This is a genomic window from Streptomyces sp. G7(2002) (assembly GCF_028870195.1).
Lineage (GTDB): Bacteria > Actinomycetota > Actinomycetes > Streptomycetales > Streptomycetaceae > Streptomyces > Streptomyces nigrescens.
This window is the reverse complement of sequence record NZ_CP102609.1, coordinates 402,645-514,321: the sequence shown is the minus strand read 5'-3', so window position 1 is coordinate 514,321 and position 111,677 is coordinate 402,645. Positions and strand designations below refer to the sequence as shown.

The 111,677-nt window shown below is 70.0% G+C and carries 102 protein-coding genes, 1 tRNA gene, 5 pseudogenes and 2 riboswitches (2 of these 110 cut by a window edge); of the genes and pseudogenes, 57 read left to right on the top strand and 51 right to left on the bottom strand.

Annotated features, from left to right (window positions below; all coding sequences use genetic code 11):
- Nucleotides 1-622 carry the 5' portion of a YncE family protein gene (locus tag NUT86_RS02295; RefSeq protein WP_274733018.1) on the bottom strand. Its footprint begins 446 nt before the window's first position, so 622 of the gene's 1,068 nt are visible here — the first part of the coding sequence; it begins with the start codon at nt 620-622; the stop codon falls past the left edge of the window.
- Between the two features lie 427 nt (nt 623-1,049).
- Between NUT86_RS02295 and NUT86_RS02290 the strand changes: the two genes are divergently transcribed.
- Both NUT86_RS02290 and NUT86_RS02285 read left to right on the top strand, forming a co-directional pair.
- Nucleotides 1,050-1,796 (top strand): FG-GAP repeat domain-containing protein, encoded by a 747-nt coding sequence (locus NUT86_RS02290; RefSeq protein WP_274733017.1) that lies wholly within the window; start codon nt 1,050-1,052, stop codon nt 1,794-1,796.
- 230 nt (nt 1,797-2,026) lie between these two features.
- A complete protein-coding gene (locus tag NUT86_RS02285; protein WP_274733016.1) occupies nt 2,027-2,761 on the top strand; it encodes a S1 family peptidase in 735 nt (244 codons plus the stop codon).
- A 278-nt stretch (nt 2,762-3,039) separates the two neighbouring features.
- On the opposite strand, the gene NUT86_RS02280 is transcribed toward NUT86_RS02285, so the two are convergent.
- Nucleotides 3,040-3,966, bottom strand: coding sequence for a cobalamin-binding protein (locus NUT86_RS02280; protein WP_274733015.1), 927 nt, complete (start codon nt 3,964-3,966; stop codon nt 3,040-3,042).
- A gap of 64 nt (nt 3,967-4,030) precedes the next feature.
- Nucleotides 4,031-4,209, top strand: a riboswitch (cobalamin riboswitch).
- Between the two features lie 212 nt (nt 4,210-4,421).
- Between NUT86_RS02280 and NUT86_RS02275 the strand changes: the two are divergent.
- Both NUT86_RS02275 and NUT86_RS02270 read left to right on the top strand, forming a co-directional pair.
- Nucleotides 4,422-4,631: pseudogene (locus NUT86_RS02275) on the top strand (aldehyde dehydrogenase family protein); the annotation flags it as partial.
- A 194-nt stretch (nt 4,632-4,825) separates the two neighbouring features.
- Nucleotides 4,826-5,537 (top strand): annotated as a pseudogene (locus NUT86_RS02270) (NUDIX domain-containing protein).
- A 219-nt stretch (nt 5,538-5,756) separates the two neighbouring features.
- On the opposite strand, the gene NUT86_RS02265 reads toward NUT86_RS02270, so the two are convergent.
- Nucleotides 5,757-6,065, bottom strand: coding sequence for a hypothetical protein (locus NUT86_RS02265; RefSeq protein WP_093636205.1), 309 nt, complete (start codon nt 6,063-6,065; stop codon nt 5,757-5,759).
- 354 nt (nt 6,066-6,419) lie between these two features.
- Nucleotides 6,420-6,848, bottom strand: coding sequence for an ester cyclase (locus tag NUT86_RS02260; protein WP_274733014.1), 429 nt, complete (start codon nt 6,846-6,848; stop codon nt 6,420-6,422).
- Nucleotides 6,849-6,937: 89 nt separating this feature from the next.
- On the opposite strand from NUT86_RS02260, the gene NUT86_RS02255 reads away from it, so the two are divergent.
- Nucleotides 6,938-7,591, top strand: a complete 654-nt coding sequence (locus NUT86_RS02255; protein ID WP_274733013.1) for a TetR/AcrR family transcriptional regulator C-terminal domain-containing protein — start codon at nt 6,938-6,940, stop codon at nt 7,589-7,591.
- Nucleotides 7,592-7,645: 54 nt separating this feature from the next.
- Here the strand turns inward: NUT86_RS02255 and NUT86_RS02250 are convergent.
- Both NUT86_RS02250 and thiI read right to left on the bottom strand, forming a co-directional pair.
- Nucleotides 7,646-7,744, bottom strand: a pseudogene (locus NUT86_RS02250) (SAM-dependent methyltransferase); the annotation flags it as partial.
- Between the two features lie 156 nt (nt 7,745-7,900).
- A complete protein-coding gene (thiI, locus tag NUT86_RS02245; protein ID WP_274733011.1) occupies nt 7,901-9,115 on the bottom strand; it encodes a tRNA uracil 4-sulfurtransferase ThiI in 1,215 nt (404 codons plus the stop codon).
- 152 nt (nt 9,116-9,267) lie between these two features.
- Nucleotides 9,268-9,486: riboswitch (cobalamin riboswitch) on the bottom strand.
- 157 nt (nt 9,487-9,643) lie between these two features.
- Here thiI and NUT86_RS02240 point away from each other — a divergent pair.
- From NUT86_RS02240 to NUT86_RS02230, 3 genes are all read left to right on the top strand, one after another.
- Complete coding sequence (locus tag NUT86_RS02240; RefSeq protein ID WP_274733009.1) at nt 9,644-10,693, top strand: beta family protein; 1,050 nt, start codon at nt 9,644-9,646, stop codon at nt 10,691-10,693.
- Between the two features lie 435 nt (nt 10,694-11,128).
- Nucleotides 11,129-11,749: a flavin reductase family protein gene (locus NUT86_RS02235; RefSeq protein WP_274733008.1), complete on the top strand. Its 621-nt coding sequence runs from the start codon at nt 11,129-11,131 to the stop codon at nt 11,747-11,749.
- Nucleotides 11,750-12,262: 513 nt separating this feature from the next.
- A complete protein-coding gene (locus tag NUT86_RS02230; protein WP_274733007.1) occupies nt 12,263-13,117 on the top strand; it encodes an endonuclease/exonuclease/phosphatase family protein in 855 nt (284 codons plus the stop codon).
- A 198-nt stretch (nt 13,118-13,315) separates the two neighbouring features.
- Here the strand turns inward: NUT86_RS02230 and NUT86_RS02225 are convergent, their stop codons facing one another.
- Genes NUT86_RS02225 through NUT86_RS02210 form a run of 4 tightly spaced genes read right to left on the bottom strand, consistent with a single transcriptional unit; the run spans nt 13,316 to nt 15,551 of the window.
- Complete coding sequence (locus NUT86_RS02225) at nt 13,316-13,549, bottom strand: DUF2277 domain-containing protein (protein WP_274733006.1); 234 nt, start codon at nt 13,547-13,549, stop codon at nt 13,316-13,318.
- A 28-nt stretch (nt 13,550-13,577) separates the two neighbouring features.
- The gene (locus NUT86_RS02220) at nt 13,578-14,396 is read right to left on the bottom strand and encodes an alpha-ketoglutarate-dependent dioxygenase AlkB family protein (RefSeq protein ID WP_446750747.1); all 819 of its coding nucleotides are present in this window, start codon (nt 14,394-14,396) and stop codon (nt 13,578-13,580) included.
- 26 nt (nt 14,397-14,422) lie between these two features.
- Entirely contained in the window at nt 14,423-14,986 is a 564-nt protein-coding gene (locus NUT86_RS02215) for a hypothetical protein (RefSeq protein ID WP_274733005.1), read from the bottom strand.
- A gap of 28 nt (nt 14,987-15,014) precedes the next feature.
- Complete coding sequence (locus NUT86_RS02210; protein ID WP_274733004.1) at nt 15,015-15,551, bottom strand: methylated-DNA--[protein]-cysteine S-methyltransferase; 537 nt, start codon at nt 15,549-15,551, stop codon at nt 15,015-15,017.
- 637 nt (nt 15,552-16,188) lie between these two features.
- Between NUT86_RS02210 and NUT86_RS02205 the strand changes: the two genes are divergently transcribed.
- The gene (locus NUT86_RS02205; RefSeq protein ID WP_274733003.1) at nt 16,189-17,460 is read left to right on the top strand and encodes an alpha/beta hydrolase family protein; all 1,272 of its coding nucleotides are present in this window, start codon (nt 16,189-16,191) and stop codon (nt 17,458-17,460) included.
- A gap of 319 nt (nt 17,461-17,779) precedes the next feature.
- On the opposite strand, the gene NUT86_RS02195 is transcribed toward NUT86_RS02205, so the two are convergent.
- The 4 genes from NUT86_RS02195 to NUT86_RS02180 all read right to left on the bottom strand — a co-directional run bounded on the left by NUT86_RS02195 (nt 17,780) and on the right by NUT86_RS02180 (nt 21,134).
- The gene (locus tag NUT86_RS02195; RefSeq protein ID WP_274740776.1) at nt 17,780-18,058 is read right to left on the bottom strand and encodes a hypothetical protein; all 279 of its coding nucleotides are present in this window, start codon (nt 18,056-18,058) and stop codon (nt 17,780-17,782) included.
- Nucleotides 18,059-18,519: 461 nt separating this feature from the next.
- Nucleotides 18,520-18,675 (bottom strand): hypothetical protein, encoded by a 156-nt coding sequence (locus NUT86_RS02190; protein WP_229838261.1) that lies wholly within the window; start codon nt 18,673-18,675, stop codon nt 18,520-18,522.
- A gap of 274 nt (nt 18,676-18,949) precedes the next feature.
- Nucleotides 18,950-19,327 (bottom strand): VOC family protein, encoded by a 378-nt coding sequence (locus NUT86_RS02185; RefSeq protein WP_093636545.1) that lies wholly within the window; start codon nt 19,325-19,327, stop codon nt 18,950-18,952.
- A 520-nt stretch (nt 19,328-19,847) separates the two neighbouring features.
- Nucleotides 19,848-21,134 (bottom strand): serine hydrolase domain-containing protein, encoded by a 1,287-nt coding sequence (locus NUT86_RS02180; protein WP_274733000.1) that lies wholly within the window; start codon nt 21,132-21,134, stop codon nt 19,848-19,850.
- Between the two features lie 404 nt (nt 21,135-21,538).
- On the opposite strand from NUT86_RS02180, the gene NUT86_RS02175 reads away from it, so the two are divergent.
- On the top strand, nt 21,539-21,769 hold the full coding sequence (locus tag NUT86_RS02175; RefSeq protein WP_093636193.1) for a DUF6296 family protein: 231 nt from the start codon (nt 21,539-21,541) through the stop codon (nt 21,767-21,769).
- Between the two features lie 326 nt (nt 21,770-22,095).
- On the opposite strand, the gene NUT86_RS40570 is transcribed toward NUT86_RS02175, so the two are convergent.
- The 3 genes from NUT86_RS40570 to NUT86_RS02165 form a co-directional block, all read right to left on the bottom strand.
- The gene (locus tag NUT86_RS40570) at nt 22,096-22,335 is read right to left on the bottom strand and encodes a DUF6191 domain-containing protein (protein WP_446750817.1); all 240 of its coding nucleotides are present in this window, start codon (nt 22,333-22,335) and stop codon (nt 22,096-22,098) included.
- A 154-nt stretch (nt 22,336-22,489) separates the two neighbouring features.
- A complete protein-coding gene (locus NUT86_RS02170) occupies nt 22,490-22,792 on the bottom strand; it encodes a hypothetical protein (protein WP_148588128.1) in 303 nt (100 codons plus the stop codon).
- 130 nt (nt 22,793-22,922) lie between these two features.
- Nucleotides 22,923-23,621: an aspartate/glutamate racemase family protein gene (locus NUT86_RS02165; protein ID WP_274732997.1), complete on the bottom strand. Its 699-nt coding sequence runs from the start codon at nt 23,619-23,621 to the stop codon at nt 22,923-22,925.
- A 438-nt stretch (nt 23,622-24,059) separates the two neighbouring features.
- On the opposite strand from NUT86_RS02165, the gene NUT86_RS02160 reads away from it, so the two are divergent.
- Complete coding sequence (locus NUT86_RS02160; RefSeq protein WP_262040286.1) at nt 24,060-24,821, top strand: chitinase; 762 nt, start codon at nt 24,060-24,062, stop codon at nt 24,819-24,821.
- Here NUT86_RS02160 and NUT86_RS02155 read toward each other — a convergent pair.
- The 3 genes from NUT86_RS02155 to NUT86_RS02145 form a co-directional block, all read right to left on the bottom strand.
- On the bottom strand, nt 24,757-24,978 hold the full coding sequence (locus tag NUT86_RS02155) for a DUF1330 domain-containing protein (protein WP_148588131.1): 222 nt from the start codon (nt 24,976-24,978) through the stop codon (nt 24,757-24,759). The genes NUT86_RS02160 and NUT86_RS02155 overlap by 65 nt on opposite strands.
- Before the next feature lie 144 nt (nt 24,979-25,122).
- Complete coding sequence (locus NUT86_RS02150) at nt 25,123-26,316, bottom strand: cytochrome P450 family protein (protein WP_274732996.1); 1,194 nt, start codon at nt 26,314-26,316, stop codon at nt 25,123-25,125.
- Between the two features lie 261 nt (nt 26,317-26,577).
- Nucleotides 26,578-27,867, bottom strand: a complete 1,290-nt coding sequence (locus NUT86_RS02145) for an ATP-binding protein (RefSeq protein WP_159491716.1) — start codon at nt 27,865-27,867, stop codon at nt 26,578-26,580.
- Between the two features lie 473 nt (nt 27,868-28,340).
- Here NUT86_RS02145 and NUT86_RS02140 point away from each other — a divergent pair, with 473 nt between their 5' ends.
- Nucleotides 28,341-29,066 carry a Mut7-C RNAse domain-containing protein gene (locus NUT86_RS02140; protein ID WP_446750746.1) on the top strand — a complete coding sequence of 242 codons (726 nt, stop codon included), beginning with the start codon at nt 28,341-28,343 and terminating at the stop codon, nt 29,064-29,066.
- Nucleotides 29,067-30,215: 1,149 nt separating this feature from the next.
- On the opposite strand, the gene NUT86_RS02135 is transcribed toward NUT86_RS02140, so the two are convergent.
- Nucleotides 30,216-30,569 (bottom strand): hypothetical protein, encoded by a 354-nt coding sequence (locus NUT86_RS02135; RefSeq protein ID WP_266437406.1) that lies wholly within the window; start codon nt 30,567-30,569, stop codon nt 30,216-30,218.
- Nucleotides 30,570-30,617: 48 nt separating this feature from the next.
- Between NUT86_RS02135 and NUT86_RS02130 the strand changes: the two genes are divergently transcribed.
- Nucleotides 30,618-30,995, top strand: a complete 378-nt coding sequence (locus NUT86_RS02130; RefSeq protein WP_159491720.1) for a hypothetical protein — start codon at nt 30,618-30,620, stop codon at nt 30,993-30,995.
- Between the two features lie 127 nt (nt 30,996-31,122).
- Nucleotides 31,123-31,821 (top strand): class F sortase, encoded by a 699-nt coding sequence (locus NUT86_RS02125; protein WP_093636178.1) that lies wholly within the window; start codon nt 31,123-31,125, stop codon nt 31,819-31,821.
- A 228-nt stretch (nt 31,822-32,049) separates the two neighbouring features.
- On the opposite strand, the gene NUT86_RS02120 is transcribed toward NUT86_RS02125, so the two are convergent.
- The gene (locus NUT86_RS02120) at nt 32,050-32,718 is read right to left on the bottom strand and encodes a maleylpyruvate isomerase N-terminal domain-containing protein (RefSeq protein ID WP_266437411.1); all 669 of its coding nucleotides are present in this window, start codon (nt 32,716-32,718) and stop codon (nt 32,050-32,052) included.
- An 89-nt stretch (nt 32,719-32,807) separates the two neighbouring features.
- Between NUT86_RS02120 and hemC the strand changes: the two genes are divergently transcribed.
- On the top strand, nt 32,808-33,743 hold the full coding sequence (gene hemC / locus NUT86_RS02115) for a hydroxymethylbilane synthase (RefSeq protein WP_093636174.1): 936 nt from the start codon (nt 32,808-32,810) through the stop codon (nt 33,741-33,743).
- A gap of 135 nt (nt 33,744-33,878) precedes the next feature.
- Here hemC and NUT86_RS02110 read toward each other — a convergent pair whose 3' ends face one another.
- Nucleotides 33,879-34,823 (bottom strand): LysR substrate-binding domain-containing protein, encoded by a 945-nt coding sequence (locus NUT86_RS02110; protein ID WP_266437415.1) that lies wholly within the window; start codon nt 34,821-34,823, stop codon nt 33,879-33,881.
- Nucleotides 34,824-34,921: 98 nt separating this feature from the next.
- On the opposite strand from NUT86_RS02110, the gene NUT86_RS02105 reads away from it, so the two are divergent.
- Entirely contained in the window at nt 34,922-36,115 is a 1,194-nt protein-coding gene (locus NUT86_RS02105) for a diaminopropionate ammonia-lyase (RefSeq protein WP_266437418.1), read from the top strand.
- A 311-nt stretch (nt 36,116-36,426) separates the two neighbouring features.
- On the opposite strand, the gene NUT86_RS02100 is transcribed toward NUT86_RS02105, so the two are convergent.
- Nucleotides 36,427-37,614 carry a hypothetical protein gene (locus NUT86_RS02100; protein WP_274732987.1) on the bottom strand — a complete coding sequence of 396 codons (1,188 nt, stop codon included), beginning with the start codon at nt 37,612-37,614 and terminating at the stop codon, nt 36,427-36,429.
- Nucleotides 37,615-37,672: 58 nt separating this feature from the next.
- Complete coding sequence (locus tag NUT86_RS02095) at nt 37,673-38,305, bottom strand: dioxygenase family protein (RefSeq protein ID WP_274732985.1); 633 nt, start codon at nt 38,303-38,305, stop codon at nt 37,673-37,675.
- A 529-nt stretch (nt 38,306-38,834) separates the two neighbouring features.
- Between NUT86_RS02095 and NUT86_RS02090 the strand changes: the two genes are divergently transcribed.
- Nucleotides 38,835-39,374, top strand: coding sequence for a GNAT family N-acetyltransferase (locus tag NUT86_RS02090; RefSeq protein ID WP_274732983.1), 540 nt, complete (start codon nt 38,835-38,837; stop codon nt 39,372-39,374).
- 209 nt (nt 39,375-39,583) lie between these two features.
- On the opposite strand, the gene NUT86_RS02085 is transcribed toward NUT86_RS02090, so the two are convergent.
- The 3 genes from NUT86_RS02085 to NUT86_RS02075 form a co-directional block, all read right to left on the bottom strand.
- A complete protein-coding gene (locus NUT86_RS02085) occupies nt 39,584-42,220 on the bottom strand; it encodes an ATP-binding protein (RefSeq protein WP_274732981.1) in 2,637 nt (878 codons plus the stop codon).
- Nucleotides 42,221-42,509: 289 nt separating this feature from the next.
- The gene (locus NUT86_RS02080) at nt 42,510-42,905 is read right to left on the bottom strand and encodes a nitroreductase/quinone reductase family protein (protein WP_266437433.1); all 396 of its coding nucleotides are present in this window, start codon (nt 42,903-42,905) and stop codon (nt 42,510-42,512) included.
- Between the two features lie 100 nt (nt 42,906-43,005).
- Nucleotides 43,006-43,413 carry a hypothetical protein gene (locus NUT86_RS02075; RefSeq protein WP_266437436.1) on the bottom strand — a complete coding sequence of 136 codons (408 nt, stop codon included), beginning with the start codon at nt 43,411-43,413 and terminating at the stop codon, nt 43,006-43,008.
- 57 nt (nt 43,414-43,470) lie between these two features.
- Here NUT86_RS02075 and NUT86_RS02070 point away from each other — a divergent pair.
- The 3 genes and pseudogenes from NUT86_RS02070 to NUT86_RS02060 all read left to right on the top strand — a co-directional run.
- A pseudogene (locus NUT86_RS02070) lies at nt 43,471-43,686 on the top strand (Clp protease N-terminal domain-containing protein); the annotation flags it as partial.
- Nucleotides 43,687-43,778: 92 nt separating this feature from the next.
- A pseudogene (locus tag NUT86_RS02065) lies at nt 43,779-44,045 on the top strand (GNAT family N-acetyltransferase); the annotation flags it as partial.
- Nucleotides 44,046-44,533: 488 nt separating this feature from the next.
- Nucleotides 44,534-44,692 (top strand): hypothetical protein, encoded by a 159-nt coding sequence (locus NUT86_RS02060; RefSeq protein ID WP_167540658.1) that lies wholly within the window; start codon nt 44,534-44,536, stop codon nt 44,690-44,692.
- A gap of 51 nt (nt 44,693-44,743) precedes the next feature.
- Here NUT86_RS02060 and NUT86_RS02055 read toward each other — a convergent pair whose 3' ends face one another.
- The 4 genes from NUT86_RS02055 to NUT86_RS02040 all read right to left on the bottom strand — a co-directional run bounded on the left by NUT86_RS02055 (nt 44,744) and on the right by NUT86_RS02040 (nt 48,442).
- Nucleotides 44,744-45,136, bottom strand: coding sequence for an MmcQ/YjbR family DNA-binding protein (locus NUT86_RS02055; protein WP_274732977.1), 393 nt, complete (start codon nt 45,134-45,136; stop codon nt 44,744-44,746).
- A 127-nt stretch (nt 45,137-45,263) separates the two neighbouring features.
- Entirely contained in the window at nt 45,264-45,761 is a 498-nt protein-coding gene (locus NUT86_RS02050; protein ID WP_202465706.1) for a potassium channel family protein, read from the bottom strand.
- A 116-nt stretch (nt 45,762-45,877) separates the two neighbouring features.
- Nucleotides 45,878-46,858, bottom strand: coding sequence for a trypsin-like serine peptidase (locus tag NUT86_RS02045; RefSeq protein ID WP_274732974.1), 981 nt, complete (start codon nt 46,856-46,858; stop codon nt 45,878-45,880).
- A gap of 264 nt (nt 46,859-47,122) precedes the next feature.
- Nucleotides 47,123-48,442, bottom strand: a complete 1,320-nt coding sequence (locus tag NUT86_RS02040; protein WP_446750745.1) for an alpha/beta hydrolase family protein — start codon at nt 48,440-48,442, stop codon at nt 47,123-47,125.
- A 159-nt stretch (nt 48,443-48,601) separates the two neighbouring features.
- Between NUT86_RS02040 and NUT86_RS02035 the strand changes: the two genes are divergently transcribed.
- The gene (locus NUT86_RS02035; protein WP_274732972.1) at nt 48,602-49,609 is read left to right on the top strand and encodes an ArsR/SmtB family transcription factor; all 1,008 of its coding nucleotides are present in this window, start codon (nt 48,602-48,604) and stop codon (nt 49,607-49,609) included.
- Between the two features lie 99 nt (nt 49,610-49,708).
- A complete protein-coding gene (locus tag NUT86_RS02030; protein ID WP_148588147.1) occupies nt 49,709-51,544 on the top strand; it encodes a glycoside hydrolase family 15 protein in 1,836 nt (611 codons plus the stop codon).
- Nucleotides 51,545-51,830: 286 nt separating this feature from the next.
- Here NUT86_RS02030 and NUT86_RS02025 read toward each other — a convergent pair whose 3' ends face one another.
- On the bottom strand, nt 51,831-52,466 hold the full coding sequence (locus tag NUT86_RS02025; RefSeq protein ID WP_262370847.1) for a hypothetical protein: 636 nt from the start codon (nt 52,464-52,466) through the stop codon (nt 51,831-51,833).
- Between the two features lie 62 nt (nt 52,467-52,528).
- Between NUT86_RS02025 and NUT86_RS02020 the strand changes: the two genes are divergently transcribed.
- The 3 genes from NUT86_RS02020 to NUT86_RS02010 all read left to right on the top strand — a co-directional run bounded on the left by NUT86_RS02020 (nt 52,529) and on the right by NUT86_RS02010 (nt 56,380).
- Nucleotides 52,529-52,741: a hypothetical protein gene (locus NUT86_RS02020; RefSeq protein WP_274732968.1), complete on the top strand. Its 213-nt coding sequence runs from the start codon at nt 52,529-52,531 to the stop codon at nt 52,739-52,741.
- Between the two features lie 271 nt (nt 52,742-53,012).
- Entirely contained in the window at nt 53,013-54,806 is a 1,794-nt protein-coding gene (locus tag NUT86_RS02015; RefSeq protein WP_274732966.1) for a coagulation factor 5/8 type domain-containing protein, read from the top strand.
- Nucleotides 54,807-54,961: 155 nt separating this feature from the next.
- The gene (locus tag NUT86_RS02010) at nt 54,962-56,380 is read left to right on the top strand and encodes a purine-cytosine permease family protein (protein WP_274732963.1); all 1,419 of its coding nucleotides are present in this window, start codon (nt 54,962-54,964) and stop codon (nt 56,378-56,380) included.
- Between the two features lie 114 nt (nt 56,381-56,494).
- Here NUT86_RS02010 and NUT86_RS02005 read toward each other — a convergent pair whose 3' ends face one another.
- The gene (locus tag NUT86_RS02005) at nt 56,495-57,169 is read right to left on the bottom strand and encodes a LysE family translocator (RefSeq protein ID WP_274732961.1); all 675 of its coding nucleotides are present in this window, start codon (nt 57,167-57,169) and stop codon (nt 56,495-56,497) included.
- 516 nt (nt 57,170-57,685) lie between these two features.
- Between NUT86_RS02005 and NUT86_RS02000 the strand changes: the two genes are divergently transcribed.
- Complete coding sequence (locus NUT86_RS02000; protein WP_148588151.1) at nt 57,686-58,156, top strand: ATP-binding protein; 471 nt, start codon at nt 57,686-57,688, stop codon at nt 58,154-58,156.
- A gap of 503 nt (nt 58,157-58,659) precedes the next feature.
- On the opposite strand, the gene fabV is transcribed toward NUT86_RS02000, so the two are convergent.
- From fabV to NUT86_RS01985, 3 genes are all read right to left on the bottom strand, one after another.
- Nucleotides 58,660-59,868 (bottom strand): enoyl-[acyl-carrier-protein] reductase FabV, encoded by a 1,209-nt coding sequence (gene fabV, locus NUT86_RS01995; protein WP_274732959.1) that lies wholly within the window; start codon nt 59,866-59,868, stop codon nt 58,660-58,662.
- Between the two features lie 267 nt (nt 59,869-60,135).
- A complete protein-coding gene (locus NUT86_RS01990) occupies nt 60,136-62,454 on the bottom strand; it encodes a hypothetical protein (protein ID WP_274732957.1) in 2,319 nt (772 codons plus the stop codon).
- Nucleotides 62,455-62,456: 2 nt separating this feature from the next.
- Nucleotides 62,457-62,528 (bottom strand) — tRNA-Gln (locus NUT86_RS01985).
- 233 nt (nt 62,529-62,761) lie between these two features.
- Here NUT86_RS01985 and NUT86_RS01980 point away from each other — a divergent pair.
- The 10 genes from NUT86_RS01980 to NUT86_RS01935 all read left to right on the top strand — a co-directional run bounded on the left by NUT86_RS01980 (nt 62,762) and on the right by NUT86_RS01935 (nt 75,719).
- Nucleotides 62,762-63,388 carry a hypothetical protein gene (locus NUT86_RS01980; protein WP_274732955.1) on the top strand — a complete coding sequence of 209 codons (627 nt, stop codon included), beginning with the start codon at nt 62,762-62,764 and terminating at the stop codon, nt 63,386-63,388.
- A 110-nt stretch (nt 63,389-63,498) separates the two neighbouring features.
- Nucleotides 63,499-64,368 (top strand): GNAT family N-acetyltransferase, encoded by an 870-nt coding sequence (locus NUT86_RS01975; protein ID WP_274732953.1) that lies wholly within the window; start codon nt 63,499-63,501, stop codon nt 64,366-64,368.
- A 73-nt stretch (nt 64,369-64,441) separates the two neighbouring features.
- A complete protein-coding gene (locus NUT86_RS01970) occupies nt 64,442-66,691 on the top strand; it encodes a DUF4132 domain-containing protein (RefSeq protein ID WP_274732951.1) in 2,250 nt (749 codons plus the stop codon).
- A 276-nt stretch (nt 66,692-66,967) separates the two neighbouring features.
- The gene (locus NUT86_RS01965) at nt 66,968-68,266 is read left to right on the top strand and encodes a helix-turn-helix domain-containing protein (protein ID WP_274732949.1); all 1,299 of its coding nucleotides are present in this window, start codon (nt 66,968-66,970) and stop codon (nt 68,264-68,266) included.
- A gap of 230 nt (nt 68,267-68,496) precedes the next feature.
- Complete coding sequence (locus NUT86_RS01960; protein WP_159491769.1) at nt 68,497-69,111, top strand: toll/interleukin-1 receptor domain-containing protein; 615 nt, start codon at nt 68,497-68,499, stop codon at nt 69,109-69,111.
- Entirely contained in the window at nt 69,108-71,417 is a 2,310-nt protein-coding gene (locus tag NUT86_RS01955) for a hypothetical protein (protein ID WP_274732946.1), read from the top strand. Before NUT86_RS01960 ends, NUT86_RS01955 begins: the two co-directional genes overlap by 4 nt.
- Nucleotides 71,418-71,446: 29 nt before the next feature.
- Nucleotides 71,447-72,349, top strand: coding sequence for a hypothetical protein (locus NUT86_RS01950; protein WP_148588160.1), 903 nt, complete (start codon nt 71,447-71,449; stop codon nt 72,347-72,349).
- Nucleotides 72,346-73,608, top strand: coding sequence for an OmpA family protein (locus tag NUT86_RS01945; RefSeq protein ID WP_274732944.1), 1,263 nt, complete (start codon nt 72,346-72,348; stop codon nt 73,606-73,608). Before NUT86_RS01950 ends, NUT86_RS01945 begins: the two co-directional genes overlap by 4 nt.
- Nucleotides 73,609-73,623: 15 nt before the next feature.
- Entirely contained in the window at nt 73,624-75,303 is a 1,680-nt protein-coding gene (locus NUT86_RS01940) for a hypothetical protein (RefSeq protein WP_274732942.1), read from the top strand.
- A complete protein-coding gene (locus NUT86_RS01935) occupies nt 75,300-75,719 on the top strand; it encodes a hypothetical protein (protein ID WP_148590150.1) in 420 nt (139 codons plus the stop codon). Before NUT86_RS01940 ends, NUT86_RS01935 begins: the two co-directional genes overlap by 4 nt.
- A gap of 40 nt (nt 75,720-75,759) precedes the next feature.
- Here the strand turns inward: NUT86_RS01935 and NUT86_RS01930 are convergent, their stop codons facing one another.
- On the bottom strand, nt 75,760-76,191 hold the full coding sequence (locus NUT86_RS01930; protein WP_274732940.1) for an HIT family protein: 432 nt from the start codon (nt 76,189-76,191) through the stop codon (nt 75,760-75,762).
- 165 nt (nt 76,192-76,356) lie between these two features.
- The gene (locus NUT86_RS01925; RefSeq protein WP_262371357.1) at nt 76,357-76,923 is read right to left on the bottom strand and encodes a GNAT family N-acetyltransferase; all 567 of its coding nucleotides are present in this window, start codon (nt 76,921-76,923) and stop codon (nt 76,357-76,359) included.
- 151 nt (nt 76,924-77,074) lie between these two features.
- Between NUT86_RS01925 and NUT86_RS01920 the strand changes: the two genes are divergently transcribed.
- Nucleotides 77,075-77,473 carry a DUF3662 domain-containing protein gene (locus NUT86_RS01920; RefSeq protein ID WP_093636122.1) on the top strand — a complete coding sequence of 133 codons (399 nt, stop codon included), beginning with the start codon at nt 77,075-77,077 and terminating at the stop codon, nt 77,471-77,473.
- Nucleotides 77,474-77,533: 60 nt separating this feature from the next.
- On the opposite strand, the gene NUT86_RS01915 is transcribed toward NUT86_RS01920, so the two are convergent.
- Nucleotides 77,534-77,845: a DUF4326 domain-containing protein gene (locus NUT86_RS01915; RefSeq protein WP_159491783.1), complete on the bottom strand. Its 312-nt coding sequence runs from the start codon at nt 77,843-77,845 to the stop codon at nt 77,534-77,536.
- A gap of 193 nt (nt 77,846-78,038) precedes the next feature.
- The gene (locus tag NUT86_RS01910) at nt 78,039-78,344 is read right to left on the bottom strand and encodes a hypothetical protein (RefSeq protein ID WP_148590142.1); all 306 of its coding nucleotides are present in this window, start codon (nt 78,342-78,344) and stop codon (nt 78,039-78,041) included.
- Nucleotides 78,345-78,846: 502 nt separating this feature from the next.
- Here NUT86_RS01910 and NUT86_RS01905 point away from each other — a divergent pair.
- The 9 genes from NUT86_RS01905 to NUT86_RS01865 all read left to right on the top strand — a co-directional run bounded on the left by NUT86_RS01905 (nt 78,847) and on the right by NUT86_RS01865 (nt 87,127).
- On the top strand, nt 78,847-79,458 hold the full coding sequence (locus NUT86_RS01905; RefSeq protein WP_109886716.1) for a flavodoxin family protein: 612 nt from the start codon (nt 78,847-78,849) through the stop codon (nt 79,456-79,458).
- 447 nt (nt 79,459-79,905) lie between these two features.
- The gene (locus NUT86_RS01900; protein WP_274732935.1) at nt 79,906-80,289 is read left to right on the top strand and encodes a hypothetical protein; all 384 of its coding nucleotides are present in this window, start codon (nt 79,906-79,908) and stop codon (nt 80,287-80,289) included.
- Nucleotides 80,290-80,409: 120 nt separating this feature from the next.
- On the top strand, nt 80,410-81,414 hold the full coding sequence (locus tag NUT86_RS01895) for a methyltransferase (RefSeq protein WP_274732933.1): 1,005 nt from the start codon (nt 80,410-80,412) through the stop codon (nt 81,412-81,414).
- A gap of 29 nt (nt 81,415-81,443) precedes the next feature.
- Nucleotides 81,444-82,094: a thermostable hemolysin gene (locus tag NUT86_RS01890; protein ID WP_109886710.1), complete on the top strand. Its 651-nt coding sequence runs from the start codon at nt 81,444-81,446 to the stop codon at nt 82,092-82,094.
- Nucleotides 82,081-83,652: an AMP-binding protein gene (locus NUT86_RS01885; RefSeq protein ID WP_274732930.1), complete on the top strand. Its 1,572-nt coding sequence runs from the start codon at nt 82,081-82,083 to the stop codon at nt 83,650-83,652. Before NUT86_RS01890 ends, NUT86_RS01885 begins: the two co-directional genes overlap by 14 nt.
- Complete coding sequence (locus NUT86_RS01880) at nt 83,649-84,590, top strand: TauD/TfdA family dioxygenase (protein WP_093636106.1); 942 nt, start codon at nt 83,649-83,651, stop codon at nt 84,588-84,590. The genes NUT86_RS01885 and NUT86_RS01880 overlap by 4 nt, the downstream gene beginning before the upstream one ends.
- Nucleotides 84,587-85,264 (top strand): O-methyltransferase, encoded by a 678-nt coding sequence (locus NUT86_RS01875; RefSeq protein ID WP_159491787.1) that lies wholly within the window; start codon nt 84,587-84,589, stop codon nt 85,262-85,264. The genes NUT86_RS01880 and NUT86_RS01875 overlap by 4 nt, the downstream gene beginning before the upstream one ends.
- Nucleotides 85,265-85,340: 76 nt before the next feature.
- The gene (locus NUT86_RS01870; RefSeq protein ID WP_109886704.1) at nt 85,341-85,868 is read left to right on the top strand and encodes a nuclear transport factor 2 family protein; all 528 of its coding nucleotides are present in this window, start codon (nt 85,341-85,343) and stop codon (nt 85,866-85,868) included.
- On the top strand, nt 85,865-87,127 hold the full coding sequence (locus tag NUT86_RS01865) for an amidohydrolase family protein (protein ID WP_274732926.1): 1,263 nt from the start codon (nt 85,865-85,867) through the stop codon (nt 87,125-87,127). Before NUT86_RS01870 ends, NUT86_RS01865 begins: the two co-directional genes overlap by 4 nt.
- Nucleotides 87,128-87,136: 9 nt before the next feature.
- On the opposite strand, the gene NUT86_RS01860 is transcribed toward NUT86_RS01865, so the two are convergent.
- Complete coding sequence (locus NUT86_RS01860; protein ID WP_093636098.1) at nt 87,137-87,646, bottom strand: MarR family winged helix-turn-helix transcriptional regulator; 510 nt, start codon at nt 87,644-87,646, stop codon at nt 87,137-87,139.
- A 171-nt stretch (nt 87,647-87,817) separates the two neighbouring features.
- On the opposite strand from NUT86_RS01860, the gene NUT86_RS01855 reads away from it, so the two are divergent.
- A complete protein-coding gene (locus NUT86_RS01855) occupies nt 87,818-88,627 on the top strand; it encodes an alpha/beta hydrolase (protein WP_274732923.1) in 810 nt (269 codons plus the stop codon).
- Between the two features lie 119 nt (nt 88,628-88,746).
- On the opposite strand, the gene NUT86_RS01850 is transcribed toward NUT86_RS01855, so the two are convergent.
- Nucleotides 88,747-89,679 (bottom strand): CAP domain-containing protein, encoded by a 933-nt coding sequence (locus NUT86_RS01850; protein ID WP_274732921.1) that lies wholly within the window; start codon nt 89,677-89,679, stop codon nt 88,747-88,749.
- A gap of 320 nt (nt 89,680-89,999) precedes the next feature.
- Here NUT86_RS01850 and NUT86_RS01845 point away from each other — a divergent pair, with 320 nt between their 5' ends.
- Together NUT86_RS01845 and NUT86_RS01840 are read left to right on the top strand one after the other, a co-directional pair.
- Nucleotides 90,000-91,505, top strand: a complete 1,506-nt coding sequence (locus NUT86_RS01845; RefSeq protein WP_274732919.1) for a sigma-70 family RNA polymerase sigma factor — start codon at nt 90,000-90,002, stop codon at nt 91,503-91,505.
- A gap of 113 nt (nt 91,506-91,618) precedes the next feature.
- Entirely contained in the window at nt 91,619-92,626 is a 1,008-nt protein-coding gene (locus NUT86_RS01840) for an NADP-dependent oxidoreductase (RefSeq protein ID WP_266437510.1), read from the top strand.
- Between the two features lie 232 nt (nt 92,627-92,858).
- On the opposite strand, the gene NUT86_RS01835 is transcribed toward NUT86_RS01840, so the two are convergent.
- Nucleotides 92,859-94,190 (bottom strand): M64 family metallopeptidase, encoded by a 1,332-nt coding sequence (locus tag NUT86_RS01835; RefSeq protein ID WP_159491797.1) that lies wholly within the window; start codon nt 94,188-94,190, stop codon nt 92,859-92,861.
- A gap of 472 nt (nt 94,191-94,662) precedes the next feature.
- Between NUT86_RS01835 and NUT86_RS01830 the strand changes: the two genes are divergently transcribed.
- Nucleotides 94,663-95,136, top strand: a complete 474-nt coding sequence (locus NUT86_RS01830) for a lamin tail domain-containing protein (protein WP_109886693.1) — start codon at nt 94,663-94,665, stop codon at nt 95,134-95,136.
- A 152-nt stretch (nt 95,137-95,288) separates the two neighbouring features.
- Here the strand turns inward: NUT86_RS01830 and NUT86_RS01825 are convergent, their stop codons facing one another.
- Nucleotides 95,289-96,206, bottom strand: coding sequence for an NADP-dependent oxidoreductase (locus NUT86_RS01825; protein WP_274732914.1), 918 nt, complete (start codon nt 96,204-96,206; stop codon nt 95,289-95,291).
- A 157-nt stretch (nt 96,207-96,363) separates the two neighbouring features.
- On the opposite strand from NUT86_RS01825, the gene NUT86_RS01820 reads away from it, so the two are divergent.
- On the top strand, nt 96,364-97,623 hold the full coding sequence (locus NUT86_RS01820; protein ID WP_266437520.1) for a LuxR C-terminal-related transcriptional regulator: 1,260 nt from the start codon (nt 96,364-96,366) through the stop codon (nt 97,621-97,623).
- Between the two features lie 32 nt (nt 97,624-97,655).
- Here NUT86_RS01820 and NUT86_RS01815 read toward each other — a convergent pair whose 3' ends face one another.
- From NUT86_RS01815 to NUT86_RS01805, 3 genes are all read right to left on the bottom strand, one after another.
- Nucleotides 97,656-99,161, bottom strand: a complete 1,506-nt coding sequence (locus tag NUT86_RS01815) for an amino acid permease (RefSeq protein ID WP_266437523.1) — start codon at nt 99,159-99,161, stop codon at nt 97,656-97,658.
- Nucleotides 99,162-99,222: 61 nt separating this feature from the next.
- Nucleotides 99,223-100,404, bottom strand: a complete 1,182-nt coding sequence (alr, locus tag NUT86_RS01810) for an alanine racemase (RefSeq protein WP_159492364.1) — start codon at nt 100,402-100,404, stop codon at nt 99,223-99,225.
- A gap of 399 nt (nt 100,405-100,803) precedes the next feature.
- A complete protein-coding gene (locus NUT86_RS01805; protein ID WP_274732910.1) occupies nt 100,804-102,426 on the bottom strand; it encodes a PucR family transcriptional regulator in 1,623 nt (540 codons plus the stop codon).
- Between the two features lie 185 nt (nt 102,427-102,611).
- Here NUT86_RS01805 and NUT86_RS01800 point away from each other — a divergent pair, with 185 nt between their 5' ends.
- From NUT86_RS01800 to NUT86_RS01780, 5 genes are all read left to right on the top strand, one after another.
- On the top strand, nt 102,612-102,950 hold the full coding sequence (locus tag NUT86_RS01800; protein WP_274732908.1) for a hypothetical protein: 339 nt from the start codon (nt 102,612-102,614) through the stop codon (nt 102,948-102,950).
- A gap of 369 nt (nt 102,951-103,319) precedes the next feature.
- Nucleotides 103,320-104,804: a cytochrome ubiquinol oxidase subunit I gene (locus NUT86_RS01795; RefSeq protein WP_148588009.1), complete on the top strand. Its 1,485-nt coding sequence runs from the start codon at nt 103,320-103,322 to the stop codon at nt 104,802-104,804.
- The gene (locus NUT86_RS01790; protein WP_274732905.1) at nt 104,801-105,856 is read left to right on the top strand and encodes a cytochrome d ubiquinol oxidase subunit II; all 1,056 of its coding nucleotides are present in this window, start codon (nt 104,801-104,803) and stop codon (nt 105,854-105,856) included. The genes NUT86_RS01795 and NUT86_RS01790 overlap by 4 nt, the downstream gene beginning before the upstream one ends.
- 42 nt (nt 105,857-105,898) lie before the next feature.
- Complete coding sequence (locus tag NUT86_RS01785) at nt 105,899-107,503, top strand: hypothetical protein (protein ID WP_274732904.1); 1,605 nt, start codon at nt 105,899-105,901, stop codon at nt 107,501-107,503.
- Between the two features lie 39 nt (nt 107,504-107,542).
- Nucleotides 107,543-108,688: a hypothetical protein gene (locus tag NUT86_RS01780; RefSeq protein ID WP_093636075.1), complete on the top strand. Its 1,146-nt coding sequence runs from the start codon at nt 107,543-107,545 to the stop codon at nt 108,686-108,688.
- Nucleotides 108,689-108,729: 41 nt separating this feature from the next.
- On the opposite strand, the gene NUT86_RS01775 is transcribed toward NUT86_RS01780, so the two are convergent.
- From NUT86_RS01775 to NUT86_RS01765, 3 genes are all read right to left on the bottom strand, one after another.
- A complete protein-coding gene (locus NUT86_RS01775) occupies nt 108,730-109,533 on the bottom strand; it encodes an endo alpha-1,4 polygalactosaminidase (RefSeq protein ID WP_381684359.1) in 804 nt (267 codons plus the stop codon).
- A gap of 243 nt (nt 109,534-109,776) precedes the next feature.
- A complete protein-coding gene (locus tag NUT86_RS01770) occupies nt 109,777-110,451 on the bottom strand; it encodes a hypothetical protein (RefSeq protein ID WP_167540659.1) in 675 nt (224 codons plus the stop codon).
- A gap of 170 nt (nt 110,452-110,621) precedes the next feature.
- A complete protein-coding gene (locus NUT86_RS01765) occupies nt 110,622-111,212 on the bottom strand; it encodes a TetR/AcrR family transcriptional regulator (protein ID WP_274732900.1) in 591 nt (196 codons plus the stop codon).
- Between the two features lie 62 nt (nt 111,213-111,274).
- Here NUT86_RS01765 and NUT86_RS01760 point away from each other — a divergent pair, with 62 nt between their 5' ends.
- Nucleotides 111,275-111,677: the 5' portion of an alpha/beta fold hydrolase gene (locus tag NUT86_RS01760; protein ID WP_274732899.1), read on the top strand. Its footprint extends 353 nt past the window's final position; only the first 403 of its 756 coding nucleotides appear in the window; it begins with the start codon at nt 111,275-111,277; the stop codon falls past the right edge of the window.

Here is a 111,677-nt window from a genome sequence, read left to right as displayed (position 1 = left end):
TTCCGGTCCGTTCGTCGACCGCCATGCCGGCCGGGCTCGATCCGGCGAGCGTGACCCGCTTCTTCTCCTTGTAGGTGCGGGTGTCGAAGGCGACGACGCTGCCGTCGGCGAAGCTGCTCGCCCAGGCCAGGTTGTGCTTCTCGTCGACGACGACCTCACGGGCATGGTTCACGCCGGGCAGGCTGGCCAGGCGCTTCCCGGTGCGCTGGCTGTAGACGCCCACGGAGTTGTCGCGGGTGTTCGTCGTCCAGACGCTGTTGTGTTCGTCGTCGACGGCTATGCCGTACACGGCCTCGACGGCGCCGGTCTCCGGGTCGGTGACCGGCGGTCTGTACGTCGCCTCGACCTTGAGGGTGTGCGGATCGAGCTTGACCAGGCTGGAGTTGGTGACCAGCGGTTCGCCCACGGAGGAGGTGGCCCAGAGCACGTGGTTCCGCTCGGAGTACGCGGTCTGGTACAGGCCCTTGGCAACCGGCGCGGAACTGGCTACCGAGCCGCACGGGTTCCCTGAGTGCGCGGTCGCGGTCGCGGTCGCGGTTCCGGGCAGGGCGAGAGTGCTGCCGGCGGCGAGGCTCACGACGATCGCGGCAGCAAGGCGGATGCGGTGGGCGAGTGAGGTCATATGGCGTCAATCTCCTTCACAGAGGCGCCCCGCGGAGGGACTATGAGCCATTAACTTAGCTTAGGCTTGCCTAAGATTTTACTTCCGATGTGTGGTGGTCGCCCTAACCGAGCCGCCCGTCGCACGGGATGCCACCGGGGCGGCGCGCGGGTGCAACGTCCGGTGCACCCTGCGGTGGTGGCCGGGCGAGGGCCTGTGCGGGCGAGCGGTGTGTGGAGAGGCCGGCGCAGTGGTGGAGCGTGGTCGCGGGAGGCTGTTTCGGCGGCGAGGTCTGACTGTCGCCCGGCTGGCGGCCTGCTCCGCCGGGCAGCCGGATCGTCCCGCTCTCCCGTTCCCGCGTCACAGGTGTGTAATACAGCGATCCGGGCATCAACGCCCAGGGCGCTACCGGCATCTCACCTCGCAGCAACGACATGAGGAGTTCAAGATGCTTCGTAAGCGCTTACGCCTGATCGCCGTGCCGGTCGCGGCCGTCACCCTGCCCCTGACCGTTGCCGGCTTCCAGGCCGATGCGGCCGCGGCGACGGCCCCGGGTGGCGCGGCACGGGCCGGCAAGACCGCCGTGGCGACGGCCCCGTGCCTGGCCGATGCCACGACGCTGGTCGGCGACCTCGACGGCGACGGCCACCCGGACAAAATCAGCAACCCCGGCCTCACTGGCACCAGGATGACGATCCAGTGGGGGACCGCGAACGGCTCGTTCGGCACCAAGCACGCCGTCAGCGCCCTTCTCGGCGCGAAGAAGGGGGAGGTCGCGTCCGCCGCGGTCGCCGACTTCCAGCGCGACGGCACCCTGGACATGGTCGTCAACCTCGTCAAGCCGGCCGGTGGGGACGACCCCTCGACGGCGCGCGTCGCGGAGTACCGCCCCGGCCCCCTCAAGCGGTCGAACCTGGCCTCCGCCAAGTCCCGGCACTCCGACATCGGCGACCACGGCGAGGTTCAGCAACTGCGGATCGCCAACTACGGCGGCGACGCGTACCCGGACCTTGCGATCCTCAACAACGCCGGTGACGGACAGCTGGACCGGGACGTGCGCCTGACGAAGCCGGGCAGCGGCCCGGGGATCTACGACTACGAACTGCAGCGGAAGTACGGCGAGTTCGGCACCACGCCGGAGCCGCCGACCATGCCCGGCGACGGCTGGAAGCACTTCTACAAGCCCTGTTCCTGACCACAACCGGGCGCCGACGGTCCTCCGGTCACCGGCGGCGCCCGGCACCGGAACCGATCTGAACAAGCGGGTGAAGGTGCCGTCTTTGGCCCTGCTCCGTCCCGTGAACTTCCACGAAGGTCCGAAAGAAGCGCCCTGGCCGTTACGTTGAGCCCATTCGGAGCTTTGTGACCCCAGCGGGTATCTCACCACCCGAACGGCCCATGCCCCGACGAGAGGAGCTGTTCCGGATGATGCGTCGAGTTCGTGTACTGCTGCTGACTGTCTTACTGCTGGTGACGGGCTCGGTGATGTCATCCGCGCCGGCCTCCGCCGTCATCGGCGGGTCGAAGAGCACCTACGGCCCGTGGGCGGTGCGCATGCTCGTCGACGGCAAACCGGCGTGCACCGGGACGGCGGTCGCACGCCAGTGGATCCTCAGTGCCTCGCACTGCTTCTTCGAGCAGGCGCAGCCGATCGCCGACAAACGGATCTCGTTCCGGGTCGGCAGCCTCGATGTGCGGAAGGGCACCACGGTCCATCCGGTTCCCGGTGGACGCGTGGGAAGCGCGCACGCCGACATGATGCTCATCAAGGTCCCGCCGATGACGGTCGGCACGGCGCGTTTGGCCACGGCCCGTGCCGTCCCCGGCCAGGCCGTGCGGCAGTACGGGTGGGGCGCCACCTGCGACGGGGACGAAAACACCTGCCAGTCACCGGTGCTCAAGCAGTCGGAACTCCGGGTCGTACGGCCGGACGACCCCCGATGCGCCGGCTACACCGCACCGGGCGGCTCGGACTTCTGCATGGAAAAAGTGTCCGGGATTCCTGCCGGCGGCGACTCCGGAGGCCCGGTGATGAGCATCGGCCCACGCGGCACCGAAACCCTCCTCGGTGTCTTTGACGGCTCCGACCGGGAGAAGATCGCCGAGGCAGGGGAGATCTCCCAGCAACTCGCCTGGATCCACTCGGTCACCCGGAAATAGCGCAGAGCACGGGCAGGAGCGGACGCAGCCGGCTGCCGCGACACACACAGAAGCCACACCGCGAGTCCGGCCAGGCGCAGTGCCAGACCGGCTCGCCGCCCTCCCTGGTCGAGCTCAGGCCGCTCGCAGGGAAGGAGACCCTGGAGACCATCGGGCCGCCCGACGGCCTCTGGCAGTGCGGGCAACTCCAGGTGCTGCGGGGATAGTCGGCCTCGCCGGTGATGAGGCGGCGCACGAGGGTCGTCAGGTGGTGCCTGGCCCGGCTGGCCGGCTTCTGGTCAGCCCTCCACTTCGGACAGCCGGATCGCCTCACCCGGCAGCACGGGTTCGCCCACGTCGACGGAGTGCAGGACGTGCGCCAGGATCTCCGCGCCCCGGACCACCCTGGGGCCCGGCCGGTTGAAGTAGGCGGGCCCGTCGAGGACCCAGACGGCGTCGTTGCGCACGGCGGGCAGTTCGTTCCAGCCCGGCAGTTCGGTGAGCAGACTGCGCTCTTGCAGCGTCCGGTCGGGGCTGAAGCCGCAGGGCAGCACGAGGAGGACGTCGGGGCGCGCGGCGCGTACCGCACTCCACTCCATCGGCCTGGTGTGCTCGCCCGGCGCCGCGAGCAGCGGCGTGCCACCGGCGCAGGTGACCTGCTCCGGTACCCAGTGCCCCGCGGGCCAGAGCGGGTCGAGCCACTCGATGGCCACCACACGCGGCCGCGGGAGCCCGGCAGTCAGCCGCTCCACCGTTGCCAGGCGTGCGCGGAGCTGCTCCCGCCGCCGCTCGGCGCGTTCGCGTACGCCCAGCAGCGCGCCCACGGTGACCAGGCAGTCCAGTACATCGCCCAGGGTCCGCGGCTCCAGGCTGAGCACCTTGGTGTCGGCGTCCAGGACCCGGACGGCCTGGGAGACGTTGTTGTACGACACCGCGCAGACGTCGCAGAGGTCCTGTGTGAGGACCACGTCCGGAGTGAGGGCGGCGAGAGCCTGAGTGTCGAGGGTGTAGAGCGAGGAGCCCGCGTGGGAGGCGCCTCCCACCGCGTCGGAGATCTCCCGGCTGCTCAGGGTGTCCGCGGAGAACTCGGCAGCCGTGACGACGGGCACCCCGGCGACCGCCTCCGGCGGCCAGTCGCATTCGTGGGTGCGGCCCACCAGATCGGCGGTCAGACCGAGCTCGGCCACGAGGTCGGTGGCCGCCGGCAGCAGGGAGACGATGCGCATGTTCCGACCCTAGCCCCTTCCTGCGGCGGGGCAGGGTGGACTTGCTAGGACGTCCAACTATGTGTTCGTGGGCAAGGCCCGCGGTGCAGGGAAGCCGGTGTGAATCCGGCGCGGTCCCGCCACTGTGACCGGGAAGTGTGCTCTTCGAGCAGGACAGGCCACTGACGGAGGAATCCGTCGGGAAGGCCGGGGAGTACGCGCTGATCCGGGAGTCAGGATACCGGCCGCGGGGTGTTCCGTGTTGTCCACGAGGATGGAGCAGACACACATGGCACCGGTCCGTACCCACGACCCAGGTGATCCGGCGGAGCAAGCGGTGGCGCACGCCAACCCCTAGCTCCGCGACGGCTCTTCGGCCTTCGCGTCCCACGGCCCGCCCGTACACACGCCCCACCGGGTGTTGTCTTCGGCTTGCCGTGCCATCCCCGGATCTCACCTGACGAGAGCAGGCTCTCATGGTCCGTGAACTGACACATTTCATCGGCGGCAAGCACGCACCGGGAACTTCAGGGCTCTTCGCCGACGTGTACGACCCCAATACCGGCCTGGTCCAGGCCCGTGTCCCGCCGGCCGGGCGGGCGGAAACCGAGCGGGTGATCGCCGACGCCGAGTCGGCACAGCAGGAGTGGGGCGAGTGGAATCCGCAGCGCCGCGCCCGGGTGCTGCGGATTCGGTGTGCGTCCTGTCGCCGGAGACAGGACGCACACCGAGCACGGTCCCGTCCGCTCAGCGGTGAGCGAAGTCCGGCGGGCGCTTGTCGACGAAGGCGAAGGTGATACGGACCTGGCGCTGTCGTCACCCGCAGCCCGACGGGCCCGGGAGCGCGTTGTTCCCTGAAGGGCGCAGCTAATCTTCACGGATGGCCGACGAACCCATGATGGCGAACGTGCAGATTGACGAAGCGGGCCTTGTCCTGGCGAAGGACCCGCATGCAGATGGGTCTTACTACTTCCCCCATCATGGCCAGGCGGCGGATGTTGAGTGCTGTTCTCTGTCCCTGGCCGAGGCGCTGCACGCGCGAATCCGGCCCGTCGGAACTGCTGAAACCGTGTTACGGAACTGGGCGACGGGCGGCCCGGTGAGGGCAGCTGCGCTCTGGGATGATCCGGCGGCAGTTGATCCGGTGCGGGTCAGGGCGGGCGCCGTCGTCATCCGCGACGAGCAGATGTTGCTCATCGGCTTCGAGGAGGAGGACGGGACAACCGTTCTACGAGATCCCCGGCGGCGGAGTCGAGACCGGAGAGACGCTGCACGCAGCGGCGGTCAGAGAGCTGCGAGAGGAGTCTGGCCTAGCCGGAAGCGTGATCAAGGAGGTAGCCCGCGTCTGGAAGGACAATCGCCGTGAGCACTACTTCCTCCTAAAAGCCGAAGGCGAGATCGGCGCCCGTGAACAACTCGACAACTACGGCGGCACGCCGGTATGGGTCCCGATAGACCTGCTGCCCACAACCCCGGTCTGGCCGCGGCGACTTGCTTGGCGCATCGCCCACTGGCACACGGCAGGCTGGCCGACCCCGCCGGCCGAGCTCGCCGACAGCATCCACGACCTACAAGCCGACTGCACTTGGTAAGTGGGCTCTGGAGCCTCTCAGCAATGCCGGGCCCGCATCTGCCACTACACACGACGCGGCCACAGCCCATAGAACTGCAAGCACGTCGACGACCAGGCCGGAGCCTGACCAGAGCCACACGTGAGGCCCCCGCCCGAACTGGGTGGGGGCGCCTTGCGTTCTGCGCGCCAGAACTCCATCCGGGGCCGACAGGCGTCTACCTGGGTGAGCTCAAGCTACCTACTCCACCGCATACAGCAGGTTGTACTCAGCACCATCCGCCCTGAAGCGCAGACTGCGCTCACCAGGTGTATCCGTGATCCACTGCTCCCCGAGCCTGCCGTCCCCGACTGTTCCGCCGACCTCCCCGAGGGAGACGGCAATCGATCCCGTGAAGTCGCAGTCGTACTTGACGGTGTACATCCGGTCTCCCAGCACCGTCCCATTCCACACAGTGCCACGATTCTGGAGAACAAGCCTCGGCTCGTCGAAGCCGCTCCAGCCCTCAGTCGTGACGCACTTGAGCTTCTCCAGATAGAGCTTGGCCATACCGTCCCCTGTGAAGGATCCTTCTCGACACTTCACATCCTGCCGAGCCTCAATAAACGATCACTAAACGAATGGACGCGGTGTTCGCCGCCAAGGCGACACCCCGCCCGGGGAGGGTGGGGCATCGCTGTAGCCCTCGTCAGAGCAGCCAGTGTGCCCCCGGCACCACCAGCCCCAAGGCTGACCAGCCACACCAACAACGCCGGCGATACAAGCAGCTGCAGCTGGTGGCTCGCGCGAACCAGGAGGCCGCGGCGGCCCAGTCTTCACACCTGCGGGAGGTATCCCGAATGCACCCCCGAGACGGACACATCTTCTGGGCGCATGAACGCTCCGGCATCGAGTGCCGGTCGGTCAGTCGACGGTCGGCCAGTCCCACCCCAGCTGCAGGAAGAGACCGAGCCGGTCGGAGACACCGCGGATCTCGCTGATCCGGCCGGCGGTGACGGTGAGGACAAAGATCGCCTCGTTCTCGAAGGCGCGGCCGGTCGGCACTGGCATCCGGGGGTGGCTACCGGAACTCACGCCGTTCTGGGTGATCCGGGCGACGACCTTGTCGCCCTCGGCGATCAGTTCGTCGATCCGTGCACGGTAGGGCGCCAGTGCCGAGAGCTGGGTGGCGATGGCTGCGAAGGCCGCGCCGGGCTCATCCGGTTCACCATGGATGACCTTGTTGTGGTCCACCACGTCCGCCGCCAGGTAGTCGCCCAGGTCGTCGATGCGGGCTTGGTTGAGCGCGGTGAAGAAGTCTGTGACGAGCTGCTTGTTCTCGTTGGTGAACATGCCCCAATCCTTCTCTTACGACGTAAGGCTCCGACTGGGCCGCCACTCTTGCCTTACGATGTAAGAAAGTCAACTGGAGCTGTCGATAAATGGGAACGACCAGCAAGCGGGTGGGGCTCACTCGCGACAAGGTGCTGCGCGCGGCCCTGGAAGTCGCCGACCGGGACGGCGTCGAGAAGCTGTCCATGCGCCGCCTGGGCGCCGAGCTCGGCGTCGAGGCAATGACCCTCTACCACTACCTGCCCAACAAAGCCGCCCTACTTGACGGCCTGGTCGAGCTGGTGGTCTCAGCCGTGCGCCCCTCCTTCGATGGGCCGGCAGACGAATGGCCACTGCGCCTGAAGGAGTTTGCCGCGGCCTTCCGAGCTGAACTGCTTCGGCATACCGGGGTGATCGCGCTGGTAGCCACGCGCCCTGTCCGGTCCCCCGCAGCACTCCAGGCAGTTGAGGACACGGCAGCAGCGCTTGGGCACGCCGGGATCGCACCTGTCGAGGCCATGCGGATCGTCAACTCCGTCACCACACTGGTGATCGGGCACTGCCTTGCCGAAGCAGCTGACATCCCCGGGCACTCCGAGCAGCCCACCGACGATGCCTTCGCCCTAACCGCGTTCCCCACACTGTCCGAAGCGGTCGCGGGCGGACTCGGCACGCCAGCCGACCACCAGGCCCGCTTCGACCTCGCACTGGATGCCCTACTAGCCGGCCTCCGAGACGCCATCGCCAAGACAACGCAGAAGTAGACGGCATGTCGGCTGGCGATTGAAAGGCGTTCCGGGCCGGCTTGAGCAGGGTGCCTGGCCTTTGTCCAGAAGGAAGAACACCTCACAGTCCCGCATGGCCCGCACGGCAGCCAGAGTCACATGGTCCGGGTCCCCCGCGCCGATTCCGATCACGAGCACCGTCGGGGCTCCTCACCGGCCATCTCGCGGGACATGAGGACGCCGACCGGACTGCTCCGTCGCACATACGGATGGAACGGGGCGGCCGGACTCGGGGCGGAGGTCCGGGCTGTCCGCGCCGGGCTCCGCCTCCTCGCCGGAGTCTCCCGGTTACATGACCTGGATGTCGCGCAGCAGGCCGTCCACCACGTCGTCCAGGTCGAGGCGCTTCTCCACCGTATGCAGGTCGGTCAGCCCGGCGCAGAGGGTGACCCGGGGCGGTGCGAGGAGCTTGCAGCAGTCCTCGTCCGGCAGCACGGAGATCTCCGCGGTGCCGATGGACCGGGCTTCGTTGATGATCTCCTGCTTCTCCCAGCCGACCAGCGGCCGCAGCACCGGCAGGGTTGCCGCCTCGTCGACGGCGGCCATGTTCGCCAGGGTCTGACTGGCCACCTGCCCCAGGCTGTCGCCGGTCACCAGTGCCTCAGCCCGGGTCCGGTCCGCCAGCGCGGAAGCGGCGCGAACCATCAGCCTTCGCTGCGCAACGACCTGGAGCCGGCCGGCCCCCGCGATGGCCAGTTGCTTCTGTGCGTGACCGAGCGCGATGACGTGCAGTCGCCCACCGGGCTGGTAGCGGTTGAGTTCACGGGCGAGGGCGTAAGCCTTGTAGACCGAAGCGGCGTTCGTGTACGGAGCGCCGGTGAAGTGCACGAAGTCGCAGCGCAGTCCGCGGCGCATCGCCCGGTAGGCCGCCACGGGCGAGTCGTAGCCGCCGGAGAGCAGTACCAGGGCGCGTCCGCTGGAGCCCACGGGCAGTCCGCCCGGCCCCTGGTGACGGGTCCAGGAGACGTAGCTCTCCTTGTGGTCGATCTCGACCGAGACCAGTACATCCGGGCTGGAGAGGTTCACCGGCAGGGGACCGAGGGCTTCCCGGATACGGGCCCCGAGAAAGCGCTCGAACTGCGAGGAGGTCATCTCGAAGTTCTTGTTCCGCCGCTTGGCCCGCACGGCGAAACTGATTCCGGGCCGTTCCGCGCGAGCGGTGGCGAGCGCCTCCACGGCTGTCTCGGTGATGTCCGACACGGTGCTCGGAACGCGCAGGGCAGGCTCCACCGAGTTGAACCCGATCACCCGGCGGGCGCGCTCCACGAGGTCGTCCAACGGGACCTCGCCGCCGAGCACGGTGACGTTCTGGCCGGACTTGATCCATGTGGAACCGCCGATGCCGCGCAGGGCGCCGCGGAGGTTGTCGTGCAGCCGCTCGGTGAACAGGTGCCGGTTGCGGCCCTTGAGGAAGACCTCACCATGCTTGAGCAGGACACAGGGTCCGCTCGGGCGGGGCGCTCTGGGGGAGGGGCTGGAGGGAATGCTCGGTTCGCCGGGCACGAAACTCTCCTTCGCGAGTCGTCGTGAGGGCCGGCGCCGGGCCGCGAACGGGGTGCGGGCCCGCCCGCCCCCGCTCTGCGCAGGGCTGGGTGGAACACACCACTCGCTCAGCGGTCCCGCTGCCGGGACGCGTGAATCCGTGCGCGGCGATACACCCCGCACGAGCAGTGGCAGGTCTTCGGACTCATGGGCACATCCCGAAGGACCGGACACCTACTGACCGTCGCTTCCCAGGTCCCATGCGGGCCCAGTGCTTCATGACGGCGGTCGTTCCCACTCACCGCTGCGAGGCAGTCCCGGACTCCCACCGGGTTCCCTCTTGCGACACCCCGTCTGGCGGACGGGGCGAACCAGCTGCCGGTCCAGGGTAGACAAGGCGGATCGCATTCCGTGAACCAGACCTTGATTCTGCACTTTGAGTCGGGATGGCTGATTCGAGACTCTGTCGGGTATGGGAACGATGCGTCATTCTGGGAGTAGTGATTGGTACTTCAACTGGCTTAGTGCGTACTGTGCTTGGGGGAGCCGGTGGCCTACGTTCCCATTCTCAAGGGCAAGGTGGGGGAGTTTCTGGCACTGGGACATGCGTCGGCGGAGGTGCAGTCGCAGATACGCCCGGTGATGGAGGTCGTGCCCGACTGCGACGTTCGAGATCTTCTGGAGACCTTCTGCAACCGTGCCATGGACTACGTTCCGAATGGAATGGTCCTCACGGTCGATTGCGGAGCCTTACCGGCCGTGCGGGTGCTCAAAGGTGATGTGGGCGGTCCGATGGTGCGGGTCGGTGAGTCACTGAGCCAGCGGCAGGTCGCGATGCGCCCGGTCTTCAGAGGTACTGATACCGATGAGACGCTCGCTGAGGTTCGTGCGGTGATGGCGTGGCACCAGCAGGGCGGTTGTCTACGCATCTCGTCGGCTCGTGATGCACAAGAACTGCGCCCGGACGATGCACGAGTCCGCGAGATGCTCCGCACACTCCACGCTGTTCCGGAGGAAATCGATCTGCTCATTGACGCCGGACCCGTGCATTCTCGGGACAGAAGGGCGGCACTGACAGTTGAGGTGCTGGAAACTCTCCATCACATGGCGCGTTGGCCTTGGCGCCATGAGTGCGTGGCCGCCGGTGCCTTCCCGGTCAATCTGGCGAACTTCCCACGTGGACGAGCAACGCCGGTAGTGAGGGAAGACGCGCTTCTCTGGAAGCAGGTTTGCGATCGGTGGCGTGGAAACTTTCCTGATTTCGGCGACTTCGGTGTAACGCACCCGCGAATGCCGCTGAGGACTCGTGGGACTCCGCATCCCAACATGCGTTACACCACGGCGGCAGACTGGCAGGTCTTCGTCTATCCAAAGATCCGTCCCGGCAACGACGACTTCTTCACCCTCAGTCGTGACCTGGTCTCCTCGCCTCATTGGCCGCCCACCGGCGCGGGCACGTCGTGGGGAGACGCTCGTTTGCAGGACTGTGCGAAACGGCAGCGGGCGAAAGCAGGCGGCGGGACGGAGTGGCGAGCCTGGGCGACGTCGCATCATCTGGCCGTCGTGACGTCTCGGCTCACGGCTTTGGGCCGTCCCTGAACTGGCATGTAGTGGCCACCCGGGTGTGGGCGCCGCAATTGCGGCGCAGCCCCTGGGCGGCGAGCAGTCGGGCGTAGTCGTCCAGCCGGGCGTCCTGGATCCGCGGGCCGAGGTCCAGCTGCAGGTGCAGGCGTACGTCATGACGTCGGCCAGTCGGGCCAGTCGGGCCGGAAGCTGTTGAGGTAGGCGCGGTCGTACCGATGGGACCGTTAGGGCTGGTGGCCGAGGCACCCGGTGCGGACCGCAGCCCCCAACCCGCTGCTGCGTACCAGGAGTTCCAGCCCGTCTCGTGCGTCCCCGTGACACGCCGATGCCCGTCCTCGGACTTCGGTCAGCGCCTTGGCTGCGGTGAGTGGTGGTGGGACGGCAGACACTGCCGAACGCGACGTAGATCCACTGTGGGATCCGCGGCCGCCCGTGTGGATACTGATCACCATGCGTACCGACTTCGACCCTGCTGCCATGTCCCGCAACGAGTTCTACAAGCTCCTGACCGCGGTGGTGGTGCCGCGGCCCATCGCCTGGGTCTCGACGATCAGCCCTGATTGTGCTTCTGCGAACCTGGCCCCGCACTCCTTCTTTACGATCGCCAGCGTCGCGCCGCCCGTTGTGCAGTTCACTTCCGTTGGACGCAAGGACACCTTGCGCAATATCGAGGCGACTGGACAATTCGTGGTGAACCTGGCGCCGGAGGGGCTCTTCGAGCAGATCAATGACACGGGTACGGATTTCCCGCACGGGGTGAGTGAGTTCGAGGCGGCCGGGGTCGGTTCTGAGCCGAGTCTGCGGGTCAAGCCGCCGCGGGTGGCGGCCTCGCCGGTGGTATTGGAGTGCGAGGTGCACACCACGCTGGGAATCGGGGATTCGACCGTGGTGTTCGGGCGCGTGGTGCACGCGGTCGTGGCGCAGGACGTGCTGGTCGACGGGCACCCCGAAATCGCCAGGATGAAGCCCCTGTCACGGCTGGGGAAGGACGAGTGGGGGACGGTCGGCGACGTACGGGAGATCTCCCGTATTCGACATGCGGACTGGCAGGGGCCGGCCGGCGTTCGGTAGGGAAAGGGCTGAGGAACTGCCTGGAGGTCGGGGCCGGGGAGGGGGCAGGCGAAGAGTTCGATCTCCAGGTCCCCGCGGAATCGTCCCCCGCGCACTTCGCGTTTCGCATGCGTTTCATGTCGGTTTGCCCGTAGGTGACTTATGGCCACTGCGGGGCTCGAGGCTTTCGCATGATGGTTGTTGTTGCGAGGGTGGTTTCGGCTGTGGCTGTGGCTGTGGCCGTGGCTTCGGTTTCGGTGTCTGCCTGTGCGATGGATGACTGGAGTTGTTGTGACTGCTCTCGTGTCCGGGTGGAATGGATCACCTGTTTCCGCTGACTTCTCTGGCCCCTCTGCTGCCACCGGTTTCTCTGATTTCTCTGCTTCGGATGATTTCGCTGCTTCTCCGGTGTCCCGGGCATCCCTGGCGTCCCGGGTATCCCCGCCGCCCCTGGCGTCCTCTGTTCTCCCTGGTTCCTCGGGATCTGGTTCTGGTGCCGCGACTGCGTCGGTCAGCCGGCGGTTTTCCTTTCGGGTGGCGGCTGCTGCGGTGGTCGCCGGGCCGGTGGTGGCGGTGCACGGGCCGGGGAACGCGTACGCCGCGGACGGCGGGCGGGCGCTGCGGGTGATGACCTTCAACCTGCGGTACGCCTCGGATGTGCGGCCGCATTCCTGGGCCGAGCGCCGGCCCGTGATGCGTAGCTTGCTGCGGCATGAGGCCCCGCACCTGCTCGGGACGCAGGAAGGGCTGTACGGGCAGCTACGTGATGTCGCCGTGGATCTCGGACCGCATTACGACTGGGTGGGGACCGGGCGGGGCGGTGGGAGCAAGGATGAGTTCGCGGCCGTTTTCTATGATGCTCGGCGGCTCGCGCCGGTGGAGTACGACCATTTCTGGCTGTCCGATACGCCGTATCTGATCGGGTCGGCGACCTGGGGAAATACCGTTGTTCGGATGGCGACCTGGGTCCGATTCCGGGATATGCGTGCCGGTGGCGAGTTCTATGCCCTCAATACCCATCTCGATCATGCGAATCAGTACTCGCGTGAGCGCTCCGCCCGTCTGATCAATGAACGGCTGGGTGGGCTGGACCCTTCGCTGCCCCGGATCGTCATGGGCGACTTCAATGTCGCGGCGCACAAGAATTCCGTGTACGAGGCGATGCTCGACGGCGGCTCGCTCGTCGACAGCTGGGATACGGCCGACGAGCGCAGCACGCAGTACGCCACCTTTCATGGGTACCGGCCGCTGGTGCCGGACGGGGACCGAGTCGATTGGGTCCTCACGTCGCCGGGGGTGCGTACGCGGCGCGCCACGATCAATACGTACTCCGCGCACGGTCAGTTTCCGAGCGATCACCTACCGGTTCAGGCGCTGCTCGATTGGTGAGCGTGAGCAGGCGATGATCGTGAGTCCGTGGCGCTGGTGCGTGGTGCCTGGTCCGAGGTGTGTGATGAGGGCGGCGGGGCCTGGGCAGGCGGAGGCGGCTGCGGCTGGAGTGGTCGGTGTTCTGGGCCAGAGAGGGCGCACCGCGGGCGGACCGAGGGCGTGTCGTGGGAGGTCGGTGCCGGCGGATGCCGTCGCGGCTCAGGAGTGCGTGTGCTGACGGGCGGTGGAGCCACGGATCTGTAGGCCGTCGAGAAGCTCCTGGGTCGCGGCTGCCACGGCGTCCACGGCCTGGTCGAATACCTCGCGGTTGTGTGCGGCCGGGGCGCGGAATCCGGAGACCTTGCGGACGTACTGCAGGGCCGCGGCCCGGATGTCCTCGTCGGTGACCTCGGGGGTGGCGGGCGGGCGGAGGGTCTTGATGCTGCGGCACATGAGTCCAGTGTGCCTCGCGGTGCCGGAGTCAGCCGTCGAGTCCGGTCACCCGCATCGTGATGTTGAGGCGGCCGCCGGCCAGTCCGGATGCCGGGTCCCCGGTGCCCGGTCGGACCTTGGGGACGCCGTGGTAGGCGAAGCGGGACGGTCCGCCGAAGACGAAGAGGTCACCGGAGGCCAGCTCGATATCGGTGTACGGCTTGGTACGTGTCTCGGGGTTGCCGAACCGGAAGACGCAGGTGTCGCCGATGCTGAGCGAGACGACCGGCGCGCCGGAACGCTCCTCCTTGTCCTGATGCATACCGAGTTTCGCCTGGCCGTCGTAGAAGTTGATCAGTGCGGTGTCCGGTGTGTAGCCGTCGCCCGCGGCGGAGTCCTGATACGCCTCGACCAGCGCGCGGCGGCCCAACTCGACCATCCAGTCGGGGAATTCGGGCACCCGGGCGCCGTTCACATCGTCGGCGGTGCGGGTGTACGCGTACGGCTGCCAGTGCCAGCCGATGCACACCGTCTGGACGGACATCACGCCCCCGCGCGGCAGCTTGGTGTGCCGGATCGGGGCCGGACCGCGCGCCCAGTCACGGCACGCGGTGACCAGCTCGCGCTGCTGTGCCATGGTCAGCCAGCCGGGGACGTGGACGGCGCCGGGGGCGATTTCCTGGCGGCTGCCGGTACGGGCCCGGCTACGGTTTCCCGTGGGGGAGTGGAGGCCTCCGGATCCGCCGGATTCTCCCGCGCCGCCAGAGCCGTCCGGGCCTCCAGGCTCTCCGGAGACAACCGGTCGACCAGGCCCTTTGGCGCCATCGGGCTCCCCGAAGTCCTCGAAGCCGGGTAGTGGCGTGCTCATTGCTTTCCTGCCTCATCGCTAGCTGTCTACAGCGTGCCATGGGGTTGAAGCGGAGGTCTCCTACGGGCCGGTGGCTGCTGCGTGACCCAACCACGGTCGATGGCCCAGCTGCCGCCCTCCGCTGTGGCACCGCGCATGCCCTGCAGCGTTGCCGCGCCTGCCAGGGCTGGGACGCGGGAGTCGCCGAGTGCTGCGAAGCCATAGGTGCGGGCCGGGTCCCAGTCGGTGCTGTGACGTAGCCGGCGGCTCATCTGGGCCCAGCCGAGAGGCGCGGCGGCCACCACCCAGGCGTCCGGTTCCTCGGCGGTGAAGCGGTCGGCCGCCCGTAGCCAGGACGCGGCGGATTCCGGCCAGTCGACCATGGCGAGGACCGGCTGGCGGCCGATCTCCCGCCATGCTTCGACGAACGCTTCCGCGGACGAACGCGACGCGGTGTCCCGGCTGTGCCCGACGACCACCGTGGTGATCCGAACACCGGGGGCGGTCAACAGGCCGAGGAGGGTGGCGAGTTCCGCATCGGAGTGTGGGGCGGGGGAGGGGAGGCGGCCGTAGGCGGCCACCTCGGCTCGGGGAATGAGGGGCGAGGTCATTGGGGAGGGATTCCGGGCTCGGCCGGGCTCAAATAAGGGTGGGTTGGAGGGCGCCCTCGTGTGTGAGCAGCGCGATCTTGCGTTCGACGCCCGCCGCGTAGCCGCGCATCGTCCCGTCCGCGCCGATCACGCGATGGCAGGGGCGCAGGATCAGCAGCGGGTTTGCGCCGACCGCGGCCCCCAGAGCCCGTACGTCGCCCCGCGGCACTCCGGCCACATCGGCGAGTCGGCCGTAGGTGGTCGTTGTGCCGTACGGAATCGCCTCCAGGGCTCGCCAGACGCGCTCCTGGAATTCCGTACCTGCAGTGCGGAACGCCAGCTCGAAGCGGGTGCGCTCACCGGCGAAGTAGGCGCGGAGCTGGCGCACGGCCTCAGCGAAGGGGCCGGGGTCGCGCCGCCAGTGCGGCTGTACGGTGACACCCCGCTGCTGCGGCATGGAGAGGGAGGCCAGGGCGGTGCCGCCGGGGGCGGTGGCCGATTCCTCGCCGACGAGCAACAGCTCGCCCAGGGGGCTGTCGAAAGTGGTGTAGATGGTGGTGACAGTGGTCGTCTCGGGGGAGATCATGGCGCGTCCTCGTTTGTGTCGCTGCTTTCACTCTTTGAGTCTGCGGGGGCGGGGGCGCGTCGGCTGGCGGAAATCGGACGTCATGGTTCCGTGCTCGCTTGGTAGTGGGTGGGGGCGGGTGGCGCCAGTGGTCGGTGGTTCGGCGGGCAGGAGTTGTCCGGGCGGTCATGTGCCTCTCAGCGATTGGCCTCAGCGTCGCCTGATCGGCTTCCTGCTGCGGGGGGTTCCACCGGGAAATGGATCGGACTCAGCAGGTACTGCGCGCGCTCGGGGTTCGGCCGGTTGGACAGCCTCGGCGTGGCCGCGCGCGGCGCGCAGCTCAGCGATCAGTTCGTCGAGCTCTGCCGGGCTGAGGCAGAGCGCATGCTGTCGATACCCCACGTGGTCGGCTACCTGGTTGGCCACCGGGTCGGCCTCTTCGCCCTCAGTCATATCCAGGGACCCCGCCGCCCACCAGCAGCTCGTTGTGGCGGTAGACGGTGGCCCTGGAGGCTTTGGGATTCCGGGGCGCAGAGCTGATCGGCGGTCAGCAGCCTTCCTCCGCCCATGGCATGAACGATCGGCAGCCGGATGGGGGGCCGAACAGCTCCAGAGAATCCACGCCCAAACTTTCTCATAGCTGCTACCTTTCTCAAACATGCGAATAGATGAAGTGAAGGTGCTGAAGGTGCTGGAGGCAGCGCAGGGCTTGGCCGCGCTGCTGCGGGCGGAGCGTTTCGCCGAGACGGTGGAGTTGTTCGCGCCACCGCTGCGCGCTGCGGTCTCCGCGGATGCGTTGCGGCTCGCGTGGGCGGCGGAGTTGGCCGGACGGGGCAAGGTCAGGGAGATCGGGGAGCCGGTGAGCGCGGCCGGTGAGGGCGAACCGGTTCGTGTGCGTATCCCGGTGAGGTGCGCCGACGGCAACTTCACCGTGTTCACGTCGGTTGGCGGTGATGGCCTGCTGCACGGCCTGCGGCTCGATCCGGACGACGGCGCGGAGTGGCAGCCGCCGCACTACGCGGAACCGACCCGGTTCATTGAGCGAGACATCCTGCTTGGTACCGGGCCGCTCGCCGTGCCCGGAACGCTGAGCCTGCCCGTCGGTCCCGGACCGTGGCCCGCTGTGGTGCTGCTCAGCGGCGGCGGCGCGTTCGACCGGGACGAGAGCAGCGGCCCGAACAAGCCGCTCAAGGACCTCGCTTGGGGGCTCGCCTCCCGGCATGTGGCCGTGTTGCGTTTCGACAAGATCACCTTCACGCGGCCTGGCCGTCTGCCATCGGACTTCACCATGACCGACGAGTACCTGCCGCATGCGCTCGCCGCCGTCCGGCTGTTCCGACAGCAGCCCGAGGTGGACGCGGACCGCATCCACCTCCTCGGCCACAGCATGGGTGGCAAAGTGGCACCCCGGGTCGCGGCCGCCGACCCGTCGATCGCCGGCCTGGTCCTGCTCGCAGCGGACGCGCAGCCGATGCACGAGGCCGCCGTCCGGGTGGCCCGCTATCTCACCGCGCTTGCACCCCACCCGAGCGCGGACGAGGCTGTGACGGCGCTCGTCCGGCAGGCCGCGCTGGTAGCGGGCCCCGAACTCACGCCTGACACGCCGTCGGAGCTGCTGCCGCTTGGACTCTCCGCCGCCTACTGGCTCGACCTGCGTGCCTACGATCCGGTGGCCACGGCAGCCGGTCTGGCCTGCCCGATGCTCATTCTGCAGGGCGGGCGGGACTATCAGGTGACCGTCGCCGACGACCTGACGCGCTGGCGGGGTGCCCTGGCAGACCGCCCCGACGTGGCGATCCGGATCCACCCGGACGCCAACCACCTTTTCTTTACCGGTCGGGGTCGGCCCACCCCGGCCGAGTACACACGGCCAGGGCACGTCGACTCTGCGGTAGTAGACGAGATCGCCACCTGGTTGGCGCGACGGTAGGTGAAGGGTCCCCTTGGGACGGCAGGGAGGCGGGGATCCCACGGATGCCAAGGGGGAACGGCTGAGGCCGCTCCTGCCGATGAGCAACGGGAGGTGCGGGCTTTGGCGAGATCATCGGCAGGTGATCGGGGGGATCCTCCACCGGGTGCGGACCGAACCGCTGCACCGCCGAACTGCCGGACCGCCCGAACCGCCGCACAGGTGGGCCCCCGCCGCTGATGCCGTCGACCGTATTCGACGGCGCGTGAACAGGGGCGGGGCGCTGCTCACTGCCAGGCTCGGGAGGGTCGGGCCGTCGGTCGGGTCTTACCCATCGCGCTCAGGAGCGAAAGTCCTCGACGATCTTCGTCGCGACGCCGCCCTCGACGGTGACCCGTACCTCGACAGAGTTCAGCTTGGCCGCCTTCTCCAGCTGGGCCTCGGTGCACGGGGAAGTGCCGTAGCCGTTTCTGTCCGCGGTGACATTGCCGTTCGAGGCATAATTCCCGGCGGCACCCAGGGTCTTGGTCTGCGATCCGACGTGGAAGGCCTGCGCGGTGCCGGAGGCCGGGGCCACGGTCAGTTTTCCGGGGGCCAGGTACTTGAGAACGCCCGTCAAGGTGCCGGTTGCCCTTGCCCTAGGATGCCGAGCCGGACCGGCCGTTGGGCTGGAGCCCGAACCAGCACCGCCCGTGCCGCTGCTCCCGCCGTTCACCCCTGCGCTGTTCCCGTCGCTCTTGCCGTCAGCGGACTTCTTCGGGGCCTGTGCCGCACCGCCCTTGGAATCCGGGTTGTGGCAATGGCCTTGCCATCGAGCGGTCGCCCTTGGGCTCGGCGTACGCACCGCTCGGCGAGCGGTACATGCATCAGCTTGATCGCGCACGATGCTGAACGGCTAGCGCACCACCAACGCGGCCTTCAGCTCTGCTCATTCACCTGAAACGGGGGCGGGGGAGAAGCGCGAGCTGGAGTGGAAGCAGGAGCCGGCGCAGAACCATGAGCCGGCTCCGGAGAGGGGACGTGGTGGGTGTTGTTCCGGTGTGGGGCCAGGGCAGGTTCTTGCGTTGACCTTCGTGGGGACTACGCCGCCTCGACGACCTCCGAGCGCACCGCCAACGTCCATATCTCCAGCAGCACCGCATACTCCGCCATGTCCTGAGCCGACCACGCCAGTCCGCGCCGGGCGCGCACAAATCGCCGGATCGATTCGTTCGCCTCGGAAGCAGGAACGGGCATACCTGTAGGGGCAGAAGGAGTTGGGGACATATGAGCAATGCTAGGGGCAGACACTGACAACGCAGTCCCGCGTGCACCGGCCCACGGCCCGCAGTTCCTGCCCGGGCCGGTGCTTCGACGGTGCCTCAACTTCCTGACCAGCAAGGACCGTCGGCCATCCGCCCCGCCCTCGCTGCCTGCATGTGTCCATTCCCACACGCTCCGCGATCACCTCCGGCCGCGAGGGAAGGGCGTAACGATCACAGCGCCGCCGCCCCCGTCGACGGCGCTGCCCTCAATGGAGGAAGAGGCAGAACGGGTGCCCTGCCGGATCAAGCAACACCCGGACATCGTCCTGAGGCTGGAACGCGGCGCGCGTCGCCCCTGCCGCGACCGCATAGGCCTCGGCATCGTCAAGGTCATCGACCCGGAGATCGAGATGGAGCATCTTCTGCTGCTCCTCGGGCCGTTCCGGCCACACGGGGGCCTGATATCCGGGCTCGGACTGGAACGAGAGCCCGGTCCCGCCGTCCGGGCAGCCGAGCAGGACCCAGTCCGGCTCGCTGCATTTCACCTCCCAGCCGAGCAGCCGCCGGTAGAAGTCCGCAAGCGCATGGGCATCCGGGCAGTCCAAGACCACCGTCGCCAGCGAAATCTGAGGTCGTCCGGCCATCATCGGTCCACCATTCCCCACTACTCCCCCCTACTCCCCACCACTTCCGTCATTCCCGCCGGCTCCATTGCTTCCACCTCTCGCCCCCCGCGGCTCCGTCCCCCAGGCCGGCACGGCGACTTGCCAGATCTACGCCTCGCCTGCGGACGGCCTGGCTTATTGCCTCAAGGGCTGCCGAGGACGGACGAAGACCGGGGTGCAGCCGCCCAGGGGATATCCCGATCGAGTGATGCATCGAGTCCCTCAAGTCCCCCGTGACCGCTGTCGAGGCTGGGCCGCACCCCCGCTGTCACCTCAGGAAATGCCCTCTGGGTTAGTCACCGGTCCGCTCCTCGGACTCAAGCGGCGTCGCTCCCCGGGGGTGCCCCTGAGCACTCCGTCGAGTTCTGTCGGACCGCGTTGTCAGTGGTGCCCCGTACCGTGGTTTCCGTAACTATCCGAGCTGCTGGCGCTCCTCGGACCCGCTCCGCTCCCGTGACAGCGCACGGGAGCGGAGCACACATCCAGTGGCAGGGCGGCTTTATCGGCGGGGTGCCGGGAGCGGAGGTTCCTGCGGAGCGACGAGGAGTGAGTGGGGTGGGTTCGTGTCGGTCAGGCCCGGGGGCCGGCCGGCAGTTGTCCCGCACAGCGCCTGCTCGATGTGCGCCCTCATGGCGGTGTCTATCGGGCCGCTGGCATCGGGGAGGCCGTTCCCGTCTAGTTTCTGATAGCGCGTCAGATTGAAACCGAGGGACATTTGCCGTTGGCCGTCCGCACTGGACACGGACCAGGTCATGGCACCCAGCACCAGGCCGTTGTGCCCCCAGAAGTCTCCGCAGGGCAGGTGCCATCTGAGCAGGCCAAGTCCATAGCGCAACGTGCTGTTCTCGGTGGGCACCGTGATCTTCATCTGACGCAGCTGGGTTGGGGCAAGCAGTTCACCGCCCAGCAGCGCTCGGTAGAAGCGGTTCAGATCGGCCATGGTCGATACGAGCGACCCCGCAGTGCCAACCCAGGACATGTTGTAGACGCTGAAGTCCCGCGGTGGGTTGAACCCGCCGTGCGCGGCCTCGTACATCTTGGGGTGCGGTCCGGTGAGGTAGGCCGATCGCGGGAAGTAGGTGTGCCGGAGTCCTGCCTTCCGGATGACGTGCTCGGTGACGTACGCCTCCGGCGACTTGCCGGTGACCTTCTGCAGCAGGAGACCCGCGAGCACGAAGTTGGTGTTGGAGTAGTGATGAGCCTGGCCCGGCTTGCCCAATGGCTCCGCCTTCAGCCCCAGCCGGGCCAATTCCCGGGGACCGAATTGGTGGAAGCGGTTGCCTTCGACGCTGTCTCCTGTGGGGAAGATTGCTTCGCCATAGTCACCGATGCCGCTGGTGTGGTTCAGCAGCATCCGTACGGTGATGGTGCTCCCTCGTTCCCCGGGAACGAGGTCGGGCAGATAGCGGCCTATCGGAGCGTCCAGCTCGATGTGCCCCTTGCCGACTTGCTGGAGGACGCCGACCGCGGTGAAGGTTTTGGTGATGCTGCCGATCCGATGCTCCATCTGCGGAGTGGTGGGGCGCCCGGTGTCGACGTCGGCGACTCCCGAAGCGCCCTGCCACGCTGCGGTGCCGTCTCGCACCGCAGAGTAAGCGCCGTACATCCCTGCGTCATGAAAGGCCTTGAGCGTCCTTTCCAGGGCAGCCCGGTCGATGCCGGACCGGTCGCTGGCCCGCGCGGTGGCGGCGTTGCCCGAGAACGTGCTCGGAGAAGCGGCGGCAGAGGCAGCGGTAGGAACCGTCAGCGTGAGTAAGGCGGCGGTGGCGGTCCCGGCCAGCCGCATGCGCCGGCGATGGGTAGGGGCAACGGGCATGGATTCTCCGTCAGTTCAAGGTCTGCAGGCAGTATTAGTTCTTCGCTGTCTCGATTCTCGCGAGTGGACAGCGGCCAGACGTCAGCCTTTGGAACGACCTTGATCACAAGCCCACATGACAAATGTCAGGTTTCCCGAGGCTGGGTCGTGCGCTCCTGTCGAGGGGTGGGCCGCGTGGCGGGCCGGCTCTCGGGGCCCCGGCAAAGCCGCACAGGCAAAGGCCCATCCGGGCAGGAGGCCTCACCTCGGTGTTCTCCTGAGGCGCCGTGGGCGGGAGTGGGCGACGATGGAATGGCCGAGGTGCAGCGGCGCGCTGAGAGCGCCGGGGGGAAGCGTCGCCGGGCGCACCTGCCCAGTTTTATCGGGAGGCCCTGATGGATTACCCGGAATGCTATGAGCTCGTATTTCAAGCCCCCGCGGTGGAGGACGATGTAGTGATCGTCCATCGCACCGAGCGGGCGGGAGCGGGCGGGTATCCGGTCTACGAGGATGAGTCGGGGATCGTACGCGCAGAGATCAGCGACCGGGGCGAGGTCCGCATGCTGGCCAGCGGGGGGCACCAGATGCTCCGCACGCCGATGCTGGCGCGACCCCTCACCCCGTGAGCTTCGGGAGCCCATCCGGCGGCCAGGGCTGCGCATCCATGCACACACTCTGTTGGTATTCGGTTGCGTTGTGTTGAACCTGTAGTGGTGAGAGGTGCCTCGCCTCGGTCGCGGAGGTAGCAGGCCGCCGGGCGTCGCTCCCGTAACCTTCTGAGTTTCGCTCGTTGCGGAGTGTGCGGTGTGCGGTGTGCGGTGTGCGGTGTGCGGTGTGTGCGCTGAGCGGCGGGTCTGTGCTCTGGGTAGCCATGAGTCGAGGAGAAGCAGGAAGCTCTGGGATCGGGTTTGGCCGTCCCGCCGCTCGCGCAGGGGCGCAAGGCAGGTCCCGGTCAGCGTCGTCCGGACTCGTGTGTGGCTTCCGGGCGAATTACTGCCAGGCCGGATTGCAAGTCCACGGTGCTGAGGGGCGGCGCACCGGACTCCGTATCGTCACGGAGGGCAAGCCGGCGTTCCTTCTCTTCCTGGACCTGTTGTTGTGAGGGTCGGAAGAGTTCGTCCCATGCACCGGATGTCGCGCCGCCCCCTCCGAACTTGCGCCGACGCCAGATCACCCACCCGAAGAGCAGCATCCAAAGGGCAGCAACTGCACCTGCGACCGTCAGAAACACCTGGCCTCGCCTCCGTATGCCGGTCCGGTCTTCCAAGAGCTGGAGATCGATGTTCTGGTTGCTGTCGAGAAGTCGGCGGGGCCTTGAGTTCCGTTCCGCCCGGGGTGAACGGATATCAGAGACCGCGTAGATGGCCTCGCTTCTGAGGCGTTCGTCGGGCGTCGGGCCTTGACGCTTTCTCGCTGTCCGCGGTGCTTTCGTTGGCCTCGCCGACCGTGCCGGCTTCCTCTGCCTCGCCGTTCTCGGCTTCACCGTTCTCGCGGTCGCTGTTTTCGGCGGCGTCAGGCTTGGTGGCGCGTTCGGAGTGCGGTGTGGGGGTCGTGGTGTGGCCTTCGAGCACGGCCATGGCGCGTTCGAGTGTCTCACCGGTGACTTGCATCCGGATCCTGGCCAGTCGTTCTAACTCGGTACGCGACACCACGTCAGGGTACCTGCAGTCAGTTCAAACCTCGGCATGACACAAAGATTGGTGGGGTGAGGGAAGTTGGGGGTGGTCATTTCTCCAACCCGGATTTCGGAGGGCTACTGGGATTTAGGTAGCTGTGCGGCTACGGGGCGTCGCTGAGGGCAAGGGCGACGGCTGCTTCGGCATGCAGCCGGGTGGTCGGAAAGACCGGGACCGGGCTGTGCTCCGCCCCGATGAGCAGCTCGATCTCGGTGCAGCCCAGCACGATGCCCTCGGCTCCGGCGGTAATGAGGTCCCTGATGACGGCCATGAACGACTGCCGGGATTCCTCGTGGACGATGCCGAGGCACAGCTCCTCGTAGATCACACGATGGACGGTGTCGCGCCCGGTGGCGTCCGGAACGAGCACGTCCAGCCCGTGGCTTTCCAGCCGGCCGCGGTAGAAATCCTGCTCCATGGTGAAGGCGGTACCCAGCAGCCCAATTTGGCGCAGGCCGCTCGCACGGACGGCGTCGGCCGTGGTGTCGGCGAGGTGTAGTAGCGGGACGGTGACGGCGGCGGCTACTTGGTCGGCGACTTTGTGCATGGTGTTGGTGCAGATCAGCAGCATGTCCGCACCGGCCGACTCCAGAGTCCTGGCGGCGTCGGCGAGTACCTCGCCGGCCTCGTCCCAGCGCCCTTCGACCTGCAGCCGTTCGATCTCTGCGAAATCCACGGAGTAGAGCACGCACCGAGCGGAATGAAGGCCGCCCAGACGCTCACGCGTCAACTGGTTCAGCAGCCGGTAGTACTCCGCCGTGGACTCCCAGCTCATGCCTCCGAGCAGCCCGATTGTCTTCATCGGGCCACCTTTGCACAGGGGGAGGGCTTTTGTGTCACCACCCCCGACAACCACCGTGCTGTGCCGTTGGGTTCTGCCGGGGGGAGCCGGCCAGACCTCCTGGGGATGACCCGTCGACGGAACAATGGATCACTGCATTGGTATGGACATGTTCGCGGTGGTGCTCATAACCTAACGCTGGTCTAGACCGCAGTGCTCTCGCGGTCGTAGTTGCGTTGTTGTAGTCGCTGTCGCTGTCGCTGTCGCTGTCGCTGCCGTCGTCGTGCCGCGTTCGCTGGTGTGGTCTTGTGCCGCCTGATCCACCCGTGCTCCAACGTCCCTCTGCCTGCTCGCCAGTTGATTCATCCGGGCGACCGTTTCAACTGGCGTTCCTGTAAGGCGATCCCCCCACCGTGGCCCCTCCTTGCCAGGAGGTCGGCCCCAGAAGGAGTCACCGCAATGAGGTCACGTATTGCCGCGCTGCTGAGTGCCGCGACCGTAGCCGTGGGCATAGCGCTTGTCGTGCCGACGATGCCTGCGGCTGCCACGACGGGCTGTGTCGACTGTGCCGCGGCCCCGGCCGGTGCCGACGCCCGGGCCGAGGGGTTCGTCGTCAGCGAGGCGCAGTTCAACCAGATGTTCCCGAACCGGAATGCGTTCTACACTTACAGCGGCCTGACCGCGGCCCTCAGCGCCTATCCGGAGTTCGCGAACACCGGGAGCGATACCGTAAAGCGGCAAGAGGCCGCGGCTTTCCTCGCGAACGTCAGTCACGAGACCGGTGGCCTTGTCCATGTGGTCGAGCAGAACACCGGGAACTATCCCCACTACTGCGACGCGAGCCAGCCGTATGGGTGCCCGGCCGGCCAGGCGGCTTACTACGGCCGCGGGCCGATACAGCTCAGCTGGAACTTCAACTACAAGGCGGCGGGCGATGCGCTCGGCATCGACCTGCTGAACAATCCCTACTTGGTGGAGCAGGACGCCGCCGTCGCCTGGAAGACCGCCCTCTGGTACTGGAACACACAGACCGGGCCGGGCACCATGACCCCGCATCATGCGATGGTCAGCGGCGCCGGTTTCGGCGAGACCATCCGCAGCATCAACGGCTCCCTCGAATGCAACGGCGGAAACCCCGGCCAGGTGCAGAGCCGGATCAATAGCTACAAGAGCTTTGTGCAGATCCTGGGGACCACACCTGGCGACAATCTGAGCTGCTGACGGGGAGTGCGGCCGCCGGCCCACAGCGGTCGGGCGTGGGGCCCGCGACCAGGTATCGGCCACCGTGGCTGAGGATGGACTTCTGGGCCACGGACGCGTAGGCCAGGCCGGCCTCCTCGTTGAGCACATCGATGTTGCCGATGACGTAAGCGGGCATGTGATTCCATTCCCCGTTTTCTTGGACACGGCGTGTATTCATCAGCGGTGGGGAGTGCGGTAGGGACTATCGACCACCGCTGGCCCGCTCGGCGGCGCGGGGACCGCGCCGCCGGCGAATGCGCCACGACCCACCGGACAGCTTCTAGCCGTTCCAGCGCACCGGCAGCTGCTCGATTCCCCTGAGCATCCCCGTGCGCCAGGTGAGGTCGTCGAAATCGGCGTCCATGGCGAGGGTGGGGCAGCGTTCCAAGAGGGACCGTAGGGCGACTCGGGCCTCCAGCCGGGCGAGCGGGGCGCCTAGGCAGAAGTGGATGCCGTGGCCGAAGGCGGTGTGTCCGCGAGCGTCGCGGGTGATGTCGAAGTCATCGGCGGCGGCGAAGTGTTCGCGGTCCCGGGAGGCGGAGGCGAGGACGATCGCTACGGTTTTTCCGGCGGGGATCAGTGTGCCGCCGATCTCGACCGGCTCCGCGGTGAAGCGCCAGGTGGCCGTCTCCACCGGGCCGTCGTAGCGCAGCATCTCCTCCACGGCGTTGTCGAGAAGGGAGTAATCGGCGCGCAGGGCCGCCAGTTGGGCAGGGTGCTGCAGCAGGGCGCGCACGCCATTGGCCAGGAGACTGACGGTTGTCTCATGGCCGGCGACCAGCAGCAAGAAGGCCGTGCCGACCAGCTCGTCACGGGAGAGCTGGTCGCCGTCCTCGTCGCTGGTGCGGATCAGGGCGCTGAGCAGGCCGTCGCCAGGAGCGTTGCGCATGGTTTCGATGAGGTCGACGAGGTAACCGGACATCGCCACGACCGCCTCCTGCGCCGCCTGCTCGCTGGTCGGCGCGACGATCTCGTTCGACCAGGCACGGAAGGCCTCCCGGTCCATGTCGGGGACGCCGAGCAGTTCGCAGATGACGGTCATGGGCAGCGGGAAGGCGAGCGCCTCCACCAGGTCGGCACGGCCCTCCGGGGCGGCCAGCATCGTGTCCAGCAGCTCGTCGGTGATCTGCTGCACCCGTGGCCGGAGTGCCTGGACGCGGCGGGCCGTGAATTCTTTGGCCACCAGCTTCCGCAGCCGGGTGTGGTGGGGCGGGTCCGCATCCAGCATGTTCGTCCACAGGGCCGACTCTTCGCCTGCGTCACTCTGCAGCCCGGCTGCGCGCCAGTTCTTGTTGAGGCGAGGGTCGCTGAGCGCGGCTCTGACCGCCTGGTGCCCGACGACCAGCCATGCCTCTGGAGCGTAGGGGAGACGTACCCGGTGTACGGGCCCCTGGGCGCGCAGCTTGGCGTAGTACGGGTAAGGATCCGCGGTGAAGTCCTTGCCGTAGGCCTCCAGATCGACAATGTCCGCCATGCGTTGCCCGTCCCCTCTCGATGATCCCCGATGATGCACGAAGCCCGGCACCGGTCAGACCGTACGCAGGGGTTCCCGACGTCAACATCGGCCCAACGGAGGAGCCGCAGCGGTCCATGTCCTCCCTCCGCAGTGCTTCGGCTGTCGTTCTGACGTCCAGCTGAGCTCAGTGGGATGCGGCCCGGCCCGCGGAGGGGGGTGCGGCGGCGGGCGGCCGGATGCGACTGCCGCCGCGCCGGGGGCGGGCCGCCGCGTCGGCCGTCAGCAGCGGGCGTGGGCGGTGATGTCCGCGCTGAATTCGTCGATCATGGCGGGGGTGACGGTCGGCCGGCACTGGGCGAGGGCGGCGAGATAGTCGTCGGTGCTCGCCCCGAGCCGTCCGTGCGCGCCCGCGCCGACGCCGATCGCCTCCAGGTCCCGCTCGAAAGACGCCTGGGCGGCCACCCGGGCGGCGTGCTCGATATCGGCCGGGGTGAACAGCTCGCTGGCCGCCACCAGCGCCGCCACATCCACATCGGCCCGGCCGTCCGTGTACCGGGACCAGATCGCCGACCGGGCCGCAGCGTCCGGCGTACCGATCGGGATCAGGTAGTCGAACCGGCCGGGCCGCAGGAAGGCCGGATCGAGCGAACGGAGGGAGTTGGTCGCGCACACCAGCAGCCGCTCGTCCCGCTCCCGGAAGCCGGGGATCAGTTTGAGCAGCTCATTCGTCACCCCGTGCAGCCCGCCCGGCTGTGCCGGCTCATGGCGTACCGGAGCGATCTCCTCGACCTCGTCGATGAAGACGAGGACCCGCTCCAGCTCCGCGATCCGGGCGAACGCGCTGCGCAGTGCCGCCGCCAGATTGCCCTCGTCGGCCAGCCGGGAAGGAAGCAGCTCGACGAACGGCCAGCCGAGCCTGGCTGCGATCCCGCGGGCGAAAGTGGTCTTCCCGGTCCCCGGCGGACCGAACAGGGCGATGGCCCGCGGCGGCCGCACCCCGTGCCGGGCGGCTCGCTCCGGCTCCGCCAACGGCAGCACGACCCGCCTCTCGATGAGGTCCTTCTCCGCTTCCATGCCGGCGACCTTGGCCCACAGATCAGTGGGCAGGAACCGTCCCCCGAGGTCCTCCAGGAGGCTGGCCGCAGGCCCGTGGTGCGGCTCGACCTTCTCGAAGTAGGCCACCGCGGGCTGCCGCGTATAGCCCGCGTTGAGCAGTCCCTCCCCGAGCAGGTCCTCCTCGGGAAGCACATAGGCGATCCGGCTCACCCGGGCGGCGATCAGCCGCCGCTCCAGTTCCACCAGCAGCGCACTCGCCAGCCCCCGGCCACGCCAGGCCGAGGAGATCGCGATCCGCATCACCCAGCCCCGCTCACCCGCCACACATGCGAGTGCCGCCCCGATGGGGGCGCCTTGGTGGACGGCCACCACAGCGGGCTGCCGAGAAGTCAGCGCACCGATGCACTCGGCGAGCGAGAAGACGGACTCCTGCCCGAGCTCGGCCGTGGAGTCGATCAGGTGGACCACTTCGGCGAGATCGCTCTCGCGGTAGTCGTGGATGAGCCAGTTCACCGGTACCGCCCCTCATTGGTGATGGTGGTGCTGTGGTGGCAGTGAGGCTAGGGGCGGCCGGGGAACGGGGCCTGCTCCATCGTGAACAATCCGGGGCGCGGAACGCTACGGTCCGTATGTAGCCAGATGCGGCCGGCGCCGGGGGCGGGGCGCCGCCGAGGTCGAGCCGCCGCCGGGGCCGGGCCGCGGCCGAGGTCGGGCCGCGGTACACGCTTGCGGCATCGCCTGCCCTTGCCCTCCCACAGGGGATGGCGGGTGGTCCGCTGCGGTCGCCATTCGTGTCCCGCCCGTCGGCTGCCGCTCGTCGCCTGCCGCCCGTTGCCCGTCGGCTGTCGTTTATTGCTTGCCGCTTGCCGCTTGCCGCTTGCCGCCTGCCGCCCGCCGCGCGGGGCGTCCGGTCAGCCCGCGCTCGCGCCTCTGACCGGCAGGAATCCACTGGCTGGCGTGGCTCGCCCGATGGCATGCTGTCCGGCGTGAACGGACCCGAGATCCACTTCAGCTTCGACCCTGTACTGCACCTTTTCGTCGGTTCGGCGCACAGCACTGCCTGTACGCCCGTGGTCACCGATGGGGCATCGACGCTCGGCCATGTCGTCGAGTCGCTCGGTGTCCCGCTCACCGAGGTCGGCCGGCTTGTCGTGGACGGCGCCGAGGTTCCCGTCTCCCATGTCCCGCAGGCGGGCGAGAGTATCGAGGTGCGCGCCATCGAGCGTCCGCAGCGCCTTCCCGGTGCGCCGCTGAGGTTCCTGCTCGACGTACACCTCGGCACCCTGGCGCGCAGGTTGCGGCTGCTCGGCGTGGACGCGGCGTACACGAACGAGGATCCCGGCGACGCGGCACTGGCTGCGCTCTCGGCGAAGGAACAACGGGTACTGCTCTCCCGGGACCGCGGGCTGCTGCGACGGCGGGAGATCTGGGCGGGCGCGTTCATCTACAGCGACCGGCCCGACGACCAACTCCGGGACGTGCTGGGGCGCTTCGCTCCCACCCTCGCGCCGTGGACGCGCTGCACCGCGTGCAACGGCCCGCTCATGGACGCCGACAAGGACTCCGTCCGTGAGCATCTTGAGCACGGCACGCAGCGTACGTATGACGTCTTCGCCCAGTGCTCGGCATGCGGCCGCGTCTACTGGCGAGGGGCGCACCACGCCCGGCTGGAGGCGATCGTCGAAGAGGCGCTCCGGGACAGTGCCACCTGAGAGGCGGGGCAGACCGCTCCGCGATGTTTCACAGGAAGCTCCGGGACGGCCTGTCGGCTGAGCCCGTCGGGCGTATGAATTCCGCAATCCGGGTGAGGGGCGGTTCTCGTATGGGCGTACACGCGGTGGTACAAGCGGCTGTACACGCGGCGCCGTACACGCGGCCGCTCCTTCCCTATGAACAGGAGACTTCCCGGTTCGGCGGGAGGAGCTTCCCCTGATCAGTGAGCTCGCGGGGGTGAGGGAGGGGGCCCCGTCCCGGAGGCCGGCACCCCGGGCCCGGCAGTCGCGTCCGAGTGCGGGCCGGGCGCTGCTCGCCGCACCGGGCGCTGGCCGCCATATCGGTGCGCTGCTCACCATGCCGGTGTGCTGCCCGCCATGTCTGGCGCTGCCTGCCCTGCGCCAGACGCCCGTCAACACACGGCCCCGCGCCGCCACTTCGCCGATGTCGATCAGCATTGCCGTGCGCGGAGGCAGGAGATGGCTGCCCGTCCCGGACCGATTCTGCTTGCGTATCGGCGAATGAACGGGCCTTTTCCGTCGGGGAGTTCGTTCGTGCGGGTGCCGCGTCTGCGGAGGCGTCCCAGTTCCGTTTGCCCGGGAAGCGGCATCCGCGCGAGGGCGGTCCATGGGCCGGGTCTCGTCGGTGCGCGCTCACGGAGCCGTTGCCGTTGCCGACGGCGCCGGCGGCCTTGCGGGCCTGGGGGCCTGGGGGCCGTGGCCCCGCCGAGCCGGCCGTGGGCTGGTGTCCGGTCGACGGTCCGGGGGTGTTGACGTCCGTGCGCGTCACCCCCGCGGTGAAGCTGTTCAGTCCGTCAGGAACCGTCGGCGTGTCGCGAAAGGGCCTCGTTCGCCGCGCTCGGCGAGCGATGACTGGACCGCCTCGGAGGGCCGTCGGAGCGCCTCTAGCCCACTCGTTTCGCGACACGCCGACGACGCGCGCCGTCCAATGGGTGAATCCGCTGCCTTCCGCCACCCGAAGAGCCCATGGCGTACCTCGAATGCGACGTTCTCCGGTGGTGCGCGGTCGCAATCCGGCTGACGGTGATCACGTCGCCACTGCGATCCGATGAGCCGACAAAGAGTCAGCCTTCGCAGTCGCGCCGAAAGGAACATGTCCCCATGCGCACTGCTCGCACCCTGTTCGCCTCAGCCGCCATTACGGCGGTGCTTGCAATCTCTGCTCCCGCTGCGAACGCCATGATCACGGAGGACATTGCGTCGGACAGCGCTTCCTCCAGCAACCAGAAGCAGGCCGCGACCGGCGACGACCATGACCGTGACCACGGTCGGGACCGCGACCGCGACCGCGACCGTGACCGTGACCGCCGGCGTGACCACTGCCGTGACGGCCGCGATGGCCGCGATGGCCGTGACGGCCGTGACGGCCGGGGCAACGGTCGGGACCGTGACCGTAACGGGCGCGACGGCCGTGACGGCCGTGACGGCCGCGATGGCCGCGATGGCCGTGACGGCCGGGGCAACGGTCGTGACCACGGGCATGGCTACGGACGTGACCACTGCCGTGACGACCACAGGCCGAGCGGTGGCATGCACACCGGTGGCGGTGCCATGGCCAAGGCCGTGCTCGCTGACTGGGACCAGAGCAGCGGCTACGGCGACGACCACGACAAGCACGGGCGTGGCGACCGTGACCACGGGCGTGGCGACCGCGACCGCGACCACGGCCGCGGCGGCTACGGCGACCGTGACCACGGCCGCGACCACGGCCGCGGTGGCTACGGCGACCACGACCGCGACGGCGGCTACGGCGACCACCGCAAGCCGCACGGCGGCATCCACACCGGTGGTGGCGGTCTGGCGACCGGCGGCGGGATGGCCGCGGGTTCCGTGCTGATGCTCGGCGGTCTCGGCGCCGGTGCGTACATGCTGCGTCGTCGCAACGCCTCGGGTACCGCGGCTGCCTGATCAGGCACCCGCACGGAGACCGAAGCGCTGTCGCGGCCACCGTTCCACGTGGACGGTGGCCGCGGCGATTGCGTTACCGATGCCCCCCTCACGCCCGCGACGCCTCGTTCATGAAAGGCACCCTCACATGACCGCCCCGCAGTCGCCCCAGCCGAATTCGAATCCCTCCCGGACCGCCCCCGCGTCCCGCCCCGTCGGCCGCGGTCTGCTGTGGTCTGCGGGAGCGTTTCTGCTGGGCTCACTCCTCGTCTACAACTCCGTGGACACCTCTGCAGACCCCAAGCCGCTGGCCCACCCCGCCGTGGCCCAGTCCGCCACACCGCGGGGCTCCGCCGCTACGGCGGTCCCCGATCTGGCGCTGCCCCGTTCCGCACCGAAGCGAGTGTCGATTCCGGCGATCGCCGTCGACGCGCCCTTCACCCCGCTGACCATCGGCCCGACCGGAGCGCTCAACGCGCCGCCCGCGGGGGACAAGAACCTCGTCGGCTGGTACAAGGACGGTGCGGCGCCGGGCGAGCGTGGATCGGCGATCATCGCCGGTCACGTGGACACCAAGACCGGACCGGCGGTGTTCCTGCAACTGGAATCGCTCAAGACCGGCGCCACGATCAACATCACCCGTGAAGACGGCATCATCGCCACCTTCAAGGTCGACTCCGTCGAGACCTTCAACAAGGCGAGATTCCCCAATGACAGGGTCTACGCCGACGCCCCCACCGCGCAGCTCCGCGTGATCACCTGCGGTGGCGCATACGACAGGAAGGTCAAGGACTACGTCGACAACGTGGTGGTGTTCGCCCACCTCGCCTCGTTCAGACAGACCTGAGCGGGCTCCCTTCGCACTGCGGAGAGCACCCCGGTATCTCAGGACAAGCCCAGGCCGCCGCCCTGCCGCCGGCCTGGGCTTTGTCATGGGTGGGGGCGGGAGCGGAGCACGGGCCCCGGCGTGAATTCCCGGGCAGCCGACCCGACTTCGGCACCTTCGTCGGTGACGCGCTCGGCTCCGGACCGGTGGTCACGGAGAGCTCACCCGGGCGGCGCATTCGCGCCGGACCTATCCCCGTACGCTCCCGTCCCAGCGCCAAGTGGTGCGCCGAGGGTGCCCCGGCAGCTCGGCGCGTCCGGTGGCCCACAGAAGGGTGGGCCAGGGATCGGCGTCCTGCGGGACGTCCGGAAACAGCCGGGCGAGCACCCGGGCACACAGGTCGGCGGGCGGGTTCCAGGCGAGTCCGAGGCCCTCCGCCAGATCGTGCGTGTGCACCAGGGTTTCCACGGCTCCCATAGCGGCGAAGCCCTCCGGGTCCGACACCCCGAACACATGGTGCGCGCGCACCTCCGGCGGTGTCGTACGCACCATCGCCACCAGCAGCGCGCCACTCGCCTCCAGCACCTGCAGCAGCCCCGCGGGCCCCGCCGCACGGTCCGCATGCACGGCGTTCGCCGGGCCGCCGGGCCGACGGCTCTCCCACACGAAGGGCACATTGCCCTCCAACGGCGGCCTTCTGGGGCCCAGCTGCACGGCGTAGGCGAAGAGATCGTCGCTGAGGTGCTCGACGGTCTCCCAGCAGTCCCACTCCAGCGAACCGGCCCTGCCGTCCCACACTGTCGGCGGGGCCTGGCGCAGTACGGAAACGGCGAGCTGCACGGCACGGTCCAGATCGTCCGCGGTGACGGCGGACGGGGGGAGCGCGGCTTCGGGTGAAAGAGATGTTGACCGGGACATGGTGGGACCGTACCGCGCAGGAGCGGATGGCGGCGCCGCCGGGGACTGCGGGTGCTCAGGACCGGGATCTGACGGACTATCGTGGGCCCATGTCCGCCCCAGAACTGATCCGTATCGTCTCCCGCGACTCGCCCATGGCTCTGGCCCAGGTGGAGCGCGTCCGCGCCGAACTCGGCGCGCTGCACCCCGGTATCGCCACGGAGGTCATCCCGGTCAAGACCACCGGCGACCGCTGGATGGGTGCCCTCTCCCAGGTCGAGGGGAAGGGGGCGTTCACCAAGGAGGTCGACGCGGCCCTCCTGGCCGGTGAGGCGGACCTCGCGGTCCACTGCGTCAAGGACATCCCCGGCGACCGTCCGCTGCCCGCCGGCACGACCTTCGCCGCCTTCCTGGAGCGCGATGACGTCCGTGACGCGCTGATCCACCCAGACGGGCTCACCCTCGACGAACTCCCCGAAGGGACCCGGATCGGCACCTCGTCGGTCCGTCGGATCGCGCAGCTCGCCGCCTCCCATCCGCATCTGCAGTGTGTGCCGATGCGCGGCAACGCCAACCGCCGCATGGAGAAGCTCGCAGCCGGCGAGGCGGACGCACTGCTGCTGGCCGTCTCCGGGCTCGAGCGCATCGGCCGCACGGACGTGATCACCCAGATCCTGTCCGTGGACGAGATGTGCCCGCCCATCGGCGCGGGCGTGCTGGCCCTTCAGTGCCGCGAGGGCGACACCGAGACCATCGACGCCGTCAGCGGTCTGGGACACCCCCGGACGTTCCAGGAGACGACCGCCGAACGCATGCTGCTGCACGTCCTGCAGGGCCACTGCAACAGCCCGATCGCCGGCTACGCCAAGACGGACCGCCGCGGTGAACTGTCCCTGCGGGCCTGTGTCTTCACCCCGGACGGCAAGACGGTCCTCAACGCGCACGAATGGGCCGGCCCGCTCACCCCGGAGACTCTCGGCACCTCTGTGGCCGTCGCCCTTCTGCGCCAAGGCGCACGCGAACTGATCGACGGCATCGCGCACTGATTGACGGCGTCGGGCACTGATTGACGGCGTCGCGCGCTGAGGCCCGTGTCCCCGGATGATGGGGGTGGCTTTGGCCGACGGCTGTCACGCTGCTCTCCGGGGCGGGCCCCGGGGACGTCGGCGTAACGGCGTTGCTCAGCGACCCCCTGGCGGCCCCGACGCGCCGACCGCCTCACGGAGGGCCCGTCGGCAGGCCTGAATGGCGGGGTGCCGGCCGCGGCCCCGGCGGATCGCGGTGAACAGTCTGCGGGCCTGCCGGCCGTGCGGGAGCTGCTGGAGGGGGACGGTCGCCGGGCGGCCGTCCCAAACGAGGTCCGGGAGCAGAGCAGCGGCGTGGCCCTGTTCGACGAGCCGTAGATGCAGCAGCAGGTCCGTGGACTCGAACCGGACATCGGGCTCGAAGCCCGCGCTGCGGCACAGCGTCAAGGCCCAGTGCCGGGCGGCGGTGCCCTCGGGTTCCAGGACCCAGGGGTGCCCGGACAGCGCGCGCAGCCGCGCTGTGGGCCCGGCGGCGTCCGCAGTCTCCGCCGCGCCACCGTCACCCGTCGGATGCGGGTGAGCCAGCCGCAGCGCGTCGTGACACAGATCTTCCTGCTCCAGCTCGGCCGGCCGGGGATTCGGGCTCCCCGGGTACTCCTCGGCGATGACCAGATCGAAGTCGCGGGCCAGCAGCCCCGGCAGCGCCCGTTCCGGCTCCATCTGTGTGACATGCACCCGCAGCCGGGGGTGGGAAGTACGCAGCAGCGTGAGCGCCGGCGGTACCAGGGCGAGGGCCGCGGTCTGGAAGGACGCGACGCGCAGAGTGCCGGTGAGATCGGTGAGAGAGGTGGCTATCTCCGCCTCGGCGCGCTCCAGCCGTGCGAGCACCGCTTCGGTGTGGGTGACCAGAATCTCCGCCTGCTGGGTCAGTCGCACCCGCCGTCCGACCGGCTCCAGCAGTGGCACACCGACCTCCGTCTCCAGCTGCGACAGCTGCTGCGAGACGGAGGACGGGCTGTACGAGAGGGCGGCCGCGACTGCGGCGAGCGTGCCGCGGTGCTTGAGTTCGCGCAGCAGGCGGAGACGGTGGAGGTCGAACATCGGTGGGTCTGGTCCCCCGGATCGGTCAGCTTTCCTGACGAATATAGATGGGAAACATTTGCTGGACCGAGTGATGGCAGGGGCCGCACGCTGCTGAGGTGACTGAAACTCTTACTTCCCTCCCCGCACCTGCATGGTTCGCGCACCCCGGCGCCCGTACCTGGACCTGCCCGCCCGCCCCTTCCGAGGTACACGGCTTCCACGCTTCGCTCCCCGGCTACGCCCCCACTCCGCTCACCGAACTCCCTTCTCTGGCTGAGGAGTTGAAAGTCGGTCGGGTCTTCGTCAAGGACGAGTCGTGCCGTCTGGGCCTGCCCGCGTTCAAGGCGCTGGGGGCGTCCTGGGCCGTCCACCGGACTCTCGCCGAACGGTCGGGTCTCGCGGAACGGGAGGGTCTCGCCGAACGGTCGGGAATCGCGGAACGGTTGGGAATCGCCGATCGGGCGGGCAGCCAGGAAGCCGGCGGTCCGGTCACGCTCGTCACCGCCACCGACGGCAATCACGGCCGAGCCGTGGCCCGTATGGCCCGCCTGCTCGGGCAGCGCGCCCACGTCTTCGTCCCGGAGGGCGTCCACCCGGCCGCCACGGCAGCCATCGCCGCCGAGGAGGCGCGGGTTACCGAAGTCGCCGGAAACTACGACGAGGCGGTACGGCAAGCGGCCGATGTGGTCGCCGCCACCCCGGCCGCGGTCCTCATCCAGGACACCGCCTGGCCCGGCTACGAGCGGATTCCGGGTTGGATCGTCGAGGGCTACGCGACCCTGTTCGCCGAAATCGATACCCAACTGGCCGCCGTGGACGCCGGATTGCCCGATCTCGTCGCCGTGCCGGTGGGCGTGGGCTCACTCGCCCAGGCCGCCGTCACCCACTACCGAAGCCGCCCCGCCGGTGCGGCGGCCCTGCTGTCGGTCGAGCCCGACAGCGCAGCCGGCGTCCTGGCGAGCCTCACCCGGCAGGCACCGGTCACCGTGACGACCGGCGTGACCACCATGACCGGCTTGAACTGCGGTACCCCCTCGACCCTCGCCTGGCCCTACCTCCGTGACGGCCTCGATGCCGCCATCGCCGTCACCGACGCCGACAGCGCCCGCGCCGCCGATGACCTCGCCGCCCTCGGCGTCCCCTCCGGCCCCTGCGGCGCCGCCTCGCTCGCCGGCGTCCGCGCCGCCCTCACCGGCGACGGCGCCGCCGCCCGCCGCACCGCCCTGGCCCTCGGCCCCGACTCGACCCTCGTCCTGCTCAGCACCGAAGGCACCGCCGCCAACCCGCACCACATGGCGAATCCGTCATGACCGACGCCGAACTGATCACCGTCAACGGCGACCGCCTGTGGCAGCCGTGGCGGACGTGGCAGCTGTGGCAGCCATGGCAGTCGTGCCAGCTGTGGCAGCCGTCCGGGTAAGACCTCGCCGAGATCGGTGCGAGCGAGGACCGGCGCACCGGTCTGCGTATACGGGGGGAAGTGCTGGCGACGACGCTGCTGCGCCTTGCTGACCAGGGGTGACCGCTGGGGTACCGGCGCCGGGCCGGCCGTTGGGGTACCAGCGCCGGGCCGGCCGTTGGGGTGGGATGTCCCTGTCCCGCCCCAACGGCCGCCCCCGGCTCAGTCCTTCAGTCGCTTGATGGCCGGTACGAGGTCACCCTCTTCCGCTATACCGGCGGCCCAGAGAGCGGCGCTTCCGGGCACCGTAGTGAAGCTCCGCACGACGAGGCCCGGCGCGGTGGCCGTGTCCCACCGGTTCTTCTGCTCGTTCCACCGCAGGGCCGTGGGCGCGGCGCCCTTGCCGCCCAGGGCCCAGACTTCGCCGTTTCCCGCCTTGCCGACGGCGCGCAGTCTGCCGTCCGCGACGTTCGGCGTCTTCGCCACGGTCCAGGTCTTGCCGTTCCCATGCAGGGCGAAGGGCCGTTCCTCACCGCCGGACGTACTGCCGCCCACCGCCCAGATGTCGTCAGCGGCGAACGCGGTGACCCCGCCGAGCCAGTTGTGGGATCCCTGCGGGCCGGGAGCGGTGACACGCTGCCAACGGGTGCCGTCCCAATGCAGCAGCAGCGCCGTCTGCGGTGACTTCTCGTCGACGGCGTATGCGGCGCCGACCGCCCAGATATCGTCCGGGGCGACGGCCGTGATGCTGCTGAGTTCACCCTTGCCGACATCGGGAAGTGTCTGCCGATGCCAGCTCTTGCCGTCCCACGACTGGATGGCCGGGACGCCGTCCTTGACCGACCGGTTCATCGCCCGGCCCGCTGTCCATGCCTTTCCGTCGGATGTCGTCGTCACGGCGTCGGGGACGACTCTGCCGGCCGGGTCGCGGTCCAGCTGGTGGGTGGTCCAGGTGGTCCCGTCCCAGTGCACCGAAGCGCTGCCCACCGTCCAGATATCGGTGGCCGAACGGACGGCGAGGGCCTGCGGAAAGCTGTTCTCCGGCAGCGTGGACTCCTGCTTCCACGACGTCCCGTCCCAGCGCAGCGCGACAGCCTCGACAGCGGTGGCACTCTTCAGCCGATAGCCCACGGCCCAGGCCTGCTGGTCGCTCAGCGCTGCTATCGCGGTCAGATCACCCTTCTGCACGGGCACCGGCGTCGCCTGCCACCGGTCCGCGCGTGACGCGCGTGACGCGGCGGATGCGGGGGAGGTGCCGGAGGCAGGGGAGAGGGTGGTTGCGGCGGAGGCGGCCGGTTCACCGTTCAGGCCGGCCAGGGCCAGTGTCCCGGTGACCAGGGTGGCGGCAAGTGCCGCCAGCAGGGGCACCCGGCCGCGACGCCGCCCGGGCGGGGAGCTACTCGTTGACATACGAAGTTCCTTGTCTGGTGGAGGGGTGGATCCGGGGGGGAGGTGGAACGCCCGCCGTCTAGACCGTGGTGGTGATGACGAAGTCGAAGGTGCCGGTGTAGAGGCCGGCCGCCGGGCCGGTGAGCCCGATGGTGCAGGCGCGGTTGAGCAGCCGGTCGGCGGCGTTGAGGGCCGCGAAGTCCCGGCCGTACGCCCGGGTGTTGTCGGGGAAATACAGCTGGGTGACGAGTACGGGTCCACCGGAGATCTGCAGCTGGGTGTGGATATGCGGTGCCCGTTGGCCCCAACGGCCCCAGTAGTCACGGGGGATGATGGTCCGGAGCAGGTAGGCGCCTCTGCTGTCCGTGTACTGGTGACCGCGGAGCGAGAAGCCCGAAGTGTCGTAGTCGCCGTTCTGATCGCACTGCCAGAACTCGATGAGCGTGTCGGGCAGCGGCTTGCAGGCGGTGTCGTACACGACTCCGCGGAGGTCGAGCCGTACCCCGCGAATGGCCGGCGTGATCAGATCACCCCGAGCGGGGGAGTGGGGCTTGAACAGTGGGCCCTCGATGGCTGCCGGGGTTTCCTGCCCCGAGCAGGCCGGGGTGACGGCGAGCGGGAGGGTCGCGCGGCGGGCCGGCGATGACCGGCTCGGCTCCGCCGCCTCGGCCGCCGGGCCGGCCGAGGCGGCCACGCTCGCCCCGAGGGCCACGGAGGTCACCCCTGCGGAGGTGGACCTGAGGAAGGACCTCCTCGAACTTCCCTGTGCGCCGTCTGCCTGTGGGGGCGGCTGCGGGCCGGTCGCAGCCCCGGGGCTCGTATCGTCGGCGTACCGCATCGGATCTCCTTGCCGGAAGGAACTCGTGGACGGGCACCCGACGGGAAGGTCCGGACGTTGACGGCCGAGGTCAGCGGTGGTGGTGTTCGGCTGACGGTGGCCGGCCTCGGGGAGGACCTTGTGGGGGCCCTATGGCGGCCACCTTTGTGACGGGCCGTCCGTGGGATGGCCGTCTGTGGGATGGCCGGGGGGCATCCGTGGGATCGCCGTCCGTCGGGTGCGTTCTCCCGGACAGCCTCCGGTGTGGTGCCGGTCCCCACACCGGTCAGATGTCGGGTGAGTTGCGATCGTGACGAAACCTCGGGTGGGGGCTCGGTCCCAGCTAGGTGCTGTTCGGGTTCGGGTCCAGGTGGAGTTAAGCGTTTCCCGTTTGGTTGGTTTGACCGCCTGTTAGCGTGCGCGGATGGAAGATCTGGGACCCGTGGCCTGGCCGCCTGAGCCGATCAGGACCGATCGGCTCGTGCTCCGTGAGCCCGAGCCCCGGGACCGTGCGGCGTTCATCGAGCTGCTCGCCTCGCCAGAGGTGCACACCTACCTCGGCGGTCCCCGGCCGCGTGACGAGCTCGAGCGCGAGATGCCCGGGGCGCCCGAGCGGTGGCCCGGGAGCTTCGTCGTTGATCTCGACGGGTCGATGATCGGCCAGATTTTGCTCAGGAGAGCAACGGGGAACCGTCGCCCGGCTGCCGAGGGGAAGGCCGATCTCGGCTACCTGTTCCTGCCGCGGGCGTGGGGATTCGGGTACGCCGCCGAGGCGTGCGCGGCGGCACTCGGCTGGCTCGCCGGCGCGCTTCCCGGTGAGCCGGTGGTGCTCACCACCCAGACCGCCAACGCCGGCTCGATGCGTTTCGCGGCGAAGCTGGGGTTCACTGAGGTAGAGCGGTTCGAGGCCTGGGGCGCCGAGCAGTGGCTCGGTATGTGGTCCCCGGTCACGCCGTCCAGTTGAGTTCGCGACGGAACCGCCGGGGAGTAGCCGCCCATCCACGCGCGAGCGGCCTGCAACCGCGACTTGCCCGCAAGGCTCCCGAGAGCTACGAGGCCGGACTCCGCCTTCGCGGCTCGAGGACGCCGACGTACGAGGAGGCGTGGTGCGAGGTCCGTCATGCGGCGGCCGGGCGGACTCCGGTTTGACGGGGCGCCGTGGCCCACGTCCGTTCAGACATCCGTATGGAGACCCGGCTCGGGTCCGGCGACCCGCCCCGTGACCCGGACGGCGATCTGCGTACGGGACCTGACCCCCAACTTGTCCCGGACCCGGTCGAGATGGCCGGCCACGGTGCTCTTGGCGAGGCCCAAGTGGGAGGCGATCTGCTGATTGGTCATGCCCTCGGCGACCAGCTCCGCGACCGCTGACTCCCGCCCCGTCAGCGGCGGTTGACCGACTGCGTCGACCCGGCCGGAACCCGCCGTCTGAACACATTCCTGTCCCACGGAACGGACCTGGGTGCCGCGCAGCGCATACGCGACCAGCCGAGCCCCGCGCAGTCGCCGGCCGGCGGCCATCGCCGCACTGACTCCGGAAGGATGAACCCGCTCCCGGACCCGCGCCACCACCGCTTCCACCTGCCCCCACCAGTGCGCTTCCGGCTCCGTGTCGATCCGCCGGCGCATCGCGGCGGCCGCCGCGTAGAGCCGCAACGATCGCTGCAGGTCCCCCCGCTCGGCCGCCACGATGACCAGCCCTTCCAGCGGATAGAGCCCATGAAAGCTCTCGCCGGGCGGCGACTTGAGCAGCACCTCGGCGAACTTCCGCTCGGCGGCATCCACATCGCCCAGCGCCAATCGGATCGCCCCTGCGGTGTGCAGGGCAGCCGTCACCTGGCCCGGCGGGGCGTTCGTTTCCAACTCGGGAAGGCACTCCTGCATCAGCTGCTCGGCCTCCGCGGCCCGGCCCGCCTGGAGCAGCGCCCACGCCAGATGGTGCCGGCAGAGCGCGAGATCCAGCGGACAACCGAGCGTACGGACCACATCGAGGCATTCGGCGAAGACGGCGACGGCATCGGAGAACTCGCCCCGGCACAGCCGAGCGGCCGCCAGTGCGTCCAAGGCGTTGGCCAGCCTTCCGGGATGCCGCCCCGTGCGCCCGGCGGCAACGGCCTCCTGGGCGAAGGCGAGGGCCGCGGCATGGTCGTCCTGCAGACAGGCCGACCGTGCGGCCAGCGCCAACGCGGCACTGCGGTCTTCGGGCCCCCGCACCCGCTCCAGCACCCCCGACAGCAGCGTGCGTGCAGCTGTCAATTGCTCCTGCTGGTACTGCAGCCGGGCCAGCGCGACCGCGAGCGGGACGTGCCGGTGGTCCGAACGGGCGGCGGAGTGGGCGACGGCCGCCGCGAGGTTCTCCTGCTCCCGGGCGAGGGGCCCCTCGACGGTGTCGAGGAACACCCCTGGTGTGGCGGCTCCCGCGGCCTTCCCGGCCAGCCAGTCCAGCGCCCGGTTCCAGGTGTCGGACAGCTCACCGGCTTCCGCGAGCCGGTCCATCCCATAGGCCCGGATCGCGCTCAACTGCCGGTACCTCGCCGTGCCTTGCGGCTCATCCCCTCGTACCCGCACGATCAGGGATTTCGCCTCCAGCGCGCAGACCACGCGCAGGACTTGCTCCGGGCGCACGAGGATGGGCGGCTCCTGGCCGACGTGCTCCCCGCGGTGCACGTCCTCCTCACGGTGCGCGCCGTCCTCGCAGTGGACGTCATCTCCGTGGTGCACGCCGTCCCAGCGATGCACGCCGTCCCCGCGGCCGGTGCCACCCCCGTGAGCGCCGCCCTCCCCACGGATCTCTCCGCTTACGGCGCGCTCTCCGTCCCCGCGCACGTCCCCGTCCCCGTTTCGGTCCCGGCCCCAGTCCCGGTCACGGTCCCAGTCCCAGTCCCGGCCCGGGTCTCGGCCCCGTTCGTCGTCTCCCCCTCCGTTGGCGCAGACCTCGGCGGCACCCTCCGCGTCGAAGCCGCCTCCGAGGACCGACAGCCGCCGGAATACGACTCTCTCCAACGGATCCAGCAAGCGATGGCTCCAGTCGATCGCGGCCCCCAACTCGCGATGGCGCCCCGGCCCGGTCCGGCTGCCCTCGGTCAGCAGGGACAGCTGGTCGTCCAGCCCGTGCAGAATGCCGGGCAGAGAGAGGGAGCCCACCCTGCCCGCCGCCAGTTCGATGGCCAGCGGCAGCCCGTCCAGCCGTCGGCAGATCTCGGCCACCGTACGGGCCTCGCCGGACCCGAGCTCGAACGCCGCGTCGCTCGTCCGGGCGCGCGCCAGGAACAGCCTGGCTGCCTCGGACCGCAGCAGCGCAGCGGTGTCGTGCTCCTCGCCGGCGGGCGACAGCGACAACTCGCCGACGCGGAAGACGACCTCGCCCGGGACCCGCAGCGGCTCCCGGCTGGTGGCGAGAAGCCGCAGTCGGGGGCAGCGCGCGAGCAGCGTCGCGGCCAGCCGCGCGCAGGCTTCGGCCAGGTGCTCGCAATTGTCCAGCACGATCAGCGTCGTGCGTGTGCCCAGCGCATGGACCAGTGCCTCGATCCCGGCCCGGCCCCCGCGCTCCCGTACCCCGAGGGCGGCGGCAAGAGCCTGCGGCAGCAGCTCACCGTCTTGCAGTGAGTCGAGGGCCACCCACTGTGCGCGGCCCGTCCGGCCCCCGCGCACACGGCCCGCGAGCTCCAGTGCCAGACGTGTCTTGCCCACTCCGCCGGGGCCGGTCAGGGTCAGCAGCCGGGAGGATCTCAGCAGCGTATGTAACCGCGACAGCTCTCGTTCGCGGCCGACGAACGCGTCGAGCGCCGGCGGCAGTCCGCGACCCGGCAATTCCGCAGGTGAGGGGGCAGTACGCTCCGCGCGCTGCCGGAACGCGCGTTGCCGACAGGCGCCGGAGCAGTACCGCGCGGGCCGCCCGCCGGCGGTCTTGCCGCCTCTTGCGGCCCGTGAGGGCGTCGGAAGCGGCGCTCCACACAGTTCACATGCCCGCGAGCTCGCCACACCAGGCATCCTGCCCAACAGGCGGCGGCCGCACCAGCGTTGCTTCGGAGCCACGGCGCCGCGAACCACCGGCACTGACGACCATGGGCTCGGCGCAAGGCAGACACCGGCCGCCCGATCAGTTGATGAGATCGACCCGGAACGTCAGCAGACGCGTCCCGACCGCCCGGACGGCCGTGCTGTTCAGCCGCGGAAGGGTCTTGAGCCGGGCACGGGGGTCGTCCTCCGGGACCGGATGGGCGGTACCGGCATACCATCGCCCCTTGATCCTGACCCGGACCTGCGGATTCTCCTGGATGTTCCGCACGTACTGCGATTTGTCGCCGTACTCGGATACGAACCAGAAGGCACGCCCGATGCGGCGCCCGCCGATCGGTGTCCGCCGGGGCAATCCGGACTTCCGCCCCGTCGTTTCCAGAAGGGTCTGCTGCGGAAACCGGGAGGTGATCGGATTGCCGATCCTCCGCTGGAACGAGGTAACTGCCCGGAACTTGATCTCGCGGTAGCGCGACATCCACGGCTCTCCTCTTCGCTGTTGTGTAACCCGTCATGAGTATTGAGCACACACCCAGTGAGAACCGGAAGAAACTCGGGCCCGGGCCGTTGGACGAAAATCACGAGCCCGACCTGCATCCTTTCTCCCACGGCACGACGACGACCTGCACCTCGTCCTCGTAGACAATCCGTCCGGGGTCCGTGGACTCGACCCGTTCGCAGGCCACTTCATGGGCGGCCAGGAGCTGTAAGTAGCCGTCGACGCGCTCGATGAGATGCACAGCGGTGGCTTTGAACCATGCCACCGCCCCCGGGTTCCGGCTGCTGTCGTAGACGGTGGGGTCGGTGTGTGATGGGTTGGGATAATGGGCGTCGTACCAATCGTTGCCGGCGCGCCAGAACTGGTACTGCTCGTCACTCAGCTTGCCCTCCCGTGCAAGGCCGTTGGCGAGAGCAAAAATGCCGGGGAAGTGGCCTCGCGGGCTGCGTGTGGCCCCCTGAAATCGCACGTACAACGCCTCACTCATGAATCGCCTCCTGCTGATGTCTCGCCGTGGGTGGTGCCTGGCCGACGTCGCATCCTCATGGTGAATCCCCTACGTAACACCCATCCGGTCCGGCTCGACGACCTGATCGACGACGCCATCAAGAAGGTTCACTCCGGCGCACTCGAGCAACTCTCCGACGCCGTGATCGCCGCAGATCACCTCGACGATGTGGCGGACCACCTGATCGGTCACTTCGTGGATCAGGCATGGTGCACAGGTGCGTCGTGGACGGACATAGGCAAGAGCATGGGGGACCAGGCTCGATAGCCGCAACGACGAACTGGCCGGGCCCCTGCTGGAGCCGCTCAACACCGCCCGGCGCGCCCGGCTGGTTGCCGCCATGGCCGACCGGTTCCCCGGCCGAGATCAAACGCATGTGGGTGGCTCCCCACGCCCGAGGTCTCGGCCTCGGGCGCCGGTTCCTGGCTGATCTGGAGGCCCGGGCCGTCCAGCACGGCTGCGAGGTGCTGCGTCTGGACACCAACAAGGCGCTCGGTGCCGCGATCGGCCTGTACCACTTCTACGGCTTCCAGGAGGTCCCGGCCTTCAACGACGAGCCGTACGCCCACCACTGGTTCGAGAAGCGGATCACCGGACCGTCGTCGGAGTGAGGGTTCCGGCGAACTGAGCAGGGGGTTCGTCTCAGCAACTCTGCCCCACGTTTCGGCCAGAATTGACCGCCCGGGATCGGCCCGGAATCGTCGGCGGTGCACTGCCGCCAGGGGCACCGGTCAAAGTCCGGTGTGATCGGGCAGTCGTCGGGGTGAGACTGGGCAGCCTTCGGCGAGACGGGGCACAGCCTGACGCGGTCCTGGTCGACGAGGTGTCCGCTGTCGCTTGGCGGGAGCGATCCGGGAGCGATTCGGGAGCGGCCGGTGCGCTTCGTGTGGCGGCGTCAGTGGTCTCGGGCTCTGGGATGATCTTTTGCGTGCTCGCCGCGCACATGACACGATGTCCAGCGCCGCACGGGGGAGCGGCGCACGTGTGGGGAAAACCTCCCTTTGCGCACCACGTATTCCACTGTGGTGCTCCCTTCTTCCCAGGGCGGCGAGAACCTACCAAGCCGCAGCACAAGAATCACAAGGGAACGGGAACAGACATGACGAGCTCCACACACACCTCCAGCCCCACGCCGATCTATGAAGAGCTCGTCGAGGAGCACGGAGACATTCTCGCCGAAGCCCGTGAGGCCGCGGAGCGTTCGCAGCGGACGGCGTCCCAGGCTCTGGACTGGAGCGATCTGCGCCGCCGTGACTGATTTCTGCGCTCATTCGCGGTAGCGCGTCGGCCTGAGTGCGATGTCCATTGCTCACTTTCGCCTAAAAGGGCGTCGGGCATCAGCGGCATCAATCGACGGGTCAGTCGCTCCCGGAAAAGTATCCACCAGTCGCGTCGGTGCGGCCTGCTTCCATGAGTCCACGAGGATGTCGTGCAGCTCGGTCATGTCCTCGAGCTCGGCCAGTCGCACTCGCACCCAATGGGAGCTCGCCTCGTGCGGCGGCACCCAGAACTTCTCCGGTTCCGCTGCGATGAGCTCCTTGCGCTCATGAATAGGGCATCGCACGGCGAATGACGTCTCATCGTCGGGGATCGTGACGAACATCTTCCCGGCGACCCGGAAGGTCGGCATCTCCCAGGCTTCCTTCTCCACTGTCTCGGGCAGGGAGAGGGCGATACGGCGGACATCAGCGGAATCGATCACGGCACTACTGTAGACGCGCCGTGAACCGTGCGAACAGGTATTCCCCTGTCTGCCCCAGGATGCCCGAGGCGACGTCGAGGGCAGTACCCCTATATCGTCCGCGCCCGGGGCCCGCGCCCGCCCTTGCTCAGGAGGCGGAGTGGGTGCCCTTGTCCCGGATCAGATTCTCGACGTGATCGAAGCGCTCGTGCAGCGTACGCAGCTCCGAACGCAGCGCCTCCGCGTCCTCACGCGCATGACTCCCCACCGATTTGCTCAGGCGGACCATGTCCTGCTCCGCGTGGCCCACAAACCAGGTGGCGAGCGCCGCCGTGATGACCCCGAATGCCGTAATGGCGCTGAGCATCAACAGAGAAGCGATGACGCGGCCCCACAGCGTGACGGGGTAGAAATCCCCGTACCCCACGGTGGTCGCTGTCTCGATCGACCACCACAACGCTTTCGGATACGACGTGATATTGGCGTGTGGCGCACCGGATTCGGCGACCACGACCAGAGCGGCACCCGCAAGAAGTACCGCGGTCATGACCACGGTGACCCAGAGCGCCGCTTGTGCATGCAGCCGGCGCCATGCCTCGTTACGGAAGAGGCGATTCAGTACGGACAAGAGAAACGACGGCACCAACGGGCGTCACCTTCCACTGCGGCCTGGCGGGCAACCGGCCTTCCGCCATCGCTGACATTAACAGGAGCCAACGCCGTGCCCGGATATGCCGGCGGATGACCGGTCGCCCTCCGCGATCAGCGTGTGGAAACGCCCTGGCGCGGCGTGGCAGGTGGATCGCCATGGACGGCGTGCAGATAAAGCGCCAGGATGTCGGCCGTGAAATACGAGCTGTAGGAGACGTCCGGGAAATCGCCGCCCGTGTGGTAACCACCGATGACGCCGATCAGGGCGTAACCGGTGAAGTCCCGCACCAGGAACGGTCCACCGGAGGTGCCACCGATATACCCCGCGCAGGAAATCTCCAGGAAATCGCCGGGGGCGGCCGGATCGGTGCTGGTGTACCGGTGCGTGGAGGAGGTGCAGTCGAGGGGTTTGGGGTGGGTGGTGTCCTTGTTGCCGGGGTAGCCGATGAGCCGTACGTTCCGGTGGGCATAGCCCGGGTACGGCAGGAGGCCGAAGCCGCCGGTCACCTCCTCCACCTCGGCACCGTCCTCCCGTGCCCCGAGCCGTACGACCGCGTAGTCCCAGCGGGCGCCCGCGTCCGTTCCGAGGTCGTAGTAGCGCTGGTCGAGGTAGAGGCGCTCGACGGGATAGATCCCGTGCGGCTTCAGGCCGTCGTGATACTGCGGCACGAACGACAGATGCCGCTTCGGGTCGGGGGAGCGTAGACAGTGGGCTGCGCTGACCACCAGATCGCGGTGCGGACTGCGGACGACCGTGCCGCCGCAGAACCGGCCGGTGTTGCTGCCGTCCGTCCAGAAGAACGTCCCCACCTGGGGGAGTCCGTCGAAGGGGTGGCTCGGCGGGGTTGCGTCCGTCGCCGGCCGCCGCGCCGCCGCGCTCTTTGTCGCGGCGGCCGGTCGTGCTTCCCGCATCCGCTGCGGAGTCCAGTACGTGTCGGCCGACGCGGCGGCGGGGCGTAACCCGTGCCCGTGGCCGTGCGGGGTCTTCGCGGCGTGGGCCGGCGGTGCCGGGGCGAGAGTGAAGGACAGGCCGAGCAGCAGCGTGGTGAGCAGCAGGGCCAAGCGGCCGCGGACAGCGATGGGTCTGCTCATGATCCGGGTCCTCCCGAGGGCCGGCGTACGGAACGAGAGAAGTGCGCGAGGCGAGCGTGCCATGGTCCTACGGCCAGGGAGCGTAGGGCGAGAGGCCGGGCCGGATTCGTGGCATACCGTCAAGAGTCCAGAGGCTGCGGCCGGGTACGGATCAGGGCCTGTCCGGCCGGGCCTGACGGGCTCTGCGGTCTGGTGAGTCCGTCGGGCCCGGCTGTCGGTCAGGCCGGTCGCCGGTCAGGCCGGCCGTCGCCCAGGCACCACCCGTCAGCACACAGGCAGGTGCCGGGCGAAGAACGAGAGCACGTGGTGGCGCACCAGGGGAACCGACACGGCCGGGTCGAGCGGGCCGACCAGTTGGGTCCGGTGGGCGGCGGTCATCAGCCCGGCGGCCTGCAACTGGGGCACGATGGCGGCGTAGTCGGTGAACACCCCGTGCGCGGTGTGGTCGAGCTGCCGGCGGCTGGTGCATCCGTGCGGGTGGGCGAGCGTCGCCGACCAGGAACGCTCCAGCTCCTTCTTGTAGCGGAATCCATCGGTTCCCAGCAGGAGCAGCGGTCGGTCCGTGCCGTACCGGGCGATCGGGAAGAGCTGCCCTTCCTGGCCGGGGGAGGCCGGTGGGTGGTCCAGAAAGCCCTCCATGTTGATCGCGGCGTGGAGGCGCCGGTCCTCGTACATCGTCTCGGCGGCGGTGGTGCCGCCGGCCGAGTGGCCGTAGATGCCCACCCGCCGCAGATCCAGTGCACGACCGAGGCGCTCCGGCAGCGGGCGTCCCTCCGCGTCCGGGTTCCGCCCGGCGGCCAGCGCTTCCAGCTGGTTCAGCACGAACCGGGTGTCCGCGATCCGGGTGCCGATCACCGTACGGAACATCTTCGGGTCCGAGCGGGGGTCTCCCCGGAAAACCGTTTCGCGGACCTTCCTTCTCCCGGCCCTCGCATGGGGGAACTCGACCTCACTGCCGTCGCCGGGGTGGTCGATGGTCACCACCACGTAGCCACGGCTCGCCAGTTCTTCGGCGATTGCGGTGCCGAAGGTGCGCGGGTCGCCGCCTCCCGGGCTGTACAGCAGCACCGGTCGCCGCACGGTCTGCGCGGGCGCGCCCGTGTGTGCATGGGTCCTGGTGGCCGCCCAGTTCACCCCCTTCGCCGGCAGTCCCTCATGGAAGAGGGGCTCGATGAACGGCAGACGCTCGGCGGCGCCCCTGGTCATCTGCGGGGCAACCGGGTAGCCGCGGACGGTGCGGGCCGGATAGAACACAGTCACCATCACTTCCCGAACAGGGAGCGGCCCCCAGGGGTCACGCCTGGCGCGATCGACCAGATACAGCGTGGTGACCCCGATCGGGTGCGGCCCGGTCGGCGCCGGCAACCGCACGGTGAGGTCCTTCGCGGTGCGCGCCTTCCCGGGCTGCGCCTGCGAGATGCCGCCGCCCGCGAGCAGCATCGTGGCCGCCAGTGCGGCCGACTTGGTGACGGTCCGACGGTTCACCCCCGCCATCTGCCCACCCCCGGGCACGCCCTCAAGGCCGCGCTCCAGCGCAGACGATCCGCCTGCTCGCTCACCCTCGTCGACGCTCTTGCGGAACATGGCTCTCCCCTTGTGCCTCTGTGACATCGGTCCTTGTGCCTTCCGGCGGCCCCTGAATGAATAAAGGGGGCATGACCTGGAGGTTGGCACCCAGCGGGGAGGACGGACCATCGTTCAGGCCCTGCCCGAAACGATGGCGATGCGCCACCAGGGAGAGTAGTGATCCGGGTCCATTTCACGGCTGCCGACTTCGCCCAGGTCCGGTTCGCTCCCCGGCCGGCTCCGTTGCAAGAGCTGAACGTGGCCCTCATGAAGATGTGCTCCCCGGACGACACGTTGCTCTTCGGCCGCTGGCGACGACGGCTGCTCCAGTCCCTGCCGCCCGCCGTCCAGCCGCTGAGTGACCTGGTTCCCGCCGAGGTGGCCCCCAACTTCCTCGATGTCTTCAGCGACTCTCTGATGGAGGGACTGGACACCGTCCGAGCATCGCCACCGGAGCTGGTCCGCGCCGAGATCGAGCGGGTATATGCCCGGCAGCCGATCCCGGCTCCGCTGTGGCTCCGCGATCTGTACCGGGGCGACGGCGGCGCCTGGCGCCTCCTCCGCCGGGCACAGCATGCGGCATTCGATACGGCGCTGCGCCCGGTGTGGCCCTTGGTGCAGGACCTCCACCGGGCGGAGTTCACCCGCCATGCCCTGACCGTGGCCGAACACGGCATCGGCGCCGCACTCACCGAACTCGTCCCGGGCGCCCGGCTGCACGAGAACGTCTGGGAATTCGAGGCGTCCTACGAGCGCGACATCACGCTGGGCGGTCGCGGCGTACTGCTGCTGCCCACCTTCCACTGGACCGGCCCTCCCCTGATCGCCGACCTGCCCGGCCGCCCCGTGGCCGTGACCTATCCGGCCGGACCGGGTCTGCCGCTCTCGCCGGGCGGGGCGGTCGGCTCGGACGAGGCGCTCGCCGGTGTGCTCGGACGGACCCGCTTCGACACCCTGCTGCTCCTCGGGGAGGAACACACCACCAGCGCACTCGCCCGGCGGCTGAACGTCAGCAATGCCACCGCTTCCGCCCACACCGCCGCACTGCGCGGCGCCGGCCTGATCACCAGCACCCGCGCGGGACGGGCGGTCCTGCACCGGCGCACGGCGCTGGGGAGTCTGCTGGTGCAGTGTCCTGGTCAGGGGACTCGTCCTGTCACGGTGAGTGACCGAGGTTCACCATAGGAAGGAGGGGCGGTGACCGAGCTGCCTCGCTCGCCGCCCGCATTCCCTGAGAGGTAATCTGAATTCACTGCATCTGCTCCCCAACGCCGGGGAGGGCATATGACCGCCGGTGTGAGCCTCCGCCCCAGCAAGGCGGACGCACTTCGCTACACGCCCATTGCCGAGCACGGGATGATCGGCGATATGCGCACTGCTGCGCTCGTCGGTACGAACGGCACCATCGACTGGTATTGCTGTACACGATTCGACGCGCCCAGTGTCTTCGGGGCGCTGCTGGACGCCGATCGCGGCGGAGCTTTTGAGCTGGCCGCGGACGTGCCCGCCCGGACGAAGCAGTTCTACTTTCCCGACACCAACATCCTGATCACGCGTTTCTTCGCGGACCACGGTGTCGGGGAGGTCCAGGACTTCATGCCGATCGTCGACGACTCCCGTGAGGCGGACCGTCATCGGCTGATCCGGCGGGTGCTCTGTGTGCGCGGATCGTTGCCGTTCATCGCCCGGGTGGCTCCGCGCTTCGATTACGGGAGAAGCGTGCACACCGTGAGCTCCCGGCATGGCCAGACCGTATTCGACTCCCCGGCCCTTTCGCTGGCGCTGACGTCCAGCGTTCCGGTCGAGATCGACGGTCCGGATGCCTGGTGCTCGTTCACGCTGGACGAGGGCAGTTCCGCGGTGTTCGCCCTCGACCGGATCGGTGACGGGGTGGAGCCACGGGCCTGTCCGCTGTCGGAGGCGGAGGATTTGTTCGGCGCCACGGTGCGCTATTGGCGCAGCTGGCTGTCGCACTCCCGCTATCGCGGACGCTGGCGGGAGATGGTGCACCGCTCCGCGCTGACCCTCAAGCTCCTCACCTACGCGCCGACCGGCGCCATCGTGGCCGCTCCCACGACCAGCCTGCCCGAACAGATCGGCGGCGAGCGGAATTGGGACTATCGCTATGCCTGGGTGCGAGACTCCGCGTTCTGCATCTATGCGCTGCTCAGACTGGGCTTCACCGATGAGGCCAAGGCGTTTGTGCACTTCCTGTCCCAGAACATCTGCCTCACGGACTGCGCCCACGGCCCACTGCAGATCATGTACGGCATCGACGGCCGCAGCGAACTGCCGGAGGAAGAACTCCTCCACCTGGAGGGACACCTGGGCTCCAGCCCCGTCCGGATCGGCAACAACGCCGTCAACCAGCTCCAACTGGATATCTACGGGGCACTTATCGACTCCCTCTACCTCTACGACAAATGGGGCGAGCCGCTGTCCAGCGAGCACTGGGACACCGTCGGCAAACTTGTGGACTGGGTCAGTGACAACTGGGACCAGCCGGACGAAGGTATTTGGGAGACCCGCGGCAAAACCCAGAACTTCCTGTACTCACAGCTGATGTGCTGGGTGGCGCTGGAACGGGCGATGCGGATTGCCGCGCACCGGGGGCTGCCGGCGGACATGCTCCGCTGGGGGAGGGCCCGGGACGCCATCTACCGGCGGATCATGGAGCGTGGCTGGTCCAGCAAGCGAATGGCGTTCGTTCAGCACGAGGGTGACGACGTTCTCGATGCCGCCGTTCTGATGATGCCGCTGGCCAAGTTCATCTCCCCGACGGACCCGAAATGGCTGTCCACTCTGGACGCATTGGGCGAGGAGCTGGTGTCCGACTCCCTGGTCTACCGCTATGACCCGGGCGGCAGCCCGGACGGGCTGCGCGGTGAGGAAGGCACCTTCTCGATCTGCTCGTTCTGGTATGTCGAGGCACTGTCCCGCGCCGGTCGAGTGGATGAGGCGCGGCTCGCCTTCGAGAAGATGCTCACCTACGGAAATCACCTCGGCCTGTACGCCGAAGAAATCGGCCGCACAGGCGAGCAGATCGGCAACTTCCCCCAAGCCTTCACCCACCTGGCACTCATCAGCGCCGCATTCAACCTCGACCGTGCCCTGGGCTGAGGCCCGCAGGAGTGGCCGATCTGCTGCGCGAGCGAGAATTCCGTGGCCCGGCAGGCCTGGTGGGCAAAAGCGGAGAGTGCGGAGCTCTTCGCGTCACCCCGGGCGCCCCGTACGGAGTCCCCACATGGCGTCGCGGTGCGCGCGGCTTTACCGTCGGCTGAGAACCCGTCCCGATGGCGGGGAAAGGCTGAGGCGCACTGTCCTTCGCACGTCGGTGCGCCCCAGCCGCCTTCTTCGGGCGGATTCGGGTCTCCGTCGCCTTCGTCGTTCGTCGGCCGGCGCGTATTCAGCGCCCGGGGCGGCGGCTCGGGTCCGGGCGGCCGAGGTGGCCGGGTTCGCGTTGTGCCTCGCCCAGCCACAGGTGCGGCGGGGCGTACCGCCGGACCGCCGCTGTCACCTGCTCCTGGCTGCCGGGCGGAACCGGAAGCCGGTAGCGCAGCCGCGGCAGACCGGGGCCGATCGGCTCCTCGTCGCGGACCAGGGCCCAGAGCACCGGATCACGGTCGTCGATCGGACCGCTGGGGCACAGCTCGATGGAGTACTGCTTCACCCGCCGCCCGAACTGGCTCCACTGCATACCGACTCCGGCCAGCACGTCCCACGGGATGATCTGCCGTGCCCTGCCGTTGTCCAGCCACACACCCGCGCGGTCGACCATGACCGCCGCGCGCCTGCCGTGCCAGGCCGGGATGCCGAAGAGCACCCCGAGCGCGCCGAACACCAGCATCATCACCAGACCGGCCACACCGGGCGCCGTGACCTCACCCTTCGTCGTGCCTGTGGCGAGCATGACCAGCCCCACCACCCCGGCCAGGCCCAGTGCGACCAGGATCAGACAGATGGGGAGAGCGGTCAGTGCGCCGCGGCGCCCGGTGCGTACCACGGTCGCGTCCGGGGCCGGAGAATTCTGTGGCAGGGGCATGCCGCCGGAGTCTACGCACGCCCGACCGCCCCGCCTTCGGGACCCCTCGTAAGCTTCCGGCCATGACCGGAAACGAAGCCGGAAACGAAGCCGGAAACGAAGCCGAAAGCGAAGCCGGTAACCAAGACAGGGCGGCACGGGCCGAGCAACTGCGCGCGGGGTTCCAGCGGCAGGGTGTGCCGGGCCTCGCTGAGGACGAGGTACGCAAGGACCGGCAGCGGCGGTCGGTCCACACCGTGGTGGCGATGTCGCTCGGTGACGTGGAGACGCGGTGACGCGGTGAGCCGCTGAGGCCGCCCCGCTCGGCGTGCAGTGACATCTCCTGAACGCTGAGACTCCAACGGGCGAAGTCCCAGCCGGCCCTCGGTGATATGGCATATGGCGTCAACTGGTCTGAATTCCCACGTCACTTGACGAACAGTCAGTCCAAGTCCCCGATTCCTGACAGAACTCTTGACGCATCGTTCACACATGGTGAACATGCATCGGGCAAGAGAGCGCTCCCATGAACTTCATTCGTTCACTTCCTGAATCAGGAGAGCTGCTATGCCCACACCCCCCACTGCCGGCTCGGCGCCCCGCGCACCGAGGCCCTCCCGCCGCAGCGTGCTGGCCGCGATGGCAGCTGCCGTTCCGGCCGCGGGCCTGCCGGTCCTCTCTGGCCGGGCGTCCGCAGCGCCTGCCGTCGGCGCGCTGCCGGGCGGCGGCGACCTCGGCCCGAATGTGCTGGTGTTCGATCCCGCCACGCCCAACATCCAGGGCACTCTCGACGAGATCTTCAAGCGGCAGGAGTCGGCCCAGTTCGGCGAGGGGAGATTCGCGCTCCTCTTCAAACCGGGGACGTACCGTGGCCTGAACGCTCAGATCGGCTTCTACACCTCGATCGCGGGCCTCGGACTGTCGCCCGGTGACACGACGTTCCACGGCGATGTCACCGTCGACGCCGGCTGGTTCAACGGCAACGCGACACAGAACTTCTGGCGCTCGGCCGAGAACCTCACGCTCCACCCGGTCAACGGCACCAACCGGTGGGCGGTGGCACAGGCGGCGCCGTTCCGGCGGATGCACATCAAGGGCGGACTGAACCTCGCGCCGGACGGCTACGGCTGGGCCAGCGGCGGCTATATCGCCGACAGCCGTATCGACGGCAGTGTGGCCCCCTACTCACAGCAGCAGTGGTACACCCGTGACAGCTCGGTGGGCGGCTGGAACAACGCCGTGTGGAACATGGTGTTCTCCGGCATCGAGGGAGCCCCCGCACAGAGCTTCCCCAACCCGCCGTACACCACCCTCGACACCACCCCGGTCTCCCGCGAGAAGCCCTTCCTCTATCTCGACGGGGCGGACTACAAGGTCTTCCTCCCGGAGAAGCGCACCAATGCCCGCGGCACGACCTGGGGGAGTGGCACGCCAAGGGGCGAGTCCCTTCCGCTCGGCCAGTTCTATGTGGCCAAACCCGGCGTGGACGCGGCAACTCTCAACGCGGCACTGGCCCAGGGCCTCAACCTGCTGCTCACACCCGGGATTTACCACCTCGACCGGCCGGTCGAGGTGCGGCGCCCGAACACCGTGGTGCTGGGGCTGGGGTACCCGACCCTCGTTCCGGACAACGGTGCGACGGCCATGAAGGTCGCCGACGTCGACGGGGTGCGACTCGCCGGATTCCTGATCGATGCCGGCCCGGTCAACTCCGCCACACTGCTGGAGGTCGGCCCCGAGGGCGCGTCCGCCGACCACGCCGCCAACCCGACCACCGTCCAGGACGTCTTCATACGGATCGGCGGGGCGGGCCCCGGCAAGGCGACCACCAGCATGGTGATCAACAGCAACCACACCCTCATCGACCACACCTGGGTCTGGCGGGCCGATCACGGGGACGGTGTGGGCTGGGAGACGAACCGGGCCGACTACGGGGTTCGTGTGAACGGTGACGACGTCCTGGCGACCGGGCTCTTCGTCGAGCACTTCAACAGGTACGACGTGGAGTGGCGCGGCGAACGGGGACGCACGGTCTTCTTCCAGAACGAGAAGGCCTACGACCCGCCCAATCAGGCCGCGATACAGAACGGCGACATCAAGGGGTACGCCGCGTACAAGATCGCCGATGGCGTGACCACCCACGAAGGGTGGGGCCTGGGCAGCTACTGCTACTACAACGTGGATCCCACCATCCACCAGGACCACGGCTTCCAGGCGCCCGCCAAACCTGGCGTGAAGCTCCACCATCTGCTGGTGGTCTCCCTGGGAGGCAAGGGGCAGTACGAGCACGTGATCAACAGCATCGGCGCTCCCACCTCGGGCACCTCGACAGTGCCGTCCACGGTGGTTTCCTATCCGTGACCCGCCGGGACCCCGGGACCCGTATACGACCGGCTCGTCCTCCGTCGGCCTCCGCACGGTAACGGCAGCGGTGGCGGTGCCGTGCCAGGGGGCCGTGACGGGCAGGCCGGCTGTCCGGCCTACCGTAGGGCGCATCTGTTGATGCCTGGAGAGTCATGACCATCGAAGAATCCGCCTTCCGAGGGCGGATGCCTGCCCGGCCCGGTGACCTGGCGGTCGAACGGCACGGAATCGGGCCGGTGCCCGAAAGCAACCGCTACGGAAAGGCTGCCCGTCTTTTCACTGTTTGGTTCGCCCCCAACCTCACCATGACCGGAGTGTTCTCCGGCACGGTCGGCATCTCGCTGGGGCTGGACTTCTGGACGGCCTTCACCGCCATGGTGCTCGGCACGGTAGTCGGCGCGGTCCCCGCCGCCTACCTGGGCACGTGGGGCAGCCAGACCGGAACCGGTCAGCTGCCGCTCTCGCGGCTCGCTTTCGGGCGCGGGGTGGCCCTGCCCGGCATCATGCAGTGGCTCTCCTCCGTCGCCTGGGACGCGCTCATCGGCCTCTTCGGCGGCGAGGCGCTGGCCCAGCTGCTCGGCTGGCCGTTCTGGCTGGGGGCACTGGTGGTTCTGCTGCTCCAAGGGGTCGTCGGCGTCTTCGGCTACGAGGCCCTCCATCAGCTCCAGACGGTGATGACCTTCGTGCTGGGCGCCGCGTTCCTGGTCCTCAGCGTGCAGCTGCTGTCCGGTGTGCCGCTCCCCGTCTCGGGGTCGGCGCACGGCGGCGAGCGTCTCGGCGCCTTCGTCCTGACCAGCACCATCGCACTCAGCCTGGCCATCTCGTGGGCGCCGTACGCCTCGGACTTCAGCCGCTACCTGCCGCGTACGACGTCCCGGCCCCGGATGTTCTGGTACTCCCTGCTCGGCATGGTGCTGTCCTTCGCCTGGGTCCAGGCGCTGGGGCTGTGGGGAGCCGAGCTGTTCACCGACCAGACCGCCGCCGGGGTGCACGGGCTGCTGGGCGGTGGCGTCCTCGGCGCCTTCGGGCTGCTGGCCATTGCGGCCGCGGCGGTGTGCAGCAACGCCATGAACGACTACAGCGGCTCGCTGGCACTGCAGGCGGCCGGCATCCGGGTTCCACGGCCGCTCGCCGCAGGGGCGGCTGCCGTGCTCGGCTTCCTGCTCGTCCTCTGGATGCACGCCGCGGACACCACGCTCCGCTTCCAGAACCTGCTGCTGTTCGTCGGTTACTGGATCCCCGGGTTCGTGGGCATCGTGCTGGTCGACGCGCGGCTGCGTGCCAAGGCCCGGGGCGGCGCGCCGATCGACGTCGAGGCCGAGTTCGGCCGCCCCCAGCCCTGGTGGCCCGCTTGTGTCGCCTTCGTCGCCGCCTTCGCCGCGGCCGTGCCCTTCATGGACACCACCCTGTTCGTCGGCCCGGTCGCGGCCGCGCTGCATGGGGCTGATTTCGCCTACTACGTTGCATTCCTGGTCTCCGTGGCGGTCTATGCGCCTTTGCGGCTTTTTGCCCGCACTGCTAGTGGCGAGGCGGCGGAGCCGGTCGTGGCTGCACCGGGCACGGGCGGGTGAGCCGGGCGCGCGGTGTGGCCGGTGAGGAGTCGCATCCGTCGCCAGGCTTAGCGCTCGCCTCGCGACGGTGTCCGGGGCGCCTGCGCCGCTTCTGTGGAGCTGTTGGGTGACGTGTCAGGCGCGATCGGCCAGGAGGAGGTGTGCGGCGAAGCCGAGGAAGGTGACGCCGCTGAGCTGTTCCATACGGCGCCGGAACGACGGGCGCGTGGCACGTTCGCTGAGCACGGAGGCGGCGCTGGAGACCACCCGGTACCAGAGCGCCAGCTCGATGACATCGATCGCCGTGAGGAGCAGGGTGGTGCCGAAGACCGGCGCCCCGTGAGGGATGAACTGCGGGATCAGGCTCATGTAGAAGATGCCTGCCTTGGGGTTGAGCAGGTTGGTGCCGAGCCCGGCCCGGAAGGCGGACCCTCTTCCGGACGCGAATGAACCGGCGGGCTTCTCATCGGAAGTGGCCGTGAGGGCGACACCTTTGGGGCGCTTCTGTCCGTCATGCTCCTTTTGTCGCCTGCACCGCCACAGCGCCGAAAGGCCCAGCCACGCCAAGTACCCGGCGCCGGCGATACGCAGGGCGTCATAGGCCAGGCGGGACGCGGTGAGCAGCGCCGTCAGCCCGACGGCGGTCGCCAGACCCCAGGCGAGGCAGCCGGTGATGATGCCGGCTGCGGCGGCCCGGCCGCCGGTCCGGCCGTGGGTGACGGAGGTCCGTACGACGAGCAGTGTGTCCAGGCCCGGCGTGAGGTTGATGAGGGCGGCGACTCCGGCGAACGCGAGCGTGGCGGTGAGCATGGCGCGAGGCTAGCGACGACGGAGGGGCGGCCGCGGGCGATTGGGGGAGCCGTGACCAGGCCCGGCGCCCCTCGGGCGAGTCCCGGCTGCCGCGTCATTCGGCCCGCCCGTGCAACGAAAGGAATGCACACCCTTTTACCCGACGGATCGTGAAGCAAACCGGGAGTGATTTCCGAGTGCCCGCGACGGATTCGGGCACCCGATTGTCCGGAGGATGACAACTGTGGTTCCCCTTCTTTCGATGCCGCCGCACTGATCATTTTCGGTGCCGGAATCGCAGGGCAGGCCCGAGGGGCGTAGCGGTCACCGGGCTCACCGCCCGGCTTCCGCTCCGGTGAGGTGTTCCGCGGCACACCGCTTGCCCGTATCCGTCGGTGCGGGCCGGGGTCGATCATTCCGATGTTGCGAAGAGCAAACATTTTCTTCCGAACTCGGAAATGTGTGGTTGACACCTCGGGAAGAGGGCACGCTTTCCGATCTGAAGGTAAGTCGACGCGATACGAGGTGAGCTTTATCATGTGCACCGCCGAGGCTCCGCGCATGGTCACGGCGTCGCCGGTGCTGGAGCTTCAACTGGACTGCTATTCCGAAGCCGTCGGGCCCGCCCGGCACCTTGCGGCCACGTTTCTGGAGCGTCTGGAGCCATCCCTGGACAAGGACGCCAGGGACGCGGTGATCCTGGTCGTCTCCGAACTGGTCACCAACGCCGTACGTCATGCGGGTGGCAAGCTCTGCACATTGCGGCTGACGTCCGGCCCGCAGTCGGTCGTGGTCGCCGTGGGCGACTCCAGCCCTGTTCTGCCCCGCCCCCGCACGCCCGATGTGACCGGAGAGGGCGGCGGCTTCGGATGGTCGATGGTCTGCCGCCTCGCGGCATCCGTGGAGGTCCGCAGCAAGCCGGCCGGTAAAACTGTGACGGCGGTCATCTCCCGCCAGGGTGCCTCGGGCGCCGGCGAGTCGGACCGTGACGCAAGAGCCACGGCCTGAGAGCGAACCGTCCGGCCCGCATTTCTCCGTGATTCCGGTCACCCTCATCGGGTGACCCCGTGAATCGTGAATACTGCCGAGGGATGCGCGGAATCCGCGACACCGGTGCCGAGCACGGTCCGGCTATGAGCCTTCTTGTGGGAGCCGGGCGGCCGGGGCGCTTCCCTGTTGGGTAATGGCGGTGTGACCGAACGCATCGGGCAGCCGCAACTCCCGCCATCCATCAGCCTGTATCCCCATCGGCGAGGGCGTCAGGGGAGACGAGACCGGAAGCGGTGGCGACGGTGCCCAGTTGTTGACCGAATTCCTTCCCGGCGGAATCCGCATTCGATGGTGCCGTGTTGTCGCAGCCAGCCGAATCTGTGGCACCGTCAACAATCCTTACGGCTCGCTGAGTTACTCGGCAGATCGGCGGAGGCGGAAGTCTGATCGCATGCGCCGAGGGCCACTCGATGGCCTTCTTTTCACAGGCTTCGTTGCGCTCGGCGGAATTCATCCCGCGCTCAGGAGAGGGTGTCCGGCCAAGGAACCTGGGTGGCGGTCGGGGCCGCGTAGTCGATTCCCGGTACCGCGAAGCCATAGAGCCGCTGGACCTCGGCGTGGAACCAGTCGAGGTCGGCGAGGCGGGTGATGGTGTCGGTGGTGGCCGTCTCCCACCGCTCCGTCACGGCGGCCTGGACCGCGCTGTTGAGTTCCCAGGAGTCGAGACGGACCCGGCCGTCGTCGTCGACTTCGAGGGGCCGGGCGCCGGTGAGTTGGTCCCACAGGCCGGCCAGCTGGGCGATCGGCGGCACCATGGCGTCGCCCAGGACGCCGCGCAGCAGGCCCACATAGAGCGCGATGCCGGGGATGGCGGTGGAGGACTGGGTGACCGCGGCCCCGTTGACGGAGGTGACCGCGCGGCCGCTGACCAGCTTGTCCAGGCGCTCGTTGAGCGTACGGGCGGTCGCTTCGAGGTGAGACTTGGCGGCGCCGATGGTGCCCTGCCGGTAGATCCCGTCGGTCAGAGGGGAGCCGATGTAGGACAGGGCGGCAGTGGTGAATCCGTCGGCGAGCAGCTCACGGTCGGCGAGGTGGTTGATCCACCGCTCCCAGTCCGCGCCGCCCATCACCGCGACGGTCTGCTCGATGTCGTCCTCGGTGGCCGGCGCCGTCTCCACCTCCTTGACCTCCGGAGCCCCCTCGCTGTCGAAGGCGAGGGTCTTGGTGCGGTACGCCTCGCCGATGGGCTTGAGGGCGGAGGCGTAGGTGGCGCCGGTGTCCGGGTCGGTGCGGCGCGGGGCGGCGACCGAGTAGACCAGATGGTCCAGGCGGCCGAAGCGCTCCCGGAGCACCTCCGCGACCTGGTCCTTCATCGCGTCGGAGAATGCGTCACCGTTGAGGAAGACCATCTCGTGACCGTGCCGGCGGGCGAGTTCAGCGGTGGCGGCGGTGCGGTACCAGCCGGCGGTGGCGGTGCGCCGCTCGGTGGGGGCCTTCTCGAAGCAGACGCCGATACCGCGGATGCCCGCCCGCGCGAGGCCGGCGATCGTCGCCGCCAGCCCGTAGCCCGCCGAGGAGCCGACGACGAGTGCCACCGGCGCGCTGCTCGGGACCTCGGCGGGGGAGGGGACGGCCTGCCACATCTCCTGCACCAGGCGCTCGCAGCCGGCCGGATGGGAGTCGAGGAAGAGGAAGCCGCGGCTGCGCGGGGTGATGACTCGTTCGCTCATGAGGCACGTCCTTCGGTCGTCGCGGAGCAAGGGGCGGCCGGCGCCGGAGCACACACCGCACCTTGCAAGTCTGCGACCAAGCACGATCGCATGATCAGTTGGGCGGACACAGTAATGAGAAGGCGGTTTTGGAGGTTTTCCCTCGGTTCGGGCAGTGAGGGGGCGTGCCGATGCGTCTGAATGTCCGGTGGGCTCGTGCCGGCCCACCGGACAGGCCCTCACCGCGGCCCCCGCTCCCGTACGCCCTGGTCCCGGCAAGACGGCCCCTCAGCCCGCCGCCTGCTCCCTCGTCAGTGGCAGGCGGCGCAGCCAGTGTTCCTCGGTGCTCCAGCCGAGGAAACGGCGGGCCCGGCCGCCGAGCGCCGTCCCGTCGTCGGCGAAGCTTCCGCCGGCCGCGACCAGGTGCAGCCCGGCCAGGGCGGGTGCGAGCCGGGCGGCGACATGCGCCGGGTGACGGGCCGTCTCCTCGTCCAGGCCGGCGAGCAGCCGTGTCTGCTCGGCGGGCGGGCACAGCGCGAGGAAGAAGATCAGCTGCCGCCATGCGTACGCCGCGTCCTTGATGGTGGCCAGGGGCCGCGGGTTGTGGTGCACCCGGGCCACCAGCCGGCAGACCGTACGGAAGCAGCGACCGGCCAGATCCTCCCAGCCGGGCTCCGGGGCGATGCCCACCTGGCGCACCAGCGTCGCCAGATTGTGCGTGGTGAGGATCTGCGCCTGCTCGATCACCTTGCCGTTCGCCGCCACCGAGCTCCGCCCGGACGCCCCGGCCCGCGCGGTGCACAGCCGCGCGAACTGCGGGGAGGTACGCGGCCGGTAGGCGCGGGTCAGTGCCTCTCCCGCCTCGGCGATCGCCAGATTGCGGATGGCCGCGTAGTCGATTCCGTAGTAGCGCTCGTACAGCGTGCCGCGCAGCAGCTCGCCCGCGATTCTCGCGGCCGTGAGGAACTTCGGGCTGAAGGTGCCCATGAAGATGTCCGCCGCCAGCTCCTCGACCATCGGCGCACCGAGGTCGGCCTGGCGGGCCAGCACACCGAGTTCGCGGACCAGCGGGTTGGGCAGCAGCGTGCCGGGAAATCCCTGCACGGCCAGCTCGCCCAGCTGCCGCAGCGCGTCATGCGCGCCCTCCTGCGCCGCCTCGTCGCCCCGCTGCCCGGACACCGCCCGTACCCAGGGCAGCTCCTCGACCCGTACCTGCCGCTCCAGATGGAGCAGCAACAGCGAACGGCGGTTACGGAACGCCCGGTAGTTCGCGGCCATCAGGGTCCGCAGCGCCTCGTCGGGAAAGCCCTGTGCGGTCGTGGCGGCGACCAGCTGGGGCACCAGCTCGGCCAGGACCTCGGCCGACGGCACCACGCCCCGCTCCACGAGGGTGCCGAGCGGAGCGCTCAGCGTCGCTTCGACCACCCCGCGGACCGACGCCGGAACCGGGGCTCCAACGGGCAGCCCTGTCTCCTGGTGTTCCCGCTCGGTCACCGCGACCACCAGCGGTTCCACCTCGGCCGCACCCACGTCCTGGGGGAGTTCGCCGAGCCGGCGGAGCACCAGCTGTGCCAGCGCGTGGTGCGAGGGGAGCGCCCCCTGTGCCGCCTGGCGGCCGCGCAGCGTCAAGTGCCGTGCGGATCCGGGCACCCCGCGACGCCGCACCATGGACGCGACGGCGTGCCGCAGCAGACCGAGCCGACGCGCATCGAGCGGACGCCCGGCGACGCTCTCCTCCAGCGCGCCGCGCAGGATGCCCAGGTTCTCCTTGGGGTCGCGGTGCTTTCCGCAGCGCGTATGGGCCGCAGCCAGCAGCCGGTAGCGGTGCAGGAGGGCGGCCCCCCGCTCGTACCAGCCCTCGTCCGGCGTGCGCGCGAGGACCCGTTCGCCCTCGGCGGTCTCCAGCCAGTGGACCAGCAGTTCGTCGGCGAACGGCTGCCAGACCGTGAGCGCTTCCCGCTGGGTCTCGACCGCCGCGTGGGGCCGCCGTCGCGCCAGGGTCCGGCCGGCGTCGGCGACCGTCCGGCGGTGCACCGCGCAGGCGTCCGGCGCGGGCGCGGCCGACGGCCGGGGGGTGAACCGCAGCCGGCCGGCGAACGGTTCCAGCACCTCGACGAGTTCCACCGCTTCGGTCACCTGCCCGGAGCGCACCAGCCAGGCGACGGTGAGCAGCGCGGCTTCCTCGGGTACCGACACCTCATAGCGCCCGTCGTCCAGCAGCGCGCCCAGATCGGCCAGCCCGGCCTCGGTCAGCGCGTGCAGGAAGAGCGCCCGGCGGTCGGCCGGCACACCGGCACGGCGCGCCGCCTCCTTCTCGTACGGCTGGAGCGGCCCACCGGCGCTCGCCTCACCGGTCGCGAAGCCTCCCCGGACGACCGCGGGGGTCACCCAGGCAGGAAGGCCGGCCACCGGAGTGCGCGAACCCACGGTCAATGAGCCGTCGGCCAGGCGGTCCAGGATTCCGCGCCAGCGGCGGGCCCGGTCCTCCGCGCGCTCGCGGGTTCCGGCGTCCTCGTGGGTCAGCGCCGTGACGAAGGCCTTCGCCAACTGGTCCCGCGCATAGGGCGGGATCCGGGTGAGGGGCTGCTGCTCAGCGTCGTCGTTCATAGCCGACGTGGCGGGTACCGCCCCCGCGCCCTCCGGGTCCAGAGCCCGGCGCTCTACTGCTGAGCTACACGTCGATGATCCGAGAGATTAGACGGATCCCCGCGGCCGTTCAAACGAATTTTCGACGGCGGGCCGGCGTGGGGCCGTACTCCCGGCCAGATCCGAACTCCCGCCCACATCCGGACTTCCGGCCTGACCCGGACTTCCGCCCGCATCCGGACTTCCGTCCTGACCTGGACTTCCGGCCTGATCCGGGCACTCGGGCCCGCCGTCCAGCGGGGCGCCGCCGCTTCGTAGACTCCTGTGCATGCTCCCCGGACGTACACCCGCCCCTGACGCCGCCATGTTCCGCTTCGGCAAGCAGCGGATGCGCCGGACCCTGCCCGGTGCCGTTGCCGGTCTCGCCCTCGCCCTCTCGATGCCGGTCGCCTGTGCCGTCCACGGATACGGCGTCGGCGCCTGGGTGTTCGCGGTGATCTGGTTCCTGGCGCTCGGCGCGGCCGGGGTGCTCATGGCGTGGGTCGGGTGGGGGGACCGCGACGCCTACCTGGCGTTCGACGCGACCGGCGTGTGGTGGTGGCACAACAAGACGACGCATGCGGTCATCCCGTGGGACGCGCTGGACGCCGTGGGCCTGTTCTGGTGCCACCAACGGCCGGACAACTCGGGCCACCGGCTGGTGAGTCTTGAACTGTGTCCCACCGGCGGCGTCAAGGAACCGCAGGACCCGGCGCTGGCTCCGCTGTTCATCCAGGAACAGGCCGGCGTGGCGGGCGTACCCGACCGGCGCTACCGCATCGGCATCCCGGCCTTCGCCATCCGCCACTACGGCAACGAGCTGATCGACGCGGCCCGCTCCCGCGCCGCACACCGCTGGTTCGGCGAGCACGAGCGGCCCGCCGGTTACCTGCGCCCCCAGGACCTCATCAGCTAGGCCGTTTCTCTTCGATCGCCGGCTGCCTTCCCACGTCCCCAAACCCGCACCACACCGGCCGCTCGGAAACCGGGTGCGGACTGCCGGTGCGGTGGTGTCTGATCGGGCGTATGGCGATTGCGTTGGGCAAGCCGGGAGTCGACGGGCTGGGCGAGGCTGTGGGCGTGCTGCGGGAGTGGCAGTACGACGGGGCGCCGATGCAACTGCATCCGGGGGACCTGGGCTGGTTCTGGCGGTTGGGTGCGGAAGCGACCGCCGCGGCGGTCAGGACGTGGAGCCGGGACGGACAGATTCTCGCCGTCGGGCTGTTGGACGGTCCCGGGCTGTTGCGGCTGACGATCGCGCCAGACGCTCAGCGGGACACGGAGCTGGCGCGGCAGTTGGTGGACGACGTGACCGAGCCGGCGCGCGGCGTACTGCCCGAGGGCAAGGTGAACATCGAGGCACAGACGGGTGCACTGGTCCAAGACCTGCTGTTCGAGGACGGCTGGAACGCCGACGAGCCGTGGACGCCGCTGCGCCGCGACCTCAGGGAGCCGGTGAAGGACCCAGGCGTGCGGATCGAGGTGGTCGGGCCCAAGCAGGCGCACGTGTTTGCCGCCGTACATAGGGCAGCGTTCGACGGGTCGAGGTTCACGGACGAGCGCTGGCACGCGATGGCGGCCGGATTGCCGTACGCCGACGCCCGGTGTCTGGTCGCGTACGACGACCAGGGCGACGCGGTGGCGGCGGTGACGGTGTGGCCGGCCGGTCCGGGAAGGCCCGGGTTGCTCGAACCGATGGGCGTGCACCGGGAACATCGCCGTCATGGCTACGGCAAGGCGATCACCGTCGCCGCGGCGGCCGCACTCCAGGAGCTGGGCTCGTCGAGCGCGAACGTCTGCACCCCGAGCTCCAATGCCGGTGCTGTCGCCACCTACAGGTCAGCCGGCTTCCAGCAACGCCCCGAGGTCCGGGACCAATACCGGGACACCTATTGACGCGGGGCTGCCGCGGCCGAGCGCGGCGGTGACCGGACCGGATTGTCAGACCCTGCGGCTACGGTCTGTGGGCATGGACGAACTGTCACCGCACGCCGCGCAGTTGCGGGCCGCGATGGCCGGGCCGCAGCCCGATGCCGACTGGTCCGGCGGCATCTGGTCCGCCTGCGCACGACTGACGCCGGAGGAACTGGGCGCGCTTCTGCCCGCGGCCTACCGCACCCTCGCCGACGAGAGCGCCCCGGACCACGCCCGCCGTGTCGCCCGCGAAGTGACCTGGGCCAAGGTGCAGCCGTCCTTCACCGCCGCCGCTCTCACGGACCTCTATGCCGCGCTGGCCGAGTCACCGCGGCCCACCGATGTGCGCCATGCGGCCGGGGCGTTGCTGCGCTGCACGGAGCCATGGGACCAGGAAGCGCTGGCGGAGTATGCCGCCCTCCTGGTCCGGACGGCCGGGCCGAAGGCCGACCGGGTCGCCGACGCCGCGCTGGCCGTGGCCGTGCTGGCCGGTCCGGCGGTGGAGGAGGAACTCATCGCCCGTCTGCGTGTGCTGTACGCCGACAGCCCGCTGCGGCTCGCGGAGCTGGAGGTGATGCTCGCAACCGGCCCCCGGGAGCGGGCGATGCTCGCCGAGGACCAGCGGTACGGGCCCCAGGCGGGTGACTGGCCGCCACTGCCGGAGCGGGACGCGGAGCCGTCCGAGGCGCTGCATACCGAGCTCGCCCGGCACGCCCTGCGCACCGCGGCCGACCATCTCGCCGCCCTTCATGCCGGACAGATCCCCTACGCCGCCGACAAGGCCTTCACCCCGGCCGACACGGACACCCTCCGCCGCGCCGCCCGGCTGGCCCTGCGACGCGACGAGCCCTGGGCGGAGGAGGTCTTCGCCACCCTGCTGCCGCAGGTCGCCGTGGCGCCCACGAGCGCCAAGACCCTTCCCTCGCAGGGCGCCTGTATCGCCCTCGCGCAGGCCGTCGAGGCCTACCCGACGCCCGAGGCCATCGCCGCCCTGCGCGAAGCCCGCAGGGTCGTCCGGCATGCCGGCGTCAGCAAAAAACTCGACCGCCTCCTGCGCCGTGCCGAACGTCGTCTCGGCCGGCGGACCGAGGTCGCGCTCCGTCTCCCCGACCTCGGCTACGGCCCCGACGGAGTCCGGCGCATCCCCTGCGGCAGCTGCACCGCTGTGCTCACCGTCACCGATGAAGCCGCGCTGACCTGGGAAGATGCCGACGGATGCACGGTGAAGACGCTGCCCGCGCCGGTCCGGCGTGAGTACCCCGAAGAAGTCGCCTTCGGCCGCGACCTGTTGGGCAAGACCCGGGCCCAAGTGCGCACCCTGACAAGGGCGCTGGAGGGCGGTTACGCCGAGGGGACGGTCTATCGCTACGACCGCTGGCGGGCTGCGCTCGCCGGGCACCCCGTGGCCCGGGGGACCGCCCGTCGCCTGGTCTGGGAGGTCGAGTACGCGCCGGGTGCATGGCGGGCGGTGCTGCCCGCGGCCGGACCGCTGGACCTCCCCGAGCCCCCGCCCTCCGCAGCCGTCCGGCTCTGGCACCCCGCCCGGGCCTCTTCTGCCGAACGGCGGACCTGGCGCGACCGGATCGCCGCACGGCAACTGCGTCAGCCCTTCCGGCAGGTCTACCGGGAGCACTATCTGCCCGAGGAATCCGGTCACTCCACCACGATGTTCCGTGGCCACCTCGTCCGCATCGAAGCCGTCCTCGGCCTTGCTGTGCGTCAGGGATGGAACATCGAGGACGAGGAACTCACCCTGTCCGTAGGAGAGATGAAGGCACGCTTCGGTATCGCCGGGAACCTCTACCCCGGCGCTTCGGGCTGGGCGGAGGCGCAGGACGTCTTCCTCCAGCGCGCCGACGGAGGCCCCCAGCCCCTGGCCGGCGTCGATGCCGTCCGGCTGTCGGAGATCCTGCGCTCCGTCGACCTCCTCATCAGCGCCGGCAGCTTCGCCTGGTGCGCCACCCACGCCCATGACCGCGACACCTGGCATACGCTGAACCGTCTCTACGACCAGCCGCTCGGCCGGACCGCACGACTGCGCCGGACGGCACTGCGCCGTGTCCTCGCCGAGCACATAGCCTCCGGCCGTATCGAGTTGGGCGACCGCCACCTCCATCTGGACGGCTACGACATCCACCTGGCCACCGGCCGGGTGACCCGGGAGGGCGATCCGGTCGACATCGAACTGCCCACCGGCCGGCGCGCCGTCCCACTGCCCTTCCTGCCGTACGACGAACCGCTGTTGGAGCGGGTCGTCCACACGGTGAGCCACCTCCTGGAGAAGGGCCCCGTTCCGCACCGGTAGCGGAGTGGCTGAGCCGGTCCGTGGCCCTGTCCGGGGTGACGAGGGCGGCTGACCGGGCGGAGATCTCGGCGTTGCGGAACGGGCGGCAGCCTCGATGTGGCCGGTGCACAAGGCGTCCTTCCTGCGGGGAAGGAGATTTCCTCCTCAGAAGCGGAGCGTGATGAAACCGATAGCAAGCAATTCGTGAAGGGGATGTGAGAGTTGGTGTGATGCGTGGCACACTCCCCTCACCGGTCGCGAACGACGAGGGGGGCGAGCGGGGTGCAGCGGATTCCTGTGCGGTTCGGGGCGGAGTTACGCCGGCGAAGGATTGAAGCGGGGCTGTCGCTGGGAGAACTGGCGAGCCTGATCTGCTTTTCCAAAGGGCACTTGAGCAAGATCGAGCGTGGTGTGAAGGCGCCGAGCCACGATCTTGCACAGTTATGTGACAGCGCTCTCCATGCCGGCGGACAACTCAGCAGCCTGATTTCCGCACCCGAGCGCAGTACCACCGTGACGCCGATGACCGAGGCGGATGTCGGTACGCCCTGGACCTTGCGTATGCATGCCGGTGGTGAGAGCGACTTCGTGGCATTCGACCCTGCCTCGCCCGGTGGCGGGGGCCTGCCCTCCACCATTGTGAGTTGGTCTCTCGCGCCGCCTCTCCTCGAAAGCGGGGAGATGAATTCGGCATTGCCGTACTTCCGCAATGTCTTCGACGAGTTCCGCCGGCTGGGGCAGCTCTTCGGGCCGTCGGTGGTCGCCCAGCTCTGCATCGCGGCCACCAGCGCGCTGCGGGGCATGGCCCACCAGGCGCAGCCCGCCCACCGTGATGTCGTGCTCCGGCTCGCCTCCCGGTTCGCCGAGTACACCGGCTGGATGGCGCAGGAGGCGGGCAGCGACGCGGCGTCGCTGTGGTGGACCGAACAGGCGGTCCAGCTCGCCGCGGACGGCGGTGACGACGAGCTGGCTGCCTACGCCCTGATCCGACGGGCGGAACTGGCCCTGTACACCGGCGATTCGGTGGCCACCGTCCAGCTGGCGCGGCGGGCCGCACAGCAGGCCCGCAGCGTACGCATCCGCGGACTCGCCGCGCAGCGCGAGGCGCAGGGGCACGCGCTGGTGGGGGACCGCGATGCCTGCCGCCGGGCGCTCGACCGCGGCGCGGAGCTGACCGCCGGCGCGGCGCCGCCGGACGGTGCGGACCCGGTCCTCGGCAGTATCCATCTGCCGGATCTGACGGCCTTCGTCGCCGGCTGGTGCATGCACGACCTCGGTTCCCCGGGGGAGGCCGTTACTTTGCTCGGCGACGGTCTGGATGCCATTCCGCCGGAATCCCGCCGCGCCAGAGCCAGATATGGCGCCCGGCTGGCGCTTGCACTGGCGAACGTCGGGGAAATCGAACAGGCCTGTGCGATCGCGGAATTGGTCGCTTCTCATGTTGCCCTCATCGACTCGGCCACCATCCGCGCCGATCTTCTGCGCCTGAGTCGTGCACTCAATCGTTGGCCAAAGAATCCGACCGTCCGTCGGACCCTTCCGCACCTCGCGATCGGTCTGCACACCAACCGGACCGGTCCGGGAACTCCCGCCTGACTTCTCGACCACCGGCCCGCACTGCGCAGAAGGCCGCCCCAAGAACCGCACTCCCGCCGAACCCGTGGTGTTCCGTTGCCCGGCCAAAAGGCCGAGGGCAACGCGTTGACCACGCCTGAAACCCCTGTGAATCTCGGCTTCATCCCCTGTGCCCGCGACAGCCCGAGTAACCCGACAGAACCCGGCTGCCGCAATCCACCGCTGTCCGCATGAAGAAAGGTAGAACAATCATGGCCGGAGTATTCATCAACTACCGGACCGGCGACGGCGCCGTAGCGGCTGTCCTGCTCGACGAGAAATTGAAGGATGTATTCGGCCCGGAGAACGTCTTCCGGGACCGCCGCACCACTGCGCCCGGCGCGCACTTTCCGCCCGAGCTGTGGCGCCACCTCGAAAGCTGCGGGGTCCTTCTCGTGCTCATCGGCCCGAACTGGCTCTCGCTGTGCGACACCGACGGCCGGCGCCGCATCGACGTACCGGGCGACTACGTCCACGACGAGATCCACCGTGCCCTCATGTGGCGCAAGACCGTCATCCCCGTGCTGATCGACTCAGCCGTGCTCCCGACCAAGGAACAACTGCCCGCCGATATCGCTGAGCTGACGGAACGCCAGTTCATGCAGCTGCGGGTGCCGTACGCCCATCTCGACCTCCCCGTCATCACGGAGGCACTGCGCAGCCACGTACCGGTGCGCAGGACGGACCCGCAGCCGGCACCTCCCGCGAGCGGCGCCGCGCAGCCCGGCTCGCACTCCACCTACAGCGGCTGCGCCGTGGTCAACAGCGGGAGCGGCAACGCCATCGTGAACGAGGACCGCAACGCACAGAGCGGAGGCCGACAGTGAGCGAGACCGAACCGGGCGGGCCGGAGGGAGCCGCGGAGGTGCCGGCCGAGGAGCCCGCAGCCGCCGCGGCGGAGCCGGCACAGCCGGCGGCCGAAGCCCCGGAGCCGGGCCCGGCGGCCGCACCGTCCGACGGCACCGAGGCCACCGGTGCGGGCGCCCCGGACGGCCCCGCAGCGGCCCTGACCGGCGACAGCCGGCCGTCGGCCCAGGACACCGCCCGCTCAGCTCCCCGCCGGGAAACCGGCGACGGCGGCGACTTCACCCGCTACCAGCAGGCCCGGCAGCAGAACGCCCTGAACAAGCTCAAGCGCAGTGCGGTCGCCAACGGCAGCGGCTCCGCCTTCTATGCCGAGCAGCTGACCCTCGGCGGCGACAGCGGCGTCGAGATCCAGGTGCTGAGCGTCTCCTCGCTGACCGTCGCCCAACAACTGGACTCCCATCAGGACGTCGACCAGCAGTCACAGATGGCCGCCCGGCTCGCGGCACAGCACATCCTGGTGCTCGCCGGGCAGCCGGGCAGCGGCCGTCAGTCCACGGCGCTGACACTGCTCGCCGGCTGCTGCCCCGACGACCGCATCAAGATCCTGCACAGCGAGGCCCAGGGCATCCTGCAGACGCTGTGCCAACGCGCCGACGACCTGCTCACCCCCGGTGGCTTCGTGGTGGACCTGGACGATCAGCCGCTGAAGCTGTCGACGCTGGAGACACTCGGCCATCTCGCCCGCAAACACCGCGCCTTCCTCGTCATCATCGGCGAGCTGGGCAGGGTGGACCCCGACCGACTGCGGCCGCACGCCTTCGAGCACCGGCGTCCGGCCGTCGGCAAGGTCCTGGCGGTACATCTGCGCAGGCTGCTCGCGGGGCACCCCGGAGCATGCCCGCACCAGGACTGCACCACCGAGCACACCACGGCGTTCACCGCCCGGATGCTGGAGTCCCAGCAGGTGCAGCGCACCCTCGACGGGGCGCCGTCCGTACGCAGCGTCGTGGAGTTCGCCGAGGTCCTGGCACAGAGCATCCACGCGGAGGACACCAGCCTCGGCGACGTCATCGGCCAGTGGCGCGACCGGCTGCGCCGCCTGGCCAAACAACTGCTGCAGGTCCCCGCAGAGACCTCGCACGGCCCGGTGCTGGATCCGCACCGCCAGGCGTTCCGTATCGCCTACGCGTTCTTCCACGGCCACCCGCTCTCCGATGTCTTCGAAGCGGGCGAAGTCCTCAGCGCGACCGTGCTGCCGCGCTACGAGACCCGTGAACCGGCACCCACCAACCATGTCTTCGAACGGGAACTGGACCAGCTGATCCCCCAGGAGATACGCGCCTCCGGGGACGCCATGTCCGGCGGCCGCACCGACGACAACCCCCGGTGCGCCCGGCTGGTGGATGAAGAGCTGATGCACGCCGTCATCGAGGTCGTCTGGCACGACTACGACAGTCTGCGCGATCCCTTGCGCGAGTGGCTGACGGCGCTGGTCGCCGGGCCGCTGGAGCGGATCCGGGTACGGGCCGCGCACATCGCCGGGATTCTGCTCAGCCATGACTTCGACAGCGTCTACCGGGACCTGATCCGGCACTGGGCCCGCAAGTCCGCCGCCTATCGGCAGTCCGCCGCGCTCGCCCTGGAGATGGCCGCCCACGACCCCCGGATGGTGGGCCGGGTACGGGCCCAGATCAGAAGCTGGCTGAGCAGCCCCCGATGGGAGTTCCAGGACAGCGCGGCCCGGGCGTACGGCACCCTCGTCGGCGCCCAGGACGTCCCGGACACCCTCTGGGCACTGCGCGAGCTGGGCACCCGGCCGGAGCTGGCCTTCAGCAGCTCGGTGGCCTTCTCGATGTCCTGGCTCTACCTCGCCGGCGCCCCGGGCCCGACCGCCGACGCCCTGGACCGCTGGATCACCTCGGACAACGACCATCTGACCAAGCACGCCATCCGCACCCTGCTGATCCTCAGCCGCTACGGCGCCGGCCCGGACCGCCGCGACCGGCCCGTCCTCGCCGATACCGCCATGACCGACCAGGACCGTGCCGACGCCCTGGTCCGCCTGTGGCGCCACGCCCTGATGGGGCAGGACAGCTCGACCCGCGCATGGGACCTGCTGCGGCGCTGGCTGCTCGCGGGCGACGCAGACAAAGAGCTGGCCGCCTTCCTGGAGGTCCTCGTCCCGCGCATCTGCGCCCGGCCGCTGTCCCTCCGCGCCGGCTTCTACCTCGCCATGTGGGCCGGCCGGCACCCGGACTCGCGCACCATTCGCCAGCTCCGGGACCAGCCCCCCAAAGAGGGCGCCGCTTCCGGCTCCGCGTCCTGACGACACCCCGTACGAAGAGGAGAGAGACCATGGCAGAGCGCAAAGGACTCCGCACCAGGCTGCGCAGCTGGTGGCGGCGGGTCACGGGCAAGGGTGGTACGGAGCCCGACGGCGCCCCGGAGACCGTCGACGAGCCGGACGGTGAGGACACCTCGCCGCTCGGGCAGGCGGCACAGGCCGAGGTGGGCGTGGAACTGCCGCCCGTCGAGGAGACGCTGTCGGTGGCGGCCGACGGCGATGTGTTCGCCTTCGAACTCGTCCCGCACTTCCGCTGGAGCAGCCGGGAGATGACGCTGGACGTCCTGCGGGAGCGTGCGGCGCTCCACGAGGAGGCGGCCCGCGGCAAGCTGCTGCGCCGCGCCTGGTCCGTCGCCCGCGCCTGCGATCCCGGCGATCCGGTGGCCGCGGAGAAGGCCGTCAACAAGGAGCTGCGCGGCGGCTGGTGCTACCACGACGAGAAGGGCCTCATCCGCTGCCGCCCCTCGGTGCGGATGCGGATCGACCCGGCGCTGCGTGAGCATGTGCTGCCCTTCCACCTCGCCGAGGTGCGGATGGAGAAGGAGCACCACCTGGGCAAACTCAAGGCGGACCAGGTGAAGGAACTCACCGAGCGCTGGCTGCGGGTGATGAGCGAACTGGAGCTCCTCGGCACCCTCGGCGCGGCCGAGCGGCGGCTCTTGGTGCCCTTCGCCGCGGCACTCGCCGACGAGGACTTCTTCAAGGTCATGCAGGCGCTCAAGAACACCCGCCGCAACGGGGCCGAGGCGCTCGCCGACGTCCTCACGGCGGCGACCAAGCACCACGAGCAGGTGGGCCTGTTCGAGTACGCCAACGCCTACGACAAGGCATTGAGCGAATTCTGCCGCCAGATGGGGCTGAGCCCCTTCTCCTGGGTGGACACCGTGGGCGATGTCGAGGAGCTGGCACCGTGAACACCGCAGACATAGCAGCGGCCCGGGCGGTCCGCCGTCGGGCAACGCCCACGATCGCCGGCGCCCTGGGAGCTGCCCTGATGGCGGGCCTCCTCGGCGCATGCGGCGAGGCACCACGCCTGGACGCCTGCGCCTGGATGAAGCACCCCGTCGACACCGCGGGCCGTACGGTCGTCCTCGTCGACGGCTCCACCTCCGTGAGCGGCTCGGCCGGCGCGCGTGACTACGCCCACAGCATCGGCGCTCTGCTCACCTCGGTGGTCGAGCGCAAGGACACGGTCTCGGTCGGCAGCTTCAGCGGCGACTCGGCGCAGATCACCTGGATCGCCAAGGACCGCTCGGCCGACTGGGTCAAGGACAACCACAACGAGATCAATCAGAAGGAGCGGAAGCAACAAGCGGTCAGTTGTCTGACCGACCTGGTGGACAAGGCCGGGCGAGCCGTTCCCCGCAGCGGCGGCAGCAATGTCCTTGCGGCCCTCACGGCCGGAGCGTCCTCGCTGGAGGGCGCAGCCGGCCGCCGCAGCCTGCTCGTCCTGACCGACGGGCTCTCCACCACCGGCTGCGCCGATCTGCGCGCGGCCGCCTTCCGGGACAAGAGCGAGATCAAGGCCATCACCCGGGTCTGCGCCGCCCGGGACGAGACACCGTCCCTGACCGGGGTGCATCTCACACTCGCCGGGCTGGGCCAGCCGGCCACCGGCCAGCCCGCCCCCACGGCGGCCCAGCGGACCTGGCTGAGCAACCTGTGGCGGGCGCTGTGCGGTGCGGGAAAGAAGGCCGCTCCCGGTACCTCCTGCACCCTCGCCCCCACCGCCATCGGCACGGCGGAACGGAGCAAGCCGCGGAAGAAGCCGCCCCAGGACCCGGCCGTCCGTTACGCACAGGACCGCCCGGAGACCTACGAACTCCCCGGCGCGGCGCTCTTCGACACCAACTCGTCCACCGTCCGCCCCCAGGCCCTGCCCCTGCTCAACGATGTCGCGGTCAGCGCCCGTACCACCCCCGGCAGCAGGGTCGTCGTCTCCGGCTATGTCGACCCGCGCGGCCGGCCGGACAACAACCACCGGCTGTCGCAGGCGCGCGCGGACGCGGTGAAGGACGTCCTGACCGGACTCGGGGTGCAGCGGGTGACGGCACACGGCCGCGGCCTGCCGACGGGCTGCGCGAAGCCGGACCACACCGCGGGGAGCCGGATGACCGCCGAGGACAAGCTGCAGTGCGACCGGCGCGTCGACATCGAAATCACCAGGAAGTGAGGGCGGCGGGCAGCGATGAACACCACCAACGGAAAGAACCGGGCAGGGCCTGCCGCCCGCTATCAGTCGGCGGTCGACTGCCCCGGCAGTGACCCCGCCTTCGTCGAACTGGACGTCAGGAAGCGGCCGTCCGCCAGGCCCGTGGACCAGACCGACAGCCGGGAACAGGCCGCCCTGATGCGGGCCTTCACCGACGCCAACACCGCGCTGACCGCGGCGCAGCCGGGACTCGGCACCGCGGCCACCGAGGTCGCCCGGAGCTTCCAGGAGGCCCGGACAACCATCGAAGCGGCCGAGCGGTTCGTCGTCGCCCGGTCGTCCCAGCAGGCCCAGGAGCGCATCGGGGAACTGCGTACCCGCCATGCCCAGGACGGACCGGAGAGCCTGCGCCGCCGGCCGGTGCTCTGGCGGCGTCTGCTGTGGCCCACCCTGGTGGCCTGCGTGTCCTTCGACACGATGTTCATCGGCACTCTGATGCAGCGGTTCTTCGGACTGGGAGAGACCGAACTCGGCTACTACCTCGCCTACTTGCCCGGCTTCGGCGTCGCCGTCTGCCTGCTGGCCGCGGGCAGTCTCCTTGCCGAGTCCGTCTTCCGGCGGCGTACCCGTACGGCCCGCACGCTGGAGCGGACACGCCGCGGTCCGGTCGCGGCCCTGCGCGAAGCGCTCTGGCCCAGGAGCCCGCGTACGGAACGGCGGAAGGCCGGCGAACTGCCCTGGCCCAATGCGGCCGGGCCGGTGCTCTTCACTCTGGCCATCCTCACCATGGTCGGCATCTGGGCGCGGATGCGCGCGGCCGGCGCGGTGCGCGAGCATGTGGATCTGGCGCCGGACCAGAGCGCCGTCGTCATCCTCACACTGGTGCTCAGCACCGCCGCGATCGTGGTCAAGGTGCTCGCCCACAACCCCTGCGCCGACAGCGACCAGGAGGCCCGGCGAGCCGTCGTCGACGCGGAGCAGCAGGGCAGGAAGCTGCTGGGGGCGGCGCGGCGCAGCCTGGTGGCGCACGCCGAGACCTGGTGGCGGCTGCGGTCCACCGTGGAGACGGCGGCGAGCGACGCCCACCGTACGCTCGACGAGGCATGCATCCGTATCGTCGAGGAGCGCGCCCGTACCGGTGTGGCCGGCAGCTATGACCTTCCGCTGACCGCACCCGCCTGGCCCTACCCCACCTCCGCACGCAACGGTGCCCGCCCGCCCACCGGAGACCGGGCGCCCGCCCGCCCCACACCTCCCCGGGCCCGCCTCGAACTCCTCGACCACGCCTACCGGGTGCTCGAACGCTATGGCCCCGGTCAGCTCGAGGACCGCCTCAACGACCTCGCCGGCGACCTCAACACGCAGTTCCGTGCCTCGCCCGGACAGCCCGTGGAGGAGCAAGCGGGGACGACGAGCCCCGACGAGGACCGGGCTCCCGAAGCGGGTTCGGCCCCGGAGGACGTCCCGGCACCCGAGGGGGACCGAGCCCCTGAGGAGGACAGGGCACCTGAGGAGGACCGAGCCCCCGAGGGGGACAGGCCACCCGAGGAGGGCTGGGCATCCGAAGGGTCCTCGGCACCCGACCAGGCCGCCCCCCCGGAGCAGCCGCCCGGCGAGGGCCGGGCTCCCGGTGAGCCCCCGGCGGCACCCGCAGGGGAGCCCGGGGACGCCGGCACGGACAGCCGGCCGTCCGAGGAAGGAGGCTCGGCCTCATGACCACACAGCCGGGCCTCGGTCCGGACGAAGTGAAACATCTGGAATTCCTGCAGGCCGTGATCGCCCGCCACGCCAACACCTCGTTCCTGGTGAAGAGTTGGGCCATGACCGTCAGCGGCGCCTTCATCGCGGTGGCCACCCGCGGGCCGAGCTGGAAGACGGCCGCGGTCGCCCTGGGACTGGCAGCGGGGTTCTGGCTGCTCGACAGCTACTACCTCCGCCAGGAACGGAGATTCCGCGGTCTCTACGAGAAGGTCGCCGAGCGCGGGAGCCCGGGGGTGCCGCCCTTCAGCATGGACGCCGAGCAGCACGGCGGCCCCGTCCCCTGGCGGGCCGTGGCACTGTCCCGGACGATGCTGCTCTCCTACGGCGTCCTCGTCGCCATCGACACCATGACGGTCCTCTTCCTCGCCTGACCGCCGGCGGTCCCGCGCACGGGCGCCCCCGCGCCGCGGCTCACGTCCCCGCGGGCCGGATGTCGGTCCACGGCAGCAGCAGGCCGTCGCCCTCGGCGCGCGGGACGAGGTGGAGATGGAGATGGCGGACGGTCTGGGTGGCCGAGGGACCGCGTGAGGTGATCACATTGCAGTCCCCGGCCTCCGCCGCGAGTTCGGCGGCCCGCAGCATGGTGGCCGCGGACACCACCGGGTCCTCGGCGACATCGGCGACATGCACCCGGGGGATGACCAGCACATGCCCGGCGGTGACACCGCCATGGCGAGGCCGGATGGCGATGGTCTCCGGCCATTCGCGCAGCACCGTGGCCGGCGCCCGGCCGCACACGATGAGGCAGAAGGGACAGCCGGGCCGCCGGGGAGTCCGCGGACGCTGCGGACCGGTGTCCGGCGCCTCGCCGGCCACCTCGCGGAACTCCCCATAACTGACCATCGATCCTCCGCAGGGGCCGGCCGGGCGGGTCGGACTGGTGTCACCGGGCCGGGCCGACGGGCACCTCCGCTGCATCCATAATCGACCATTGGCTCCGCTCATGCGGCACTTGGCCCCATTCCGGCCGTTTGAACGCCACCGGCCGCCCTCCCCGGGCAGCGGTCGTCACCAGAGTTTGTCGATCTCGCCCGGGTACAGCTCGATGCGGGAGTGCGGGAACGCGGAACGATGGCTCCGGGCCCGGGATGAGAAGAAGCCGGCCAGGGTGACCTTGTCGAATCCGGGCCGGTCGCTGGGGAACGGGGCCTGGGGCGTACCGCCGATGAGCACCGCACCGGGGAGATGCTGCCAGCCCGCGCTCTCGTAGAACGGTTGCAGCGGCCGGTCGCAGGTGAACAGGCCGATATCCAGGTCCATGGCGGCCATTGCCTCACGGGCGGCCGTCACCAGACGGCGGCCGTGGCCCTGTCCGCGGGCGGTGCCACGGGTCACGACCGTGCTCAGCCCCGCGGCCCGGTACCGCTGCCCGGCGTGGACGAGTTCCTTGGTGAGGATGTCCAGCGCGGCGAGCACCGTGGCACCGTCGACCAGCAGCATCGACACCGGCCGCAGCGCCGGGTCGTGGGCGAAGGTGCCGGGCGCCGACGCGGAGTCCGGCGGCCACGCCTCGTCCCGGAGTTCCGACACCTGCTTCTGGAGTGCGGGCGGGGTATCGGCTTCCGGGAAGTTCATGATCGGCACCGGCCCATTGTGACGGCCCCGTACGACGGAGTCCACGGGTTTCCCGCGCCGGACCGACGGGTCGTCCGGCGCCGCCTCCGCGATGCTCCCGGACCCCCATCGTGCCTGCATGTGGCAGTCGCCCTGGGGCAGACGACAATCCATGGGAATGCTGAGGCGTTGGGAACGCGTGGTGGAGGACTGCGAGAGCGCACTGCTGGCCAAGATTTTCCGCACCGATCCGGTGGAGTTGTTCGATGCGCTACGGCAGGAGTGTGACGCCCATGCGGTCGTGTGCAGCCAGAGCCGAGTCCTCGTCCCCAATGACTACACCGTCGAGCTCGCGCCGCAGGTGCACGATGAACTGGCGGCACGCGGCGGAGAGGTGGGCCGTCAGCTGACCGATGTGCTGGCCCGGCACGCCGTCGACCGGGGCTACGAAGGGGCGGGTCCGCTCACCGTCCATGTCACCACCGGCGACGTACCGAACGGCAGGTACCGCATTTCGAGCGCGGCCCTCGCCCACATTCCCGCCGATGCCGCCGGTCCGCGAGCGACCTGACCGGGAGGCCCGCCGTTCGCCGGGGCCCCCGGCCGGCGCCGGGCTCTTACTCCTGCTCGGCTACTCCGCCGCGTCGGCGATCTCGGCGATCACCTGGGCATGGCAGGGCTCCGGAAGACACCAGCAGCCGAGCCGGCGCCCCCGTAGTTCCGGCAGGAGCGCGAGCAGGTCGGGGCGTTCCAGCAGGTAGGCGCGGTACTTCGCCAGGACCTCCGCGCGGGTTCCGTCCCGGCCCGGACGGAAGGGACTGGCCAACGGTGACGCCTTGAGATGCCAGCCGCCCCGGTTCATCGCGCGCCCCACGTACACGACGTCGGCGTAGTCCGGGTCGTCCCGGTGGCCCTTGAGATTGACGACGGTTGTGCGCTGCATACCGCCATCCTCGCGCGGCCCGCCGCGTCCGGCAGCGTCGGGGCGGGCCGAGTACGCCTCACGCTGCCTTCTTGCTCCTTGTGACCGGCCGGACGGCCGTCCCCGCGTGACCGCGGATGTGCGCGAGGACGGACCGCCCTACTCGGGGTTACTGCCTGCGACTACCGGTGAAGTGCCGGAAGCCGTGGAGGGTTTACAGCGGCCGGGCCCACAGGTCGTACTGGAGGCCCGAGCCGTCGCAGAAGGGGTCGGCCCACTTGCCGCTGCTGACCAGGTCGGTGCCGGCCGCCTGGCAGCCGCCGAGGGTCCAGAACTTCTTGCCGGTCCACACGGTTCCGGGAGGGCCGTCCATCGGCTTGACCTGGTGCTGTGTGGAGGAGGCGGCCGGCGCGGCGGCCTCGGTGCCGGTGGCGGCGTGGGCCTGGGCGGCGCCACCCAGCCCGATGACCGTGAGCGCGGCGGCGGCGACCGCGGTGCTGAGAATTCGCCTGTTACGCATGTCGTGTCCTTTCCCCGTAGCCAGGGCCCCTTGCGGGCCCGACACCCTGCACACGTATGACGCCCCCTCGACGTATGACACCCCCTCATGTGACGTGCGTCACATTGGCGGTCGTGGCTCGGGCGGGGGTGCTCCCGGTCGCTCCCTGGTCGTGAAGTGGCATGGCCGAAAAGGTATTTGACGTGTAGTCAGCCCTCTGGGGTCGGCTCTGTGTGTCTGATAGTGAAGTGTTCCGCAGTGCCCGATTTCGCCTGTCGCCTCGAAGTCGGCGTCGCGGCGGTCGTGATGGCGGGGTGTCCGGTGTGGTGCGCAGGTGTCGGGAGGTGCGGAAGTGGTCGCGCAAGCTGTCCCTACCTGCGGATTTACCTGTTCTTTTCAGGGTGTTGGCCGGAGACGCTTGCCTTGGAAGTCCGGGGATGGATAGCGTAACCAGCACCTAAAGCTTTCTGGACAGCTTTAGTGAAAGCTAAAACATCGTATCGTTCCCGGGTGGGGGAGAAGTATGCAGATCAAGGTTGCGGTGGCGTATCACAGTGGATACGGCCACACCGCAAAGCAGGCGGCGGCCGTTGCGGCCGGCGCGGAGAAGGTCCCCGACACCCAGGTGCGACTGGTCTCCCTCGCCGAGCTGAACGACGAACTGTGGGAGGTGCTGCAGGAGTCCGATGCCCTGATCTTCGGCACGCCGACCTACATGGGCGGCAGCAGCGCCGTCTTCCGCACGTTCGTCGAGGCCACCAGCCAGGTCTGGGGCGACAACATGCGCTGGAAGAACAAGATCGCCGGTGGCTTCACCAACAGCGGCAACATGGCGGGGGACAAGCTCAACGCGCTGATCGACATCGCGCTGTTCGCCGCCCAGCACGGCATGGTCTGGGTCGGCCTCGCTGAGTACGGCGGCTGGAACACCTCCTCCGGCAGCCCCGAGGACCTCAACCGGCTCGGCAGCTGGCTGGGCGCCATGTCCCAGTCGAACAACGACGAGGGTGCGGACGTCACCCCCTGCGCCAGCGACCTGCGCACCGCCGAGGCACTCGGCCGCCGGATCGCCGAGACCGCCCACATCCACCGGGCGGGCCGCGCGGCCGTCGGGTTCGACGAGGTGTCCGCCTGACCGTCGATGAGCCGCACTGAGGCAGCTGCGACGGGGGGGGGACCCGATGAACAGCCGTCAGGAGCCGGCGGTTTCCCACGCGGACGCACAGTCCGGAGTGGTACGCCGCGAGATGATCAGCCGTCACACACTCATCGGGACGGCTGTGGCCGGGGCCGAGGCGGCCCGCGTCGTGGGGGCGCGGGCACCCTGGCCGGGCACGCTCCCGGCGCCTGTCCGGGCGACACGGCCCGCTCCTTCCGTATCGCAGCCCTCCGCCGCGGGGTCGTCGGGATCGAGCCCGCCCGGGGCCGCTCTCCGTGCGGCGGCCCCGACAGCGGTGACCCGAAGACCGGCCCGGCGAGCGCACCGGCCGTCAGCCGCGCGCTGCGGGCGGGAGCGGCGGCCCTCGCTGCCCTCCCGGGACCGGCCCCGGGCCGTTTCTGCCCGGCGCCCTCCGTCTCCGCGATGTCCCGGGACGCCGTGACGCCGCCGCCGTACGGACTCCGCGAAGCCTTCCTCGTCCGGTCCTCGACCGCCCGGTTCCTGCTCCACCGCACACCGACCGAGGCCGCCGGTGCCCGGCTCCGCGCCGGCCTCGTGCACGAGGCCGGGGAGGGAGCACCCGACGCCGCCGCACGGTGCCGTGTGATCCGCGCGGCCGGTCTCTCCGGTGCCGTCCCCGCGCCGGGCGTCTGCCGCGGCCCGAAGCACCATCACTCCGGGGGCCCGTCCCCCGGAGTGAGGTACCACGGCCGCCATGGCGTGGCACACCTCCTGCTCGCCCTTGCGGCGCAGCCGGAGCCGGCACGCCCCTGGGCGCACCGGCTCCCACCGGTCCCGGCCGGCTGAAGCTCGTCCCCGTTCGGCAGTCCCACCACCTTCACCGTGTCCGCGGATGCCGCGCGCACGGCATGTCCTGGCCGCGCACTGTCCGTGCGGCCGTTCCCTGCCATCCCGAGGAGATCAGCCATGTTCAAGACCACCACCGACGCCGAGCTGTCGGGCAATCCGATCGATGAGGTGATCGGCTCCACGATCCGCTACGCGGCGCTCACCTCCGCCGCCAAGCTCGGTATCTTCCGGACCCTGGAGGAGGACGGCCCCAAGACCCTCGACGAGCTGGCCGCTGCGATCGGCGCGAGCACGGACGGCACCCGCGCGGTGGCCGACGTCGCCGCCGTCCTCGGCTGGCTGACCCTGGAGGACGGGCGCTACCGCAACGGCCCGCTCGCCGAACGCTGGCTGGGGCAAAGCGCCGAGTACGACTTCACCCCGGCGCTGCTGTGGGCGTACGAACTCACCAACGTGATGTGGGATCTGCCGCAGGCCGTCCGGGACGGCAAGCCCGCCCAGTCCCTGTGGGAGCGCTGGGCCGGCAACCCCGAGGCCGGACGGGACTTCTCCGCGTACATGCGGGTCAAGTCGCGGCTGACCGTGCAGCCCATCGTCGAGGCCGTCCCGCTGCCCGAAGGGGCGCGGCGCCTCCTCGACCTGGGCGGCTCACACGGACTGCACTCCATGGCCATGTGCGAGCGGCACCCCGAGCTCTCCGCCACCATCCTCGACCTGCCCGAGGCGCTCGCCGACACCGGCGCCGCGATCGAGAAGGCGGGGCTGTCCGACCGGATCACCCTGCAGCGCGGCAGCTTCCTCAGCGGTGACCTCGGCACCGGATACGACGTGGTCTTCCTCTTCGAGATCGTGCACAACCACACCGACGAGGAGAACCGGGACCTGATCGCGCGGGCCGCCAAGGCGCTGCGCCCCGGCGGCCGGATCGTGGTGCTCGAAGACGTCCGCGGTGAGCAGCTCGACGAGCACAACGCGGCGTTCTCGCTGGCCATGTACGCCTGCTCCGGCGACCGCACCTACAGCCTGCCGGAGATCTCCGGATGGCTCACCGACGCGGGGCTGAAGACCGTCGAGCGGATCGCGCTGCCCTCATCCGTGTCTCTGGTCGTCGGCACCAAGTAAAGCCGGCAGCCGGGGAAGGGGGGAGCACCGTGCAGATCGATCTGGCACACCGGTCGACCAGCTCATGGCTGGACGCCGCGGACCTCGCTCGTGAGGTGTACGCCCAGGCATACGGCGCCGATGTGGCGCCCCGGCCCGACTCGTTCATCGTCGCCCGGCCGGCCTGCGGCGCGGCGGAGAAGCCCTGCGCGCCACTGGCCTGCGCGGGGCTCACCTTCGGCAGAGACCAGGAGCTGTTCTCCGAGCGGTACCTCGAGACCGGTGTCGAGGACGCCGCGCTGTCCCGACTCGGGGCCTCTGTCGACCGCAGGCGGGTGGTGGAAGTGGGGGCACTGGCCACCCGCCGCGCCTCGGTCGGCCGCGAACTGATCAGAGCCACCCCGATCATCGCCTGGTGCCTGGGCATGGAGTACATCCTGTGCACCGTCACCCGCAGCCTGATCACGACCCTGGACCGGACCGGTATCTCCTTCGTGCCGTTCGGTCCCGCCGACCCGCGCCGGCTGTCTCCCGACGAGGCGGCGCGCTGGGGCACCTATTACGACCAGGAGCCGCAGGTCGGCGTCATCCCGCTGAACGCCCTGGACCGGCTGTTCTCCGACGCCACCGGGCGTTACTCCGTCACCGATCTCCAACTGAGCATCAGCGCCATGGAGGTGGCCGGTCATGCTGGGCATTGAGCAGAGCCTGGTCAGGTTCGGCGAGTCGGCGCGTCCGCTGATCGAGGTGCTGGGGGAGGACGGCGCGCCGGCCCGGACCCTCAGCTACCAGGAGGTGACGCGCCGGGCCGCTGACCTCGTCGAGCGGATCGGACCGGGCGACGGCCGGCCGCTGCGCATCGGCGTGGTCTGCGGCAACACCCCCGAATTCGTGGTCGCCGACCTCGCACTGATCGCCGCGCGCGCCACCGAAGTACCCGTCCCGCTGGCCTTCTCCGCCGAGCAGGCCGCCGGGCTGCTGGAGGAGACCGATCTGTGCGTGGTGGACGCGGCCGGGCAGGAGCGGCTGACCCAGTGGGGCAGGGACCGGGTCCTGCGCCCGGACTGCACGGTATTGCCGCTGTCCACAGACGGGCCCGTACCGTCCGCGCCCATGGTGCTGCCGCCGGCCCGCGCCGGGGGAGCGGACTGGGAGTGCAAGATCATCCACACCTCCGGGACGACCTCGCGTCCCAAGGGGGTACGGATCCGGGCGGCGGCCCTGAACGAACTGCTGGGCTCACTGCGTTCGGTGATGCCCGGCGGGGCCTTCGCCCGCTATCTCTCCGTCGTCCCGTTCAGCCTGCTCATCGAGCAGGTCACCGGCCTCTACATGGTCCTGCTCGACGGCGGGACGCTGGTCCTGATGCCGCCCGGCAAGGCCCTGGTCGGCACCACTGCGGCGGCCCCGGCCGATGCCATGCCGTATGTGACGTCCGCCCGCCCGACCGCGATGGTCGCCACGCCCGCACTCGTCGATGCCTTCGCCGCCGCCGCGGACGAGGCCGTGGCGAGCGGACGAGCGGTCGCACCGGCCCTCTTCGGCACTCCCTCGGCGCCGCTCATCTGCTGCGGCGGGGCGCCCGTGCACCCCGGTCTGCTGCGGCGGCTGGAGGACCACGGGCTCCCCGTGCACGAAGGGTACGGACTGTCCGAGAACAGCTCCGTGGTCAGCTGGAACACCCCGGACGCGCGCCGCCTCGGCACCGTGGGCCGGCCGCTGCCGCATGTCCGCGTCCGGACCGCGGACGACGGTGAACTCCTGGTCAGCAGCACCTCGTTGTTCGCCGGCTATACCCGCGACGACCCCTCCAGCCTGGTCCTCGACGCCGACGGCTGGCTCCGTACCGGCGATCTGGCCCGGATCGACGAGGACGGGTTCATCAGCATCACCGGACGCAAGAAGAACGTCATCATCACCGCGGCCGGCCGCAATGTGGCCCCCGAGTGGGTAGAGGCGCAGTACGCCCAACTCCCGTTCGTCCGCGCCGTCGCCGTGATCGGTGACGGACTCACCGCGCTCCACGGACTCTTCCTCGTCAAGGAGTCCACCGACCTCGCGGCGGCCGAAGCGGCCGTCCGGGAGTTCGGCGAAGCGCACCTCTCCGAGGTGGAGCGGGTCGCCGTACCGCACCTCACCGTCGCCGACGAGCGCCTCTACCGCCGGTTCTTCACCGTCACCGGAAGGCCCATGCGGGCAGCCATCCGCACTGCCCTGTCCAACGGAACGCTGTACGACCACCAAGGAGCAGACGCATGACCACCATCGCTGCCGTCGAGCCCTACGGGGCCGCCACCGGCCGGCTCGTCCTGCCCGCCGAGGACAGGTCGCTCGGTGCTCTGGACCCCGCATGGGTCACCGGGCTGCTCGCCGACGCCGGCTTTCTGCTGTTCCGGGGCTTCCGCACCGACCTGGAGGAGTTCACCTCCTTCGTGAAGGCGCACTCCAGCCGGATCACCCTCGACCCGGCACGCTCCTTCCACGGCGGCGAGGTCGCCCAGAAGGTGGACGCGGGCACCGTTGCCGTCGGCCTCCATCTGGAGAACGGCAACAGTCCCTTCGGCCCCGACCTGACGTGGTTCCTGTGCGAGAAGGCCGCCGCCAGCGGCTCCCAGACCACCGTCTGTGACGGCTACCGCGTCTGGGACGCGGCGAGTGACACCGCCCGCGCGGTCTTCGGCGTCAAGGACATCATGTACAGCCGCCGGGTGGAGGAGCCCAAGTGGAAGGCGTTCGTCTGCCACCAGACGGAAGGCCGCAAAAAGCTCGACGACATCACCTTCGCCGATATGAAGGACCTGGTGGGCGGCAGTGTGTCCACCACCCTCCAGCTCAACGACGACGGCTCCATCCACTACGCCTACCGCGTCGGTGCCGTCCACCCCACGCTCTTCGGCAGCCGGCTCTCCTGGGCCAACAGCGTCTTCGGCCCCTCGTACAACTACGAGGCCCCGCGCATCACCTTCGCCGACGGCACGGAGATCCCCCAGGAGCTCCTCACCGAATTCCGCCGCCTCACCGAGGAGCTGACCGAGGAGCTGGACTGGCAGGACGGCGACGTGGCCCTGATCGACAACACCCGGGTGATGCACGGCCGGCGCGAGATACTCGACACCGACCGGACCATCTACAACGCGCAGAGCTACCTCGACCCCGCGCTGCTGGCCGCCGTGCGGAACGGGAGGGCCCAGGGATGACCACCGCCACCACCGGACTCGACGACGAGCGCGTCGGCGCCGTCCTGGACGAGATCGCCAGGACCGCCGAGCGCAACGACCCGGACGTCATGAAGCGCGCCTACGCCACCGCGGCCGACTGGCCGCAGCCGCCCACCGCCCAGGAGGCGGCCGAGCTGTGCGCCCAGGCCGCGCTGCCCGTACACCCGCAGGTCGGTACCTTCCTGTACCAGCTGATACGGAGCCTGCGCCCGGCACTCGTCGTGGAGTTCGGCACCTCCTTCGGCGCCTCGACGATCTATGCGGCGGCGGCCCTGCGCGACAACGGCGGCGGCCGCATCATCGGCTCGGAGCTGCATCCCGGCAAGGCCGACCGGGCACGCAGCCATCTGGAGCGCGCCGGGCTCGCCGGCTACGCCGAGATCAGGACCGGCGACGCCCGGGAGCAGCTCGCCACGCTTCCCGGGCCGGTCGATCTGCTGCTGCTGGACGGCTGGAAGGAGCTCTACCTCCCGGTCCTCAAGCTGCTCGAACCCGCACTGCGCACCGGTGGCCTGGTCGTCTCCGACAACCTGCCGATGCTGCCACCCGAGTTCACCGACCATGTCCGCGCCGCCGGCAACGGCTATCTCTCCCAGCAGCTTCCGCTGGGCGACGGCATCGAATTCTCCGTCCGCCTCCAGCAAGAGGCCTGACACCGGTTCCACCCGGCTTCGCGAAGCCGTCGCGATCCGCGTCACCCCGTACGCACGGAAAGGGCACCGAACACCCGTGAATTCCCGTACCCACCGCCGCACCCTGCTCCGCGCCGGCGTCGCCGCGCTGCCCCTGGCGGCAGTGGCACCGGCCGCACACGCCGCCGGACAGTCCCCCAAACTCACCGCCGCCCAGGTGGCGAGCTGGACCGACGCCTACCTTGAGGCCTGGCGGACCAAGAACGACACCGCCGCGGTCCGGCTGTTCACCCCCGACGCCCTGTACGAGGCGGTGCCCGGCGTGGCCGCGCAGACCTTCCGCGGCCGCGAGGCCATCGGCCGCTACTGGCGCGACATCACCTCCGGCCAGAGCGAGATGACCGGCCGTCACGGCACCCCCGTCGTCACCGGCAACCGGGCGGCCGTCGAACTCTGGGTCACGATGCGGGCCCCCGCCATCAACCCCGACGGGGAGCACTGGGTCACCCTGCTGGAGACCAACATCCTGACCTTCGCTCCCGACGGCCGCTGCCGGCGCAACACCGAGTACTGGAACATGCAGATGGGCCGCCTGACACCGCCCCAGGGGTGGGGCACTGCATGACCTCCGCACGCCTGCTCGTCACCGGTGGCCGGGTCCTCAGCATGGACCCGGCCATCGGTGAACTGCCGTCCGCCGACATCCTGGTGGCGGACGGCCGGATCACCGAGGTACGCCCGGACATCGACGCCACGGCTGTGGACGAGCGGATCGACGCCCGGGGGTGCCTCGTGCTCCCCGGCTTCGTCGACACCCACCGGCACATGTGGCAGGCGGCGCTCCGCGGCAGCGGCGCCGACCAGACCCTCGACCAGTATTTCGCGACCGTCCTGCACACCCTTGCGCCCCGGCTCAGCGCCGACGATCTCCACCTGGGCAATCTGCTGAGCGCTCTGGGTGCCCTGGACGCGGGGGTGACCACCGTCCAGGACATCTCCAATGTCGACAAGACGACCGAGGAGCACACCGACGCCCTGCTCGACGCGCTCACCGAATCCGGGCTGCGCAGCGTCTTCGCCTACGGGCAGGGCACGGCACAGGACGCCCGCCGGGTCCGCAGCGACCGGCTGCACGCCAAGGACGGCCTGGTGACCATGGCGCTGAACGCCGAGGCCGGCAGCGACGACAACATCCGGCGCGGCTGGGCCCTGGCCCGTGAACTCGATGTGCCGACCGCGCTGCACGTCCGGGGCGGCAGCCCGGTCTCCCGGCTGCGCCGCCTCGGGGTACTGCGCCCCGGCACGGTCTTCATCCACGGCACCGGGATGGCGGCCGGCGAGCTGGAGCTGATCCGCGACAGCGGTGGGGCGCTGTCGGTCGCGCCCGCCATCGAGATGACCATGGGGCACGGTCTGCCGCCGTTCGCCGCCGCGGCGGCCGCCGGATTGCGTCCCAGCCTCAGCGTCGATGTCGAAGTCGCCGCACCCAGCGATATGTTCACGCAGATGCGGGCCGCCTTCCAGATCGGGCGCTTCGCCGCGCTGCAAGGCCACGCGGGCCCGGAAGCGGCGTTGCTCACGGCCCGGGAGGTGCTGGAGTTCGCGACGCTCGGCGGCGCCGAGGCGCTCGGGATGGCGGACCGTATCGGCTCTCTGACCCCGGGCAAGCAGGCCGATCTGCTCGTGCTGCGCACCGACCGCCCCGGAGTGGCGCCCCTGCACGACGCCACCGCGGCCGTCGTGTCGTCGATGGACCGCGCCGACGTCGACACCGTGTTGGTTGCCGGACGGATCGTCAAGCGCGCGGGGCGGCTGCAGTACGCCGGACTGCCGCGGCTGCTGGCACGGGCGGAGGAGGTGCGCGACCGGCTGGCCGGCTGCTGACCTCTCGCGTCAGCGCCGGATCAGCACGCCCTCCTCGATGGCGGCCAGCGCGATGCGCAGCTGTTCGCTGAGGGCCTTCGCGGTGCGTTCCGGAATCCGGTCGACGAGCCGGGCGTGCACGGCGGTGGTGGCGCGCACCGCCGCCTCGGCGGTCTCCACCCCGCTCGGTGTGAGCTGTACCCAGCTGCTGCGCGCATCGTCCTCGGCCGCCGCGCGGGTGACATAGCCGGCGGCCACCAGGCGCTTGATGACATTGCTGGTCCCGCCGGAGGACAGCAGGAGCGCGTGCGTGAGGTCGGTCGGCTTGAGGCGGTAGGGGGCGCCGATCCGCCGGAGGGTGGCGAGTACTCCGTACTCGGCCTGGGTGAGCCCCAGTTTCTCCAGCTCGGCGCCGGCCGCGATATCGAAGGCCGAAACCAACAGGGCGGTCCTTTTGGCCAGTTCCAGGGGGAGACCGGCAATTTCGGGCAGTTCGTGTCCCCATGCCGAGATGATCTCGTCTACGTGGTCAGGCTCCACTGTGAACCGCCTTCCCTCTACCCGATGCTCAGTACAAAGATATCCCACCCTCCACACAGGCACGTTCTGACCTGGGGAGACTGTGTGCTTGCCAGATGTGGACACTGTGAAAAGCTTTCCATCTATCTTTCAATATAGCTTTTTTCAATGCTTTCTCTCTATGCTTCTCTCATGTTCAAGCGTGAGCCGAGACGTGCCCTGGCCATGACGGCGGTCCTGTTTCTGGCCCTGACCAGCGTCACCGCCTGTGCCGGCCGTGACGTGGAAACGGCCCCACAGGGGAGTGCGATGGCGGAAAACCGTCGCTCCACCGAGGAAGGAACCATCGCAGTGCGAGAGTTCAGCGCCACACCGGACCGGCTGCCGTCGTGCTTCCACGGCGTCCGCGGCGCCACCGCGTACCGCCCGCCCGGTTCCTCGGGGGACGGCCGTCTGGTCACTCTGGGCACCGGTCCCCGCGGGGTGGTCTTCGCGCCCATCTCCTGGGGCGACGCCTGTGAATGGGCGGCCGAGGCCAAGCGGCTCGCCGCCGACGGCTATCACGTGGTCACCTTCGACTGGGGAGGGGACCGCCGCCGGACCGTGTCCGAAGCGACCCGGCTGCTGCGCTCGCGCGGCGCCAAGAACGTGGCGTGGGTGGGCGGTTGCATGGGCGGCACGCTCATGCTCGGCATGCTGACGGACCGCACCGACCACCCGGCCGGCGTCGCCGGAATCAGCCCCCTCGCCTCGCTGGGCGGCTACTCCGCCGGAAACGGCACGTCCTACGAGGGCGAACTGCTGCTCCTGGGCACCGCCGACGACCCGCTCTCCGACGAAGGGCGGCTGCGCGAGGTCGCCCACAGCTTCCCCAAGGCCGAGGTCACGGTCCTGCCCGGCACACTCCACGCCGCCGAGATCTTCGCCGGCCCGCACGGTGCCAAGGCCCGCCGCAGCCTCGACGGCTTCCTCGACCGGACCTTCGCCCCGGCGGACAGCTGAGCGTTCGGCGCCGCGGGCCCCCGTGGTGCGGGCCGGATCAGGCCCGCACCACGGGGAAGCCCCGCCCGCTCACACCGGGCACGGGCGGACGAGCCGGGGGCGGCCGGTCAGGGCATCGCTCAGGAGCGGGTGCCGAAGTCCTGCGTCCACCACGGGCCGTTGCCGCTGAGATTGACGCCCACACCGGTGGACTTGTAGGAGCAGTTCAGGATGTTGTCGCGGTGGCCCGGGCTCTTCATCCAGCCGTCCACCGCGGTGGCCGGGTCCTTGGGGCTCTTGAAGATGTTCTCGGCCCAGCTGCTCCACGGGAATCCGGCCTTGGTCATCCGGGTACCCGGGTCGACGCCTTCCGGCGTGTTGTGCTCGTAGTAGTTGCGGGCGGCCATGTCGTCCGAGTGGGCCTGTGCCGCCTTCTGGATACGGGGATCGACGGTGAGCGGGCCACAACCGTGCTGCGCCCGCTGGGCGTTGACCAGCTCGACGACCTTCTGCGCGAACCGCGCGGCGGTGCCGGAAGCGGCCTGTGCTCCGTTCGGCGTGGTGTTTCCCGCTCCGGAGTCGACGTGGGGCGTACGGGGAGCGCTCCGCTGGGCGGAGTCACCGTTGCCGCTGCCGGGACGGCTGGCCTGCGGCCGGGGCGAGGAATGCCGCTTGCCGTGCCGCTTGGCCTTGGACGGGGAGGCCGAGGGCTTCTTGTGGGTCTTGGGGGTGCGCGAGGTGGACGGCGTCGGCTTGGCGGAGACGGTCGCCGTGGACGCCGACGGCACGGACGCATCCGCCGCGAGCGCCCGGTCGGCTCCCGAGTCGGGGCGTATCAGCACCACGGACGCGCCGCCCACGGTGACCACGGCCGCCACCGCCAGGAGGGTGGCCTTGCGCCGCGGAGTGCTGCCGGCGCGGTGCGTGCCGCTGGTCCGCCCGTGCCGGCCTCCCGCGCTGCCGCCCGCCCCGGCCCCGCCGGAACGCCGGTGCGCACCGGCCTCGCCCGCCCCGCGGCCGCTCCCGGCCGGCGTCTCGTCGTGGCGCTCCGTCTGAAGGTGGTCGTTGTTCATGGTTCCGTTTCCTGTGGGGGATGGGGATCTGCCGGCCCGCTGAGCCCGGGGGACCCGTTGTTCTTGCGGGCCGACACATGGGAGAGCACGGGGCCGGGACCAGATAACGGAAACTGCGAAAAGTTTTTTCGTGGGCCGTCAGCAGGCCGGATTCCACGCTGCGCGCGCCGGCCGGGGCGTCTGGAGTGCGCCATGGGCGTCGGCCGGGGACCGGGGTGCTTCCGGAGCCACGTAGGTTTTTTCTGTTATCGCGGCGAGCGCGCGGGATCTCCTGTGTGCGGGGGCTACGGGTACGCACGAAGGAACAGGAACGAATAGGCGTGAAGCAGGAAAACGGGACGGAGGCCGTCGAGGCAGCCAAGGCCGGGGACGAAGAGGCCCGGGAGCAGCTGGTCGCCGCATACCTGCCGCTGATCTACAACGTCGTGGGCCGCGCACTGGACGGCCATGCGGACGTCGACGACGTGGTGCAGGAGACCATGCTGCGCGTCCTGGAGTCGCTGGACGGCCTGCGGGAGCCGGCGTCCTTCCGCTCCTGGCTGGTGGCGATCGCCATGAACCAGGTGCGCCGCCGGTGGACCGCCGCCCGCAAGACACCCGTCGTCGGCCTGGACCAGGCGCCGGAACGGGCCGACCGCTCCGCCGATTTCGTGGACCTGACCATCCTGAAGCTGGGCCTTTCCGGCCAGCGCCGTGAAGTGGCCGCGGCCACCCGCTGGCTGGACGAGGGGGACCGGTCACTGCTGTCCCTGTGGTGGCTGGAGGCCGCCGGTGAGATCAGCAGGCCGGAGCTGGTCGCCGCCGTCGGGATCGACTCCCGCCATGCGGCGGTCCGTGTGCAGCGGATGAAGGAGCAGCTCGAAGCCGGCCGCGTCGTGGTCCGCGCGCTCTCGGCAACTCCTCTCTGCCCCGAACTGTCCCAGCTGACGGAAACCTGGGACCACGAGCCCTGCGCCCTCTGGCGCAAGCGAATAGCCCGCCATGCGCGTCAGTGCAGGGCCTGCTCCGGACACTGGGACGACCTGCTGCCCGCCGAGGGCCTATTGGCCGGTCTCGCCATGCTGCCGCTGCCCTCGCACCTCACTCCGCAGACCGTCCTGCCCGCCCCTGCCGCCGCCACCGTGCAGGCGTCCTCGGCACCCGCGGACCCCGCGTCCGGTGCGACCGGCGCACACCATCTGCCGAAGCGGCCGCCCCGGGTGAAGAAGGGCACGGTCGTCGCGGGCACCGCCACCCTCGTGGTGGCCGTCAGCGCCGCCGTGTGGTGGTCTCCCGGCACGCCCCCGGACAACCGGAAGGACGAGCCGAAGGCGCCCCGTACCGTGGCTGCCCGCACCCCCTCGCCACGCCCCACCCCCACACCCACCCCGACCCCGTCACCCTCCAGGACCGCGCCTCCCACACGGTCCGCCACACCGACCCCCACGCCCTCGGCCACCCCGCCCGACCTCGAAGAGCAGGCCACCGCACTCATCAACCAGCGGCGGGCGCGGGCCGGCTGCGGGCCGCTGCGCATCGAGCGACGCCTGCACGCCGCGGCGCAGCGTCACTCCGCCGATATGGCGGCACGGCAGTACTACGAGCACGAGACTCCGGACGGCACCGGCCCCGACGAGCGGATCACCGCGACCGGATACCAGTGGAGCAGCTGGGGCGAGAACCTCCACCGCGGCCCGCGGACCGCCGCCGACGTGGTGAACGACTGGATGGGCGACAGCATGCACCGCGACAACCTGCTCAACTGCGCCTTCACGGAGGTCGGCATCGGCGTCGTCCAGGGCTCGGGCGGGCCCTGGTGGACCCAGGACCTCGCGGCTCCGCGCTGACTTCGGCGGGCAGAGTCGGTCGTCTACCGGACCGCGGCCACCGGAATGTCCTGGCGGCCGGTAGCGCTGCACCTCACGGAGAAGCAGTCCGTCGCACACAAGGAGAACGGCGCATGACCGATACTGTGCAGGAGTGGCAGCTGTCCGCACGCCCCGTGGGGCGCCCGGTGCCGGGGGACTTCCGGCTCGTGGAGCGGGAGTTGCCGGCACCGGCCGAAGGTGAGGTGCAGGTCCGTAACACCTTCCTCTCGGTGGACCCCTATATGCGGGCCCTGATGAGTGCCACGGCGGCCGGGAGCCTGGCCTACGGGTTAGACCGGCCGATGACGGGTGGTGCGGTCGGTGAGGTCGTCGCGTCGCGGGCGGTTGGTCTGTCGCCGGGGGATCTGGTGCTCAGCGACCTGGGATGGCGTACCGGCGCGGTCGCTCCTGCCGGACGCTTCACCAGGCTGCAGCGTATCGAGGGGGTACCGGACTCCGCGTTCCTCGGCGTACTGGGGATGCCCGGACTGAGCGCGTACGTCGGGTTGACCGAGATCGCGGGAATGCGCGCGGGGGACACGGTCTTCGTTTCCGGCGCGGCCGGGGCGGTGGGCAGTTTGGCCGGGCAGATCGCGCGGCTGCGCGGGGCGAAGGCGGTGATCGGCAGCGCCGGTTCCGCGGCGAAGGTGGACTACCTGACCGGCGGACTCGGCTTCACCACCGCCTTCAACTACAAGTCCGGCACGGTGCGCGAACTGCTCGCCGAGGCCGCCCCGGACGGTATCGACGTGTACTTCGACAACGTCGGAGGAGACCACTTGGAGGCCGCCATCGACGCGCTGAACCTGAACGGCAGGGCCGCGCTGTGCGGAGCGATATCCGGGTACCACGACACCGAGCCCGCGGCGGGGCCGCGCAACATGGTCGAGCTGGTGAAGAAGCGGATCACGCTGCGCGGCTTCGAGGTCGGGGACCATGCGGGTCTCCAGCCGCGCTTCGCCGAAGAGATGGGCGGCTGGCTGGCCGCACGGAAGATCAGCTTCCGTGAGACGTTCGAGGACGGCATCGCCCACACGGTGGAGGCCTTCCTCGGGCTGATGGACGGCCGGAACACCGGAAAGATGGTGGTGCGCCTCTGACCGCAGCGGCCGCTGCGCTGCGCCGTCGGGCCCAGTGCCCGCTGTCTCCGGGCCACTTAGGAGACGGTGCCGGACGGATGGCGGCAGCTGGTGCTGTCGGGGCGTCAGAGGTGTGTACGGGAGACCGGCAGCAGCTCCGCCCCGGACAAGACGCAGCCCCGGTCACCGGGCGGGCGCGTGGACCGGCCCGCCCGATGACCGGGGCGGTGTGCGAGGAGCTGTTGGGGGCGTATCAGGGCGCGGTGTGCCAGCTCAGCGATCGGGAGAGCAGCTTGCGCAGTGCCGGGTCACGGACCGCCTTCGTACGGTCGGTGGCCCGGGCCGTGACCGTATGGGGGCGGCCGTCGGCCGGGACGCCGAGAGTGCGCGGGACGACCGTGGTGCTGCCGCGCGCGGCCTTGCGCTCGCGGCCGTCGACATACCACTTCAGCTGCGCGGAGGCGGGTGCGGTGACACGGATACGGGTCCCACGGGAGACCGCGTGGTGGGTGGAGACCGGGCTGCTCAGCACGCTCGCATAGCGGTAGAAGCCCGCGATCATCGCCTCGCGGCCGGGGAGGTTGAACTCCTGGCCCAGGGTCCGCATGATCGAGTTGTCGGTGGGACGGTTGAGCCCGTACTGGTAGTAGCCGCCGCCCTCGAAGGCGCCGACCGCGCCGCCGTCCGGGGACTGCTGGCCGATCCAGCGGTACCACTTCTGCTGCTGAGCGGTCATCTGGTCGGCGGAGAGCTTGGTGAGGTTGGTCTGGGCGGGCTCGGGGCCGGTGTAGGTGCCGGACTGGCCGTAGTCGTACTCGTCGGCGAGCTTGCCGAGCGAGTGGCCGGTCTCGTGGACCGCGATCTGGTCCGACTGGTCGTTGTCGGAGGAGGCGGTGGCGATCCCGTCGTAACCGACCTGCGAGGAGATGTCGTTGTAGCCCGCACCGCCGTACTTGGTGGAGTTGGAGAGGACCACGACGAGGTCGGCGGCCGGGGCCTTGGAGGCGTACGACTCGACCTTGCCGGTGTCGACGCACAGCAGCCGCTCGGTGTTGTCGCAGAAGAACGCGGAGTCGAGGGCGGTGTCGCGGACCACGTCCTTCGTCGGGTCCCCGGAGACGCCGGACTCGTTGGAGACGGCGTCCACGGCCCAGACGTTGAACAGGCCGCGGTAGGTGGCGTACGGCTCGACACCGGAGATCTTGGCCCACTTGGCGCGGACGTCGGCGTGGAAGTCCTCCTGCTGGGCGGCGGTGTAGCCGTCACCGACGAAGACGACATCGAGCTTGGTGCCGACCGTGCCGTTCTGCACGATCGAGGTGACATCGCCGTCGCCGGCGGCGATCGCCGCCTTCTCGGACGGCGCGAGCGGCTTGGAGGCCGGAACGGTGGTCTGCCGTGGGTGGCCGTCCGCGCCGTTGAAGTACTCGACGTGCTGGGTGCGTTGGGCCTGCGGGGCCGGGGTGGCGCCTTCGGCGGTGGCCGCGACGGCCGTCGCGGCCACCGCCGCCGCGGCGATGCCGACGGACACCGCGGTGCGTATGGACGTGCGTCTGCGGTGCTGTCCGGGGGTGTTTCTGCGCATGGGGGGTTCCTCCCGAAGCCCGGCGCAATGCACCGGGCTGAGCTGAAATCAGGCGCGCTCAACGTAGAGGCTCCGGGGGCTCCAGGCAACGGATGGTGCCTGAGTGGCTCACCAGACAGCTGAGTTCGGGTCACGGGAGGGCGCGAGAAAACGCCTTTCGGAGCAACGTCCGGTGGGGGACGGGACTTGTGCGAGCGGAGCCATCACCAGGCCGTCGGGCCGTCAGCCCGCGGGTGGCCGCGCCCCGTAGGGCCGCACGGGGATACGTGTAGGGGGTGTTGCGGGTGGTGGGGTGAGCGCGGGGGCGTACGCGCCTGGCGTGGTGTGGTTGTGTATATGTCTGTGTTTTGTCACACCAACGGGGATTTCTTCCGCCAAGGCGTGACGGGCCGTCACTCTGTGGGAGCCCGGCCAAACCGGCCGGGAGTCCGGTTTTTGGGCGCCGTCAGCGGCGTCCGCCACAGGAGGTTCGATGTTCCGTAACGCTTCGCGTGTCGCCATGGCTGTACTGGGCTCCGCGGCCCTGGCAGCCACCGCCGCCCTCCCGGCCAGCGCGGACGGCCACCACCGCCACACTCCGCAGCGCTGGCGGTCCGCTGTCGTTCTGGGGACGATCCAGTACGACAGCCCGGGACGCGACGACCGCTCGAACCGCAGCCTCAACGCGGAGTGGGTGACGGTGCGGAACACCGGCCGCACACCCGTCAACATCAAGGGCTGGAGCCTGTCCGACAAGAGCGGACACACCTATCGCTTCGGCAACCTGCGTTTGGCCGGCCACAGCCAGGTCCGCGTCCACACCGGCTACGGCCACGACAACCGCTGGGACGTCTACCAGGACCGGCGCAACTACGTCTGGGACAACAACCGTGACACCGCAACCCTGCGCAACGACCACCGCCGCGTCGTCGACCAGGAGCGCTGGGGACACGGCCACCGTCACTGACCCCGTGCGGAACTGACCGGTGAGGCAGACAGCGCCCCTGTCGCCCTCACCGGCCACCGCTCCGGAACCGGTGCGCCACAGGCAGCCGGCCTGTGGCGCACCGCCCTTTTGCGCGCCGCCGTCAGCCGGCCCCCGAACGGGCTGCCACCGGCTCAGACCGTGATGACGAGCTTGCCGCGCACATGCCCCGCTTCGCTCAGCTCCTGCGCCTTGGCCGCGTCGGCGAGCGGGAAGGTCTCGACGACCGGTACCGCGAGCCTGCCCTCGACGGCGAGGCGGGCGTGCGCGGCCAGGCCTGCCCGGATCTGCTCCGACGGTGTACCGCCCGCGGAGAAGGGCACCCCGTGCTCGGCGGCGTTCATATCGGCGATGGTGACGATCCGGTCCGTCGTTCCGCCGCGCAGCGCGATGGAGACCGGCAGTGCGTCCTGCCCGGCCGCGTCGAAGACCGCGTCCACGCCCTGGGGGGCAACCGCCCGGACCCGGTCGGCCAGGCCCGCCCCGTACGCCACCGGAACCGCACCCAGCGCACGCAGGAAGTCGTGATTGGCCGGGGACGCCGTACCGACCACCGTGGCGCCCCCGGCCACCGCCAGCTGGACCGCGACCTGGCCGACCGCGCCCGCCGCCCCGTGCAGCAGCAGGGTCTCGCCCGTCGTCAGGCCCAGCAGGTCAAGGACGCGCTGCGCCGTCTCACCGGCCACCGGGAGGGCCGCCGCGGCCTCGAAGGAGAGCGCTGCAGGCTTGCGCACGATGTCTCCCGCGAGGGCGTGCTCCGCGTACGCACCGGTCCTGGTCCAGCCGAAGACCTCGTCGCCGACGGCGAACTCGTCCCCCGCGCCGTCGCCGAGCGCGTCCACCACCCCGGCGAACTCCAGGCCCGGCACGGCGGGAAACGTCGTGGGGTAGAACTGCTCCACCCATCCGTAACGCCGTTTGTAATCCAGCGGATTGACGCCGACCGTCACCACCTTCACCCGTACGTCGCCCGGTCCGGGAACCGGCTTGTCGGTGTCCCCGAGGCGGAGCACCTCGGCGCCGCCGAAGGTGTCATAAATGATCGCTCGCATGACGGTCTCCCTGTTCGGTGCAGGAAATGCCGTGGAGGCATTGGATTGATGCCTTCAGCCTCGTTGCCGGGGACGGGCACGACGCCGGCCATCGGGACAGTCCGGCCTGGCCGAAAGGCCAGCACCTGCGCCAGATCCCCTGGCTACGCTGAGGCTCATGCAGTTGACCGGATCGGTGCCCGCCCTGACCGCCGCATACGAGGTGATCCGCCAGCCACTCGGCGAGATCCTGCCCCGGCTCTCCGCCGTGCTGGCCGAGCTGGTGCCGCACCGGGCGGTGGCTGAACTCTCCACCCACTGCGCCCACTCACCGTTCAAGACCTACGGCGCGGCCGAGATCACCGGCCGGCTGTCCACCGCCGATCTGACGCCGCTGCTCGCCTCCGGCATCCCCGGCCGCCCATGGCAGGGCACGCTCACCCTCGCCGGTGCGGAGCGGCCGGCCCTCGTCGTGACGAGCCGGGCGACACCCCGCGGCGCCGTCCTGCTGCTGGTACGGGACGCGGACGCCACCCCGGCCGACGAGGCGGCCGCCGCCCTCGTACAAGCGCTGTGGGACGTGGTCACCAGCCACTTCGACCGCATGGCGGCGGAGGCCCTGCCCGGCGCGCTGGCCCGTTCGCGGACCGCCGCCGGAACCCGGGCCCGAGTGATCGCGGAGCTGGGCGAGGCCTACTCGGCCGCGCTCACCGGGGTGTTGGGAGTCCTGCGCAGTCGCAGCCTCGACGATGCGGCGGCCCGCGCCACCGCCACGGATCTGGCCGTCTCGGCCCTGGTGGACCTTCGTGCGGAGGCGGAGCGCGACCAGCAGATCGCCGAGGAGCCGGCCGGGCAGGCCTTCGCCCGGCTCGCCGACTCCCTGCGGCCGCTCGTCCGCCACAGCCCCGTACGACTGGAGCTGGGCGCCCCCGACTCCCCGCGGACCGTGGCCGCCGACGTGGCTCACACCGCGCGGGTCATCGTCCGGGCGCTGCTGCTGAAGGTCCTGGAACAGGAGACGGTGACCCGCGTCCACGTCGCCTGGCAGATCACCGACGACGAACTGCGCGCGACCGTACGGGACGACGGGCCCGGCACCCTCACCCACGGCGCCCTGGCCCCCGGCGGGGTCGCCGAGCGACTCGCCGTACTGGACGGACGGCTGGACGTCGACGCGGTGCCCGGGTGGGGGACCACGGTGTCGGCGACGATCCCGCTGCGGGTGTCCCAGGACCCGGCACCCGACCCGCTCACCGCACTGGGCGAGCGGGAACTCCAGGTACTGGCCCGGCTCGCGCTCGGGCACCGCAACCGGGCGATCGCCCAGGAACTCCACATCAGTGAGTCGACGGTGAAGTTCCATGTCGCGAAGATCCTCACCAAACTGGGCGTCGAGTCACGGGGCGCGGCGGCGGCCCTCTTCCATGCCGTGGCCTAGCCGCCGCCCCGCTGCCGGCCCCGACCGCCCGGCTACCTGCTCCGTGACGGCTCCGCGATCTCCTCGTCGGGCGGTGCGTCCTGGGGGCCGGCGGCCCGGCGGTGACGGGTGAGGAAGTAGCCCGCCACGAGCATCGCCGCCCAGACCGGAGCCACGTACAGCGCGATTCTGCTCTCGGTGTCAAAGGCGAGCAGGACGAGCACGAGACCGAGAAAGGCGAGGACGAAGTAGTTCGATACGGGTGCCAGCGGCATCCGGAAGGCGACGGGCCGGAGCCGCCCGGCGCGGACCGCCGCCCGGTAGCGCAGATGGGCGCAGGCGATCATTCCCCAGGTGAACACCGCGGCGACGGTCGCCACGCTCGTGACATACGCGAAGGCCTCCTCCGGGACGAAGTAGTTCGCGGCCACCCCCAGCAGCATGACGGCCATGGACGCGAGGATGCCCGCGGCGGGTACGCCTTGGCGGCTGACCTTCCCGAACGCGGCCGGCGCATGCCGGTCCCGGGCCAGGGTGAGCAGCATCCGGCCGGTCGAGAACACCCCGCTGTTGCAGGACGACAGGGCCGCGGTGAGCACGACCATGTTCACCACACCGGCCGCCGCGGGGATCCCGACCTTGGCGAAGACCAGCACGAACGGGCTGACGTGCGGATCGAGTTGATTCCACGGGACCAGTGCCATGACCGCGGCGAGGGCGCCCAGGTAGAACAGCGCGATCCGCCAGATCACCCGGCGTACGGCGCTGGGCAGGGTCTTGTCGGGGTCCTTGCTCTCGCCGGCGGTCACACCGAGCAGTTCGACTCCGACGAAGGCGAACACCACTACTTGGAGGGCGAGCAGCGGCCCGGCCATACCGTGCGGGAAGAAGCCGCCGTGGCTCCAGATGTTGCTCAGGGACGCGCTCTCCCCCAGGGGGCCGAAGCCGAAGATCAGGATCGCGGCGGCCATGACCAGCAGGACGATGATGGTCAGCACCTTGATGAGGGCGAACCAGAACTCGAACTCCCCGAACAACCGGACCGCCGCGAGATTGGCCACGCCGAGGATGGCCAGGGCGATGAGGCCGGGCAGCCACTGGGGCACCTCGGGCCACCAGTATTGGACGTAGATCCCGGCCGCGGTCAGCTCGGCGGTGCCGGTGACGACCCACATCAGCCAGTAGCTCCAGCCGGTGGCGAACCCTGCCCAGTTGCCGATGAACTCCTCCGCGTACGTGGCGAAGGACCCGGACACGGGCCGGTACACCAGGAGTTCACCCAGGGCACGCATCACGAAGAAGACGACCACGCCGGCGACCGCATAGGTGAGCAGCAGGCCCGGACCGGCGTCGTGGAGGGCCTCGGCGGAGCCGAGGAACAGCCCGACACCGATGGTTCCGCCGATCGCGATCATCTGGATGTGGCGGGGCTGAAGACCCCGGTGGAGGTGCCCGGGACCGGATCCGTCGGGACTGGAGCCGTTGGGACCGGAGTCGTCGGGGCCGGAGCGCTCGTTCCCGGTGGGGCGCGGCGAGGACGGTGGAAGCCGGTGCGTCATGGTGAAGGCTCTCTTCGTCAGGGGGCGGTGATCATCCAAGGGGGTGGGGGAGCGGAGGCCGTCAGAGTGCGCCGGAGGCCGAACCGCCGGTGTAGGTGCGCGGAACGCGGGCGCCGATACGGGCGACGATTTCGTGGGAGATGGACTGGGCGGCCCGCGCCCAGTCCGCCGCACCCGGCTCCCCACGGTCGCCGGGCCCGAAAAGGACGACCTCGTCCCCGGGCGCGGCGGGGGCGTCGCCGAGATCGAGCACGAACTGGTCCATGCACACGGTGCCCGCCACCGTGTGCCGCCGCCCGGCGACAAGGACGGGGCCGGCCTGCGACGCATGCCGGGGGACACCGTCGGCATAGCCGAGGGGGACCAGGCCCAGGGTCGTCTCACGGGCGGTGCGATAGCGGTGGCCGTACGAGACGCCCTGCCCGGCGGGGACCCGCTTGACGGAGGCGAGGCGGGCGGTGAGGGTCATCGCCGGCCGCAGCCCCAGCTCCGAAGGCCCGGCCACGTCCGGCACCGGGCTCAGTCCGTAGACGGCGAGCCCGGGGCGTACGAGGTCGAAGTGTGCCTCCGGAAGCGTCAGTGTGGCGGCCGAGTTGGACAGATGGAGGACGTCGGGGGTGAGACCGGCCCGACGGGCGAGCCCGGCAGCGCTGCGGAAGGCGGCCAACTGCTCGTCGCAGGAGGGGTGTCCGGGCTCATCGGCCCGCGCCAGATGCGACCACACGCCGACGACCCGGACGTACCCGGCCGCTTCGGCGCGGGCCGCGGTCTCCAGCAGCGCCCGCCAGTCGTCCGCGGTCGCGCCGCCGCGCCCGAGCCCGGTCTCCGCTTCGAGGTGCAGCAGCGCGGGACGGTCCACGGCCTGTGCCGCCCGGACCGCGGCCCGCACCGCCCAGGTGGCACCGGCCGACAGCTCGACGCCTGACGCCACCGCGGCATTCCAGTCGTCACCCGGGGTCAGCAGCCACGCGAGCAGCCGGCCGGGGACGCCGGCCGCGCGCAGCGCCAGTGCTTCGCGCATCCCGGCGACGCCGAGCCAGGTGGCACCGCCCGCGAGCGCCGCGCGGGCGACGGCGGCCATGCCGTGACCGTAGCCGTCGGCCTTGACCACGGCCATCACCTCGGCGGAGCCGGCTGCTTCACACAACCGGCTGACGTTGGCGCGGACCGCCGAGAGGTCAATACGGGCCTGTGCGTGCGGTGTTCCGGCCCGCTGTGCCTCCTGGCCGTGCTGTCCGGCCATCGACTCGGCGACCGGATCCGGCCTTGTGGAGGACGGCTCGGCGTACACCTCCGGAGGGTGCCGTTCCACCACCGCGGTCACCCCCGCTCCGGGTCCGGCTTCGGCGATCTCGGCCTCGCGGGGAATGCCGAATGACATGCCACCGTCCTTCCAGGGAAACCATTGCTGCCCGGTGGGCTGCGGGTGGACCCATGGTTTCGGCGGGGGAACGGCCCGTCATCGTTCGATCGGCACCGTCTCGGACCGCTCGGCAGTGGGGCCGGGACAACGGGGAGGGGCGCAGGGCCAGGAGGTGGCGTACGGGAGGGGGCGGTGTACGGGAGGACGGCATACGGACATTCCGGCATACGGAGACGCCGGGTCGTCAGAGCGACATACCGGGCAGCGGCCCGGGGTGCCTCACGCGGAAGCGCTCACCGTGTCGTCCGGGCCGCCCTCTGTGCTGTATTGGCGGGCGGTGAGCTGGAGCAGCAGGGCGGTACGGACCTCCGGGTCGTCCAGCGGCAGCGCCACGACGTCCTGGAGCCGGCGCATCCGGTGCCGGAGCGTGTTGGGGTGGATGTGCAGCCGGGCGGCGGCGGCCCGTGGATCGCCCATCGCCTCCAGCCAGGCATACAGCGTCGGCACACAGTTCGTCCCGTGTGCACGATCGTGGTCCACCAGTTGCCGCAGCGGCCCGACGCCCGCAATCCGTGCCGCCGCGGCGGACCGGGCGACATGGCGCAGCACGACCGTGGCCCACACCTCGTCGTGCACGGCCTGGTCGCGCGCGATCAGGCCCGTCCGGAGCAGATCGAGGGTGTCATCGGCCTGCTCGCGCGAGCGGGCCAGGCCGGGGACCGACGCCGCGAGTCCGCCGACCGCGACGAGCGGAGCGGGTCTTCCGGCGGTGCCAAGGAGCGTCTCCAGCCAACCGGACCCGTCGTCCGCGCCGGGGGCGACCCTCTCCGCCGGGACGATCCCGTAGACCACACCGCCGACGATCGCCGCGGGCGACCGCAGACGACTGCCGCGGAACCGCGACATACGCTCCCAAACGGTCAGCCGCTGTCGCTCCGCCTCACCGTCGTCCTCGCAGCGCACCCCCACGGCGATCACTCGCCAGGGTCCGGTCGTGAGCCCCAGGCGCCGCGCCGCGTCGGCCGCTCCCTCCTGGCCGTGCAGCACGGTGGCGACCATGTCGGTCAGCACCAGGCGCTCCACATCCGCACCGGCGCGCCGCCGCAGCAGATGCAGGGCCGCCGTCGCGGCCGTGTCGGCGAACGCCTCGGCCCGCTCGGCGGGCACCGGTCCCGGCACGATGGCCCAGATCGAGCCGAGCACATCCCCGCCGGCGTGTACCGGCACGACCAGCCGTGGCTTGGTGCCCTCGACCACCGCAGGTACGTAGATGGGGCCGGTGTCCTGGGCGATCTTGTGAAAGACGCCGTACCGCCGGAAATGCGCGTTCACCTCGTCGGGGACGTGCCGCCCCATGATCGTGGCGACCCGCGCCTCGTCACCGCGCTCCTGCCGCGCGGAGTAGGCAAGGACCCGGGAGCTGCGGTCCTCGATGGTGACCGGCGCGTCGATCACGGCGGCGATCGCATCGGCCAGCCCGAAGAGATCACCCGCCTCGGCGCCCGCCGTCCCGCTGCCGGAGTCCACGTACCCCTCGCTGTCGAGCACCGCCCGCAGCAGCGACACGACCTGAGCCCAGCCCGCCTGCTGCTCGACCTGCACCAGCGGGAGTCCCGCGGCGCTCGCGGCCGTGACCACCGTTTCGTCGACCGCGGCCGGGGCCTTCAGCAGCAGAGCGCCGGCTGACCGCTCCGCGCACAACGACATCAGCCGCAGGGCCTGTGCACGGTCGGTGAGGTTCACTCCGAGGACGACATCGCCCGGACGCAGATCGAAGCCACCGTCCGGCTCGGCGATCACCACGTCTCCCACCGGGACCGCGGTGCCTCCGGGGGCGCACACCCCCGACAGCACGGCCGGCCCGACGGAGTCGAGAAGCCGCTGCAGACTCATCACTGGCATCACCCGCTCACCGTTCCACCCACCATCGTGCCCTACGGAATCCGCACCTCCGTCGGCCGGTCCCGTCCCGGTGATCTCCTGGCTCCCCATTTCCCTCCGGCGGGAGGTGAACGGTGACGGGGGCCCCTGCGTATCTCTCCATATCCGTGCCCCCTGGGCACCGGTCCACGATGTGAGGAGGCAGCATGACTGACCCGGGTATCCCGCAGCTGCAGGCATTGCCGGACGGAGACGCCGAACTTTCTCTGGTGGTGCGCGTGCAGTGGGAGGACGTCGCCGCGCTCGGTCAGGACGCCGCCCGGCTGGCTGCCCGGTTCAAACGACCGGTGACCCTGGACGAGGCCGCCAGTCACCGGCTCCGCATCCGGCCGCCCGCCGCCCACGCCAAGGCCATGCCGCAGGAGCGGAACCAGCCCGCCATGGCGTCCACGACGGTGTCACCGCTGCCCGCCCGCTCGCCGCAGGAACAGGCCCGGCAGGCGATCGAGAAGATCAACGGCAACGCCAGTCATGAGACGGCCTAGCGCGGCGAAGGGCTGAGTGGAACGAGGGAGACCGGCGGGTCTCCCTCGCAGAGGGGTTCGGCGGTGTGGGGCTGCTGGGCCCCTCGCACTCTGTCCGTGGCCCCGCGAGCCGGCCGGTCGCCTGCCGCCGGACCGGCCCCGGAGCGCGCCGAGCCGTCGGCTGGGCCGACCGGGCGAAGAACATCGGCGCAACGGCTCAACCCGGCCGCACCGTGCGCGCTGCCGCGCGTCCACCGGTGATTGTGTGACGAGCCGGCGCGACCGGCGCCGTGTCCCGCAGGGCCGGGGCCGTGCACCGAGGAGGCAGGCAAGCGTGGATGACGAGGCCGGCGCTCTCCTGAACGTCCCGAGCACCGAAGGCACGTAGGCATGCACACCACGGTCACCCTGCTGGCGGACGCCCCGGCCCAACTGCTGCCGGCCCGGCAGCTGATGGCCTTCACCTTGGCCACCCACATCATTCTGGTGCCGCTCGGGGTGGCGCTCCCGCTGATCACCCTGGTGATGCACCATCGCGGTCTGCGCCGGAACGACCCCGTGGCGCTGCTCCTCGCCAGACGCTGGTCGGCGGTGATGGCGGTGCAGTTCGCGGTCGGTGTGGTCACCGGCACCGTGCTGTCCTTCGAGTTCGGACTGCTCTGGCCGGGCCTGATGGGCACATGGGGCGGCGTCTTCGGTATCGGGTTCGGGGTGGAGGCCTGGGCCTTCTTCCTCGAAGCGGTGCTCATCGCCATCTACCTCTACGGCTGGCGGAGGCTGAAGCCCCGCACCCACTTCCTGCTCGGCCTGCCCCTGCCCGCCGCCGCCCTGCTCGGCGCGTTCGGCATCCTGGCGGCCAACTCCTGGATGAACACACCCCAGGGATTCACCCTCGGCGCCGACGGCAAGCCCGAGGACGTGCACATCTGGTCGGCGATCTTCACCCCGATGTTCGGGCCGCAGTACTGGCACTTCGTCGTGGCGATGCTGATCACCGCGGGCTACACCGTCGCCGGTGTCTACGCAGTCGGCTGGCTGCGCGGCCGCCGCGACCGCTACCACCGGCTCGGGTTCACCGTCCCCTTCACCCTCGCCGCGGTGTTCACCCCGGTGCAGTTCGTGCTGGGCGACTCGATCGCCCGGTCGGTCTTCCACAAGCAGCCGGTGAAGTTCGCCGCGACGGAACTCGTCTGGCGGACCGACACCCATGTACCCGAGTACATCTTCGGCCGGCTGCATCCGGACGGCAGCATCTCCGGCGGCATCAAGATCCCCCAATTCGACTCCATCCTGGCCGGGTTCACCCCCGGGACCAAGGTGACCGGACTGACCTCCGTCCCGGCGGACGACCGGCCGACGGCTACCCAGGCCACCATCGCCCACTGGGCCTTCGACCTCATGGTGGTGATCGGCTCCCTGCTGATCCTCCTCGCCCTCTGGTACGGCTGGTGCCGGCTGCGGCGACGCCGGCTGCCCACCTCGCCGTGGTTCTTCCGTGGCGCCGCCTGCGCGGGCGTCGCCTCCGTCGTCGCCGTCGAATGCGGGTGGATCACCGCCGAAGTCGGGCGCCAGCCCTGGATCGTCTACGGGCACATGCGCATCGCCGAGGCGGTGACACCGACCCGGTCCACCAGTCTCTGGATCATGCTGGGCCTGGTCATCGTGGTGTATGTGTTCATCTTCGGATCGCTGCTCGCGGTGCTTCTCAAGATGCGTACGGGCTGGCGGCTCGCCGACGCACGCCGGGCGGCGGGGGAGCGGACCGAGGAACCCGAGGCCGACACCCCGTACGGGCCCCGCTCACGGGTACCGGCCGGTGACCCGCCGTCCGGCGGCGGCACCGGGGCCGGACCGGCCGAGGACGGCCGGCCGTGATCGCCGATGTCATCGCCGTGGTGCTGCTGCTCGCCGTGACCGCCTACGCCTGCGCCGGAGGCACCGACTACGGAGCCGGGTTCTGGGACCTCACGGCCGGTGGCACCGAGCGCGGCGCGCGCCCCAGGTGGCTGATCGACCACGCCATGGCCCCCGTATGGGAGGTCAACAACGTCTGGCTCGTCTTCGTGTTCGTCATCATGTGGACCGGCTTCCCGACGCTCTTCCAGACGGTGTTCTCCGCCATGTGGCTTCCGCTGGCCCTGGCCGCCATCGGCCTGGTCCTGCGCGGCGCCGGCTTCGCGCTGCGCAAACCCCTCCGCCGGATCGCCGGGCGACGCCTCTACGGCGCTGTCTTCGCCATCGCCTCACTGCTCACCCCGTTCTTCCTCGGCGCGGCCGTCGGCGGTATCGCCTCGGGCAGGGCGGTACCGGGAACGGAGGCCTCGGCCCACGCCTGGTCCAACCCGACCTCCGTCCTCTTCGGACTGATCGCCATCGTGGCGACGGCCTTCCTCGGCGCCGTGTTCCTGGCCGGCGACGCCGCCCGTTTCGGCGCACCCGACCTGGTCGGCTACTTCCGGCGGCGGGCTCTGGGCAGCGTCGTCGCGCTCGCCGTCCTTGCGGCCGTCATGCTGACCGCCACCCGGAGTGATGCCCCGCACGTCTGGCACGGACTCACCCATGGCCTCGGCCTCGGCCTCGTCATCCTGGCCGGAGTCTGTTCCGTCGCCACCGGATGGCTGCTGCTGCGCGGGTCCGGCGCCTGGGCCCGGGTCACGGCCGTCGGCGTGGTCGCGGCGGCGATCATCGCCTGGGGGGCCGCCCAACGCCCCTACCTCATCCCCACGTCCCTGACCGTGGCCGAGGGCGCCGGTGCCCCCGGGAGCCTGCGCTGGACCGGCCTGGTCACCCTCGTGGCCGCGGTGCTCGTCTGCCCGGCCGTGGCCTTTCTGTACTGGCTCGACACCCACGGCGAACTCGAACCGCTCTCCGACACCGACCTGCGCCGGACCGAACCGGCCCGCGACGATCCGACCGAGCACAACTGACCACGGGGCAACTGACCACAGACGGGCGGCGAGAGGACCGGAATGTCCGACGAGTTCGCGGAACGGCGCCGGGCGACGGCCTGGCTGCAACGCCCTGACGGGCCGATCGCCGCCGAGCACGCCGAGTTCGAGGCAGGGAGCGGACATCCCACGCTCCGGGCCGGCCGGCTCCACCGTTTGGTGAGCGGAGTCGAGGAGCGGCCCAGAGAGGTGAGCCAGGAGGAACTCGCCGCCCTGGGAGACCCCATGGCCACCTTGTGCTTCCAGCGGCACATCTTCCCGATGGCCGTACAGGATCTGCTGGACCAGCTCCCCGGCGCCGTCGACCAGCCCAAGGTCTACCTGGTGAGCGAGTCGGGCACGATCCCGCAGGCCGACGCACCGCACCTCCGGCGCGACATCCGCTTCGCCCTCACCTATGCCGTACGGGGCACCGAAGCCGACCTGCTGATCAGCACCGGCGCCAACAGCGACCCCCGGACGACCTTCCTGCAGGTCGCCGCCTGGGACGACCGGAACAAGGTCTTCAACTACTACATGCGGATCACCCCGGCCTGGATCTGGACCGGCAACTCCTGGGACGCGCTGGCCGCCGCCTCGCGCGGCCGGGGCTGCTTCGACAGCCACGTCAACGGCAGTGTCGTGATGAAGGAACTGAAGCAGCCGTGGATCAACTGGCAGTCCCAGTCGGCCGCCATCCAGCTGCCCGACAACGACCCGTTGCGCGACAACCCCCTCTACCGGCGGGTGATCGGCGCCGAGAACCTGGAAACGACCGTCCGCGCGCAGATCAACCGCTGGACCGCGGCCCGGCTGGAGAAGGTCACCGCCGGCGGCATCGTGCAGCACCCGGACCATCTGCTGCGCCAGCTGTTCACCACGACGACGGTCAACCTCACCAGCACCGCCACCCAGAGCGTCGGTATCCGCCCCGGCGACGAGCCGCTGCGGCTGCCGATGGGCTTCTGGATGAACAACGACGCGCTGCTCGACGACCTCGGACTGGAGGTGGAGGCACCCGTCCCGGCCACCACCACCGCCCTGTACGCACAGAGCCTGGCCACCTTCGGCTTCCGGCTGGAGGAGAAGGCCGGCAACTTCAGCCGCCCCGGGGACACCTTCTTCGCGTTCGTGGTGCCCGAGGCGGCCCTGGAGGACAACGCCGTCGTCCGGGAGATGGGCGAACGGGGGCTGATCTCCCCGAAGTTCGCGGCCTGCGCGCTGATGGTCGACTTCCCCAACCCTGTCTTCAGCGCCGACCGCGCCCGGCTGATGCGCTATGTGCCCACCACGGCCACCGCCGCGGACTCGCTCGGCGACCGGATCGCCCAGCAGATCCTTGCCGCGGCAGGCACGCTGCCGGCCGACAGCCCGGAGGCCCGGTTCGCCGCGCACTGGAGCCTCCCCGACGCCACCTGGCGCGACGACTTCTGCGAACGGCTCACCGCCTATCTGAAGAGGGTCCAGGAACGGATCACCACCAGGGAAGGCTTCGACGACTACGTCCGGCTGGCCGAGTCACGCCGCAGACAGTTCAAGGCCATGAAGCTGCACGAGTTCGAACTGACCCTGCCCGTCACCGACATCCCCGCCACCGCCGCGACGCTGCGGATGAATGAAGACGCCACCGTGACCGCACAGACCTGACGACACCACGGTCACCGCACGGATCTGAGGAGCACCGCCATGACCAGGAACGGCACCTATTCGGCGCCCGGAGGACTGACCGACCTCAGCGACTTCGGCCGTAAGGCATGGGACGTCTTCGTCTCCGACAATGTCGACTACGCCATCAAGGGCCCCGACAGCAGCCAGGTGCTCCACGACAGCCCCCGGCCGCAGTTCTACAACCTCACCAAGACCGAGACGGCGGCCGATGCCCGCACGGCGACCGTGAGCTGGACGGCGTTCCCCCGCATCCTCAAGGTCAACTCGACCTCCGACCTCCAGCGCTGGAAGAAGGCCGAGGCCAGCCGGAAGGCCCAGGACGAGTACTGCGAGTGGAGCGTCACCCGCACGGACGGCAAGGTCACCAGGGTGACGTTCACCTGCGAGGGGCCCGAGTACTGGGACGTCCTCGCGAAGACCAGCCCGGACACCGCCCTCAGCCTCTACCGCCGGTACATCAGCCCGGAGGTGCAGGAGAGCGATCTGTTCGTCAACGGTGAGTACGACCGCTACAACAAGTGGAACAGCACCACCACGCACGGCGCCATGCACCTCATCCAGAAGAACAACACCCTCGCTGCGGAGATCGAACTGGCCGCCGCGGCCACCATCCGCCGGGTCATCGACGGCCGCGAGCTCACCGCCGAGCAGGAGCTCTGCCTGTGCAGCGACTACGGCCAGCCTGAGCGCAACAGTGACCCCCACATCGGTGGCTCGGTGAACGCGTTGGCCCGCCAGAAGGCCTCCATCACCCTCGCCGACCCCGTGGGCCTCTACTTCGACGGCCTCTCCACCGAGGGCTGGGCCACCCCGGACGGCTCCGACCCCCAGAGCTACTGGACCTATGAGCGCGGCGAGGCGGACCACCGGGTCCGGGCCGTCTACGAGGTCCCCGCGAGCATGCCCTTCACCGTCGGTGACATCACCATCCACGGCCGTCCCATCCAATACGGCGCCCAGATCGCCGACTTCGTCACCATCAAGCTCACCGCTGTCGCCTGCCGCTTCGGCCAGAGCACCGCCGAGCCCCGGACGGCGTGCAAGGAGGTCGCCACCACCGAGCTGGCACGCCCGGAGGAGGCGTTCGTGGCCAGCGCCTTCTCGGCCTACGGGTATCTAGGCACCGCGCCGGCACGGGCGATGCGCCCCACCCGGAATGCCTGACCGCCCCGGGCACTCCGCCCCGCGCGGCGCCGGGGCGGCTGTCAGCAGTACCGGCGCAGCGAGCCCTTGGTGCCGGCGGGGCGGACATCGCGGTCGCTCAGGGTGAGGGAGAGCTTCTTGCCCCAGGCGCGGCAGGCGGCCGTGAAGTCCTGCCGCGTATATTCGATGATGAAGACCCTGTTGGCGTAGGCCGTGGCGAAGTCGGTGCATTCCTCGTAGCGGGCGCATTCCTCGACGACGGCGAAGTCGAAGCCGATGCGGCCGCGTTGCGGCAGCAGATCGGTGGTGTTCTTCTGGGCGATGGCCAGATGCCGCTGGTGCGCGCGGCGGGCCAGGAGCCGGGCGAAGTCCGCTGCGTGCCGGGCGGTGAGCTTGCCGTCGGAGCGCTCGTAGGAGTCGAGGTTGTCGGGTTCGACGGCGTCATAACCGGCCTTGGCGCAGCCGTCGATCCACGGGCCGACGATCTCCATGAGGGCCGCACGTTTCGCGCCGGTGGAGATGTCGAGCAGCGGCTCGTCCCAGTCCTCGTCGATGACGGGGTCTCCGTGCTCGTCCCGCAGGAGCAGTTCGGGGTGGTCGTCCTCCCAGGAGTCGTCGTCGGGCTGCGCCTGGAAGGCATTCACGTAACAGATGTTGTAGCGGCCGGGAGCCGGTTCGTCCGTGCGGTCGCGGGAGACGGCCCGGACCTTGTCGGGCGGCGGATAGGCGCCGCCGAGCTGATAGTCGAAGACGGCGTTCGCGGCCGGTGGCCGCACCGCGGTGGGAGCAGCGGGGGAGGGCGTGGATGTCCCCGGGCCGGCGGTGTGCGGGGGACGGCCGGCGGAACATGCCGTGCCGAGCGCCATGACCAGGACAAGGGCGCCGACGGCGAGGGAACGTGGAGAGTGCACGGGCGGAGCTTATGCGCGGATGCCGCAAACAGCCCCCGGATACGGCGCCGGCGGCGCGGTCGAGTGCGCCTCGCGGTCCGCGTGTGCCTCCCGGTCCGTGCGGGCCGAGAGGCACTGTGGTCGGCGGCTGTGATCCTGCGGCCCCGTGCCCGAATGCATGAGACCGCGCCCCCGTTCAGCTGCGCGACTGCGCCGTGGTCAGCGCTTGACCACGAACGCCTGGCCCTGCTTCGACTCGGCCGAGCAGGACTTCTTCTCCGCGGTGGTCATCTTGCGGGTCTTGACGGTCACCGCATTGCTCTGTCCGTCCGTCCCGTTGGGCGCGGGCCCGGTGACGGTGTCCGGCACGAACCAGTAGTAGTGGTCCCACTTCGGGCTGTCGTAGTGCGTCTGCCAGGTGCCGGTGACGGTCTGCATCACCTGCGCACGGGAGATCCAGCCCACCTCGCCGGGCTTCACCGTCATGTTCAGCGAGCTGTTCTCGGTGTGCGAGCTCGACCAGGTGTGGCTGTAGGTCGCGGTGACGCTCAGGTCGATGATGCCGGCGATGTTTCCGCCGGCCGTGACGGAGACCCCTGCCGAGTCCGTGGAGCCCACGGTGTCGGACCAGCCCATCGACTGGGTGGCGTCCGAAGTGCTGCAGTTGTACAGGGAGTTGGAGACCTGGCGGAAGTCTCCGAGGTACGCCTTGCCGAGCTTCGGCTCGTTGAAGGTGCACTTCCCCTCGCCGGAAGCGCAGTCGGCTATGAGCTGCTCCCGGGTGGGTTCGTCCGCCGCGGCGGCCGGCACGGCCATCGCCGCGACCAGGCCCAGTGACACCGTGGACAGCGCCATCAGCCGGCTTCCGTGGCGGATCATTTTGCTTCTTGCCATCGTGCTTGTTACCTCTCGCCCAGCTTTGTGGAAGCGACGAGTCCGAGTGTGACCTTCGTCGCTGTTAGGTTTGAGACTGGTGTGAAATCTGATTCAACTACACCAAGAATTAGTAAAGTTGTAGTTGATGGTGAAACGGACTCTTTAAGGGGATTGAAGCGGAGGCAGCATCAGGTCCGTGCGAGGGCCCCGTTGAGGACGGTGCCGACGGCGCGCGAGACGAAGTCCTTGTCGAGGGGCAGCTGTCGGAGGACGACGCGCACCCAGGCGGCCCCGGCCAGCAGATCCACCAGCAGCATGGTGTCGGTGTCCGGCGCGAGTTCGCCGCGGGCGAGGGCACGATCGAAGACCGGCTGCTCCAGCGCGATCCGGTCCGCGAAGAACTCCCGTATGTGCACGGCAAGTTCGGGGCTCTGAGTGGCGGCGCCCAGTACGGAGACGGCGATATCGGAGGAAGGCCGCGTGGTGAGGAGGGTCACCACCGTGCGCAGCAGGGACTCCAGATCTCCTGCGAGGCTGCCGGTGTCGGGAGGTGTGAAGTCGAGCCGGCGCGCGCCGATGAGTGCGGCACCCAGGAGTGCTCCCTTGGACGGCCACCAGCGGTAGATCGTGGTCTTGTTGACGCCGGACCGCTGGGCGACCCCCTCGATGGTCAGCCCCTCGTAGCCCTTCTCCGCCAGCAGATCCAGCGTGGCGTCGAAGATCTCCTGTGCCTTCCGTGGGCCGCCGCTGCGCCGTGTTCCGTGCCGCTCCTCGCTCATGAGGGGAGATTAGCATCAAGAACAACGCAACGTTGCGTTGCGTTTGAGGTAGCGTGCCGGGCATGGAGTCCAATGAAGCCGGGCTGCCCATCGTCTTCGTGCACGGCATGCGCGTGAGCGGCACGATGTGGCGACCCGTGATGCAAGTCATCGGAGAGCGGCACCCCATGGCGGCGCCCGACCTGCCGGGCCACGGCGAACGGCGAGGGGAACCCTTCGGTATGTCGGACGCCGTGGCGGCGGTTGCCGATGCCGTGGACGAACTCGGCGGCCGTGCCCTGCTCGTCGGGCTGTCCCTGGGCGGCTATGTCGCCCTCGCCACCGCCGGTGCCCACCCGGACCGTGTCCTCGGCCTGGTGGCCATGGGCTGTACGGCATTGCCGCGCGGGCTGTTCGGCGCCGTCTACCGGGGAGCGGCGCGGCTGGCGGCCCGGCATCCCGAGGAGGCCAACCGGCTCAGCGCCT

Bases quoted from the DNA above. Each gene is read 5' to 3' on its own strand.
- NUT86_RS02160 (WP_262040286.1), top strand. From the start codon at position 24,060: ATGAGGTCACGTATTGCCGCGCTGCTGAGTGCCGCGACCGTAGCCGTG.
- NUT86_RS02130 (WP_159491720.1), top strand. From the start codon at position 30,618: ATGCACACCGGTGGCGGTGCCATGGCCAAGGCCGTGCTCGCTGACTGG.
- NUT86_RS01960 (WP_159491769.1), top strand. From the start codon at position 68,497: ATGGCCGGAGTATTCATCAACTACCGGACCGGCGACGGCGCCGTAGCG.
- NUT86_RS02260 (WP_274733014.1), bottom strand. From the start codon at position 6,848: ATGTTCACCAACGAGAACAAGCAGCTCGTCACAGACTTCTTCACCGCG.
- NUT86_RS01795 (WP_148588009.1), top strand. From the start codon at position 103,320: ATGCACACCACGGTCACCCTGCTGGCGGACGCCCCGGCCCAACTGCTG.
- NUT86_RS02190 (WP_229838261.1), bottom strand. From the start codon at position 18,675: ATGCCCGTTCCTGCTTCCGAGGCGAACGAATCGATCCGGCGATTTGTG.
- NUT86_RS01865 (WP_274732926.1), top strand. From the start codon at position 85,865: ATGACCTCCGCACGCCTGCTCGTCACCGGTGGCCGGGTCCTCAGCATG.
- NUT86_RS02175 (WP_093636193.1), top strand. From the start codon at position 21,539: ATGGATTACCCGGAATGCTATGAGCTCGTATTTCAAGCCCCCGCGGTG.
- NUT86_RS01780 (WP_093636075.1), top strand. From the start codon at position 107,543: ATGACCAGGAACGGCACCTATTCGGCGCCCGGAGGACTGACCGACCTC.
- NUT86_RS01855 (WP_274732923.1), top strand. From the start codon at position 87,818: ATGTTCAAGCGTGAGCCGAGACGTGCCCTGGCCATGACGGCGGTCCTG.
- NUT86_RS01850 (WP_274732921.1), bottom strand. From the start codon at position 89,679: ATGAACAACGACCACCTTCAGACGGAGCGCCACGACGAGACGCCGGCC.
- NUT86_RS40570 (WP_446750817.1), bottom strand. From the start codon at position 22,335: ATGCTGCTCTTCGGGTGGGTGATCTGGCGTCGGCGCAAGTTCGGAGGG.
- NUT86_RS01910 (WP_148590142.1), bottom strand. From the start codon at position 78,344: ATGCGTAACAGGCGAATTCTCAGCACCGCGGTCGCCGCCGCCGCGCTC.
- NUT86_RS02205 (WP_274733003.1), top strand. From the start codon at position 16,189: ATGCGAATAGATGAAGTGAAGGTGCTGAAGGTGCTGGAGGCAGCGCAG.
- NUT86_RS02285 (WP_274733016.1), top strand. From the start codon at position 2,027: ATGATGCGTCGAGTTCGTGTACTGCTGCTGACTGTCTTACTGCTGGTG.
- NUT86_RS01895 (WP_274732933.1), top strand. From the start codon at position 80,410: ATGTTCAAGACCACCACCGACGCCGAGCTGTCGGGCAATCCGATCGAT.
- NUT86_RS01775 (WP_381684359.1), bottom strand. From the start codon at position 109,533: ATGGCGCTCGGCACGGCATGTTCCGCCGGCCGTCCCCCGCACACCGCC.
- NUT86_RS02180 (WP_274733000.1), bottom strand. From the start codon at position 21,134: ATGCGGCTGGCCGGGACCGCCACCGCCGCCTTACTCACGCTGACGGTT.
- NUT86_RS01880 (WP_093636106.1), top strand. From the start codon at position 83,649: ATGACCACCATCGCTGCCGTCGAGCCCTACGGGGCCGCCACCGGCCGG.
- NUT86_RS02080 (WP_266437433.1), bottom strand. From the start codon at position 42,905: ATGTCGCGCTACCGCGAGATCAAGTTCCGGGCAGTTACCTCGTTCCAG.
- NUT86_RS02020 (WP_274732968.1), top strand. From the start codon at position 52,529: ATGACCGGAAACGAAGCCGGAAACGAAGCCGGAAACGAAGCCGAAAGC.
- NUT86_RS01785 (WP_274732904.1), top strand. From the start codon at position 105,899: ATGTCCGACGAGTTCGCGGAACGGCGCCGGGCGACGGCCTGGCTGCAA.
- NUT86_RS02210 (WP_274733004.1), bottom strand. From the start codon at position 15,551: ATGATCTCCCCCGAGACGACCACTGTCACCACCATCTACACCACTTTC.
- NUT86_RS02045 (WP_274732974.1), bottom strand. From the start codon at position 46,858: ATGAGCAGACCCATCGCTGTCCGCGGCCGCTTGGCCCTGCTGCTCACC.
- NUT86_RS01885 (WP_274732930.1), top strand. From the start codon at position 82,081: ATGCTGGGCATTGAGCAGAGCCTGGTCAGGTTCGGCGAGTCGGCGCGT.
- NUT86_RS02005 (WP_274732961.1), bottom strand. From the start codon at position 57,169: ATGCTCACCGCCACGCTCGCGTTCGCCGGAGTCGCCGCCCTCATCAAC.
- hemC (WP_093636174.1), top strand. From the start codon at position 32,808: ATGTCCGCCCCAGAACTGATCCGTATCGTCTCCCGCGACTCGCCCATG.
- NUT86_RS02000 (WP_148588151.1), top strand. From the start codon at position 57,686: ATGTGCACCGCCGAGGCTCCGCGCATGGTCACGGCGTCGCCGGTGCTG.
- NUT86_RS01970 (WP_274732951.1), top strand. From the start codon at position 64,442: ATGGACGAACTGTCACCGCACGCCGCGCAGTTGCGGGCCGCGATGGCC.
- NUT86_RS01820 (WP_266437520.1), top strand. From the start codon at position 96,364: ATGCAGTTGACCGGATCGGTGCCCGCCCTGACCGCCGCATACGAGGTG.
- NUT86_RS01925 (WP_262371357.1), bottom strand. From the start codon at position 76,923: ATGAACTTCCCGGAAGCCGATACCCCGCCCGCACTCCAGAAGCAGGTG.
- NUT86_RS02155 (WP_148588131.1), bottom strand. From the start codon at position 24,978: ATGCCCGCTTACGTCATCGGCAACATCGATGTGCTCAACGAGGAGGCC.
- NUT86_RS02100 (WP_274732987.1), bottom strand. From the start codon at position 37,614: ATGTCAACGAGTAGCTCCCCGCCCGGGCGGCGTCGCGGCCGGGTGCCC.
- NUT86_RS02040 (WP_446750745.1), bottom strand. From the start codon at position 48,442: ATGTTCCGCAAGAGCGTCGACGAGGGTGAGCGAGCAGGCGGATCGTCT.
- NUT86_RS02290 (WP_274733017.1), top strand. From the start codon at position 1,050: ATGCTTCGTAAGCGCTTACGCCTGATCGCCGTGCCGGTCGCGGCCGTC.
- NUT86_RS02165 (WP_274732997.1), bottom strand. From the start codon at position 23,621: ATGAAGACAATCGGGCTGCTCGGAGGCATGAGCTGGGAGTCCACGGCG.
- NUT86_RS01805 (WP_274732910.1), bottom strand. From the start codon at position 102,426: ATGCCAGTGATGAGTCTGCAGCGGCTTCTCGACTCCGTCGGGCCGGCC.
- NUT86_RS01930 (WP_274732940.1), bottom strand. From the start codon at position 76,191: ATGGTCAGTTATGGGGAGTTCCGCGAGGTGGCCGGCGAGGCGCCGGAC.
- NUT86_RS02075 (WP_266437436.1), bottom strand. From the start codon at position 43,413: ATGAGTGAGGCGTTGTACGTGCGATTTCAGGGGGCCACACGCAGCCCG.
- NUT86_RS02280 (WP_274733015.1), bottom strand. From the start codon at position 3,966: ATGCGCATCGTCTCCCTGCTGCCGGCGGCCACCGACCTCGTGGCCGAG.
- NUT86_RS02010 (WP_274732963.1), top strand. From the start codon at position 54,962: ATGACCATCGAAGAATCCGCCTTCCGAGGGCGGATGCCTGCCCGGCCC.
- NUT86_RS02030 (WP_148588147.1), top strand. From the start codon at position 49,709: ATGACCGCCGGTGTGAGCCTCCGCCCCAGCAAGGCGGACGCACTTCGC.
- NUT86_RS02255 (WP_274733013.1), top strand. From the start codon at position 6,938: ATGGGAACGACCAGCAAGCGGGTGGGGCTCACTCGCGACAAGGTGCTG.
- NUT86_RS02220 (WP_446750747.1), bottom strand. From the start codon at position 14,396: ATGAGCACGCCACTACCCGGCTTCGAGGACTTCGGGGAGCCCGATGGC.
- NUT86_RS01840 (WP_266437510.1), top strand. From the start codon at position 91,619: ATGACCGATACTGTGCAGGAGTGGCAGCTGTCCGCACGCCCCGTGGGG.
- fabV (WP_274732959.1), bottom strand. From the start codon at position 59,868: ATGAGCGAACGAGTCATCACCCCGCGCAGCCGCGGCTTCCTCTTCCTC.
- NUT86_RS01900 (WP_274732935.1), top strand. From the start codon at position 79,906: ATGTCCCGGGACGCCGTGACGCCGCCGCCGTACGGACTCCGCGAAGCC.
- NUT86_RS01835 (WP_159491797.1), bottom strand. From the start codon at position 94,190: ATGCGCAGAAACACCCCCGGACAGCACCGCAGACGCACGTCCATACGC.
- NUT86_RS02060 (WP_167540658.1), top strand. From the start codon at position 44,534: ATGACGAGCTCCACACACACCTCCAGCCCCACGCCGATCTATGAAGAG.
- NUT86_RS01935 (WP_148590150.1), top strand. From the start codon at position 75,300: ATGACCACACAGCCGGGCCTCGGTCCGGACGAAGTGAAACATCTGGAA.
- NUT86_RS02090 (WP_274732983.1), top strand. From the start codon at position 38,835: ATGGAAGATCTGGGACCCGTGGCCTGGCCGCCTGAGCCGATCAGGACC.
- NUT86_RS02265 (WP_093636205.1), bottom strand. From the start codon at position 6,065: ATGGCCAAGCTCTATCTGGAGAAGCTCAAGTGCGTCACGACTGAGGGC.
- NUT86_RS02110 (WP_266437415.1), bottom strand. From the start codon at position 34,823: ATGTTCGACCTCCACCGTCTCCGCCTGCTGCGCGAACTCAAGCACCGC.
- NUT86_RS01990 (WP_274732957.1), bottom strand. From the start codon at position 62,454: ATGAACGACGACGCTGAGCAGCAGCCCCTCACCCGGATCCCGCCCTAT.
- NUT86_RS02215 (WP_274733005.1), bottom strand. From the start codon at position 14,986: ATGACCTCGCCCCTCATTCCCCGAGCCGAGGTGGCCGCCTACGGCCGC.
- NUT86_RS01905 (WP_109886716.1), top strand. From the start codon at position 78,847: ATGCAGATCAAGGTTGCGGTGGCGTATCACAGTGGATACGGCCACACC.
- NUT86_RS01920 (WP_093636122.1), top strand. From the start codon at position 77,075: ATGGGAATGCTGAGGCGTTGGGAACGCGTGGTGGAGGACTGCGAGAGC.
- NUT86_RS01765 (WP_274732900.1), bottom strand. From the start codon at position 111,212: ATGAGCGAGGAGCGGCACGGAACACGGCGCAGCGGCGGCCCACGGAAG.
- NUT86_RS02025 (WP_262370847.1), bottom strand. From the start codon at position 52,466: ATGCCCCTGCCACAGAATTCTCCGGCCCCGGACGCGACCGTGGTACGC.
- alr (WP_159492364.1), bottom strand. From the start codon at position 100,404: ATGGCCGGACAGCACGGCCAGGAGGCACAGCGGGCCGGAACACCGCAC.
- NUT86_RS02185 (WP_093636545.1), bottom strand. From the start codon at position 19,327: ATGGCCGGACGACCTCAGATTTCGCTGGCGACGGTGGTCTTGGACTGC.
- NUT86_RS01980 (WP_274732955.1), top strand. From the start codon at position 62,762: ATGCTCCCCGGACGTACACCCGCCCCTGACGCCGCCATGTTCCGCTTC.
- NUT86_RS01875 (WP_159491787.1), top strand. From the start codon at position 84,587: ATGACCACCGCCACCACCGGACTCGACGACGAGCGCGTCGGCGCCGTC.
- NUT86_RS01800 (WP_274732908.1), top strand. From the start codon at position 102,612: ATGACTGACCCGGGTATCCCGCAGCTGCAGGCATTGCCGGACGGAGAC.
- NUT86_RS02120 (WP_266437411.1), bottom strand. From the start codon at position 32,718: ATGTCCCGGTCAACATCTCTTTCACCCGAAGCCGCGCTCCCCCCGTCC.
- NUT86_RS01825 (WP_274732914.1), bottom strand. From the start codon at position 96,206: ATGCGAGCGATCATTTATGACACCTTCGGCGGCGCCGAGGTGCTCCGC.
- NUT86_RS01915 (WP_159491783.1), bottom strand. From the start codon at position 77,845: ATGCAGCGCACAACCGTCGTCAATCTCAAGGGCCACCGGGACGACCCG.
- NUT86_RS01770 (WP_167540659.1), bottom strand. From the start codon at position 110,451: ATGGCAAGAAGCAAAATGATCCGCCACGGAAGCCGGCTGATGGCGCTG.
- NUT86_RS02235 (WP_274733008.1), top strand. From the start codon at position 11,129: ATGCGTACCGACTTCGACCCTGCTGCCATGTCCCGCAACGAGTTCTAC.
- NUT86_RS02225 (WP_274733006.1), bottom strand. From the start codon at position 13,549: ATGTGCCGCAGCATCAAGACCCTCCGCCCGCCCGCCACCCCCGAGGTC.
- NUT86_RS01975 (WP_274732953.1), top strand. From the start codon at position 63,499: ATGGCGATTGCGTTGGGCAAGCCGGGAGTCGACGGGCTGGGCGAGGCT.
- NUT86_RS01830 (WP_109886693.1), top strand. From the start codon at position 94,663: ATGTTCCGTAACGCTTCGCGTGTCGCCATGGCTGTACTGGGCTCCGCG.
- NUT86_RS01815 (WP_266437523.1), bottom strand. From the start codon at position 99,161: ATGACGCACCGGCTTCCACCGTCCTCGCCGCGCCCCACCGGGAACGAG.
- NUT86_RS01950 (WP_148588160.1), top strand. From the start codon at position 71,447: ATGGCAGAGCGCAAAGGACTCCGCACCAGGCTGCGCAGCTGGTGGCGG.
- NUT86_RS02150 (WP_274732996.1), bottom strand. From the start codon at position 26,316: ATGGCGGACATTGTCGATCTGGAGGCCTACGGCAAGGACTTCACCGCG.
- NUT86_RS02125 (WP_093636178.1), top strand. From the start codon at position 31,123: ATGACCGCCCCGCAGTCGCCCCAGCCGAATTCGAATCCCTCCCGGACC.
- NUT86_RS02135 (WP_266437406.1), bottom strand. From the start codon at position 30,569: ATGCCCGTGGTCACGACCGTTGCCCCGGCCGTCACGGCCATCGCGGCC.
- NUT86_RS02015 (WP_274732966.1), top strand. From the start codon at position 53,013: ATGCCCACACCCCCCACTGCCGGCTCGGCGCCCCGCGCACCGAGGCCC.
- NUT86_RS01940 (WP_274732942.1), top strand. From the start codon at position 73,624: ATGAACACCACCAACGGAAAGAACCGGGCAGGGCCTGCCGCCCGCTAT.